Below are 103,182 nucleotides of genomic sequence, written 5' to 3'. Positions count from 1 at the left end.
CGGTCTTGGCCGGGTCGAGAATCTTGAACACTTGCTGCTTATAGGTTTCGGCGTTGTCCAGAACCTGCTCGCGGGTCAGCGGCGGGCGCGTGGCACTCTTGCCGCTAGGGTCACCGATCATGCCGGTGAAGTCACCGATCAGGAAGATCACCTGATGCCCCAATTCCTGGAACTGCCGCAGCTTGTTGATCAGCACGGTGTGACCCAGATGCAGGTCAGGAGCCGTCGGGTCGAAGCCAGCCTTGATACGCAGCGGCTGGCCGCGCTTGAGCTTCTCCACCAGTTCCGACTCGACCAACACCTCTTCCGCACCGCGCTTGATAAGCGCCAGCTGCTCTTCAACCGACTTCATAGACAGACCCGCAAGGCTCAGATTCAAAGGGGACCAACCATACAAGATCGGCCGTCAAATACAAGTTTCGCAACGGAATGTGACCCGGAAGGCGCCTTGCGGCGTCTACGCGCCCTTGCGCGAAAATGGATTTGGTTATATTTTATACAGTTATTTCATCTTCATCATGTCATTCATCTTTTCCACCGTGTTTTTCAGCGTATTCAGTCACCTTTTTCATTCACTTTTTCAAAGTCACCTCATCTATGACCAACGACACGCCTAAAGCGCCCCCGCTTTATCCGAAAAGCCATCTGTTGGCCGCCAGCGGCATCGCCGCCCTGCTCAGCCTGGCCTTGCTGGTATTTCCTTCCAGCGACGTAGAAGCGAAGAAGACCACCCTCAACCTCGAGCTCGAAACCCCGGCCGAGCAACTCAAAGACGAATCCAAGGCCGCACCGCTGGTGCAGTCCACCGAATCCGCCGGCTCGCCCTTCGCCCAGATCGAAGGGGATGAACCCGCTACAGAACAGGCCGCCGGACAGCCGCAACCCGTCGCGCAGGAGAAGGCGCAAGACAAGGCCCCCGGTCATCGCGAAGTCGTGGTCGCCCGTGGCGACACCCTCTCCACACTGTTCGCCAAAGTGGGCCTGCCCGCCAACGTCGTGCATGACGTTCTGGCCAGCGACAAGCAAGCCAAGCAGTTCAGCCAGCTGAAACACGGCCAGGTGCTACAGTTCGAACTGGACAAGGACGGCCAACTGGCCAGCTTGCACAGCCAGGTCAGCAACCTCGAAAGCATCCGCCTGAACAAGACCGACAAGGGCTACGCGTTCGAACGCGAAATCACCAAGCCCCTGGTGCGAACCGCCTACGCCCATGGCGTCATCAAGAGCTCGCTCTCGGCCTCGGCCCAACGTGCCGGTCTTTCCCACAGCCTGACCATGGATATGGCCCGCGTGCTGGGCTACGACATCGACTTCGCCCAGGACATCCGCCCTGGCGACGAATTCGACGTGGTATACGAACAGAAGGTCATGGATGGCAAGGTGATCGGCACTGGCAACATCCTCTCGGCGCGTTTCACCAATCGCGGCAAGACCTACACCGCCGTGCGCTACACCAACAAGCAGGGCAATACCAGCTACTACACCGCTGACGGCAACAGCCTGCGAAAGGCGTTCATCCGCACACCGGTGGACTTCGCCCGCATCAGCTCGCGCTTCTCCGCCGGGCGCAAGCACCCGATCCTGAACAAGATTCGCGCCCACAAAGGTGTCGACTATGCAGCGCCTCGCGGCACGCCGATCAAGGCAGCCGGTGATGGCCGCATCGAACTGGCCGGCCGCCGCGGCGGCTACGGCAACACAGTGATCATCGCCCACGGCAACACCTACAAGACCCTGTATGGCCACATGCAAGGCTTCGCCAAAGGCATCAAGACCGGCAGCAACGTCAAGCAGGGCCAGATCATCGGCTATATTGGCACCACCGGTCTCTCCACTGGCCCGCACCTGCACTACGAGTTCCAGGTCAACGGCGTCCATGTCGACCCGCTGAGCCAGAAGGTGCCGATGGCCGATCCGATCGCCAAGGCCGAGCGCCAGCGCTTCATGCAGCAAAGCCAACCCCTGATCGCTCGCATGGATCAGGAAAAGGCCACGCTGCTCGCCGCCAACAAGCGCTGATCCATGGCGTTCTACCTGGGGGTGATGTCCGGCACCAGCCTTGACGGCCTGGACATTGCCCTGATCGAACAGTGTGAGCAGCCACGGTTGCTCGCCACCTGCTACCTGCCCATGCCCTCCGACCTTCGCCAGGACCTGCTGAGCCTCTGTGCCAGTGGCCCCGACGAGATCGCACGGGCAGCGCTGGCCGAAAATCTCTGGGCCAGCCTTGCTGCAGAGGGCATCCGGCAATTGCTGGCCGAGCAGAAACTCGAGCCCAGCGCCATCCGCGCCATCGGCAGCCACGGCCAGACCATCCGCCACGAACCAGCCCGCGGCTTTACCGTGCAGATCGGCAACCCGGCATTGCTCGCCGAGCTGACCGGCATCTGCGTGGTGGGTGATTTCCGTCGCCGCGACGTGGCCGCAGGCGGCCAGGGCGCACCACTGGTCCCGGCCTTCCACGAAGCCTTGTTCGCCCACCTGGGGCAGCGCCTGGCAGTACTCAACGTCGGTGGCTTCAGCAACCTGAGCCTCATTGCCCAAGACACGCCAGTGCATGGCTTCGACTGCGGCCCGGGCAATGTGCTGCTGGATGCGTGGATCGAGCGCAAGCGCGGCCAGACCTTCGACGCCGATGGCGCATGGGCGGCAAGCGGCAAGGTGCAGGACGAATTGCTGGCAACGCTGCTGAGCGATCCGTTCTTCGCCGGCAATGGCCCCAAGAGCACCGGGCGCGAGGTATTCAACCTGCCCTGGCTCGACGCTCACCTGGCAAGGCTGCCGCGTTATCGCGACGAAGACGTTCAGGCCACCCTGCTGGAACTGACCGCCCGCAGCATCACCGATGCCTTGCGCAATGCCCAGCAAGGCACCGAAGCCCTGATGGTCTGTGGCGGCGGCGCACGCAATGGCACCCTGATGAATAGGCTGGCCGCCCTGCTGCCGGCCGCGAAAGTGACCAGCACCGATGCCCAAGGTATTGACCCGGACTGGGTCGAGGCGATGGCATTCGCATGGCTGGCTCATTGCTGCCTCGAAGGCATCCCGGCGAACCGCCCAAGCGTCACGGCGGCCAGAGGGCTGCGAGTGCTGGGCGCGATCTACCCGTCCTGATCGACAGAAACGAAAACGCCGCGCAATTGCGCGGCGTTTTCGTTGAAGCCGGACTCAGATCGAGAACGACGAACCGCACCCGCAGGTGGTGGCGGCATTCGGGTTCTTGATCACGAAGCGCGAGCCTTCCAGACCTTCCTGGTAGTCCACTTCAGCACCGGCCAGGTACTGGAAGCTCATTGGATCGACGACCAGCGAAACGCCTTCGCGCTCGACAATGGTGTCGTCATCGGCCACGTCTTCATCGAAAGTGAAGCCGTACTGGAAACCCGAGCAACCGCCGCCTGTGACGAACACACGCAGCTTGAGGCGATCATTGCCTTCCTCGGATACCAGGGTCTTCACCTTGTGCGCAGCCCCTTGGGTAAACTCCAAAGCGGTGGGGGTGAAGGTTTCGACGCTCATGTTGGTTCTCCCGGCGTAAGCCGCCATAAAACTCGATGACGCGCATTATCCGCTTCTCCGAGAAAATTGGTCAAGAATTGTGCGGCTTTGGTCGAGACAAACCAAAAGGCCCGCACGGGGCGTGCCTTTTCACCTGCTTGACGGTTAAGGCAGCAGCCCCGCGTGGGAAAGGCCCATGCGCTCATCCAGCCCGAACAGGATGTTAAGGTTCTGTACTGCCTGGCCGGACGCGCCCTTGACCAGATTGTCGATCACCGACAGCACCACCACCAGATCACCACCCTGCGGGCGATGAACGGCAATACGGCAGACGTTGGCGCCGCGCACGCTGCGCGTCTCTGGGTGGCTGCCGGCCGGCATCACGTCGACGAACGGCTCGTTCGCGTAGCGCTTTTCGAACAGCGCCTGCAGGTCAACCGAGGTGTCGACCACATTCGCGTAGAGGGTGGCGTGAATACCGCGGATCATCGGGGTCAGGTGAGGTACGAAGGTCAGGCCGATATCCTTGCCCGCCGCCAGGCGCAGGCCCTGGCTGATTTCCGGCAGGTGACGGTGGCCTTTGACCGCATAGGCCTTCATGCTTTCGCCAGCCTCGCAGAACAGCGAGCCCACTGCAGCACCGCGGCCTGCGCCACTGACACCCGACTTGCAGTCGGCAATCAGGCGCGACGGATCGGCCAGACCCGCTTCGAGCAGTGGCAGGAAACCAAGCTGGGTCGCAGTCGGGTAGCAGCCTGGCACGGCGATCAGACGCGCCTGGCGGATCTTCTCGCGGTTCACTTCAGGCAGGCCGTAGACGGCATCCTTGAGCAGTTCCGGCGCGCCATGCGGCTGGCCGTACCACTTGCCCCACTCGACGGCGTCCTGCAGACGGAAGTCGGCAGACAGGTCGATGACTTTGGTCCCGGCGGCCAGCAGCTCGCCGGCCAGGGCATGGGCAACGCCATGCGGTGTGGCGAAGAACACCACATCACAGGCACCGAGAGTCTTGCTGTCCGGGACGCTGAACTGCAGGCCGTCATAGTGGCCGCGCAGGTTCGGGTACATGTCGGCCACCGCGACACCCGCCTCGGAGCGCGACGTGATGACCGCTACCTCGGCCTGTGGGTGCTGTGCCAGCAGGCGCAACAGTTCGACACCGGTGTAACCCGTGCCGCCGACGATACCGACCTTGATCATAACGCTTGCCCCTCATCAACGAGACCACTGGAAAGCGCACGATAATAGGGTTACGTGACGCCTGTAACAACTCTTGGGTACCCCTTCGCAGTGCCGGACCACTACTATCTGACCACCGTGAAAACCTGAAGGAACTCCCCCATGCTCTATCTCTGGATCAAGGCGCTGCATATCGTCAGCGTGGTCTGCTGGTTCGCCGGCCTGTTCTACCTGCCGCGCCTGTTCGTCTACCACGCCCAGAGCCAGGACAGCATCAGCCAGGAACGCTTCGTCACCATGGAGCGCAAGCTGTACCGCGGCATCATGAACCCGGCGATGATCGCAACCTACGTGTTCGGTATCTGGATGCTCTACCTGACGCCCGGCTGGCTGAGCCAGGGCTGGCTGCACGCCAAGCTGACCCTGGTGATCCTGCTGACCGGCTACCATCACGTATGCGGCGCACAGCGCAAACGCTTCGCCGCCGGACAGAACACCCGCAGCCATGTGTACTACCGCTGGTTCAACGAAGTACCGGTGCTGATCCTGCTGGCCATCGTAATTCTGGTGGTGGTCAAACCGTTCTGAGCATAACCCCTGAGCGAAGGAGCCTTGCCATGTCCCTGCCTGCAACACTCGAACACCGCCTGCGACTGCCCGTGGTCGCCGCGCCGATGTTCCTGATCTCCAATCCGCAGCTGGTACTGGCTTGCTGCGCCAACGGTGTGGTGGGTAGCTTTCCGGCGCTGAACCAGCGCGACAGCGCCGGCTTCAAGGCCTGGCTGGAGGAGATCGAGGCGGGCCTTGCGCAATTGCAGGCAACTGCGCCTTATGCCGTGAACCTGATCGTGCACCCGAGCAACCCGCGCCTGCAGGCCGACCTCGCCCTGTGCGTGGAGCACCGGGTGCCGATCGTGATCACCAGCCTGGGCGCTGCGAAGGAGGTGGTAGACGCGGTGCACGGCTATGGCGGCCTGGTGTTCCACGATGTCACCACCCGTCGTCACGCCGAGAAAGCCGCCGAGGCCGGCGTTGATGGCCTGATCGCCGTGGCTGCGGGTGCCGGCGGTCATGCCGGGACCTGGAGCCCCTTCGCCCTGGTCGCGGAGATTCGCCAGTTCTTCGACAAGACCCTGCTGTTGGCCGGTTGCATCAACCACGGTCACGAAATCCTCGCGGCACGTCTGCTCGGCGCGGACCTCGCCTACATGGGCACACGCTTCATCGCCACTCGCGAGAGCCAAGCCCAAGGTGCCTACAAACAAATGCTGCTCGATGCTCACGCCGCCGACATCGTCCACACCCCGGCGGTCTCGGGTGTGCCGGCCAGTTTCCTGCGCCAGAGCCTCGAGCAGGCCGGTTACGACATGGCCGCGCTCAAGCACAACCTGGGCGAGGTGAAGCTCAAACCGCTGGATGAAGAGGCCAAGGCCTGGAAAACCGTGTGGTCGGCGGGCCAGGGCGCGGGCGGTATCCATGACCTGCCCGATACGGCAGCGCTGATCGAGCGCCTGCGTGACGAATACCGAGCCGCCCAGCTTCGCACCGCTGAACTGGCGCGCTGAAGCCCTGCAAAAGACCACAACAGCCCCAGCCAAGCTGTACACTAGGCGCCCTCTTCCGCCCCCAGGAGCCTTGCATGACCCGTTACGCCATGATCACCGGAGCTTCCAGCGGCCTGGGCCTGGCCCTGGCGGAGGCCCTGGCGCGGCGCGGGCGCAACCTGATCCTGGTGGCACGCCACCGCGAAACCCTTGAGCCAATCGCGGTCGAGCTGACCCAGCGCTTCGGCGTCGAGGTCTTGCTGCGCGCCTGCGACCTCAGCCAGCCTTTGCGCCTCTCGGGGTTCGTACTCGAGCTGGAAGAGGGCGAGCGGCGCATCGACCTGCTGGTCAACTGTGCCGGGCAGCGCACCTACGGGCCCTTCCTGGCCCATGAGTGGGCCGACGAACAAGACCTGCTGGAGGTCAATATCCTCGCCCTCACCCGCCTGTGCCACGCCATCGGCAACCTGATGGCGGTGCACGGTGGCGGCCAGATCCTCAACGTGGCCTCACTGGCCAGCGCCGCGCCGGGTCCGTGGATGGCGTGCTACAGCGCCAGCAAGGCCTATGTACTGAATTTCTCGGAAGCCCTGCGCGAAGAACTGCGTCGTACCGGGGTCAAGGTGTCGGTTTTGTGCCCGGGCCCGATCCACTCGGCAAAACGACACATCCCGCGCCTGGAGGGCAGTTCGCGCTGCCTGAGCGCCGAAGAAGTGGCGCTCTACACCGTGCGCGCGCTGGACAAGAACCGCGCCCTGATCATGCCGGGCCGACGCAATCGCTGGCTGGCCTTCGCCCCACGCCTTCTGCCGCGCTGGTTGAGCCGCAAGCTGGCGGGCGTGATCCATCGTCGCTACTGCCCGATCGGCGCCGAATGACCTCTGTCCGAGCAGCGCCTCGCTGAGTACACTGCGCTTCGACCCTCACCAAGGAGCAAGTGACGTGGACGATCTATTCCTCAAGATCATCAACCGGGAAATCCCGGCGGATATCATCTACGAAGACGACCAGATCCTGGCCTTCAAGGATATCGCCCCTGCAGCGCCGGTACATTTTCTGGTCATCCCGAAAAAGCACATCCGGACCCTCAACGACCTGACCGAAGAGGACAAGGCCCTGGCTGGCCACATCCTGTTCACCGCCCAGCGCCTGGCCGTCGAGCAAGGCTGCGAGGAAGGTTTCCGTGTGGTCATGAACTGCAACCCCAAGGGTGGGCAGACGGTCTACCACATTCACATGCACGTGCTCGGCCAGCGTCAGATGAACTGGCCGCCGGGCTGACCCAAGGCAAGCCCATCCGGCATGATTGAGTTAAACTGTCGGGCATCACTTTAGTGGAGGTGCCCGATGGCTACCGAACGTCACTATTCGCCGCTCGACCGCTTGTTGCTGCAGGCTGATACCGCCATGCGCACCCTGCTGCCCTTCAGCGGCCAACCTTCCCGTCCCTCGCCTGCGATCATCCAGCCGGATGCCGAGCTGGACGAGTCCCAGACCCGCCATATTGCCGGCCTGATGCGCATCAACCATACCGGTGAGGTCTGCGCCCAGGCGCTCTACCAAGGTCAGGCCCTGACCGCCAAGCTGCCGCAGGTACGCAAGGCCATGGAGCATGCCGCCGAGGAAGAAATCGACCACCTGGCCTGGTGCGAGCAGCGCATCCGCCAACTGGGCAGCCACCCAAGTGTGCTCAACCCGCTGTTCTACGGCATGTCGTTCGGCATCGGTGCCCTCGCCGGCCTGGTCAGCGACAAGGTCAGCCTGGGCTTCGTCGCCGCCACCGAGCACCAGGTCTGCAAGCACCTGGACGAGCACCTCGAACAGATCCCCGAAGAAGACGAAAAATCCCGCGCCATCCTCGAACAGATGCGCGTCGATGAAGAGCAACACGCCGAATCCGCTCTGGAAGCCGGCGGCTATCGTTTCCCGGCCCCGGTGCGTTTCGGCATGAGCCTGCTGGCCAAGGTGATGACCAAGAGCACCTACCGCATCTAGGACCCACCGATGACCGAGCGCTTCGATGCCAAGGATCTGGCCAGCGCGGTAAGCGCCGGCGTCCTCCAGCCAGGCCAGGATCGGGCACTGCTCGAATTCCTGCGCCAGCAACCGCAGCAACAGGGCCGGTTCCAGTTGGCCCATGTCGCCTTCTACTTCGGCGCACTGCTGATCATGGCGGCCATGGGCTGGCTGCTCACCGAGGCGTGGATGCGCATTGGTGACTCGGCCCTGCTCGCCATCGCCCTGCTCTATATCGCCAGCCTTACCCTGTTCGCCCTGTCACTCCAGCGCCGCGGGCAGGCCATTGCCGCCGGGGTTCTGGCCGCCGTCGCCGTGAGCATCGTACCGCTGGCAGTGTTCGCCCTCGAACGCCTGCTCGGCTGGTGGCCGCTGGATGACGTGCAGTTCGACTACCACCAGTACTACACCTACGTGCAAGGCGGCTGGCTGCTGATGGAAGCGGCAACCGTCGTCGCCGGGCTGGCGATGCTGCGCCTGGTGCCTTTCCCCTTCATCGTGATGCCAATCGCGGTGGCCCTGTGGTTCATGTCCATGGACCTCAGCGAATGGTTCTACGGCGAAGTGTTCAGTTGGGAGCAGCGCCAGAACGTCTCGGTGTGGTTCGGCCTGCTGTTGCTGGCCGCGTTCCTGGCGGTGGACGGTCGCACGCGCCGCGACTACGCCTACTGGGGTTACCTGGCAGGGCTTCTGGCCTTCTGGGGCGGGCTGACTTCGATGAACAGCGACAGTGAAGTGGGCAAGGCGCTCTATTGCCTGATCAACCTTGGCTTGATGGGATGTGCAGTGTTGCTGCGCCGCCCGATGTTCATGGTATTCGGTGCCATGGGCGTGGCTGCGTACCTGGGCTACCTGTCGTATGACGTGTTCGCCGAGTCGCTGCTGTTCCCGGTGGTGATCACATTGATCGGGCTTGGCGTGATCGGCCTGGGCCTGGCCTACCAGAAGCGTCGTGAACGACTGAGTCAATCGTTGCGGGCAAAACTGCCGCAATGGCTACTGGACGCGCTGCCAGCCCTGCGTGACTGAAAACCGGGGCCGCCAGGCGGCCCCACAGTCTCAACCCAGCTCCACGATCTCGTAGCCATGGGTGATTTCCACGCCCGCCCGATCAAGCATGATCGAGGCCGAGCAATATTTCTCGGCCGACAGCTCCACTGCCCGCTTGACCTGCGCTTCCTTCAGCCCGCGGCCTTTGACCACGAAATTCAGGTGGATCTTGGTGAACACCTTCGGATCTTCGCTGGCTCGCTCGGCCTCAAGGAAGGCTTCGCAGCTTTCCACCGCCTGTCGGGACTTCTTCAGGATGCTGACCACATCGAAACTGCTGCAGCCACCCAGGCCGAGCAGCAGCATCTCCATCGGGCGTACGCCCAGGTTACGACCGCCAGCCTCGGGAGGACCGTCCATGACCACGACATGCCCACTCCCCGACTCACCGAGGAACATGGCCTCACCGGCCCACTGGATGCGCGCCTTCATCTATCCGGACTCCTGATTTCGTAAAAGGCCGTCAGCTTAGACCTTGTAGCGCCGTCGGAAAAGCTCAAGACGTTAGGGTTTCATGCCGATAAACCCAAAGTGTCTGATAAGCTGACGCCAAATCACTGGCGCCCTCTGTCAGTAACCTCCTACAAAATGCCTCTGCGTCGCTCGAACAGGATTTCGTGATGGTAGCCTCAGCACTCCCTGCCAAGATCAAGAATATCGACAAGCTGCTGGTGCACTGCCAACGCCGCCGCTATGCCGCCAAGAGCAACATCATCTGCGCCGGCGACCGAGCCGAGACGCTGTCGTTCATCGTCAAGGGTTCGGTGACCATCCTGATCGAGGACGACGAAGGTCACGAGATGATCATCGCCTACCTCAACAATGGTGATTTCTTCGGTGAGCTGGGGTTGTTCGAACCGGCGGGCCCCGAACAGCAGCGCAGTGCCTGGGTACGGGCCAAGACCGAATGCGAAGTGGCCGAGATCAGCTACGACAAGTTCCGCGAGCTGGCCCGCCACGATCCGGACATTCTCTACGCCCTTGGCAGCCAGATGGCCCAGCGCCTGCGCAACACCACGCGCAAGGTCGGCGACCTGGCCTTCTTCGACGTCACCGGCCGCGTCGCTCGTTGCCTGCTCGACCTGTGCAAGCAGCCAGATGCCATGACCCACCCCGACGGTATGCAGATCAAGATCACCCGTCAGGAAATCGGTCGGATCGTCGGCTGCTCGCGCGAGATGGTCGGCCGCGTGCTCAAGGATCTCGAGGAACGCAGCCTGGTGCAGGTCAAGGGCAAGACCATGGTGGTCTACGGCACCCGTTAATCCTTGGGCAGCGCCGCGATCACCTCGGCGTAGGCCTGGGACAGCCGTTCGAACCAAGGGACTGCGGGCGCCACTTCATGCAAGGCAATATGGCTGTCGGCACGGCAGCGTTGCTCCAGCCCACAACATTCGTTGAAACGATTGACCGCCGCCACCATCGACTCACGCTCGTTGTCCAGCAGCAGCGCCCCATGCACCAGCACCACCGGGCGCTTGCCGCCCAGCCCCTGGCGCCAGCGCTGGGCAGTGCCGACCAGCTTGCGGCCGTTGAGATTGACGTTGTAGCGACCATCGCAGAACGCACCGTCGATCTCCCCGACCGACGCCACACCACCCCATTCGCGCAAGACATCGCAAAGCGGCAGGCACAAGCGCTCGTATGCGTTCTCGATGCGTCCGTGATCGCCTTCGCTGCGCGGTGCGACGTAGACCAGCGCCACGTTCACCGTCGAATGGGATTGCGGCACGGGTTCACCACCGGTTTCACGCAGCAGCACGGGCCAGCCGGCAATCGCCAGCTCCGCACAGGCAGCTTCGAAATTATCGAGCCGGCTCATACGCCGTGGCATGACCAGCGCATGGTCGGTGGGGCGCCAGAAGAGCACACCAGATTCACGCTCGCCACGGCAGACGGCGGCGAGCAGCTCCTGTTCGGCGTGCAGGCCCTGCTCGACGGTGAGGGCCAGGGGTTGATCGGTCATTGATCCACCTTGGAAGTTAGGTCCACTTGCCCACGAAAGGGCCAGAACAGGCATACAAAAAAGCCGGCATCAAGCCGGCTTCCTTATCTTGATCAGTCCAGAGGCTGAACAGTCTTCTTCACCTGATCCGGGAAGAACAGCCGCTGCAGTTCCAAGCCCGGCTGCTCGGCCCGCATGAAGGCCTCGCCCACCAGGAACGAATACACTTCGTTGATTTCCATCAGCTCCACGTCGGCGCGGTTGAGGATACCGCTCTCGGTGATCGCCAGGCGGTCACGCGGAATGCGCGGCAGCAGGTCGAGTGTGGTATCCAGGCTGACCTCGAAGGTGTGCAGGTTGCGGTTGTTGACCCCCACCAGCGGCGTGTCGAGGGTTTTCAGCGCGCGCTCCAGCTCATCGCCATCGTGCACCTCCACCAGCACATCGAGACCGACATCCTTGGCAGTGGCGGCAAGCTCGGCCATCTTCACATCGTCCAGTGCCGAGACGATCAGCAGCACGCAGTCGGCGCCCAGGGCGCGGGCTTCGACGATCTGGTAGGGATCGACCATGAAGTCCTTGCGGATCACCGGCAGCGACACGGCGGCGCGCGCCTGTTGCAGGTATTCGTCAGCGCCCTGGAAGTAATCCACGTCAGTGAGTACCGACAGGCAGGTCGCGCCGCCCTTCTCGTAGCTGACCGCGATTTCCGCAGGCACGAAGTGCTCGCGGATCACGCCCTTGCTCGGCGAGGCCTTCTTGATTTCAGCGATGACCGCCGGCTGCTTGCGCTTGGCCTGTTCGATCAAGGCGTTGGCAAAGCCGCGCGGAGCATCGGCGACCTTGGCCAGACGCTCCAGCTCGGCGAGGCTCACGCGCGCGCTGCGCTCGGCCACTTCCTGAAACTTGCGGGCGATGATTCTTTCCAGCACCGTCGGTACGCTCATGCTCCGTTCTCCTGCTTGAATACCGCGGTAAAGGCGCCCAGCTCCTGGAGTTTTTCCCAGGCAAGGCCGGTGTGCAGTACATCGTGGGCGAGTTCGACGCCCGATTTCAGGCTCATCGCGTGGTCGGCGGCATACAGCGCGGCGCCGGCGTTGAGCACGATCATTTCGGCAGCTTTCTGGCCATTTTCGGTCTTGCGGCGGCCCAGGGCGTCACGGATCAGCGCCAGCGAAGCCTGCGGATCCTCGACCGCCAGGCCGTGCAGGCTCTGGCTCTTCATGCCAAGGTCTTCCGGTTCTACCCAGTACTCGGTGATCTCACCGTTCTTCAGTTCCGCGACGAAGGTCGGTGCGGCCAGGCTGAATTCGTCCAGGCCATCCTTGGAGTGCACCACCAGCACATGCTTGCTGCCCAGGCGCTGCAACACTTCGGCCAGCGGGCGGCACAGGGCCTGGGTGAACACGCCAACCACCTGGTGCTTCACACCGGCCGGATTCGTAAGCGGGCCGAGCATGTTGAAGAGCGTGCGCAGGCCCAGGTCGCGACGCGGGCCAGCGGCATGCTTCATTGCGCTGTGGTGAGTCTGGGCGAACATGAAACCGATCCCCAGGCTGTCGATGCAGCGGGCCACCTGTACCGGCGTAAGGTTCAGGTAGATGCCGGCCGCCTCCAGCAGGTCGGCGCTGCCGCTCTTGCCGGACACCGCGCGGTTGCCGTGCTTGGCCACCGGGCAACCGGCCGCGGCGAGCACAAAGGCCGAAGCTGTGGAGACGTTGAAGATGTTGGCCCCGTCGCCGCCGGTGCCGACAATGTCGACCACGCCGTCGAGGCTCTTGAGCTCGACCTTGTCGGCCAGCTCACGCATGACCGAAACAGCACCAACGATCTCGTCGATGCTTTCGCTCTTCATGCGCATGCCCATCAGGAAGGCGCCGATCTGCGCCTCGGTGCATTGCCCGGTCATGATCTGACGCATGACATCGCGCATTTCTTCTGTGGACAGGTCCAGGTGGCCGACGATGCGGCTCAGCGCGCTCTTGATATCCATGATCGGTCCTTAGCGGCGGCCGCCGGTCTGCTTGAGGAAATTGGCGAACAGCTCGTGACCCTGCTCGGTGAGGATGGACTCGGGGTGGAACTGCACCCCTTCGATGTTCAGGGTCTTGTGACGCAAGCCCATGATCTCGTCGACCGAACCGTCTTCATGGGCAGTCCAGGCGGTAACTTCGAGGCAGTCCGGCAGGGTTTCGCGCTTGACCACCAGCGAATGGTAGCGGGTCACGGTCAACGGGTTGTTCAGGCCGGCGAACACGCCCAGGTCGCGGTGGAACACTGGGCTGGTCTTGCCGTGCATTACCTGGCGGGCCCGCACCACGTCACCGCCGTACGCCTGGCCGATGGACTGGTGACCCAGGCACACGCCGAGGATCGGCAGCTTGCCGGCAAAGTGCAGGATGGCCTCGATGGAAACGCCTGCCTCACTGGGCGTGCAAGGGCCAGGCGAGACGACGATGCGCTCCGGGTTGAGGGCTTCGATCTGAGCGATGGTCAGTTCGTCGTTGCGAATGACCTTGACCTCAGCACCCAACTCGCCGAGGTACTGGACGACGTTGTAGGTGAAGGAGTCGTAATTGTCGATCATCAGTAACATCTGGGGGCAACCTCTTGAATCTACTGACTGTGCTTTCGAACCTTCCTGCGTCGGCCATGGGCGCGGTTCTGCCGCGACGGCGAAACTGGAACGACAGGAGGGCAAACGGGGACGGGCCGGACAGGACCGGCAGGAGAAAGAGTCAGGCGCGCCAACGCCAACGGGCGTGAGCCTTGATAACGCGCATCAGGAGTTTGCTGACGATCAACACGGGGTAGTTCTCGCTCATACGTCCCGGCACAGTAGCCTACCGCGACGAGAGGCGCAATACGCCGTAAATACCGGGAAACGAACGGACCGCGCGCTTTTTTGCTAAGGTCTTCGGGCTTGTCTCCATAAAAACAATGAAAAGGAACTTCACACATGCGACAGCCACCTTTCCTGCGCACGGCCCTGTGCCTGCTCACCCTCGCCTGCAGCCAGGCCATGGCAGCACCCTCGCCATACTCTTCGCTGATCGTGTTCGGCGACAGCCTCAGCGATGCCGGGCAGTTCCCTGACCTCACCGGTGGCACCGAGGGCCGACGCTTCACCAATCGTGATGCCAATGGCAACTTCGCCCCGGTATCGCCAATGATCCTCGGCGGGCGCCTCGGCATCGACCCGGACCAGCTCAACCCGTCGACCTCCCTGGGAATTCGTCCGGACGGCAACAACTGGGCAGTCGGCGGCTACCGGACCGACCAGATCCTCGACTCCATCACCGACTCTTCCGAGCTGATCGTACCGCCGGGCAACCAGGGAGCCGGGACCGTCCTGCGCGAACGCCCGGGCTACCTGGCCAATGGCCTGCAGGCCGATCCGAATGCCCTTTATTACATCACCGGCGGCGGCAACGACTTCCTTCAAGGCCGCGTCAACAGCGCCGCCGATGCCGCCGCCGCAGGTGCGCGCCTCGCCGCCAGCGCCCAGGCCCTGCAACAGGGCGGGGCGCGCTACATCATGGTGTGGCTGCTGCCCGACCTGGGGCAGACCCCGAACTTCAGCGGGACACCACAGCAGGGGCCGCTGTCGCAGCTCTCGGGCGTGTTCAACCAGTCGCTGCTCAACCAATTGCGCCAGATCGACGCTGAAATCATCCCGCTGAACATCCCCACCCTGCTCGGCGAAGCACTGCGCAGCCCGGCAGAATTCGGCCTGGCCGCCGACCAGAACCTGGTCGGAACCTGCTACAGCGGCGACGGCTGCGTGCAAAACCCGGTCTATGGCGCCAACGGCACCAACCCCGACCCGACCCGCTTGCTGTTCAACGACTCGGTACACCCGACCATTGCCGGCCAGCAACTGATCGCCGACTACGCTTACTCCATCCTCGCCGCCCCGTGGGAACTGACGCTGCTTCCGGAAATGGCCCACGCCAGCTTGCGTGCTCATCAGGATGAGCTGCGCAACCAGTGGCAGACACCCTGGCAGGCGGTCGGCCAGTGGCAAGCCTTCGTCGCCACCGGCGCCCAGGACCTGGACTTCGGCAGCCAGCGCAGTTCGGCAAGTGGCGATGGCCGCGGCTACAACCTGACCCTCGGCGGCAGCTACCGGCTCGATGATGCCTGGCGCGTCGGTCTGGCAGCGGGCGTCTACAGACAGAAACTGGAGGCAGGCCAACAAGACTCGGACTACAAGCTCGACAGCTACCTGGCCAGCGCCTTCGCCCAGTTCCGCCAGAACCGCTGGTGGGCCGATGCGACGCTGACTGCCGGCCACCTGGACTACAGCGACCTCAAGCGCAGCTTTGCCCTCGGCGCCAGCGAACGCACCGAGAAAGGCGACACCGATGGCGAGGCCTGGGCCATCAGTGGACGGCTGGGCTACAACCTGGCCGCCGACGAGAGCCGTTGGCAACTGGCTCCGTTCATCAGCGCCGACTATGCACGGGTCAAGGTCGATGGTTATGACGAGAAGAGCGGTCGCTCGACGGCTCTGAGCTTCGATGATCAGGAGCGCAAGTCCCGCCGACTGGGCGCGGGCCTGCTGGGCACTGTGCAGGTGCTGCCAAGCACGCGGTTGTTCGCCGAGGTCGCGCGCGAGCACGAGTTCGAGGATGACCGCCAGGACCTGACCATGCACCTGACCACCCTGCCGGGCAACGACTTCACCCTGGCCGGCTACACGCCGCACAGCAACCTGACCCGGGCAAGCCTGGGCCTCAGCCATGAACTGGTGCCGGGGGTGAACCTGCGGGGGAACTACAACTGGCGCAAGAGTGATGAGCTGCGTCAGCAGGGCGTCAGCCTGGCGGTGAGCCTGGACTTTTGAGGGTTAACCCATCGCGTGGCCAGCCCGCTCCTACAGAAATAGCAGTGAACCTGTAGGAGCGGGCTGGCCCCGCGATGGGCTGCACAGCAGCCCCCTCACACCACCAAAAAAAACGGCGCTCACCAGAGCGCCGTTTCTTCATCCATCAGCCGCGCGGCGTCTGCTCGGCAAGCGCCACGGCCCGGAACATTGCCCGCCGCTTGTTGATGGTCTCTTCCCACTCCAGTGCCGGCACCGAGTCGGCAACGATGCCGCCACCGGCTTGTACGTGCAGCTCGCCGTCCTTGATCACCGCAGTACGGATGGCAATGGCGGTGTCCATGTTGCCGTTCCAGGCAAAGTAACCCACTGCACCACCATAGACACCGCGCTTGACCGGCTCCAGCTCGTCGATGATCTCCATCGCCCGGATCTTCGGCGCGCCCGACAAAGTGCCAGCCGGCAGGATCGCACGCAGGGCGTCCATCGCCGTCAGCCCCTCGGCCAGCTCACCGGTGACGTTCGAGACGATATGCATGACGTTCGAATAACGCTCGATCACCATTTTCTCGGTCAGGCGTACGCTGCCCGTGGACGACACGCGCCCTACATCGTTGCGCCCCAGGTCGATCAGCATCAGGTGCTCGGCGATTTCCTTGTCGTCCGACAGCAAGTCGTCTTCCAGGGCGCGGTCGGCCTCTTCGTTGGCGCCGCGCGGGCGGGTGCCGGCGATCGGACGTACGGTGACCAGATTGTCCTCGACCCGCACCAGCACTTCCGGCGAGCTGCCGACCACATGGAAGTCGCCGAAGTTGAAGAAGTACATGTAGGGCGTCGGGTTGAAGCAGCGCAGCGCCCGGTACAGGTCGATGGGCGCAGCCTTGAAGTCGATGGACATGCGCTGCGACGGCACGACCTGCATGCAGTCGCCAGCGAGGATGTACTCCTTGATCCGCCCGACCGCATTCTCGTAGTCGTCCCGGGTGTAGCTGGAGCGGAATTCAGGCTCAGCGGCCATCGGCCCGCTGAGGTCCAGTCCCCGACGCGGAGTGATCGGCTGGCGCAGCGTGTCGAGCAAGCCCTCCAGACGCGCCTTGCCCTGCTCGAAGGCCTGCTCCTCAGACGGGTCGACCAGCACGATCGCATGCATCTTGCCGGCCAGGTTGTCGAACACCACCACGGCGTCGGAGACCATCAGCAGGATGTCCGGCACCCCCAGCGGATCCGGGTTCGGACAGCCGCCCAGGCGCTTCTCGACATAGCGCACGCAGTCATAGCCGAAATAGCCGACCAGGCCACCATTGAAGCGCGGCAGGCCTGGAATGTCGGCGACCTTGTAGCGGTCCTTGAACGACTCGACGAAGGCCAGTGGATCTTCGACCTCGTGGCTCTCTACCTCGACGCCATCGTGCAGGATGCTCACACGGTAGCCGTGCACGCGCATCACCGTGCGCGAAGGCAAACCGATCATCGAGTAGCGCCCCCACTTCTCCCCGCCCTGCACGGACTCGAGCAGATAAGAGTTGGCCTGGTCGGCAAGCTTCAGGTAGATCGACAGCGGCGTATCGAAGTCGGCCAGGGTTTCACAGGCCAGGGGAATGCGGTTGTAGCCGGCAGCGGCCAGGCGCAGGAATTCTTCGCGGGTCATGGGTAGCCTCGTGGCAAGCAGCAATGGGTTCGGGCAAGCGGACGGGCCGGCAGGCGCCGGCGAGCGGGAGTCAGGCGCGCCAGCGCCAACGGGCCAGGGCCTTGATGACTTTCATCCAGAATTTGCCGGTAACACCCACAGTGGAGTCTCTGTCTTGGGAGGCTTGAAGGTCCGCCCACGTTATCCCAGTGTCGGTGACTAAGCAACCGGGCAGCAGCAGGCGCAGATCGTCGAGTACCAGGCTCGGTGATTCCTCGTCGATCGGCCGGCCGTGGTTGTAGCCGTAGGTCAGGCCGACGCTCTTGACCCCCGCGGCCCTGGCCGCCTGCACGTCACTGCGCGAGTCGCCGACGAACAGTGACTGCTCGGGCGCGATGCCGGCCATCTTCATGACGAACAACAGCGCCGCCGGGTCGGGCTTTTTCTGTGGCAGGGTGTCGCCGCCGATGATCCAGCGGAAGTAGCGACCGATCTTCATCTGATCCAGCAACGGGCCGACAAAGCGTTCGGGCTTGTTGGTGATCAGCGCCATCTCCACGCCTTGCTTGCGCAACCAGCGCAAGGTGTCGCGCACGCCCGGGTAGACCACGGTCAGCTCATGGCTTTCACCATAGGCTTCCATGAACAGTGCCAGCGCACGCTCGGCCAGCTGCGCATCGACGGCGTCGTGCTCGATGCCGCCGGCCAGGGCGCGGCGCACCAGCACCTCGGCACCGTTGCCCACCCACTGGCGCACGGCGTCCAGCCCTGCGGGCGGGCGCCCGAGTTCGAGCAGCATGCGGTCCACGGCGGCGGCCAGGTCCGGTACCGAATCGATCAACGTACCGTCCAGATCGAACATCACCAGCCTGGGCAGCGTCCCCGGGAACAGCTGCTCGAAGCCACTCATGGGCGGGCCTGGGCCAGTTCGGCACGCATCTTGGCGATCACTTCCTGGTAGTCCGGGGCGTTGAAGATCGCCGAACCGGCCACGAAGGTGTCGGCGCCAGCAGCGGCGATTTCGCGGATGTTGCCGACGTTGACGCCGCCATCGATCTCCAGGCGGATATCACGTCCGCTGGCATCGATCAGCGCGCGGGCCTCGCGCAGCTTGTCGAGGGTGCCGGGGATGAACTTCTGCCCGCCGAAGCCTGGGTTGACGCTCATCAGCAGGACCATGTCGACCTTGTCCATCACGTATTTCAGGGCGTCCAGGCTGGTGGCCGGGTTGAATACCAGGCCGGCCTTGCAGCCGCCGTCCTTGATCAGTTGCAGCGAACGGTCGATGTGTTGCGACGCTTCCGGGTGGAAGGTGATGTAGGTCGCGCCGGCCTCGATGAAGTCGCCGATGATGCGGTCGACCGGGCTGACCATCAGGTGCACATCGATCGGCGCGGTCACGCCGTACTTGCGCAGTGCCGTGCAGACCATCGGGCCGATGGTCAGGTTAGGCACGTAGTGGTTGTCCATGACATCGAAGTGAACGATGTCGGCCCCGGCGGCCAGAACCTTGTCGACGTCCTCACCCAGGCGGGCGAAATCGGCGGAAAGAATGGAGGGGGCAATAGCGTAGGGCTGCATGGCGCACCTATGTGGTGGAAATCACGGTGGCGCGCATTGTAACTCAGGGAAGTGGACGGGGGCTGATTGGTATCAATTGGTGTCGAGCAGTGCCCGAAATCGGCTACGGTTGCACTGGCCTCTTCGCGGGCAAGCCCGCTCCTACCAGTACAACGCTGCCCTCATGAGCAGCGGGGCAACCGTGGGAGCGGGCTTGTCCCGCGATGAGGCCGGTGCAGCCGCCGCAGGATCAGGCCGGCTGCTGGGTCCGCAACTTCTCGCTGCGTCCGCGCAACCACTCCAGGGTCAGCAGCAGGATCACCGAAAACGCAATCAGCAACGTGGCCGCCGCCGCAATGGTCGGGCTGAGGTTCTCGCGGATACCGCTGAACATCTGCCGCGGCAGGGTCGCCTGCTCGGGCCCGGCGAGGAACAACGTCACCACCACCTCATCGAACGAGGTGGCGAAGGCGAACAGCGCCCCGGAGATCACTCCCGGCGCAATCAGCGGCAAGGTCACCCGACGGAAGGTCAGCAAGGGCGAGGCGCCGAGGCTGGCTGCGGCGCGCACCAGGTTGTAGTTGAAGCCCTGAAGCGTCGCCGACACGGTGATGATCACGAACGGCACACCCAGCACCGCGTGCACCAGGATCAACGAAATGAAGCTGTTACCCATCCCCAGCGGCGCGAAGAACAAGTAGCTGGCCACACCGATGATCACCACCGGCACTACCATCGGCGAAATCACCAGCGCCATCACCAGCGACTTGCCGGGGAAGTCGCCGCGGGTCAGGCCGATCGCGGCCAGGGTGCCGAACACCATGGCCAGTACCGTGGCCGCCGGAGCGACGATGATGCTGTTCTTCAGCGCGCGCATCCATTCGGCAGAGGCGAAGAAGTCCTGGTACCACTGCAGCGAAAAGCCTTGCAGCGGGTACACCAGGAAGCTGCCGCTGTTGAACGACAGCGGAATGATCACCAGCACCGGCAAGACCAGGAACAACAGGATCAGGCCGCAGAGAATGCGCAGGCTGTAGAACCAGACCCGCTCCACGGGCGACATGTAAGGGCTCAGCATGACAAGGCTCCTCAGCTCAGGCGCAGGCGGCTGGCGCCGACCAGCCAGCTATAGATCAGGTACAGCAGCACGGTTGCCAGCAAAAGCAACCCGCCCAGGGCCGTGGCCATGCCCCAGTTGATGCTGGTGTTGGTATAGAAGGCAACGAAATAGCTGACCATCTGGTCGTTCGGGCTGCCCAGCAGGGCCGGGGTGATGTAGTAGCCGATGGCAAGGATGAACACCAATAGGCAGCCGGCGCCGACACCAGCGTAGGTCTGCGGGAAATACACTCGCCAGAAGCTGGCGAACGGATGACAGCCCAGCGAAATCGCCGCCCGCATGTAGCTCGGCGAAATGCCCTTCATCACGCTGTACAACGGCAGGATCATGAACGGCAACAGAATGTGCACCATGGAGATGTAGACCCCGGTGCGGTTGAACACCAGCTCCAGCGGCTGATCGATGATGCCAATGGCCATCAGCGCGCTATTGATCAGGCCGCCAGACTGCAACAGCACGATCCACGCCGCCACCCGCACCAGGATCGAAGTCCAGAACGGCAGCAGCACCAGGATCATCAACAGGTTGCTCTGCCGGGTCGGCAGGTTGGCCAGCAGGTAGGCGAGCGGATAGGCCAGCACCAGGCAGATCACGGTGATCACCACCCCCATCCACAGGGTGCGGGCAAAAATGTCCAGATAAATGGCCTGGTCAGGGGTGGTCTTGGCCAGTTCGCCCAGATCATCGATGCGGTGATCCAGCGAGGCCAGCAGGTAGAAAGGTGTCACCTCGCTGGTGTTACGGCGAATTGCCTGCCAGTAGGCCGGGTCGCCCCAGCGCTCATCAAGGGTTTGCAGGGCTTCTTTATAGGAAGCCGGTTCGGTCTTGAACGGCAGTGCACGTGCTGTCTTGGACAGCAGGCTGCGGTAGCCGGCCAGTTCCATGTTCAGGCGCTTGGAAAGCTCGCCCAGGGTCTGGTTCTTGCGCGATTCGGCCAGGTCCTCGCTGAGGGCCTTGTATACCGCCTCGTCGGGCAGGCTCTTGCCGTCCCACTGCAACACGGCTTCAACGGTGCGCGGCAGGCCTGCGACCACCTCGGGGTTTTCGACGCTCTTGTACAAAAGTGCGGCGATCGGTACGAGGAACACCAGCAGCAGGAACAGCGCCAGCGGCGCGATCAACGCCTGGGCCTTCCAGCGGTTGACCCGTTCGGCGCGCTTGAGGCGCTGTTTGAGACTTGGACCTGCGCCTTCATTCAGGGGCACTGCAATGGCCATGGCGAACTCCGAAAAACACAGAAAACGAGGGAGCGCCGATCAAACCCCGGCGCTCCTTTGAGGCGCGTTACTTCTTCGCAGCCCAGGCGTTGAAGCGTTGCTCCAACTGCTCGCTGTTGTCGGCCCAGAAGGCCACGTCGATCTGCACCTGGTTGGCGATGTTCTCGGGCGTGGTCGGCATGTCCTTCTTCACATCGTCCGACAGCAGTTCGATGGCCTTGGAGTTGGCAGGCCCGTAGGCGATGTTCTCGGAGTAGATCTTCTGCTGTGCCGGTTGCACGGTATAGGCGATGAACTTCTTCGCCTCTTCCACGTTCTTCGCACCCTTCGGAATGGCCCAGGCGTCGAAGTCGTAGATCCCGCCGTTCCACACCACCTTCAGGTTGCTGTCCTTCTGTACCGCAGCGATCCGGCCGTTGTAGGCCGAGCTCATGACCACGTCACCCGAGGCGAGGTACTGCGGCGGCTGGGCGCCGGCTTCCCACCACTGGATGTTCGGCTTGAGCTCGTCGAGCTTCTTGAAGGCGCGGTCTACACCGGCTTTGGTCTGCAGCACCGAGTACACATCCTTGGGCGCTACGCCGTCGGCCATCAGGGCGAATTCCAAGGTGTACTTGGCGCCCTTGCGCAGGCCGCGCTTGCCGGGGAATTTCTTGGTGTCCCAGAAATCGGCCCAACTGGTGGGCGCGGTCTGGAGTTTGTCGGCGTTGTAGGCCAGCACCGTGGACCACACGAAGAAGCCTACGCCGCAGCCCTGGATCGCACCGGGTACGTAGTCGGCCGCGTTGCCGAACGGCGCGGGGTCGAGCTCCTCGAACAGGCCTTCCTGGCAACCGCGCTCCAGCTCTGGCGACTCCACCTCCACCAGGTCCCACGACACGCTCTTGGTATCGACCATGGCTTTGACCTTGGCCATCTCGCCGTTGTACTCACCAGCGACGATCTTGCCCTTGCCGGCCTTCTCCCACGGCTCGTAGAACGCCTTGACCTGGGCTGCCTTGTTGGCGCCGCCGAAAGACACCACGGTGAGGTCCGCGGCCAGGGCCTGGCCCGCGGTGAACAGCCCCAGGGCCAGGGCGGTCAGTTTCAACTGCTTGCGCATTATTATTCTCTCCACAGTACAGGGTTGGTGAAGCAATCGATCAGTGGGCTTCGGCAATCGGATCGAGCGCGCGGGCGTGCTCCACCTCCCAGCCAAGCGGTACCACATCGCCCACGGCCAGGGCCGGGTCGAGCTCGGCGATTGGCTGCTTCACGAAGAAGTCGGCCTTGCCGCAGACTTCCAGGCGCACCCGCACGTGGTCGCCCAGGTAGATGAACTCGGCCACGCGGCCGGAGAAGCGGTTGACGCAATGCTCGCTGTGGCCGTTGAGGCGCACGCGCTCGGGGCGGATCGAGAGGGTCACCGGCTCGCCGGCCTGGCCGACGTTCACCGCCAGCGCCTCGACCTTCTCGCCACGTGCCAGTTGCACCTGGCAGCGCTCACCGTTGCGCGCCAGCAAGGTGCCGTTGATGCGGTTGTTCTCGCCGATGAAGTTGGCGACGAAGGTGTTGGCGGGCTCTTCGTAGAGGGTGCGCGGGTCGGCGATCTGCTGGATCTCGCCCTGGTGGAACACCGCCACGCGGTCGGACATGGTCAGCGCCTCGCCCTGGTCGTGGGTGACATAGACCACGGTCACGCCCAGGCGCTGGTGGATATGCTTGATCTCCATCTGCATGTGTTCGCGCAACTGCTTGTCGAGCGCACCGAGCGGCTCGTCCATCAGCACCAGCTGCGGCTCGAACACCAGTGCCCGCGCCAGCGCCACACGCTGCTGCTGGCCGCCGGAAAGCTGGCCGGGGTAGCGCTTGGCGAAGCTGTCGAGCTGGACCATGTTGAGCACACGCTTGACCCGCTCGCTGATGTCGGTCTTGCTCAGGTTGCGTACGCTCAGGGGGAATGCCAGGTTCTCGGCGACGGTCATGTGCGGGAACAGCGCATAGTTCTGGAACACCATGCCGATGTCACGCTTGTGCGGTGGCACGTTGTTGATCGAGCGACCGGCCAGCTGGATCTCACCGGCGGTTGGGGTCTCGAAGCCGGCCAGCATCATCAGGCTGGTGGTCTTGCCCGAACCGGAAGGGCCGAGCAGGGTGAGGAACTCGCCCTTGCGGATGTCGAGGTTGAGGTCCTTGACGATCAGCGATTCGCCGTCGTAGCTCTTCTGCACACCACGGAAGCTGACCAGCGTCTCGTTCGAATTCGCCTCGCTCATGCCCTGCACCTTCTTGTTGGAATGACTGCGTAGGCAAAAGACTAGAAGAACGGCAAAGCCCCGGAAATCGGGGGTACTGAGAGAATGCCATCATCCGGATGGAAGAGTTGTTGTAGGGATTGCCCTACACGAATGACGCGATTGGAACACTCCTCATCCCGACACCTTCAACCGGTGTAGGAGCGGGCTTGCCCGCGAAAAAGACACCGCGCTGCCTGGCACGGGCTACGCCCGTGTTCGCGGGCAAGCACGCTCCCATAGATGCATGTCGCAATCAGACCAGCTTGTGCTCCATGGCGTACTTCACCAGTTCGGCCAGCGAGTTGACCTTGAGCTTCTGCATCAACCGCGCCTTGTGGGTACTGATGGTCTTGCTCGACAGCGCCAGCTGCTGGGCGATGTCGTTGACGTTGGCACCCTGGGCCAGACGTTCGAACACCGAGAACTCACGCTCCGACAGCAGCGTGTGCAGCGGCCGGGTCTCGGTCAGCCCCACCTCGAAGACCATGCGGTCGGCCAGCACCGGGTCGATGTAACGCCCACCTCCGGCGACGCGGCGGATCGCAGTCAGCAGCAACGCCGGGTCGCTATCCTTGGTCGCATAGCCTGCCGCCCCCGCCTTGAGCGCGCGTGCCGCCATCTGCGCTTCGTCGTGCATCGACAGCACCAGGATGGCCGGCGGACTGTTCAGCGCGCGGATTCGCGGAATCGCCTCCAGACCATTGACGCCCGGCATCGAGATATCCAGCAGCACCACCTCGCAGGGTGTATGGCGCAGGGTTTCGAGCAACTGCTCGCCATTGCCGGCCTCGCCCGCTACCAGCATGTCCTTGGCCAGGCCGATCAATTGCTTGATGCCTTCACGAACAATGGTGTGGTCTTCGGCCACCAGCACTCGAATCACGGTGTTTCTCCTAACTAAAGAGGGATGGCCACGCTCAGGCTGGTGCCCTCGCCCGGCTCGCTTTCCAGGGTCACGCTGCCACCGAGCATCAGCACCCGCTCACGCATGCCGACCAGGCCGAACGAGGTGGGGCGTGGCTGATCGGGACTGAAACCGGCGCCATCGTCGATCACTGTCATGCGTAGCCAGTCATTTTCATGCTTGAGCTCGATCTGCACCGTATGCGCCTTGGCATGGCGCATGACATTGGTCAGCGCCTCCTGCAGGATGCGGAACAGTCCGGTGGCCTTGGCATCGCTCAATGCTGGCAGATTATCCGGCACCTGCACCAGGCAAGGAATCTGCGTGCGCGCCTCGAAGCGCCGGGCCTGCCATTCGATGGCCGAGGCGATCCCGGCATCGAGGATCGGCGGGCGCAACGCCGTGGCCACATCGCGCACCAGCTGGAACAACTGGGCGATCAGGCGCTTCATGCTGGTGAGTCGCTCGTTGAGCCCCGGGTCGAGCTCGGCGAACGCCAGCTCGCACATCGAAACTTCCAACTTGAGCACAGTGAGCATCTGCCCGAGCTCATCGTGCACTTCCCGGGCGATCCGCGCCTTCTCTTCCTCACGCACGCTCTCCAGATGCGCCGACAGCTCACGCAGTTGCTCCTGGGAGCGCGCCAGCTCCAACTCGACCCGTTTGCTCTGGGTGATATCCCAGACAATGCCGTCCCACACCACCCGGCCATCGGCCTGGCGCCGGGCGCTGGCCTTGATGTCGGCCCAGCGCTGCAGGCCTTCGCGGGTGAGAATACGGCCTTGCCAGGACCAGTCGCGATCACTGGCCAGCGCCAGGTCCTGGACCCGGTGATAGTCGGCGCGGTCATCGGGGTGGACCAGATTGCGCAGCCCCATGTCCGCCTGCTGGATCTGCGTGGGGGCATAGCCGACCAGCGCCTCGCTACCCTCACTGACATAGGGAAACTCAGGCTCGCCCTCGGCGGGATCACGTTCCAGGCGAAAGACAAGCCCCGGCACGTTGCCCGCGATGCCCTTGAGCCGCGCCTCGCTCTCGCGCAGGGCCGCCAGGGCGCGGCGGCGCTCGGTGATATCGGTGATGAACACCACCAGGTATTCGGCATCGCGAAAACGCAGGAAGCTCAGTGACAGCTCCACCGGCAGCGCGCTGCCATCGGCACGACGACACAGGGTTTCGAACGCTTGCGCCCCACTGTCACCCGTGCGGGCGCGCTTCCACAATTCAAGCCAGCGGTCCATGTGCAGGCTCGGCTCGATATCGATCAGCGGTCGCTCGAGCAATTCGCCCTCGCCATGGCCAAGCATGCGTTCGGCAGCATGATTGGCGTAGCGCACGTGGCTGTCCCAATGCACCCAGAGGATGCCGACGGTGCTCTGGTCGATGGAGAATTGGCTCAGCCGCAGTGCCTCTTCACGGGTCTGGCGTTCGAGCAGGCTCTCGCGCGCACTCAGCAGGCTTCGCTCGAGCTGGCGCTGCCGACGACGCTGCATCGCCAAAGTGGCCATCGCGCAGAGCAGCAACAAGCCAAACAACAGCGCAAGGTTCTGCCAGAACCCCGCCGACTCGCTCAGGCGCGGGTACTTCGGTTGCAACCAACGCTGGTGCAACTGCTCCAGTTCCTTGGCCGGCATCGCCTGCAGACCGCGCCCCAGCACGTCGGCCAACAGCGGCCAGTCGCGGCGCGAGCCGATACGCAGCAATTGCGGCAGGCCAATATCGCCCACGACCACCAGATCACCGAACTCGCTCTCGCGCGACAGGCGGCTGAACTGCGCCTCGTCGAGCACGGCGTAGCTGGCCTGTGCACCCAGCACCAGTTGCAGCGCCTCGCGCTCATTGGGCACACCCTGCAGGTTGAGATTGGCGAAGTTGCCACGCAGGTAATCGGCCAGGCTGCCAGGCATGCGCACGGCCACCCGGTCACTGGCGCCGAGCTGCTCCAGATCGACCGCCAGCGCACCACTGCGCAGGCCGACCAGCAACTGCGGCACACGCATGTAGGGGTCGCTGAACAACCACAGGCGCAGGCTCGCCGGGGTTTGCACGAGGCCCGGGGCAAAGTCGATCTCGCCAGCCTGCAACGCATGCTCCAGGGCGGCCTGGTCAGGGAAGTTGCGCCAGGTCAGGTCAAGGTTCAGGGCACGCCCCAGCCAGCTCACCAGCTCGACGTTAGCCCCGTACAACTGCTGCAGGCGCCGGTCGAACTGGGCATAGGGTGCTTGCAGCACCAGGCCCACGCGCAGGCTGCGATGGCTGTCGAGCCATTGCTGCTGCGCAGGCTCGAGCGCCACCGACGGGGGCACCGGGGCTTTGGCCAGGGCGATCAAGGGCAGGCACAACCAGCCGATAACCAACAGGCAACGCATTCGCTTCATCGATACGCTCGTCTTGGCAATGACGGCCACCTGCGTGGCCGTCGCGGGCAAATACTATTAGGCTGCCGGTATCATTCTGGCCTTGGGTTGATCCATGTTCATACTTTATCGCACGACGCTGGCCATGTTCTGCCTGGCCTCGGCCCTACCGCTCGCGGCCCACGCCGCCGACTCCGAGAAACCCACCGCCGCGGCCGAAACGACTGCCGTGCGCGCGCCCCTGGCCGAACGCAGCCAGGAAGACGCCCTGGCCCTGGAACGCCTGGTGCCCAAGGCCGAACAGAAGACCTTGCAGGCCGACGGCGAAAACTTCCTGGCGCTGTGGAAACCGGCCAACGACAGCGACCCGAAAGGCGCCGTGATCATCGTTCCCGGTGCCGGCGAAACCGCCGACTGGCCCAATGCCGTCGGCCCGCTGCGCAACAAGTTTCCCGATGTCGGCTGGCACAGCCTGAGCCTCAGCCTGCCCGACCTGCTGGCCGACAGCCCGCAGGCGCGCAGCGCAGACACACCTGCGGCGAAGCCGGTCAAGGATGAGGGCAAGGGTGCCAGTGCACCGGCCAAGGATACGCCGGACGACGCCAACGCCAACGTTGCCCAAGCCACGGCCGCCGACGCTGATACCGCGCAGGGCACAGACGCCGTGCAGGCCGACGAGCAGAGCGACTCGGCCGACGCCACCCGCATCTTCGCCCGCCTCGATGCTGCGGTGGCCTTCGCCCAGCAGCAGAATGCCCATAGCATCGTACTGATCGGCCATGGCAGCGGGGCCTACTGGGCCGCGCGCTATGTGAGCGAGAAGCAGCCGCCACAGGTGCAGAAGCTGGCACTGATCTCGGCGCAGACACCGGCACGGGTCGAGCACGACCTCGAAGCCCTGGTGCCGACGCTTAAGGTGCCGACCGCCGATATCTACTTCGTGACCCGCACCCGCGACCAGAACGCCGCCAAGCTGCGCCTGCAGGCCAGCAAGCGCGAAAAGGACAGTCAGTATCGGCAGTTGTCGCTGATTGCCATGCCGGGTGACAAGGCGGCAGAGCAGGAGCAGTTGTTCCGGCGGGTACGGGGATGGTTGATGCCGCAGGCGTCGGAGTAAGGGGCTGAGTGCCGCGAAGAATCCACCACCGCACGCTGCCCCTCAGATCCCCCGCCGCTTGCGAATCAGGGCATAGGCCTGGTGCAACTCCCGCGTCCGCTCGGTCGCCTCGCGCACCCGGGCCTCGCTCGCACCGCTTCCGACCAGCTTGTCCGGGTGATGCCGGCTCACCAGTCGGCGATAGGCTTGCTTGATCCGATCGCCGTCGCTATCGGCCTCGACACCCAGCAGCCGCAGCGCCGCGGCATAGGTCATCACCCCGCCCCCGACCGCAGAACGGCTCGGCTCATACTCTTGTGACAAGGCCTGCACCTGGTTACGGCTCATGCCCAATTGCTGGCCCCAGTCCAGCAACAGCTCACGCTCGTGCCGCCCCGCCTTGCCATCGGCCCAGACCATGCGCCAGCACGCCCGCAGCGTACCCTCCGCGCCGTGGGGCTGCTGGCCGATACGGCGCAGATACTGCCCCAGGCGGTCCTTGCCCGACTTGCCGCGGTTGAATGCCGCAATCGCCCGCAAGCGGGCGGGCTCTGCAAGGTCCAGCCGGGTCATTTCCTGACGAGCCTGGTAGATATGCCCTTCCGCGACTCGCCCATCACTCTTGGCCAGGCGCCCCAGCAACACGAACAGCAACTCTTCGTCGCGCAAGGCCGGACGCCCGCCCAGGCGCTCGCGCACATCATCCCATCCCTGCAGGCGCAGACGCCGGTCCATGGCCTGCCCCAACAAGGCGCCCAGCAAGGCGCCGGGAATGCTGGCCACGGCAAAACCGGCTCCGGCACCAATCACTGTGCTCGGCCACCACATGTCAGGCACGCTCGCCGATCAGGCGCTCGACCTCGGCCAGGCGCTCGAGGGTGCCGACGTCGATCCACTGTCCAGGATAATGCTCACCAGTCACCTGCCCGGCGGCCATTGCCTGGCGCAGCAGCGGTGCGAGCTTGAAGGCACCGGGCTGGCAGCTTTCGAACAGCTTCGGGTCGAGCACCGACAGGCCGCTGAAAGTCAGGGTGCCGGGGGTATCGTCGCCATCGACGACGCGTGTGCCATCGAGGCGGAAGTCACCACGCCCGTGATGCCCCGGATTGTCCACCAGCACCAGGTGCGCAAGGCCCTCAAGCGGTTGGCACAGGCGCTTGAAGTCGTAGTCGGTCCAGACGTCACCGTTGACCAGCAGGAACGGCGCATCCCCCAGCAGCGGCAGCGCCTTGAAGATGCCGCCGCCGGTCTCCAGCGGCTCGCCCTCGGGCGAATAGCGGATCTTCAGGCCAAAGCGGCTGCCGTCACCCAGGTGATCCTCGATCTGCTGCCCGAGCCAGGCATGGTTGATCACCACGTCGCGCACCCCCGCCCTGGCCAGGGCCTCGAAGTGGTACTCGATCAGCGGCTTGCCCGCCGCAGGCACCAGGGGCTTGGGAGTGTGCAAGGTCAGCGGGCGCATGCGCTCGCCCTTGCCTGCCGCCAGGATCATCGCTTTCATGGGTGTGCCCCGGCCTTGAGTTCGCCAATCAGTTGACCAAGCTCGGCCAGTTCCGGGCGACGGGCGATCACTTCATCTATATAGGCGAAGAAACGCGGCACGTCGGTGAGGTAGCGCGGTTTGCCATCGCGGTGGCAGATGCGGGCGAAGATGCCGATCACCTTGAGATGGCGCTGCACGCCCATCAGGTCGCTGGCACGCTGGAACTCTTTGAACTCAGACTGCACCGCAATCCCTGCGGCCCGCGCCTTGTCCCAATAATCCCGCAACCAGCCATCGACACGCGCCTGCGGCCAGCTGAGGAAGGCATCCTTGAACAGGCAGGTGATATCGTAGGTTACCGGGCCGTAGACGGCGTCCTGGAAGTCCAGCACGCCTGGATTGGGGGTGCTTTGCATGAGGTTGCGCGGCATGTAGTCGCGGTGCACCAGCACCTTGGGCTGGGCCAGGGCGCTGTCGATCAGTTGCTGGCTGATACGCTGCCAGCTGGCCTGCTGCGCTTCGGTGAAGGCCAGCTTCAGTTCACGCCCCACATACCACTCGGGAAACAGCTCCAGTTCGCGGCGCAGCAGCGCGGTGTCGTAGCTCGGCAGCGGCGCTTGCATCGGCAGTTGCTGCTGGGCCAGCAACGCATCGATGGCATCGGCGAACAGGCTATCGGCGTTGTCGTCACCGATGATTTCCAGATAAGTCTTACGCCCCAGGTCGCTCAACAGCAGGAAGCCGCGCTCCAGATCCTGGGCATGGATCGCCGGCACATTGATACCGGCGCTGGCCAGCAAATGGTCGATAGCGACGAAAGGTGCGCAATTTTCCTGCGGCGGTGGCGCATCCATGATCACGAAGCTGTGTCCGCCGCCTTCCCAACGGAAGTAGCGGCGAAAGCTCGCGTCGCTGCTGGCTGCGGTCAGACTGCCCGCGGGCACGTCGCCCCAGGCGTTTTCGCGAAAAAGATTCTGTAACTGTTCTTCGAGCCACACAGTCAGCTGTTGCAGGCGTACATCATGATCTGGCATTACAAGGGTCTCCGACGGCCCCTAGCCGTCAAGCGGGTCATGCTTTATTATCCAGCATCTTTTTCAGACCATCGAGAGGCGTGCGGCCCCACACGCGGGCAGATGGCACGCAGGAAGCCCGGACTAATAAGATGGCATTGAAATCCCCCGCGTTTCGTAGAAAGTTTCCGTTGCTGGTCACTGGCGGTCTGCTGGCCCTGCAACCTCTGGCCACGTCGTACGTGGTGGCTGCCGAGCAGTTCGACTGCCAAGTGTCCGCCTCCGGTGGTTGGGACTGCAAGCCCAAGACTGCAGCCAGCAACTTGCCGCCACGCCCTGTGCACGATGGCGCCGCGCTCAGTGGCGGCACCGAGGCCCAGACCGCCGAGGCGGCTGGCAGTGCCGAGCCCAAGCCGGTACTGGTCACCGAGAGCAAGGGCCGCGGCCTGAAATCGCGCAGCGAAGACTACAGCCATCTGGACTGGGTCCCCCGCGAGAAGCTCACTGCTGCCCAGCTGGCCGAGACCGGCCCGTATTGCGGCGGCGCGTACGTCGAGCCGATCCGTCCGGGCATGAACGACTCCACGCCCAAGGACGAGTCGCCGACCTACCTCAACGCCAAGGTCTCCAAGTACCAGCAGGAGCAGCAGATCGCTACTCTGGCCGGTGACGTGGTCATGCGCCAGGGCAGCATGCAGGCCGAAGCCGACGAAGCCAACCTCTACCAGGCCGAGAACCGTGGCGAGCTCAAGGGCAACGTCAAGATTCGCGACAACGGTACGCTGGTGGTGGGCGACCAGGCCGAGGTCCAGCTCGATACTGGCGAAGCCAAGGTCGACAACGCCGAATACGTGATGCACAAGTCGCACATCCGCGGCTCGGCCCTGTACGCCAAGCGTGCAGAAAACGCCATCATCCGCCTCAAGGACGGTACCTATACCACCTGTGAGCCGGGCAGCAACGCATGGCAGCTCAAGGGCAACAACATCACCCTGAACCCGGCCACCGGCTTCGGTACCGGCACCAACGTCACCCTTCGGGTCAAGGATATTCCGGTGTTCTACACACCGTACATCTACTTCCCGATCGACGACCGTCGCCAGTCCGGCTTCCTGCCGCCGTCGTTCAGCACCAGCAGCGACACCGGCTTCATGCTGGTCACGCCGTACTACTTCAACCTGGCGCCGAACTACGACGCCACCTTGTATCCGCGCTACATGGCCAAGCGCGGCTTGTTGATGGAAGGCGAATTCCGCTACCTGACCAAGTCGAGCGAAGGTCAGTTCGGCGGCGCGTACCTCAACGACGAGGACGACGACCGCAAGCTGCAGACGGACTACAAGAAAGAACGCTGGATGGTCAACTGGCAGCACAAGGGCGGCCTGGATGAGCGCCTGATGACCGAGGTGGACTACACCGACATCAGCGACCCGTTCTACTTCCAGGATCTCGAGACCGACCAGATCGGCGTGCAGAAGCGCGACTTCGTCAACCAGCAAGGGGCATTGACGTACCGGGGCGACACTTACAATGCGCGGTTGAACGTGCATGCGTACGAAATGGCCACCATTTCGCAGATCACGCCTTATGATCGCCTGCCGCAGATTACGGTTAACGGGATGCTGCCATACCATCCTGCGGGCTTTGATTTCTCTTACGATACCGAGGCTGTGCGCTTTGATCGTAATCTGAAGAATGATTTCGTACGAAACAAAGACGGGCTTCCGGACGACAGCACCGGATTCCCTGGACGTCGTCTGGACGAAAGCGTGTCTGGCATCGCTCGAGCGAACGGCACCCGCCTGAATATCGCCCCAGCGATGAGCCTGCCGATGGAAGCCAGCTATGGCTACATCACGCCGAAGCTCAAGTACGCTTACACCAGCTACGATCTCGATCTAGACAGCCAGGGCAAAGCCCAGGCGATCGCTCAGTCGGCAAACCCAGCGTACGGCAGCTACCACAGCTCGCTGAACCGCGACATCCCGATCTTCAGCGTCGACAGCGGCCTGTACTTCGACCGCAACACCTCGTTGTTCGGCACCAACTATCGCCAGACCCTCGAACCACGTCTGTTCTACCTCTATGTCCCTAACAAGGACCAGAAGGACATCCCGCTGTTCGACTCCGGCGAAACCCTGTTCAGCTACGACTCGCTGTTCCGCGATAACCGCTTCAGCGGTATCGACCGTATCGGCGACGAGAACAAGCTGTCGCTGGGCGTGACGACTCGCTGGATCGAGGAAAACGGCTTCGAGCGCCAACGCTTCAGCATCGGCCAGGCGTACTACTTCGAAGACCGCAAAGTTCAGTTGCCAGGTATCAACTACCGCGAGCGCGATGACGCTAAGTCGAACGTTTCGCCATACGCTCTGGTGTACCAGTACGCCTTCAACCGCGACTGGCGCTTCAATTCGGACTTCAACTGGGATCCAGACAGCCGCAGCACCCGTTCGGGCAGCGCGATGTTCCACTACCAGCCTGAAGACAACCCGAACAAAGTGATCAACGCCGGCTATCGCTACCGTAACGACACCATTACTTACGACTCCCTGACCGGTCTGTGGAAAGTCGGCGGCGGTGACTACGGCACACCTGGCCAGCCGGGCTACATCAAGGACTACTACAAGATCCAGCAGCACGACTTCTCGGTCATCTGGCCGATCGTGCCGCAATGGAGCGTCATTGCCCGCTGGCAGCACGACTACAACCGCAACCGCACCCTCGAAGCGATGGGCGGTTTCGAGTACGACAGCTGCTGCTGGAAGCTGCGCCTGATCAACCGCTACTGGCTCGACACCGACGACTTCAGTCAGGCCCTGCCGCAGAACGAAAAGGGCGACCACGGCGTATTCCTGCAGATCGTCCTCAAAGGCCTCGGCGGCGTCGTGGGCAACAAGGTCGAATCGTTCCTGGACCAAGGCATTCAAGGTTACCGTACCCGTGAAGAGCAAGCTTATTGATCGTCTGCGCCCGCTGATGCTGGGCGCCGTAATGCTGAGCGGTGCGGTGCATGCCGCGCCGCAACCCCTGGACCGCGTGGTGGCCATCGTCGACAACGACGTGGTCATGCAAAGCCAGCTGGACCAGCGCGTCCACGAAGTGCAGCAGACCATCGCCAAGCGCGGCGGTGGTGTGCCGCCTGCCGGCGCCCTGGAACAGCAGGTACTGGAACGCCTGATCGTCGAGAACCTGCAACTGCAGATCGGCGAGCGCTCGGGCATTCGCATCACCGACGAAGAACTCAACCAGGCCATCAGCACCATCGCCCAGCGCAACGGCATGTCGCTGGATCAGTTCCGTGCAGCCCTCGCTCACGATGGTCTGTCGTTCGACGACGCCCGTGATCAGGTCAAGCGCGAGATGATCATCAGCCGCGTCCGCCAGCGTCGCGTGGCCGAGCGCATCCAGGTGTCCGAGCAGGAAGTGAAGAACTTCCTTAACTCTGACCTGGGCAAGATGCAGATGTCCGAAGAATACCGCCTGGCCAACATCCTGATCCCGACCCCGGAAAGCGCCAATTCGGACGCAATCCAGGCCGCGGCACGCAAGGCTGGCGAGGTCTACCAGCAACTGCGCCAGGGCGCCGACTTCGGCCAGTTGGCCATCGCCCGCTCGGCCAGCGAAAACGCCCTGGAAGGCGGCGAGATGGGCTGGCGCAAGGCCGGCCAACTGCCACCTGACTTCGCCAAGATGCTTAGCAGCATGGCCATCGGTGACATCACCCAGCCGATTCGCATCCCCAACGGCTTCATCATCCTCAAGCTCGAGGAGAAGCGCGGTGGCAGCGAAAGCGTACTGCGCGACGAAGTCCATGTCCGTCACATCCTGATCAAGCCCAGCGAGATCCGCAGCGATGCGGCGACCGAGCAACTGGCCGAACGCCTGTACGATCGCATCAAGAACGGCGAGGACTTCGCCCAACTGGCGAAAAGCTTCTCGGAAGATCCAGGTTCCGCACTCAACGGCGGCGACTTGAACTGGGTCGACCCGAACAGCCTGGTACCGGAATTCCGCGAGCAGATGGCCAACGCCCAGCAAGGCGTAGTGACCAAACCGTTCCGCACCCAGTACGGCTGGCATGTTCTGGAAGTACTCGGCCGTCGCGCCACCGACAGTACCGAACAGGCCCGCGAGCAGCAGGCGCTGAACGTACTGCGCAACCGTAAATACGACGAAGAGCTGCAGACCTGGCTGCGCCAGATCCGCGACGAAGCCTACGTTGAGAAAAAGCTGCCTGGCGCCGACCAGGCGACCCAGTGAAGCCCCTGCGCTTCGCCGTCACCCCCGGTGAGCCAGCCGGCATAGGTCCAGACCTGTGCCTGCTGCTCGCCGCAGAGCCTCAGCCGCACCCCCTGATCGCCATCACCAGCCGTGACCTGCTCGCCGAGCGGGCCGCGCAGCTGGGGCTGGCGGTTGTGCTGCTGCCGGTCTCGCCGGATGCCTGGCCAGACCGACCAGCACCCGCAGGCAGTCTTTACGTGTGGGACACACCGCTCGCAACGCCTGTAACTGCCGGCCAACTGGACTCACGCAACGCAGCCTTCGTCCTGCAGACCCTGACCCGCGCGGGCCAAGGTTGCCTGGACGGCGACTTCGCCGGGATGATCACCGCCCCGGTACACAAGGGCGTGATCAACGAGAGCGGTATCGCCTTCTCCGGGCATACCGAATTCCTCGCCGACCTCACCCAGACAGCCCAGGTGGTGATGATGCTCGCCACCCACGGTCTGCGTGTTGCGCTGGTAACGACGCACCTGCCGCTGCGCGACATCGCCGACGCTATCACCGCCGAACGCCTGGAGCGCGTCACGCGCATCCTGCATGCCGACCTGCACGACAAGTTCGGCATCACCCAACCACGCATCCTGGTCTGCGGCCTCAACCCGCATGCCGGCGAAGGCGGCCACCTTGGCCGCGAAGAAATCGACATCATCGAGCCCGCGCTCGAGCGCCTGCGCGCCGAGGGCATGGACCTGCGCGGTCCGTTGCCGGCCGATACCCTGTTTACCCCCAAATATCTGGAGCACTGCGACGCAGTGCTGGCGATGTACCACGACCAAGGCCTGCCCGTACTCAAGTACAAGGGCTTCGGCGCCGCAGTCAACGTGACGCTGGGCCTGCCGATCATCCGCACCTCGGTCGATCACGGCACCGCCCTGGACCTGGCCGGCAGCGGCAAGGTCGACACAGGCAGCCTGCGCGTCGCCCTGGAAACCGCCTACCAGATGGCCGAGAACCGACCATGAACGAGCACTACCAACACCGGGCGCGCAAGCGCTTCGGCCAGAACTTCCTGCACGACGCCGGCATCATCGACCGCATCCTGCGGGCGATCAACGCCAAGGCTGGCGAGCACCTGCTGGAGATCGGCCCGGGCCAGGGCGCCCTGACCGAGGGCCTGCTGGGCAGCGGCGCGCAACTCGACGTGGTCGAGCTGGACAAGGACCTGGTCCCCATCCTCCAGCACAAGTTCGCCGATCGCGACAATTTCCGCCTGCATCAAGGCGATGCCCTGAAGTTCGACTTCAATACCCTGGGCGTTCCGCCGCGCAGCCTGAAAGTGGTCGGCAACCTGCCCTACAACATCTCCACGCCACTGATCTTCCACCTGCTGGCTCACGCCGGACTGATCCGCGACATGCATTTCATGCTGCAGAAAGAAGTGGTCGAGCGCATGGCCGCAGGCCCGGGCGGCGGGGACTGGGGGCGCCTGTCGATCATGGTGCAGTACCACTGCCGCGTGGAACACCTGTTCAATGTGGGCCCTGGCGCGTTCAATCCGCCACCGAAAGTGGACTCGGCCATTGTCCGCCTGGTGCCGCACGAAGTGCTGCCGCACCCGGCCAAGGATCCGAAACTGCTCGAGCAAGTGGTGCGCGAAGCCTTCAACCAGCGCCGCAAGACCCTGCGCAACACACTCAAGGGGTTGCTCGACAGCCAAGCCATCGAAGCGGCTGGCGTCGATGGCAGCCTGCGCCCAGAACAGCTGGACCTGGCGGCCTTCGTGCGTCTGGCTGATCAACTGGCACTGCAGCAAGGCTGACCCAGCCTTTTCTGCCCCTTCGCGGGCAACCCGTCCCCCTCGTGGGAGCGGGTTTACCCGCGAAGCACCCAACACCGATGACAGTGCCCACCGCTGGCTCTCTCCCCTCTCAATGGCCTAGACTGCGACAATCGCGTTAATGCTCCCGTTCGCCCAAGGCCCTTGCATGTCCGACCCCCGCTACCAGATCGACGTCAGCGTCGTGACCCGCTTCCTCAAAGAGCAATCCGACCCCGATAACAACCGTTTCGCTTTCGCCTACACCATCACGGTGTCGAACAACGGCACACTCAAGGCCAAGCTGATGGCCCGCCACTGGCTGATCACCAATGGTGACGGCACTGTCGAGGAAGTCCGCGGCGATGGCGTCATCGGCCAACAACCGACCATCGCCCCCGGGCAAAGCCATACCTACAGCAGCGGCGCAGTCATCAGCACCCGTGTCGGCACCATGCAGGGCAGCTATCAGATGTTCGCCGAAGACGGTAAGCGCTTCGACGCCGAGATCGCACCGTTCCGCCTGGCCGTGCCTGGAGCCCTGCACTGATGGCCACCTACGCCGTCGGTGACCTGCAAGGCTGCCTGCAACCGCTCAAATGCCTGCTCGAACGCGTCAACTTCGATCCCAAGGTCGATCGCCTGTGGCTGGTGGGCGACCTGGTCAACCGCGGCCCGGAATCGCTCGAAACCCTGCGCTACCTCCATGCGATCCGCGGGTCGCTGGTTTGCGTACTCGGCAACCATGACCTGCACTTGCTCGCAGCCTGGCAGAACATCGAGCGCCTGAAGAAAAGCGACACCCTGCGCGAGATCATCGAAGCGCCAGACGCCGACCAGTTGCTTGACTGGCTGCGTCGGCAGAAGCTGCTGCATTACGACGAGGCCCGGGGCATCGCCATGGCCCACGCCGGCATCCCACCCCAGTGGACACTGGGCAAGGCCCTGGAACTGGCAGCAGAGGTGGAAGAGGTGCTGCGCGACGACAACCGGCTCAAGCTCTACCTCGACGGCATGTATGGCAACGAACCGAACAAGTGGAGCAAGAACCTCAGCGGCGTCGAGCGCCTGCGGGTCATCACCAACTACTTCACCCGCATGCGTTTCTGCACCGCCGACGGCAAGCTCGACCTCAAGAGCAAGGAAGGCCTGGACAGCGCCCCCAAAGGCTACAAGCCCTGGTACGCCCACAAGGATCGTCGCTCGCGCCACGTGAAGATCATCTTCGGCCATTGGGCCGCCCTCGAAGGCAAGGTCGACGAGCCGGGCGTCATCGCCCTGGACACCGGTTGCGTGTGGGGCGGCGCCATGACCCTGTACAACCTGGACAACGGCGAATACCACCGCTGCGACTGCACCGACGAAGGCACCGTACGTACGGCGCCTGAACCCACTAGAATCAACGATCAAACCTGAAGGAAAGCGTACCCATGAGCGAATTCAAGCGCATCCCCCCGGAACAGGCCCTGGCCTTGCGTGCACAAGGTGCGGTGGTGGTCGACATTCGCGATCCCCAGGCCTTCGCTGCCGGCCACATCACCGGTGCCCGGCACCTGGACAACCACTCGGTGGCCGACTTCATCCGCAACGCCGACCTCGACGCCCCGACGCTGGTGGTCTGCTATCACGGTAATTCCAGCCAGAGTGCCGCCGCCTACCTGGTAGGCCAGGGCTTCTCGGACGTCTACAGCGTCGACGGCGGCTTCGAGCTGTGGCGCGCCACCTATCCCGCCGAAACCGCCCAAGGCAGCGCCGAATAATTTTTTTCATTTCCCCTCAAGCCCGCGCAACCAGCGGGCTTGCGCCTTACCTGACGAACGGTCGAAAGCAACTTCTCGGCCCCTCGCCCTTGACCTTGCGTATTACCAACTATCCTTAAGCGCAGGCCATCCAAAAAAGGGGAGAGCCGGTACACCGGCGTGCGGGTCATCGGTAGCGTTCCAAGGTGTTCTGGGGGGTAAACAGCAATCGGTGAAAGCCGCTTGCATGCCAGCATCAGCTGACTGATCCGGCGTCGTCTCCACGTATCGAGCGAGGTGACGTCATGAGCATTTTTAGCCACTTCCAACAACGTTTCGAGTCAACGCGCCAGGAAGAACTCTCGCTGCAGGAGTACCTCGAGCTGTGCAAAGAGGATCGCAGTGCCTACGCATCGGCCGCTGAACGGCTGTTGCTGGCAATCGGTGAGCCGGAACTGATCGACACCTCAAGCAACTCCAGACTGTCGCGCATCTTCTCCAACAAGGTGATCCGCCGGTATCCGGCCTTTGCCGACTTCCATGGCATGGAAGAGTGCATCGACCAGATCGTGTCCTACTTCCGCCACGCCGCCCAAGGCCTGGAAGAGAAGAAACAGATCCTCTATCTGCTGGGCCCGGTAGGTGGCGGTAAATCGTCGCTGGCCGAAAAACTCAAGCAGCTGATGGAGAAAGTGCCGTTCTACGCCATCAAGGACTCGCCCGTGTTCGAGTCGCCATTGGGCCTGTTCAATGCCACCGAAGACGGCGCCATTCTCGAAGAGGAGTACGGCATCTCGCGGCGCTACCTGAACACCATCATGTCGCCCTGGGCAACCAAGCGCCTGCAGGAGTTCGGCGGCGACATCAGCAAGTTCAAGGTAGTCAAGCTCTACCCTTCGATCCTCAACCAGATCGCCATCGCCAAGACCGAACCCGGCGACGAGAACAACCAGGACATCTCGGCGCTGGTCGGCAAGGTGGATATCCGCAAGCTCGAAGAATTCCCGCAGAACGACGCCGACGCCTACAGCTACTCGGGTGCGCTGTGCCGGGCCAACCAGGGCCTGATGGAGTTCGTCGAGATGTTCAAGGCACCGATCAAGGTCCTGCACCCCTTGCTCACCGCCACCCAGGAAGGCAACTACAACAGCACCGAGGGCCTTGGGGCGATCCCCTATTCCGGCATCCTGCTGGCCCACTCCAACGAGTCGGAATGGCATACCTTCCGCAACAACAAGAACAACGAGGCGTTCATCGACCGGATCTACATCGTCAAGGTGCCCTACTGCCTGCGGGTCAGCGACGAGATCAAGATCTACGACAAACTGCTGGTCAACAGCTCGCTGTCCAAGGCCCATTGCGCGCCAGACACCCTCAAGATGCTCGCCCAGTTCACCGTACTCTCGCGCCTGAAAGAGCCGGAAAACTCGAATATCTACTCGAAAATGCGCGTGTATGACGGCGAAAACCTCAAGGACACCGATCCCAAGGCCAAGTCGATCCAGGAGTACCGCGATGCCGCTGGCGTCGACGAAGGCATGAATGGCCTGTCGACCCGCTTCGCGTTCAAGATCCTTTCCAAGGTGTTCAACTTCGACCCGCACGAAGTGGCGGCCAACCCGGTGCACCTGCTCTATGTGCTCGAGCAGCAGATCGAACAGGAGCAATTCCCGGCCGAAGTACGCGAACGCTACCTGCGTTATCTCAAGGAGTACCTGGCGCCGCGCTACATCGAGTTCATCGGCAAGGAAATCCAGACTGCCTACCTGGAGTCCTACAGCGAATACGGCCAGAACATCTTCGACCGCTACGTGCTGTACGCCGACTTCTGGATCCAGGACCAGGAATACCGCGACCCGGAAACCGGCGAAATCCTCAACCGCATCGCCCTCAACGAAGAACTGGAGAAGATCGAGAAACCGGCCGGCATCAGCAATCCGAAGGACTTCCGCAACGAGATCGTCAACTTCGTGCTGCGCGCCCGCGCCAACAACAATGGCAAGAACCCAAGCTGGCTGAGCTACGAGAAACTGCGGGTGGTGATCGAGAAGAAAATGTTCTCCAACACCGAAGACCTGCTGCCAGTCATCAGCTTCAACGCCAAGGCAAGCAAGGAAGACCAGAAGAAGCACAACGACTTCGTCACCCGGATGGTGGAACGTGGCTACACCGACAAACAGGTTCGCCTGCTGTCGGAATGGTACCTGCGGGTCAGGAAATCGCAATAAAGCGACAAGCTGTCAGCCACAGGCTGCAAGCTGCATGGCGCGACCGTCAGGTCTGCGCCTCGGCTTGCGGTGCTGGTGGCTGTTTTGTCTCGCAGCTTGACGCTTGCAGCTGCTCTTAGCGGAGGCACCATGAGCTACGTAATCGACCGACGCCTGAACGGCAAGAACAAGAGCACGGTCAACCGCCAGCGTTTTTTGCGCCGGTACCGTGAGCACATCAAGAAGGCCGTCGAAGAGGCGGTGAGCCGCCGCTCCATCATGGACATGGAGCATGGTGAGCAGATCAGCATCCCCGGACGCGATATCGACGAACCGGTGCTGCACCACGGCCGTGGCGGCAAGCAGACCATCGTTCATCCGGGCAACAAGGAATTCACAGCAGGCGAACATATCGCTCGTCCGCAAGGCGGTGGTGGCGGTGGCGGGCGCGGCAAGGCCGGTAATTCCGGCGAGGGCATGGACGAATTCGTCTTCCAGATCACCCAGGAAGAGTTCCTCGAATTCATGTTCGAAGACCTGGAGCTGCCCAACCTGGTCAAGCGTCACCTGACCGGTGCCGACACCTTCAAGACCGTACGCGCGGGTATCGCCAACGAGGGCAACCCGTCACGCATCAACATCGTGCGCACACTGCGCTCGGCCCATGCCCGACGCATCGCCCTGACCGGCAGCAGCCGCGGCCTGTTGCGCGCAGCGCAAAAGGAACTGGAGCGGCTGAAAGTTGAGGAACCCGACAATTTCACCGACATTCAGGAGGTCGAGGCCGAGATCGTACGCCTCAAGGCGCGCATCAACCGCCTGCCCTTCCTCGACACCTTCGACCTGAAATACAACCTGCTGGTCAAGCAGCCCAACCCCAGTTCCAAGGCAGTGATGTTCTGCCTGATGGACGTCTCCGGCTCCATGACCCAGGCCACCAAGGATATCGCCAAGCGGTTCTTCATCCTCCTGTACCTGTTCCTCAAGCGCAACTACGAACGCATCGAGGTGGTGTTCATACGCCATCACACCAGCGCCCGCGAAGTGGATGAAGAAGAGTTCTTCTATTCGCGCGAGACCGGCGGCACCATCGTCTCCAGCGCCCTGAAGATGATGCAGGAGATCATGGCCGAGCGTTATCCGGCCAGCGACTGGAACATCTATGCCGCCCAGGCGTCGGATGGCGACAACTGGAACGACGACTCCCCCATCTGCCGCGATATCCTGACCAAGCAGATCATGCCGCACGTGCAGTACTACACTTATGTCGAGATCACCCCCCGTGAGCATCAGGCACTGTGGTACGAGTACGAACGTATCGGCGAAGCGTTTCCCGACACCTTCGCCCAGCAACAGTTGGTCTCGGCCGGTGACATCTACCCGGTCTTCCGTGAACTCTTCCAGCGCAGGTTAGCCACATGACCGCCAGAGCACAGAGACGCCAACCCATTTCCACCGGCTCGGAATGGACCTTCGAGCTGATCCAGACCTACGACCGGGAAATCAGCCGCCTGGCCGCGCGCTATGCGCTGGATACCTATCCCAACCAGATCGAGGTGATCACTGCCGAACAGATGATGGACGCCTACGCCTCGGTGGGCATGCCGCTGGGGTATCACCACTGGTCCTACGGCAAACAATTCCTCAGCACCGAAAAGTCCTACAGCCGTGGACAGATGGGCCTGGCCTACGAAATCGTCATCAACTCCGACCCCTGCATCGCCTACCTGATGGAAGAAAACACCATCTGCATGCAGGCGCTGGTGATCGCCCACGCCTGCTACGGGCACAACAGCTTCTTCAAGGGCAACTACCTGTTCCGCACCTGGACCGACGCCAGCTCGATCATCGACTACCTGGTGTTTGCCAAGCAGTACATCGCCCAGTGCGAGGAACGCCACGGTATCGATGCCGTGGAAGACCTCATCGACTCCTGCCATGCCCTGATGAACTACGGCGTCGACCGCTACAAGCGGCCCTACCCCATCTCCGCCGAGGAAGAACGCCGGCGCCAGAAGGAGCGCGAGGAACACCTGCAGCGGCAGATCAACGACCTGTGGCGCACCATCCCCAAGGGCACGGAAAAGGGCAGCGACAAGGACGACGCGCGTTTCCCCGCCGAACCCCAGGAAAACATCCTGTACTTCATCGAGAAACACGCGCCATTGCTCGAGCCCTGGCAGCGTGAGGTCGTGAGGATCGTGCGCAAGATCGCACAGTACTTCTACCCGCAGCGCCAGACCCAGGTGATGAACGAAGGCTGGGCGACCTTCTGGCACTACACACTGATGAACGACCTGTACGACGAAGGCCTGGTCACTGACGGTTTCATGATGGAGTTCCTGCAGTCGCACACCAGCGTGGTGTTCCAGCCCGGCTTCGACAGCCCCTACTACAGCGGCATCAACCCCTATGCCCTGGGCTTTGCCATGTACACGGACATTCGCCGCATGTGCGAGCACCCGACGGAAGAAGATCGTCGCTGGTTCCCGGAAATCGCCGGCAGCGATTGGTTGTCGACCATCAAGTTCGCCATGAGCAGCTTCAAGGACGAGAGCTTCATCCTTCAGTACCTCTCCCCCAAGGTGATCCGCGACCTCAAGCTGTTCAGCATCCTCGACGACGACCAACGCGACGACCTGCTGGTGCCAGCGATTCACGACGAGGCAGGCTATCGCACCATCCGCGAACAACTGGCGGCGCAGTACAACCTGGGCAACCGCGAGCCCAACGTTCAGATCTGGAGCATCGATCGCCGTGGCGACCGCTCGCTCACCCTGCGCCACCAGCAGCACAACCGCAAACCGCTGGGCGACTCCACCGAGGAAGTGCTCAAGCACCTGCACCGCCTGTGGGGCTTCGACATCCACCTGGAAACCGTACAGGGCGATCAGGTGATGAAGACCCACCACATGCCGCCCCGCGGCGAGCATGGAGAGCCAGGCGACTACGGCCGCATGGACCTCGCCGTCATCCACCACCTCTGAGACCTCGTGACTGCCGACAAGGTATGCTGTCGGCAGTCACGGAGGTTGTACATGCACATCTATAAAGTTGGCGGCGCGGTTCGCGACCGTCTGCTCGGGCGCCCGGTCAGCGATATCGACTGGCTGGTGGTCGGCGCTACGGTCGAAGAGATGCAGGCTCAGGGCTTTCGCCCGGTAGGCGCGGATTTCCCCGTCTTCATCCACCCGAAAACCGGCGAGGAATACGCCCTGGCGCGCACCGAGCGCAAGAGCGGTCGCGGCTATGGCGGATTCACCTTTCACGCCAGCCCCGAAGTCACACTCGAGGAAGATCTGATACGCCGCGACCTGACCATCAATGCGATGGCCGAGGATGACCAGGGCAATCTGCACGACCCTTACCATGGCAAAGTTGATCTGGATAAGCGCATTCTTCGCCATGTTTCCCCGGCATTCGCCGAAGATCCTTTGCGTGTGCTGCGCGTTGCCCGCTTTGCCGCCCGCTATGCGCCGCTCGGTTTTCAGGTTGCCGACGACACCCTCGAGCTCATGCGCCAGATCACCGAGTCAGGTGAGCTGCAGGCATTGACGGCCGAACGCAGCTGGAAGGAGATCGAACGGGCGTTACTGGAAAGCGAGCCGCAGGTGTTTATCCAGGTGCTGCGTGAATGTGGCGCCCTGAAGGAGCTCATGCCCGAACTGGAGCATAACGCGGGCACGTTGGCGGCGCTGCGCCAGGCAGCCCGGCATCAGCAGCCTTTGGCCGTGCGCTGGGCATGCCTGTTGCGCGGCCTGGAGCCAGCGCAGATCAAGGCGCTGAACCAACGCTTCAAGGCGCCGCGGGAATGCCAGGAACTGGCCGTGCTGGTAGGGGAATTTGCCAGGCAGGCTGACGACGCCTTGCAGCTAACGCCTGTGGAGCTACTGGAGATGTTGCAGAAGTTCGACGTTTATCGAAGGCCACAGCGGTTCGAGGACTTCATCGCTGCCTGTGCGATGTCGCAGGGTGATACGGATTATCCACAGGCCGATTATCTGCGCGGGGCTGCGGCAGCAGCGCGGTCGGTGGATGTGAAGCCGCTGGTGGAGGCGGGGCTCACCGGCCAGGGCCTGGGGGAGGCACTCAAAGGCCAACGCCTGAAAGCGCTCGTGGCTTACCGAGCCAGCTGACTCGACCGGCCTTCTCGCGGGTTTGCCCGCGAAGAGGTCGGCAAGGCTTACGCAGGCGTCAGTTGCAACCCACGCCACTCGAAGTCGATCGGCGCCAACACCTGATCGATCTGCGCTTCCTGCCACAACTGCGCCATGCTTTTCCCCGCCCCCGGATGCACCAGCTCCGGCGCCAGCAACGACAGCGGCCACAGCACGAACGCATTCTTCAGGATCTCGGCCCGAGGCAACACCAGCCCATCGAACGTGCCTTGCAGATCGTCATACATCAATACGTCTATATCCAGCGGCAAGCCCTTGCGCCCCGGGGCATAGCGCCCGTTGTCCGCCTCGATGAACTTGAGTCGGCGATCCAGCTCCATCAGGGGCAGGTCGGTCTTGCCCGTGACCACGAAGTTGATGAACGGCCCGCTCTTGATCCCCACCGCCTGGCTCTCGAACGCCGGCGAACAGCGCATGTCACCGAGAAAGAGCGCCAGCGCATCGAGCCCGGCGCACAGATGCCGGTAGCGGTCGATATTGCTGCCCAGCCCCAGGTAAACCGTGCTCAGAGACATCCGCGCTCGATCTCCACGCCCACGCCACCCCGGGCCGCAGGTACGGCACCGGGCTTGGTCAGTTTCAACCGCATCCACGGAATGTCGAACTCTTCCATCAAGGTCGCCGCCAGGCGCTCGGCAAAGGTTTCCACCAGCTCGAAGCGCGACTGCTCGGCAAAGGCCTGGATACGTGCCGAGACACTGGCGTAGTCCAACGCCAGGCTGAGGTCGTCACCGGCCGCCGCCGGGCGGTTGTCCCAGGCAAAACTCAGGTCCAGGCGCAGGCACTGGCGAATATCCCGCTCCCAGTCATAGGCACCGATGACGGTATCGACTTCCAGTCCCTCGATGAACACTCTGTCCAAGCACTTCTCTCCACAGCACGACAAGGGCGACTGGCGCCGTTAGAATCAGGGCGTCCCCGCCCGGAATAGTTAGCATGTTTTGGTTATTGGCGCTGCTCGCCTACCTGCTCGGCTCGCTGTCCTTCGCCATTGTCCTGAGCCGCCTCAGTGGCAACCCCGACCCGCGCTCCAGCGGCTCGGGCAACGCCGGCGCGACCAACATGCTGCGCCTGGCAGGCCGCAAGCTGGCCATCCTCACCTTGCTCGGCGACCTGTGCAAGGGTTTGCTGCCCGTGCTGCTGGCGAGCCTTACCGGCCTGAGCCTGCAGGCCCAGGCCTGGATAGGCCTGTGCGCCGTGATCGGCCACCTGTTTCCGCTGTACTTCCGCTTCCAGGGCGGCAAGGGCGTCGCCACTGCGGCGGGCATGCTCATGGGCCTTTACTTCCCCGCCGCGCTGCTGGCGATCGGCGCCTGGCTGCTGACCTTCTACCTCACCCGCACCAGCTCGCTGGCGGCCTTGATCGCCACGCCGCTGACCCTGCCGCTGCTGGCCTGGCGCGAACCGGCCGCGCTGCTGCCAATGACGGTGCTGACAGTACTTATAGTCTGGCGACACCGTAGCAACCTGCGCGACCTGTTTGCCGGCCGCGAACGACATTTCTGAATCACTCGCGGGAAAAACTCTGCCTCACAGCGGCGGCAACTGCTCCATGGGCCAACGCGCCTGCACACTGATCGCCAGATCCTGCTGCTGCCCGGCCAACAGGCGCTGGCAGCCGGCGTAGGCAATCATCGCGCCGTTGTCGGTGCAGAACTTCGGACGCGCGTAATACACATTGCCCTTGATGCTCGCGAGCATGTCCTCGAGCGATGCCCGCAGCGCCTTGTTGGCGCTCACGCCACCGGCGATGACCAGGCGCTTGAGGCCAGTCTGCTTGAGGGCACGCTTGCACTTGATGGTCAGAGTCTCCACCACCGCCTGCTGGAATGCCAGCGACAGGTCGCAACGGGTTTGCTCGCTGTCGTCACCGGCATTGCGGCACTGCTGCCAGGTGTTCAGGGCGAAGGTCTTGAGGCCACTGAAGCTGAACTCAAGCCCCGGGCGATCGGTCATCGGCCGCGGGAATACGAAGCGTCCGGGCGTACCTTGCTCGGCCAGGCGAGCGATCTCGGGGCCGCCGGGATAATTCAGACCGATCAGCTTGGCCGTCTTGTCGAAGGCCTCGCCTGCCGCGTCATCCAGGCTTTCACCCAGAAGCGCGTACTGGCCGATGCCATCGACCTGCACCAACTGCGTGTGACCACCGGATACCAGCAAGGCGACGAACGGGAACTGCGGCGGCTGCTCTTCGAGCATCGGCGCCAGCAGGTGGCCTTCCATATGGTGAACGCCAATTGCCGGAATGTCCCAGGCGAACGCCAGCGCCTGTGCACAGGAGGCGCCAACCAGCAGCGCACCGACCAGCCCGGGGCCTGCGGTGTAGGCAATGGCATCGATGTCGGCGGCGATGCAGCCGGCTTCATCCAGCACTTCGCGAATCAACGGCAGCATGCGCTTGACGTGATCGCGCGAGGCGAGCTCGGGCACCACGCCGCCGTAGACGCGGTGCAGGTCGATCTGGCTGAACAGCGCATCGGCCAGCAGGCCGCGCTCACTGTCGTATAATGCGACGCCAGTTTCGTCGCAGGATGTTTCCAATCCCAGTACTAGCATGGGTCCGTGCCTTGTGGAGGCTGAATTCGAAGCCGCGCATTCTAGTCCCCGTGCAGAGTGCCGACCAGCGGTTTTCGATCAGAGGCTTTGCATTCCGCCACGCTAAGGGTTAACATCCGCAACCCTTGAAAACCGACGTTCTCCAGCACACCTTTGTTTTGCCAGGAGCACGTCTACCCCGGTAATGAATTAAGGTAGCCCTGGATGCCAGCCGTCAAAGTTAAAGAGAACGAACCCTTCGACGTAGCTCTGCGTCGTTTCAAGCGCTCCTGCGAAAAAGCCGGTGTACTGGCTGAAGTTCGTAGCCGCGAGTTTTACGAGAAGCCGACCGCCGAGCGTAAGCGCAAAGCTGCTGCCGCTGTTAAGCGTCACGCCAAGAAAGTTCAGCGCGAACAGCGCCGCGCCGTTCGTCTGTACTAATACAGACGTTCTACGCAAAGCTTCTGCCCAGCCCGGCCTCGTGCCGGGCTAATGGCAGTTGTCGCTTCACCCCCTCGGTCATGTGCCTTGGGCGCCCCGGCAAACGCCCATGGGCAGAATTCATACGCCTCACCAGAATGCCCGATGCGGCAGGTGAAACGCAGACACGCATCTCCCTTGTTGCTCTCTCCAGCGATTAGACTTGCCAGTAGCCAGATAACGAGACTGCCATGGCCGGGCTGATTCCCCAGAGTTTCATCGACGACCTCCTCAACCGCACCGACATTGTCGACGTGGTGAGTTCGCGCATCCAACTGAAGAAGACCGGCAAGAACCACTCGGCCTGCTGCCCGTTCCACAAGGAAAAGACGCCGTCCTTCACCGTCAGCCCCGACAAGCAGTTCTACTACTGCTTCGGCTGTGGCGCCGGGGGCAACGCCCTGGGCTTCATCATGGACCACGACAACCTGGACTTCCCCCAGGCGGTCGAGGAACTGGCCCGCGCCGCAGGCATGGAAGTGCCGCGCGAAGAGGGACGACGCGGACAAAAGCCGCGCCAGCCCACTGATTCGCCGCTGTACCCGCTGCTCGAAGCGGCTGCAGAGTTCTATCGCCAGGCGCTGCGCAACCATCCGACACGCAAGGCAGCGGTCGAGTACCTGAAGGGCCGCGGCCTGTCTGGCGAAATTGCCCGTGATTTCGGCCTGGGTTTCGCCCCGCCGGGCTGGGACAACCTGTTCAAGCACCTTGGCGCCGACACCCTGCAACAGAAGGTGATGATCGACGCCGGCCTGCTGATCGAGAACGCCGAGACCGGCAAGCGCTACGATCGCTTCCGCGATCGGGTCATGTTCCCGATCCGCGACAGTCGAGGCCGGGTGATCGCCTTCGGCGGGCGCGTGCTGGGCGATGACAAGCCCAAGTACCTGAACTCCCCGGAAACCCCGGTGTTCCACAAGGGCCAGGAACTGTACGGGCTGTTCGAGGCACGCAAGCACAACCGCAACCTCGACGAAATCATCGTGGTCGAGGGCTATATGGATGTGATCGCCCTCGCCCAGCAAGGCCTGCGCAATGCCGTAGCCACCCTTGGCACCGCGACCAGCGAAGAGCACCTCAAGCGTCTGTTCCGCGTGGTGCCCAACGTGCTGTTCTGCTTCGACGGCGACCAGGCCGGGCGCAAGGCGGCCTGGCGGGCACTGGAGGCCACCCTGGCGAACCTGCAGGATGGCAGGCGTGCGCGCTTCCTGTTCCTGCCCGAAGGGGAAGATCCGGATACGCTGGTCCGCGCCGAAGGCACCGACGCCTTCCAGGCCCGCATCCATCAGCACGCCCAGCCGCTCGCCGACTATTTCTTCGAGCAACTGGCCAGCGAAGCCGACCCACGCTCGCTGGAAGGCAAGGCGCACATGGCGACCCTGGCTGCACCGTTGATCGAAAAGATTCCGGGCGCCAATCTGCGCCAGTTAATGCGCAATCGCTTGAAGGAAATTACTGGTCTTGATGTCCAACAAATGGAGCAGTTGGCGCAGAATACGCCCGCACCCAGCGTACCGGACTATGATCCAGGCTATGACTACGATGCCATGGCCAGCTACACGCCGGACTTCAGCGAACAGCATTACGACTACGCCCCCACCCAGCAGGAGCAGCGCCCCTGGACACCCAACAAGGGGGCTGGCAAGAAGCCCTGGGATGGCAATGGCAAGCCTTGGGACAAGAACCGCAAGGGCGGCAAGGGCTGGCAGCGCGACGAAGCGCCTCCACGCACACCGGCACCGGTCGAACCCCCGGCGCTCGCGGCCTTGCGCACATTGCTGCACCATCCGCTGCTGGCCGGAAAGGTCGAGGACGCGAGCCATTTCGCCGACGAAGAACATCTTTACAGCCAGTTGCTGGTGGCCCTGATCGAAGCCGTGCAGAAGAATCCTGGGCTAAGCTCCATGCAGCTGATCGCACGCTGGCACGGCACCGAACAGGGACGTCTGTTGCGGGCGCTGGCAGAGAAGGAATGGCTGATCGATGCCGATAACCTTGAACAACAGTTTTTCGACACCATAACTAGCTTGTCAGCCCGCCAGCGCGAGCGAAGCTTGGAACATCTGCTCAGGAAAGCACGTCAAAGTGAGTTGAGCACCGAGGAAAAATCCCAGTTGCTCGCCCTGCTCAGCAGGAATGTTCCCGCACAAACCCCGACCTCATCTGGCGCGTGAGGTCCATGCTCGGGTATAATCCTCGGCTTGTTTTTTGCCCGCCAAGACCTTCAGTGGATAGGGTGTTATGTCCGGAAAAGCGCAACAGCAATCTCGTATCAAAGAGTTGATCACCCGCGGTCGTGAGCAGGGCTACCTGACTTACGCGGAGGTCAACGACCACCTGCCTGAGGATATTTCAGATCCGGAACAGGTGGAAGACATCATCCGCATGATCAACGACATGGGGATCAACGTATTCGAGAGTGCTCCGGATGCGGATGCCCTGTTGTTGGCGGAAGCCGACACCGACGAAGCCGCAGCCGAAGAAGCCGCCGCAGCGTTGGCGGCCGTTGAAACCGATATCGGCCGCACGACCGACCCGGTACGCATGTACATGCGTGAAATGGGTACCGTCGAGCTCCTGACCCGCGAAGGCGAGATCGAAATCGCCAAGCGCATCGAGGAAGGTATCCGCGAAGTCATGGGCGCCATCGCCCACTTCCCGGGCACCGTCGATCACATTCTCGGCGAGTACGACCGTGTAACGACCGAAGGCGGCCGTCTGTCGGACGTTCTCAGCGGCTACATCGACCCTGACGACAATATCGCCGCGCCTACCGAAGAAGTACCGATCCCAGGCGCCAAGACTGCAGCGGCGAAGGAAGAGTCGGAGGACGAAGAAGAAGGCGACGAAAACAGCGACGACAGCGAGGAAGAGGGCGAAAGCGGCCCCGATCCAGAAGTTGCCCGTCAGCGTTTCGGCGCCGTCTCCGATCAGCTCCAGGCCACCAACAAAGTCTTGAAGAAGCATGGTCGCAGTGGCAAGGAAAGCGTTGCGGCGCTCCAGGCCCTGGCCGATCTGTTCATGCCGATCAAGCTGGTGCCCAAGCAGTTCGACGTGCTCGTCGAGCGTGTCCGCGGTGCCCTTGACCGCCTGCGTCAGCAGGAGCGCGCGATCATGCAACTGTGCGTGCGTGATGCCCGCATGCCGCGTGCCGACTTCCTGCGCCTGTTCCCGAGCAACGAGACCGACCAGACCTGGAGCGGTGACCTCGCCAAGCGCAGCACCAAGTGGGCCGCCGCCCTGGGTGAGAAGGACGCCGCGATCGTCGCCTGCCAGCAGAAGCTGATCGACCTTGAGACCGAGACCGGCCTGACCGTCGCGGAAATCAAAGAGATCAACCGTCGCATGTCGATCGGCGAGGCGAAAGCCCGTCGCGCCAAGAAAGAAATGGTCGAGGCGAACCTGCGTCTGGTGATCTCCATCGCCAAGAAGTACACCAACCGCGGCCTGCAGTTCCTCGACCTGATCCAGGAAGGCAACATCGGCCTGATGAAGGCGGTGGACAAGTTCGAATACCGTCGTGGCTACAAGTTCTCGACCTACGCCACCTGGTGGATCCGCCAGGCGATCACCCGTTCGATCGCCGACCAGGCGCGCACCATCCGGATTCCGGTGCACATGATCGAGACGATCAACAAGCTCAACCGTATTTCCCGGCAGATGCTGCAGGAAATGGGTCGCGAACCGACCCCGGAAGAGCTGGGTGAGCGCATGGAAATGCCTGAGGACAAGATCCGCAAGGTATTGAAGATCGCCAAAGAGCCGATCTCCATGGAAACCCCGATCGGCGACGACGAAGATTCGCATCTGGGCGACTTCATCGAGGACTCCACCATGCAGTCCCCGATCGACGTGGCCACGGTCGAAAGCCTCAAGGAAGCCACTCGCGACGTGCTCTCGGGCCTGACCGCACGCGAAGCCAAGGTGCTGCGCATGCGTTTCGGTATCGACATGAACACCGACCACACACTTGAAGAAGTCGGCAAACAGTTCGACGTGACCCGCGAGCGGATCCGTCAGATTGAAGCCAAGGCGTTGCGCAAGCTGCGCCACCCGACGCGAAGCGAGCATCTGCGCTCCTTCCTCGACGAGTGATGACGAACCCCGGCCCAGGCCGGGGTTTTTCATGGGCGACAAAAAGCAGCAGGCAATCTGCCGCATTCACCGGCACTCTTCACCCGCGTCCGTCTACACTCGAATCAGCCCCCTGATAGAGAGAGGTCGCCATGCCCTTGATGCCGGCACTTCTGCTGCTGCTCTTGATGATCTGGAACACAGCGGCCGGCGCCCTGACCCTGACGGACGAAGAACAAGCCTGGCTCAACGCCCATCCGCAGCTGCGCCTGGGCGTGGATGCGTCTTGGCCGCCATTCGAATTTCGCGACCAGGAAGGTCGCTATCAGGGATTGGCCGCCGACTACATTGCCCTGATCCAGCAACGCCTGGGCGTCACGCTGCAGCCGGTCGAGCCCAGCAATTGGTCGCAAGTACTTGAGCAAGCACGACAGAACCGTATCGACCTGCTTCCAGGCATCATGTCGACGCCCGAACGCCAATCCTACCTGGCCTTCACCCGCCCCTACCTCGATTTCCCCATCGTCATCCTCGCCCACGAGGGCGGCCCTCAGCCACGCACCCTCAAAGACCTGTACGGCCTGAAAATCGCGGTCGTGGAAAACTACGCCCCCCATGAGTTGCTGCGTACCCACCACCCGGATCTCAATCTGGTGGCCTTGCCCAATGTGAGTTCAGCCCTGCAGGCGTTGGCTACCGACGAAGTGGATGCGGTGGTTGGCGACCTTGCATCGAGCATCTGGAGCCTACGCCAGCTCAAGCTCGATGGCCTGTACGTCAGTGGCGAGACGCCCTACCGCTATCAGTTGGCCATGGCCGCCCCACGAGAACAGAAAATCCTCATCGGCATTCTCGACAAAGTCATGGCCGACCTGAGCAGTACCGAAATCAGTGACATTCAGGAGCGCTGGGTTGGCAACGTCGTCGATCAACGGAGCTTATGGCGCGACCTAGTGATTTATGGCCTGCCGACATTGGCCGTTGTGCTGCTGATCCTCGCCGCCATGCTGCGCATCAATCGCCGCCTCAGCTCGGAGATTTCGCGGCGGATCGCCTTGGAGCAAGAGCTACGCAGCAGCGAATACCACTACCGCAGCCTGATCGAGAGCCTTTCGGCCATCGCCTGGGAGGCCGACGCCAACGACTTCACCTACAGCTACGTCTCCCCGCACGCCGAGGGCCTGCTCGGCTATCCGCTGCGGGAATGGCTCAAACCCGGCTTCTGGCGCGGCATCCTGCACCCCGAAGACGCCCTCTGGGCCCAGGCCTACTGCGATGCCGAAACCGCCGCCGGGCGCGACCACAGCCTCGACTATCGCGTAATACGTGCCGACGGGCACATCCTCTGGGTACGCAATATCGTCAGCATGATCGAGCAAGGCCACAAGCCGCTGATGCGCGGCCTGATGATCGACATCAGCGAAACCAAACGTACCGAGGATGCCCTGCGCCTATCCGAACAGAAGTTCGCCTCGGTGTTTGAGCAATGCCCCGACATCCTGCTCATCGCCCGCCACAGCGACGGCTGCCTGCTGGAGGTCAACAAAGCATTCGAAGAGCAGATCGGCCTGAGCCCAGCCCAGGTCATAGGCCGCACCGCCACAGAACTGGACCTGTGGGGCGTTGCGGGCTCCGGCCCGACGATCCTTGAGCGCATGCAACTGGGCGGCATCCGCAATCTGGAAATGAGCTTCCGGCGCAGCAACGGCGAGTTATTCACAGGCCTCACCTCCGCTGAAAGCTTCGACCTGGACGGCACACCGGCGCTGGTGGTTGCCGTGCGCGACATCAGCCAGCTCAAGGAAACCCAGCAACAGTTGCAGACTTCCGAAGAGAAGTTCGCCAAGGCCTTCCACGCATCGCCCGACGGCTTGCTGCTGTCGCGCCAGAGCGATGGCCTGCTGCTGGAAGCCAACGAAGGTTTCTGCCGGCTGACCGGCTACGACATCAACCCAAGCCTTGGCCACAACAGCCTTGATCTGGGCATCTGGGCCGACCTCAACGAACGTGATCGGCTGATCGAACTGCTCAAGCGCGATGGTTTTGCGCGCGATTTCAGTTGCCATATCCGCCGTAGCGACGGCCAGATCCGCCTGTGTGAAATGTCCGCTCGGCCACTACCAATCGGCGGCATCGACTGCATGCTGACCATCACCCGCGACATCACCGAGCGCCACATGATGCAGGAAAAACTGCAACTGGCCGCCACGGTCTTCGAGAACACCGCCGAGGGTGTGCTGATCACCGATACCGAACAGCGCATCAGCGCGGTCAACCGCGCCTTCAGCGAGATCACCGGCTACAGCGAGCTCGAAGCCCTTGGCCAGACCCCGCGTCTGCTCGCCTCCGGTCAACATGACAGCGCCTTCTACGTCGCCATGTGGCATCAGCTCACCGCCGAAGGCCATTGGCAGGGCGAGATCTGCAACCGACGCAAGAACGGCGAGTTCTACCCTAGTTGGCTGACCATCAGCGCCGTACGCAACAGTGAGCACGAGACCACCCATTTCGTCGCCGTGTTCGCCGACATCTCCAGCCTCAAGCACGCCCAGGCCAAGCTCGACTACCAGGCCCACCACGACCCGCTCACCGGCCTGCCCAACCGCACCCTGTTCGAGAGCCGCCTGCAGGCTGCCCTCACCTGCGCCCAGGCCTCCAGCCACCAGGGCGCAGTGCTGTTCCTCGACCTCGACCGCTTCAAGCACATCAACGACAGCCTCGGCCACCCGGTCGGCGACCTCTTGCTAAAGGGCATCGCCCAACGCCTGAAAGAACAGGTTCGCGATGTCGACACCGTCGCCCGCCTGGGCGGCGACGAATTCATCATCCTGCTGCCCGGCCTGCATCGCCCAAGCGACGCCAGCGCCATCGCCAACAAGCTGCTGGCGTGTTTCCACGCCCCGGTTCAGGCCGGCGAGCACGAGTTCTTCACCAGTGCCAGCATCGGTATCAGCCTGTACCCGCAGGACGGCACCGACGTCGCCACACTGATCCGCAACGCCGACGCCGCCATGTACCGCTCCAAGGCCAAGGGCCGCAACCGCGTCGAAAGCTACACCCTCGACCTCACTGCCCAGGCCAGCGAGCGTATTTTCCTCGAGCATGAGCTGCGCCGCGCCATCGAACGCAACGAACTGAGTCTGTACTACCAACCCAAGTTCAGCCTCAAGACCCAGGGGTTGGTCGGTGCCGAGGCGCTGATCCGCTGGAACCACCCGACCTTCGGCGAGGTGCCGCCGGAGCAGTTCATTCACCTGGCCGAAGAGAACGGCAGCATCCTCCAGCTCGGCGACTGGGTGCTGGAGCAGGCCTGCCAGCAGATGCACACCTGGAAACGCACCTACCAGGCGTTCGGCCCGCTGTCGATCAACCTCGCAGGTGCTCAATTGCGCCAGCCCAGCCTGACCCGGCGGATCGAGCACCTGCTCAAGACCTTCCACCTCAAGGCCGGCGACCTGCAGCTGGAAATCACCGAGAACTTCATCATGAGCCAGGCCGAAGAAGCCCTGGCCATCCTGCATCAGCTCAAGCACCTCGGTGTGCAACTGGCGATCGACGACTTCGGCACCGGCTACTCCTCGCTGAGCTACCTGAAGCGCCTGCCGCTGGACATCCTCAAGATCGACCAGTCGTTCATCCGCGGCCTGCCCGACGACCCCCACGACGCCGCCATCGCCCGCGCCATCATTGCCCTAGGCCGCAGCATGCAGTTGACCATCATCGCCGAAGGCGTGGAGAACCAGGCCCAGCAACGCTTCCTCGCCGCAGAAGGGTGCGAACAGATCCAGGGCTACATCGTCAGCCTGCCCCTGCCCGCCGACGAATTCGCCGCCACCTTTCTTCGCATAGCACTGTCGGATCTTTCAGATGGCACCCTTAGCAAACCCTCGTTATAATCCGGCCGACCTCTGGGGCCTATAGCTCAGTTGGTTAGAGCAGAGGACTCATAATCCTTTGGTCCACGGTTCGAGTCCGTGTGGGCCCACCATACTCAAAGCCGCGCACTGCGCGGCTTTGCGCGTTCTTGAGCGCGCTCTCGCCTTCCATAGCTGCTTGATGAACGTACACTTTTCATTGCGATCAGCTTAGAACAGCCATCGGTAACCGAACCTACAACCGGAAACCGACGCAGATGCAGAGCTATGCCTGGAAGCTTGTAGCCCTTGAGCTACAAGACAGCTTGGACTGTGCCATTTTGTAGCCCAAGAGCCACAAATGACCTCTTTCAACGATGTTTCTGAAACGCTGAACAAGCGTGCGCGCAACAACCCTGATCAGACGCGCTCATCAACCTAGCAAGCCCGGCTTGAGAATTAGACAGTGAGCCGAATAAGCGGCATTATCGGCTCACTGCATGAGCCGAATAGGCTCGTTAATCGGCTCACAGATGAACAACCCTTATGAATGACCCGCTCTGGATCTGGCAGCAGCCCGACTGGCCGCACTTCAGTTGGCAAGCCGAAGCGCTCGCCCCGCTGTTGCGAGCCTGCAGCCAGGCTCAGGGTCGTTTGTTGGGAATGCTAGGTGCGGTGGGCAGTGACACCGAAGTGCAGAGCAGCCTGGATGCCATGCTGCAGAACATCGTCACCTCCTCAGCCATCGAGGGTGAGCAACTTAATGTCGGTTCGGTGCGTTCATCACTGGCGCGGCGCTTGGGGCTGAGCGAAGAGGGTCGCACCACCTCACGTTCCGAAGGCCTGGCGGAACTGCTGCTCGATACAACCAGCCTGCATCAACAACCGCTAGAGGAACAGCGACTCTTCACCTGGCACCGTTGGCTATTCCCCGCCGATGACCAACTACTGGCTCGACCGCTACACATCGGCACACTGCGCGGCGAAGAGCCGATGCAGGTCGTTTCCGGTCGCATAGACCGCCCTACGGTACATTTCGAGGCCCCTCCCCGCGCAGGGCTGGAAGCGCAATTGGCGGACTTTCTCGGCTGGTTCGAGAGCAGCCGAAGCGATGCCAGCCTTGACCCCTTTCTGCGTGCTGGCATCGCCCATTTCTGGTTCGTGACCCTACACCCTTTCGACGACGGCAATGGTCGCCTCACCCGCGCCATCACCGATCTGGCGCTGGCCCAAGGCGAACAGCAAGCCATTCGATTTTACGCGATGTCCGCGAGCATCCTCGACGACCGCGCCGGCTACTACCGCATCCTCGAAGTCAGTCAGAAAAGTGGGCTAGATATCACCAGTTGGCTGCAGTGGTTTCTCGCAACCTTACTCAACAGCCTGGAACAGGCCCTCGCTCGCATCGACCGTGTACTGGTCAAGGCGCGCTTTTGGCAGGCACACCGCAGCCAAACGCTATCGGCAGAGCAGATCAAAGTTCTGAACCGCCTGCTCGATGGTGGCGAAAAGGGTTTCGAGAACGGTATCAGCGCGGGGCAATACCAAGCCGTGGCCAAAGTCTCCAAAGCCACCGCGACCCGTCATCTGAGCGACCTGCGAGAGAAAGGTTGCATCGAACGGCTACCCGGTGGTGGACGTAGCACCCGTTACCAGATAGCACGCTGAGCACCTGAGCCGATCTCATCAGCCCCTGGTGCGTCATCGCGCCATAGGACTATAGTCGCGATCCCCTCGAGCCATTGAAAGCAATTAGCCATTATCCAGATCTGTGCCAGACATCAGGTTTTCGGCACATCTGCTCGCCCTGCCACGGGCGCTCGTCAAGCAGCTCGGCTCAAGGAAGAAAATGGATCACAGCCCTCTCGCCTTACGGCATTTTCGTGCTGGAAACGAAGAACATGACCGGCTGGATCTTCGGCAGCGAGAAACAGGCGCAGTGTGGGCCCACCAGATACGACAAAGCCGCGCATCAGCGCGGCTTTTTTGCGTTTGGTGGGACGGCCACGTCAGGCAAACAACCCTCAGCCGCCAATCCCCTCCAGCGTCACCTCCACCAGAGCCTCCACATACGCCGCTTCCAGCGGCTCACCGGAAAACAGAATCCGGTACACCAGCGGTGCCATCAGTCTATCGACCACGCGATCGTTGCTCGGAACCGGCTCTCCACGTGCCGCTGCGCGCTCGAGAATCGCGCCAATCTGCGCCGTGGCAATTTCCAGGCAGCGCCCGGAGCAGCCGCCACCAGCCGCCAGCAGGTCGAGCACCGCGGCGCGGCCGGGCACCGATGATGTCTCTTCCATGTACTGGATGCCCCAGGCGAGCAGGTCTCCGGGCAGGCTGCCGGTGTCGGCCGGGCCGCTGTCCGGACGGATGCGCTGCAGCGCAACGTCTCCCAGCAGTTCGTTGAGGTCGCCCCAGCGCCGGTAGATGGTCGAAGGCGTCACACCCGCGCGGGCAGCGATCAGCGGCACGGTCAGTTCGCCACGCTCGCGCTCCTCCAGCAACTGGTTGACCGCATTGTGGACCGAGGCCTGGACCCTCGCACTACGCCCGCCTGGACGCACGCCCTGATTGATCGCCATATGCACCTTAACGCAAAGAGTTTGCTTTTATCTCGAAACAGGTTCATCGTCTGCAAAAGCTAACTCTTAGCCTTTGCGAGAGCAACCATGAGCGATACCTTACCCAAAAGCACGCGCGAACGCCGCAACGGTCTGTCTCGCGCCGCGTCCCTGTGGTTGCTGGGGGCGATTCTGATCGCCTTCTCGGCTGCGGCCAGCGCGCCGACACCACTCTATGCCCTCTACCGCGAAACCTGGGGCTTCTCGCCGGCCTTGCTGAGCGTGGTGTTCAGCATCTACGCGGGCGGTTTGCTGCTGACGCTGCTGGTCTGCGGCTCGCTGTCCGATCACATCGGCCGGCGCCCGGTGATCGCGGCGGCCTTGGCGCTGGAGGTATTGGCCATGGCGGTATTCCTGCGGGCAGAATCGGTCGAGGCGCTGATCGTCGCGCGCCTGCTGCAGGGCTGCGCCACAGGGCTTGCCACCAGTGTGCTCGGCGCGGCGTTGCTGGACTTCGACCGTGAGCGCGGGCCGCTGCTCAATAGCGTGACGCCGATGCTGGGCCTGGCCCTTGGCGCCTTGGGCAGTAGTGCGTTGATGCAGTTTTCCGGCGAGCCGCTGCACCGGGTCTTCCTGGTCCTGTTGGGCGTCTTTGCGCTGTTCGCGGTATTGCTGCCGCGCCTGCCGGAAAGCATCAGCCGTCAGCCCGGCGCCTGGGCCTCGCTGCGACCACGGGTACGAATTCCACCGCAGGCCCGGCGTGCCTTCTGGCGGATCGCTCCGCTGAATGCGAGCCTCTGGGCACTGGGCGGCTTCTACCTGTCGCTGGGGCCGACCCTGGCGCGCCAGGTCACAGGGCTGCAGGCACCGCTGGTCGGCGGCACCCTGGTTTTCCTGCTGACCAGCTGCGGCGCGCTGGGCATCTTCGCCCTGCGCAACAGCGAGGCCCAGGTGATCCTGCGCCGCGGCAGCCTGGCACTGGTCAGCGGCTTGCTGCTGACCCTGATCGGCGTGGACGGCGGCCTGGCCTGGCTGTTCTTCCTCGGCACCGCGGTCGCCGGCCTGGGCTTTGGTGGCGGGTTTCTCGGCGCCCTGCGCTCGGTCGTACCGCTGGCCCATGCTCACGAACGCGGCGGGCTGATGGCCGGGTTCTATGTGCTGAGTTACCTGGCCTTCAGCCTGCCCGCAGTGGCCGCTGGCATCGCCACCCAGCATGTCGGGCTGGTCGTGACCACCAATGCCTATGCCTGTGTGCTGCTGCTGGCGGCGGCCATGGTGCTTTTGTCGGGCAGTCGCAGCGATCGGTCGCCTGCAGCGTCGGTCGGCTGAGCGTCACGGCAACGCTCAGCGCTGCAGCAGCGTCGCCTGCCGTGGGTTGTAGAACGTCGTGTCGGCGGGAATGTCGCGGGTGACCAGTGACATCGCACCAATCACCACGTTGTCGCCGATGCGCAGGCGGTCGGCGATGATGCAGCTGTTGGCGCCCAGGCTGACGTTATCGCCGATCTCCAGCGCGTAGTGCTCCAGCCCCAAGGTCTTGATGCCGATGGTGCAGTTCTGGCGAATGAAGAAACTGCGCCCGATCCGTACATGCCGGGTAATGACAACGCCTGGCAGATGGGCGATGCGCAACCCCGGCGCAATCTGCGCGCCGATGTCGATGTCCACGGCATACTTCAGGTTGAGTCGCTGCTGCATGCCCCGGGCATAGCGGCGCGCCAGCCCTCCCTTGCCATCCAGGTACTGCGCCAGACGGTAGCAAAACAGGAAGCGCAGCTTGTTATCCCTGCGCGACCGACGCAGGACATTACTCAGCAAACTGATCCACCGTCCCGGCTTCTTCTTATTGGAAACTTCCAGTCGCCAGCACTCGAGCAGATGTTCGAAGGTCAATGCCGGTTTCCCCCTGCGCTATCAAAAGCTCCAGCGTAACAAGGTTTTCCAGAAATACTTCAGCGGCGAACGCAGGTGACGCGCCCAGTTCTGCTGCCACTGCGCATCCTCATGCCGGGCGACACGCGCATCCTGCGAGGCGGCGGTGCTGATGCGGCGGAACAGCATCGGGTAGGCGCAGTGCTGCTTGATCCGTCGTTTGAACAGGCTGTCCAGTGTCCTGCCGTCGTAGGGTGCGGCCACCAGCACTCGACAGCCTTCCTGGGAAAGAATGTAGGCATGCGGCGCACTGACCCGGCCACGGGCGATGAACGGAAACCAGGTCAGCCAGGTGCGGCCCATGGTGTAGCCCAGGTGCAGGCTCTCGAACGGGCGGGTGGCGATGAAGCGGTTGATCCAGTTGATCGACGCGGCGCCCCAGTCGTAGGCCTTGGCATCGTCCTCGAAAATCAGGATGCGTTGCCAGCCCTGCTCCAGGGCCATCAGCGCCAACGCGCGATGGGACTCGTAGTGGGCCCGGATCGGGTTGACGTCCTTGTCCCTCAGGTGGAAGACCAGCGGATTGCCGATCCTGCTGCCCACTTCCCGCATGAAACGCTCGCGGCTGTCTTGCCGATCGCGCAAGGAAACACAGAACGCCGCATCGACGTCGAACTTGAACAGGCTGGACACGTGGCACCTACCGCTAGGCAGAGAGGATTTCTGGCGCCAATTCCATAGCGCGAATGATTATCAAATACCAAGTGGCGCATCATAATACGCGCCCGCTCTGAGACAGAAGTGAAATCGATTAAATCATTCTGCCATCATCGTGCGAACGGCTCACCTTGCCGCCCGAGCCCAGGTCTGGCTAGGCTAGCGCACCCATTGCAGAGATTTGTCATGCCGGACTCCCGCGCCATCGCCCTCGACGAAATCGATCGCCAGCTCATCGCCCTGCTGCAGATCAACGCCCGCGAAAGCGTCGCCACTCTCGCACGCCATCTGGGCATCGCCCGCACCACCGTCACCTCGCGGCTGACGCGCCTGGAGAAGCACAAGGTGATCACCGGTTACGGCGTGCGCCTGGGCCAGCGCCTGGCCGGGGGTGGTCTGCAGGCCTATGTCGGCATCACGGTGCAGCCACGCTCGGGACGCGAGGTGGTGCGCCGCCTGTCGGCAATGGGGCAGGTACAGCAACTGTGTGCGGTGAGTGGCGAGTTCGACTACGTCGCCTGGCTGCTCAGCGACTCACCGGAACAGCTGGACCAGCTGCTCGACCAGATCGGCAGCCTGGAAGGCGTGGAAAAGACCACCACCTCGATCATCCTGAGCAGCAAGGTGGATCGCGGGCAGCCTGGATAGAGGTATCGCCACAATGCAAACTCTTATCGTCATATCGACATAATCCCCTACAGATCGACGCCAATATTGCTCTTAATTACGAGCGCCCCGCTTCATAAAATGACCACCAGGCATTTCCTATACTCAGGCTCCGCCCTCAGCGCAGCCGCTCTGGCAAGGTCATCAGATGAACAAGAAAAACCGCCACCCCGTCGACGGCAAACCGCCGGTCACCATCTTCGGCCCTGATTTTCCCTTCGCCTTCGACGACTGGCTGGAGCATCCCGCAGGCCTTGGCAGCATCCCCCCTGAACGGCATGGCGAAGAAGTGGCGATCGTCGGTGCCGGTATCGCCGGGCTGGTGGCGGCCTACGAACTGATGAAGCTGGGCCTCAAGCCCGTCGTCTACGAGGCCTCGAAGCTCGGCGGGCGCCTGCGCTCGCAGGCCTTCAACGGCACCGACGGTATCGTCGCCGAACTGGGCGGCATGCGTTTCCCGGTGTCGTCCACCGCGTTCTACCACTATGTCGACAAGCTCGGCCTGGAAACGAAACCCTTTCCCAACCCGCTGACCCCGGCCTCGGGCAGCACGGTGATCGACCTCGAAGGCCAGACCTACTACGCCGAGAAGGCCGCCGACCTGCCGGCGCTGTTCCATGAGGTGGCCGAAGCCTGGGCCGACGCGCTGGAGGACGGCGCACGCTTCGGCGAGATTCAGCAGGCCATCCGTGAGCGAGACGTGCCGCGCCTGAAGGCCCTGTGGGACACCCTGGTGCCGCTGTGGGACGACCGCACCTTCTACGATTTCGTCGCCACCTCCAAAGCCTTCGCCAAGCTGAGCTTCCAACACCGGGAAGTGTTCGGCCAGGTCGGTTTCGGCACCGGCGGCTGGGATTCGGACTTCCCCAACTCGATGCTGGAAATCTTCCGTGTGGTCATGACCAACTGCGACGATCACCAGCACCTGGTGGTCGGAGGCGTGGAGCAAGTGCCGCAGGGCATCTGGAGGCATGTGCCGGACAGCACAGCGCACTGGCCGGCCGGCACCAGCCTCAGCTCGCTGCATGGCGGCGCGCCGCGGGCGGGGGTCAAGCGCATTGCCCGCGCCAGCGATGGACGTCTGGCGGTTACCGACAACTATGGCGACACCCGCCACTACGCCGCCGTGCTCACCACCTGCCAGAGCTGGCTGCTGACCACCCAGATCGACTGCGAAGAGTCGCTGTTCTCGCAGAAGATGTGGATGGCCCTGGACCGCACCCGCTACATGCAGTCGTCGAAGACCTTCGTCATGGTCGATCGCCCGTTCTGGAAGGACAAGGACCCGCAGACCGGCCGCGACCTGCTGAGCATGACCCTCACCGATCGCCTGACCCGCGGCACCTACCTGTTCGACAACGGTGACGACAAGCCGGGAGTGATCTGCCTGTCGTACGCATGGATGAGCGATGCGCTGAAGATGCTGCCGCACCCGACCGAAAAACGCGTGCAGCTGGCCCTGGATGCGCTGAAGAAGATCTACCCGAAAACCGACATCGCCGGGCACATCATCGGCGACCCGATCACCATCTCCTGGGAAGCCGACCCCTACTTCCTCGGCGCCTTCAAAGGCGCGCTGCCAGGTCACTACCGCTACAACCAGCGCATGTACGCGCACTTCATGCAACAGGACCTGCCCCCCGAGCAGCGCGGCATCTTCATTGCTGGCGACGACGTGTCCTGGACCCCGGCCTGGGTCGAAGGCGCGGTGCAGACGTCGCTGAATGCGGTGTGGGGTATCATGAACCACTTCGGCGGCAAGACCCACGCGGACAATCCCGGGCCGGGCGACGTGTTCCACGAGATCGGCCCGATCGCCCTGCCTGACTGACACGAGGAGGCGCCCATGCGCATCGCCCTGTTCCAGGGCACGCCCAGGCCACTGGACGTGCCCGGCAATCTCGAACGCCTGCAGCAGCAGGCGCAACTGGCCGCAGCGCGTGGCGCGCAACTGCTGGTGTGCCCGGAGATGTACCTCAGCGGCTATAACATCGGCGCCGACGCGGTGCAGCGCCTGGCCGAACCCGAAGACGGACCGTCGGCCATGGCGGTGGTGGAGATTGCCCAGGCGCAGCGCATCGCCATCGTCTATGGCTACCCGGAGCGGGCCGAGGACGGCTCGATTCACAACAGCGTGCAACTGATCGACGCCCACGGCCGCAGCCTGTGCAACTACCGCAAGACCCACCTGTACGGCGAGCTGGACCGCTCGATGTTCAGCCCCGGTGCCAACCATTTTCCGGTGGTCGAGCTCGATGGCTGGAAGCTGGGGCTGCTGATCTGCTACGACATCGAGTTCCCCGAGAACGCCCGGCGCCTGGCACTCGAAGGCGCCGAGCTGATCCTGGTGCCGACCGCGAACATGACGCCCTACGACTTCGTCTGCCAGGTGACCGTGCGCTCGCGGGCGCAGGAGAACCAGTGCTATCTGGTATACGCCAACTACTGCGGGTCTGAAGGTGAAATCCAGTATTGCGGGCAGAGCAGCATCATCGGCCCGGACGGCAGCCTGCTGGCCATGGCCGGACGCGAGGAATGCCAGTTGCTGGCCGACCTTGAGCGTGAGCGGGTAGTGAAGGGGCGCGAGGCGTTTCCGTATCTTGCCGACCTGCGGCGGGATCTTCACCGCGCACAGGATTGACACCGACGGGCAAGGAGCGGGTTCACCGGCGAAATGGGCACCGTGGCAGATGGCACCGGCCGGGCCAGCGCAAATGCGCTAGCATCCCTCCATGACCGACGCTATCAACACACTCACCCTGCCCAACGGCCTGCGCCTGACCCTGCGCCACGCCACGCGCCTCAAGCGCGCCGCCGCAGCCTTGAGGGTACATGCCGGCAGCCATGACGCCCCGCCAAGGTGGCCGGGCATTGCGCATTTCCTCGAGCACCTGTTGTTCCTCGGCACCGCGCGCTTCCCGCTGGAAGACGGCCTGATGCGCCATGTCCAGGCGTTCGGCGGCCAAGTCAATGCCAGTACCCGCGAACGCACCACCGACTTCTTCTTCGAAGTGCCTCCGGCGGCCCTGGGGTCTGCGCTGGAGCGCCTGTGCCAGATGCTCGCCGAGCCGGACCTGAGCCTTGCACGCCAGCACCGCGAGCGTGAAGTGATCCATGCCGAGTTCATCGCCTGGTCACGCAATCCCGAGGCGCAGCGCCAGTTCAGGCTGCTGCAATGCGTATCGCCACACCATCCCCTGAGCGGGTTCCACGCAGGCAACCGGTACAGCCTGGCGCTGCAGGACCCTGCTTTCCAGCGCGCGCTGGGCGACTTCCATGCCCGCTTCTATCGCGGTGGGCAGATCCATCTGAGCCTTTGCGGCCCGCAATCGCTGATGCAGCTCGAAGCCCTGGGCCGACAATTCGGTGGCCTGTTCAGCATGGGCGCAATGCAGGCGCAAACGCCTCCCGTCCCTCTACTCGATACCCCCTTGATCGAGCCTGAAGCCTCCACCGGCTGTCTTGACCTGCTGTTCGCCCATGAGCACCTTCCTCCAAGCGCCGAGCAGGCCCTCGACCTGCTGCAGGCCTGCCTGAGCGACAGCCGCCCGGGTGGCTGGCTCGATGCCCTGCGTCAACGCGGCTGGCTACAGGAGGTTCACAGCGACTCGCTGTACGCCTTTGCCGGTCAATTGCTCTGGCACATTCGCCTGCAACTGCAACCTGACGCCCCGCCAGCCGAGGTCCGCGCACTGCTGCACGGCTGGCTCGGCGCGTTGCGCCGCTCGGATACGGCAGCGCTCAACAGCGAATTCGAGCGCCTGCAACACAGCCGCAAGCAAGCAGCCAGCGCACTCGAGCTCGCCCGCCGGGACAGTGCCGGGCGCCCGTTCGAAGCACTGGATGCCCGGGCGCTGGAAGCCTTCCAGGCATTACTCGATGATCTGCCGAACGGCGATCAGGGCCAATGGCAGCAACCGCGCGAGGAGCCTCTGCTGATGGCCGACCTCCCTGTTGGCGGCGCGGCGCTGCCGGATGACCTGACCGTCAGCGAGATCCTGCCGATCGAGCGAGGCTTCGCAACGCTCTATCTACGCTGGCAGATCGCCTCGCCGCTGCGCGAGCGCTTTCATGCGGTGCTGTCACAGGCGTTGCAACCACTGCTCGAACGCGCCCGCCGCGCCTCGCTGCAGCTGGACTTCACCCTCGTTGGCGAGCACTGGCAACTGCGCTGTGCGGGCATGCCTGGCGCGGTGATCCGCACCCTCGAGCTGGCCCTGGAACACCTGCGCCATCCTCCACCACACTTGTTGCGCACACCTGCGCCCGTCGAACCGCCGCACATCCCGATCAGGGCACTGCTCAAGGTGCTGCCCGATCACCTGCGCCCGGCAGCCGTACAGCCACAACCAGCCTGCTTGCTGGATCTGGCGGTGCTTGAGCAGATCTGGGCCAGCGCCCCTCGACACGGGCTCGCCATCGGCTTCGATGGCGCGGCGCAAGCAGCACTCGGCGCGGTGCTGGCAGGTGCACCGGGGGTGCAGGGAACGCCCCCGCCGGCCTCTCTGTTGCTACCGAACCGGCGCTGGGTGCAGCACTCCACGGGCGGCAGTGAGCATGCATTGCTGCTGTTCTGCCCGCTTCCTGCCCACGATGAAGGCGCAGGTCGGGTACTGGCGCAAGCGCTGCAAGGCCCGGTGTACCAACGCCTGCGGATCGAACTGCAACTGGGCTATGCCGTGTTCAGCGCCTTTCGTCTGATAGAAGGCCAGGGCGGCCTGCTGTTCGGCGTGCAATCGCCACAGGCCACGCCCGGCCAGATTCTCGAGCACCTGCTGAGCTTGCTGGCCGACGGCGTCACGTTCGATCCCACGGCCCGACAGGCCCTGGCCGCGCAGTTCGAGGAGCCGGCGATGGCCAATGGCGAAGTCGCCGAATGGGCCTGGCAGACATATCTGGCTACAGAGCCGACAGACCTTGCCCGTCTGCGCAGGTCTATTCTCAGGACAGACCAGCCAATACTGGACCATTTGCTGAAACGCCTTCTGGACGCCGACCACGGCTGGCTGTGCCTGGCCACCAGCGCTGCGCCGGATGCGCGCTTCGAGTAAATACCCCCTGTCCGAGGCGAGGATTGTTACCTGTACTGCAAGGGCGCTTTTCGAAGAATTAACCTTTCGGTACAAATTTTTCTTGTAAGATAGCGCAATCTCAGCCAATGGAACCTCCTGACTCAGGCGGCACCAAAGTAGATAGCTGACATCCACCCACACCATCCGGAAGGAGTTCGACCATGACCACCTGGACCAAACCCGCTTACACCGACCTGCGCATCGGCTTCGAAGTCACCATGTACTTCGCCAGCCGCTAAGCAGCGCTGCAGTGCAACGCCTCGGCCCGCCGGGGCGTTTTCGTTTCATGGACCCGCGGCAAGAGAGTAGCCATGTTCATCCAGATTCTCGGTTCCGCCGCCGGTGGCGGTTTCCCGCAGTGGAACTGCAACTGCGTCAACTGCAAGGGCTTTCGCGATGGCAGCCTGCGCGCGACGGCACGCACCCAGTCGTCCATTGCCCTGTCCGACGACGGTGAGCACTGGATCCTGTGCAATGCCTCGCCCGATATCCGCGCCCAGCTACAGGCCTTTGCGCCGATGCAGCCGGCACGCGCCCTGCGCGACACCGGCATCGACGCGATCGTCCTGCTCGACAGCCAGATAGACCACACCACCGGCCTGCTCAGCCTGCGCGAAGGCTGCCCGCACCAGGTCTGGTGCACCGACATGGTCCACCAGGACCTGAGCACCGGCTTCCCGCTGTTCACCATGCTCAGTCACTGGAACGGTGGCCTGCAGTGGAACCGCATCGAGCTGCAAGGCAGCTTCGTCATCCCCGCCTGCCCGAACCTGCGATTCACCCCCTTCCCCCTGCGCAGCGCAGCGCCGCCCTACTCGCCGCACCGTTTCGACCCGCACCCGGGCGACAACCTTGGCCTGCTGGTCGAGGACCTGCGTACTGGCGGCAAGCTGTTCTACGCACCGGGGCTGGGTCAGGTCGACGACAAGCTGCTGCAGATGATGCATGGCGCCGACTGCCTGCTGGTCGACGGCACCCTGTGGGAAGACGATGAAATGCAGCGCCGCGGCGTCGGCACCCGCACCGGCCGCGAGATGGGTCACCTGGCCCAGAACGGCCCAGGTGGCATGCTGGAGGTGCTCGACGCCTTCCCACGCCAGCGCAAGGTGCTTATCCACATCAACAACACCAACCCGATCCTCGACGAAGACTCCCCGGAGCGCGCCGAAGTCCAGCGCCGTGGCGTGGAAGTCGCCTACGATGGCATGAGCATCGAGTTGTAAGGAGGCCTGATGAGCGACGCACTGCCGATGTCCCCTGCCGAGTTCGAGCAGGCCCTGCGCGCCAAGGGCGCCTACTACCACATCCATCACCCCTACCATGTGGCGATGTACCAGGGCCGCGCCACCCGCGAGCAGATCCAGGGCTGGGTGGCCAACCGCTTCTACTACCAAGTGAACATCCCCATGAAGGATGCCGCGATCCTGGCCAATTGCCCGGACCGCGAAGTACGCCGCGAGTGGATCCAGCGCCTGCTCGACCACGACGGCGCCCCGGGCGAGGACGGCGGCATCGAGGCCTGGCTGCGCCTCGGCCAGGCGGTGGGCCTTGACCCGGACCAACTGCGCTCGCAGGAACTGGTGCTGCCCGGCGTGCGCTTCGCCGTCGACGCCTATGTCAACTTCGCCCGCCGCGCCTCCTGGCAAGAAGCGGCCAGCAGCTCGCTGACCGAGCTGTTCGCCCCGCAGATCCACCAGTCGCGCCTGGACAGCTGGCCGCAGCACTACCCCTGGATCGACCCGGCCGGCTACGAGTACTTCCGAACCCGCCTGGGCCAGGCCCGACGCGATGTAGAGCACGGCCTGGCGATCACCCTGCAGCACTACACCACGCGCGAAGGGCAGGAGCGTATGCTGGAAATCCTGCAGTTCAAGCTGGATATCCTCTGGAGCATGCTCGATGCCATGAGCATGGCCTATGAACTGAACCGCCCGCCCTATCACAGCGTCACAAGCGAACGGGTCTGGCACAAGGGGATCGCACTATGAGTCTCGACCGCACACTGGTGCCGAACTGGCGCACCGGCTACCGCTTCCAGTACGAACCCGCGCAGAAGGGTCACGTGCTGCTGTACCCCGAAGGCATGATCAAGCTCAACGACAGTGCCGGCCTGATCGGTGGACTGGTCGACGGCCAACGCGATGTCGCGGCGATCATCGCCGAGCTCGAACAGCAATTCCCCGGTATCCCGGAAGTGGCCGAGGATATCGAGCAGTTCATGGAGGTGGCCCGTGCCGAACACTGGATCACCCTCGCCTGAGGTGCCGGTCGGTCTGCCGTTGTGGCTGCTGGCCGAGCTGACCTACCGCTGCCCGCTGCAGTGCCCGTACTGCTCCAACCCGCTGGACTTCGCCGCCCAGGGCAAGGAGCTGAGTACCGAGCAGTGGTTCCAGGTGATGGCCCAGGCCCGTGAAATGGGCGCGGCGCAGATCGGTTTTTCCGGCGGCGAGCCACTGGTGCGCCAGGACCTCACCGACCTGATCGGCGAGGCCCGGCGCCTGGGTTACTACACCAACCTGATCACCTCCGGGATCGGCCTCACCGAGCAGAAGATCGCGGCCTTCAAGCAGGCCGGCCTGGACCATATCCAGATCAGCTTCCAGGCCAGCGACGAACAGGTGAACAACCTGCTGGCCGGTTCGAAGAAAGCCTTCGCACAGAAGCTGGAAATGGCGCGCGCGGTGAAGGCCCACGGTTATCCGATGGTGCTGAACTTCGTCACCCACCGGCACAACATCGACCGCATCGACCGCATCATCGAGCTGTGCATCGCTCTCGAAGCCGACTTCGTCGAACTTGCCACCTGCCAGTTCTATGGCTGGGCGCACCTCAATCGCCTGGGCTTGCTGCCGACCCGCGAGCAGCTCGAGCGTGCCGAGCGCATCACCAACCAGTACCGCGATCGTCTGAAAGCCGACGGCAACCCGTGCAAGCTGATCTTCGTCACGCCCGACTACTACGAAGAACGCCCCAAGGCCTGCATGAACGGCTGGGGCAGCCTGTTCCTGACCATCACCCCCGACGGCACCGCCCTGCCCTGTCATGGCGCGCGCCAGTTGCCGGTGCAGTTTCCCAACGTGCGCGACCATGACCTGCGACATATCTGGTACGACTCGTTCGGCTTCAATCGCTTTCGCGGTTATGACTGGATGCCCGAACCCTGCCGTTCGTGCGACGAGAAGGAAAAGGATTTCGGCGGCTGCCGCTGCCAGGCCTTCATGCTCACCGGCGATGCCAGCAAAGCCGACCCGGTGTGCGCCAAGTCGCCGGATCACGGCATCATTCTCAAGGCCCGCGAGGAGGCGCAGACCGCCCAGATGAACATCGAACAGATGACCTTCCGCAACGAGCGCAACTCCCGTGTCATCGCCCGTGGCTGAGTTCAGCGCCACCCAGGCAGTGGCCGCCGGCACCGACTTCGCCGAACTCAAGGTCGGCGACCAGGGGCTGTTCTGGAACGAATTCCGCCCCGCCGATGGCGCCTGCCGTATCTGGCACTGGCGCCAGCAGCAGGCCCATTGCCTGACACCGGATGGTTTCAGCGCGCGCAGCCGAGTCTATGAATACGGCGGCGGCAGCTTTTGCCTGAGCCCGGATGCCGTGCTCTTCGTCAACGAGAAAGACCAGCAGGTCTATCGCCAGGCGCTGGACGGCTCGCAGCCACAGGGGCTGACCGCAGCACCTGACTGTCGCTATGGCGACCTGCAGTGGCATGACGGCCAGGTACTGGCGGTCGAAGAGCATCATGCCGAGCGCGTCGAGCATCGGCTGGTGGCGCTGGCCGCCGGAACGCGCCAGGTGCTGGCCGAGGGCGCCGACTTCTACGCCTCGCCCACCTTGAGCGCCGATGGCCAACGCCTGGCATGGATCGAGTGGGATCGCCCGGCACAGCCCTGGACGGTCACCCGCCTGATGCTCCGCGAACGACAAGGCGATGGGCTCTGGGGGGCGGCACAATGTGTGGCCGGCCAGGACGAGTCCCTGCAGCAGCCACGCTTCGACGCTGACGGCAGGCTGTACTGCCTGTCCGATCGCAACGGTTTCTGGCAACCCTGGAGCGAGGTCGGCGGTCGTTGGCAGGCGCTGCCCGCCGAGGCCGCCGACCACGCTGCCGCGCCCTGGCAGCTGGGCGCCTGCACCTGGCTACCCTTGGGGCCGCAGCGCTACCTCGCCACCCGCTTCGAAAACGGCTTCGGGACCTTGGCGATACACGACGAAGGCAAGCCTATGCAGGCCTTCGCCAAGGACTACACGCGGTTTCGCAGCCTGGCGATGGACGCGCAATACCTCTACGCCATCGCAGCTTCCCCCACACGCCCGCCTGCAATCCTCGCCATCGAACGCGACGGCCAGCGCAGCCGGGTCCTGGCGGGAGGCAGCCAGGTGCTGCCGGACACGCGCATCAGTTGCCCGCTACCCATCAGCTACCCCAGTGGCGAGGCCCTGGCCCATGGTTTCTTCTACCCAGCCATGGACAGTCAGCACACCCCCCCACTGGTGGTGTTCATCCACGGAGGCCCGACCTCGGCCTGCTACCCGGTGCTCGACGCACGCATCCAGTACTGGACCCAGCGCGGTTTCGCCGTCGCCGACCTCAACTACCGGGGCAGCAGCGGCTATGGCCGTGCCTATCGTCAGGCATTGCACCTGCGCTGGGGCGAGATCGACGTGCAGGACGCCTGCGCCGCCGTTGCATTTCTCGCCGGGCAAGGTTTGATCGACCCGGACAAGGCGTTCATTCGCGGCGGCAGTGCCGGCGGCTACACCACGCTATGCGCCTTGGCCTTCCACGACGTATTCCGCGCGGGCGCCAGCCTTTATGGCGTCAGCGACCCCATCGCGTTGGGCAAGGCGACTCACAAGTTCGAAGGCGATTACCTGGAGTGGCTGATCGGCGACCCGCAGCAAGATGCCGAGCGCTACCGGCAGCGCACGCCGCTACTGCATGCTGAGCGGATCAAGGCGCCGGTGATCTTCTTCCAGGGCGAACTGGATGCCGTGGTAGTGCCGGAACAGACCCGCAGCATGCTGGAAGCACTGAAAGCCAATGGCATCAAGGCCGTGGGGCATTTCTATGCCGAAGAGCGTCATGGTTTTCGCAAGGCACAGAACCTTGCCCATGCGCTGGAGGAGGAATGGCGATTCTATTGCCAGGTGCTGGAGCGCTGAGGGGGCCGCGCACGGCCCCACCATGGCCTAGCGTTTGGCGATGATGTACACCGCATGCACGATCCCTGGAATGTAGCCCAGCAGAGTCAGCAGGATGTTCAACCAGAACGCGCCGCCGAAGCCAACCTGCAGGAACACGCCCAAAGGCGGCAGAAGAATAGCGATGATGATACGAATGAAGTCCATGTGATGCTCTCCTGGAGGGTTCTCAACACAGACTAGTGCGCTTCGTCAGAGGTTCCACACTGATATCACGCTCAAAAAAAAACGCCCCGGGCCAAATACAGCTGGCCAAGGGCGATGCGCAGGAACGCGAGACGGTTCGTTGAAATTCGGTGGTCAGGCCGTCGCTTCGCGGCGAACCTGTTGGCGGGAATGCACACGGGCGAAGGCGCGGGACAGCCGCAGCAGCATCTCGTCGATATTGCCCCGGCTCACGGTCAGCGCTGGCGAGAAGCGCACCACATCCGCTTGCGCGGCATTGAGCAGCAGGCCTTCTTGCAGTGCTGCCTCGACCAGTTCCTGAGCCAGCGCTTCACGCAGCTGCAACGCCCATAACAGCCCCTGGCCCCGCACCTCGCCCTGCCCGTAGCGCCCCGCCAGACGGCTGAGACCCTCGCGCAGGTGTCGGCCGCTGTCCTGCACCTGCTCGAGAAAACCCGGCGCCAGCACGGTATCCAGCACAGCCAGGCCCGCCGCGCTCATCAGGGCGTTGCCGTGGTGGCTGCCCTCGAGCTCGCCCGGCGCGGCGCAGCAGGCCGTACCGCGGGCCAGCAGGGCCGCCAGCGGCACCCCGCCGCCCAGGCCCTTGCCCAAGGTGAGGATATCGGCCCGCACGCCGTAGGTCTGTTCGGCCAGCAGCGCGCCACAACGGCCGATACCGGTCTGCACTTCGTCGAGAATCAACAGGATGCCCAGCTCGCGGCAAAGCTTTTCGACACCCTGCAGGTATTCACGTGTTGCCGGAATCACACCGGCCTCGCCCTGGATCGGCTCGAGCATGATCGCCACGGTGCGCGAGTCGACCTCGGCATGCAGGGCGGCCAGGTCGTTGAACGGCACCTTGCTGAAGCCGGGCAATCCCGGTTCGCAGCGGTTGCACGGCAGCGGGTCGGACGCCGACAGCGCGCCAAGGCTGCGGCCATGGCAGGCCTGGCTGGCCGTGATGATGTGATAGGCACCGCCGCGATGCCGCTGGCCCCATTTGCGCGCAAGCTTGATTGCGCCCTCGCAAGCCTCGGCGCCACTGTTGAGCAGGTACGCCTGGTCGCTGCCGGTGCTTTGGCACAAGCGCCCGGCCAGCGCCAGCAGCGCCGAGCTGTGAAAGCCCGCGCCCGGATTGATCAGGGCCTGGGCCTGGCTGCCGAGGGCCCTGGCCAGCACTTCAGGGCTGTGCCCGAGGCTGTTGACCGCGCAGCCCTGGGTGAAGTCCAGGTACGCATGCCCTTGGTCGTCCCACAACCACGAACCCTGGCCACGCACGAACACCTGAGGTGCGCGCTTGCGGCCAGGCATCAGCCACTCGCGGGACAGTTGCGATGGCGCCGCCTCCTGCGTCGTGCTCTGCACGGGCTCGACAACGACCGCAGCCGAACGACGCAGCTTGAACAGGTTCATGATGACTCCAGGGCAATCACGGGAACGGGCAAGGCGCCCCGGTCTTCGCCTGGGGTCGGATATTTTGCCTTGCCTATCAAAAGTGTTTCTCATCCGGGGTAACAATGAACCGGGCTGATCGCTTCAGCCCTCCGGAATACGGCGATAGACTAGGCGTACCGGCGCTTCGCGGCCATTTCGTTTTTCCAGCTTTTTCGATAAGTATTTCTTATGGATTTTCGCCAACTGCGTTATTTCGTCGCGGTCTATGAAGAAGGCCATGTGGGCCGGGCTGCCGAGCGCCTGTCACTGTCGCAACCGGCACTGTCGCAACAGATCCGCCAGCTTGAGCACAGCCTTGACCTGAACCTGTTCGAACGCAGCAACAAGCGCTTGCTGCCAACCCTCGCCGCGCACACCCTCTACAACCATGCGCTGCCCCTGCTCGACGGGCTGCAGCGCGCCCAGGAAGCCATGCAGGAGTTCAAGGGCCAGTCCTTGCGCACCCTGGCCATCGGCGTGCTGCAGACCGTACGCCCGAGCCTGGTGCCGCGGCTGCTGGAGAAACTGCGCAAGGCCCAGCCACACCTGGTCGTGCAGATCTACGAGTTGTCGGGGCTGGAAATCGAGCGGCGGCTGCTCAACGGCAGCCTGGATATCGGTATCAGCTACCTGCCGCCACGTCAGCCAGGGCTGCATGGGCTGTTGTTGTACGAAGATGAACTCCAGCTTGTCATCCCCAATACGCATCCACTGAAAGACTTCAAGAAGGTCTCGATCAGACAAGCCGCCGAATTACCGCTGCTGATGCTGGGGGAGGAATTCCAGATCCGGCAGATCTGGAAGGCGCAACTGGCCAATCTCGGGCGCAGGCCACAGGTGCAGGCAGAGATGAACAACATGGGGGGGATTCTCGACAGCCTGGCCAATACCGCCCTGGCGACCATCCTTCCGGGGCGTGCCAAGGAAGCGGCCGAAGACGATCAGGCACTGCTCTGGAAACCCCTGAGCGAGCCACGGGTTCCGCTCAAGGTGGGCCTGGTATTTCGCGATGCCCAACGCCAGCAGGCGTCGGTGGAATTGCTGCGCACCCTGCTGGAGGAGGAAAGCGATGCTCGCCAGGTGGGCGTCCCGGCGCTGGACGGCCGCAACGGGTAAAAACGCCAGACAAAGAAAACCCCGCCGAGGCGGGGTTCTCCAGACTGTTTCCCTGACATCCTTATCGTCCCACCATCCTGGCGGGAAATCCTACGTGTCCCTGTTCTGTCCTTTGCGCTTCCTGCGCTCCGTCCATGTAAGAAAGATTAACCGTGGATCCAATCTTAGGAAAGAGGAGAAAAGTCACCACGTGATGTAGGAAAAAGCTTACAAAGCCGAGGTGTTCAGAACGTCCTGTTCGCACGCGTAAACCCCGGCCCTCGATCAGAATTGCGCGGCATCCAGCAAGTACAACGACTCGCTGCCCGCCTTCACCGAAGCCACCAACGAATCCAGCCTTGGCAGCAGGCGGGCGAAGTAGAAGCGCGCCGTCCCAAGCTTCGCGCCATAGAAGGCCTCGTCGCCCTCACCTACCTGCGCAGCACGGGCCATCAGTGCCCACATGTAGCCATAGGCCACGTAGCCGAACGCATGCAGGTACTCGACCGAGGCGGCACCAATTTCGTTGGGGTTGCCTTTGGCCCGCTCCAGCACCCATTCGGTCAAGCCGTCGAGCTGATCCAGCGCAGTACCCAGCGGCTGGCTGAACTCGACGTCGGTGGTGCGGATGAACTCGCGGATCTCGTCCGCGAACAGACGGTAGTAAGCGCCGCCGCTGGCCACCACCTTGCGCCCCATCAGGTCCAGAGCCTGGATGCCGTTGGTGCCTTCGTAGATCTGCGTGATGCGCACATCGCGCACCAACTGCTCCTGGCCCCATTCGCGGATGTAGCCGTGTCCACCGAACACCTGCTGGCCATGTACGGTGCACTCCAGGCCGAGGTCGGTGAGGAAGGCCTTGGCCACCGGCGTCAGCAAGGCCACCAGTTCCTCGCTGCGTTTGCGGGTGGCGGCGTCTTCGCTGAACTTGGCGCTGTCCAGTTGCATCGCGACATAGGTGGAAAACGCCCGACCGCCTTCGGTCAGCGCTTTCATGGTAAGCAGCATGCGACGCACGTCGGGGTGGACGATGATCGGGTCGGCGACCTTGTCCTTGGCTTGCGGGCCCGTCGGCGCACGGCTCTGCAAGCGGTCGCGGGCGTATTCGACGGCGTTCTGGTAGGAGCGCTCGGCCGACGCCAGGCCTTGGATACCGACACCCAGGCGCTCGTAGTTCATCATGGTGAACATCGCCGCCAGGCCTTTGTTCGGCTCACCGACGATATAGCCGACCGCCTCGTCGAAGTTCATCACACAGGTGGCCGAAGCCTGGATGCCCATCTTGTGTTCGATCGAGCCACAGGTGGCCGGGTTGCGCGCACCCAGGCTGCCGTCGTCGTTGACCAGGAACTTGGGCACCAGGAACAGCGAGATGCCTTTCGGACCGGCCGGCGCATCCGGCAGCTTGGCCAGCACCAGGTGGATGATGTTTTCAGTCAGGTCGTGCTCACCACCGGTGATGAAGATCTTGGTGCCGCTGACCTTGTAGCTGCCGTCAGCCTGCGGCTCGGCCTTGGTGCGGATGATGCCCAGGTCGGTGCCGGCATGGGGCTCGGTCAGGCACATGGAGCCGGCCCAGACGCCGGCGTACATGTTCGGCAGATACTTTTCCTTCAACGCTTCGCTGGCGTGGGCGTTGATCGACAGGCAGGCACCTGCGGTGAGCATCGGATACAGCCCGAACGACAGGCTCGAGGCGTTGACCATTTCCTCGACCTGGGCCGAGATGGCCTTGGGCATGCCCATGCCACCAAACAGCGGATCCCCGCCGACACCGACCCAGCCGCCTTCGGCGTAGGTCTGGTAAGCCTCGATGAATCCGGCCGGGGTGCGGACCGCGCCGTTGTCCCAGTGACAGCCTTCTTCATCAGCGGCGCGGCTCAGCGGCGCGATGCTCTTGCTGGTGACCTTGCCGGCCTCTTCCAGCACGGCCAGGGCGGTCTCGGCATCGACGACGTCCGCCAGGCCCGGCAGTTGAGCCCAGAGTTCGGAAACCTTGAAGACTTCATTGAGTACGAAGCGCATATCGCGCAGGGGCGCTTTATAGTCGGCCATGACAACCTCTCGTTAGCAGAGTCGGGGCGGCCACCAGGGGCCGCGCACTGGGTTGAGGCCAGTGTAACCGAACAACTTTTACGAGACATAGGGTCATCACTCGACCATATAGTCCGATATGGTCACGCCGTGCGAACCGCCCCGCGCCGCGCGGTCTGCCCCGACAGCATCACACAGTTGCGCCCTGCAGCCTTGGCGCTGTAGAGCGCCTGGTCGGCGGACTTGAGCACCTCTTCCGGGTTGCGGTGCTCCGGCAGGCGCTCGGCGACGCCGATACTGATGGTCACCGACACCGTGTTGCCTGCCGACCCTGCCCGTCGCTGGCGCCCGGTGGAATCATCCTGCGGGCGGTTGTTCTGGTCGCGCAACTGGATGGCATAGTTGGCGATCATCTCGCGCACCGCCTCCAGGTGCGGCAGGCATTCTTCGGCAGTCTGGCCGGCGAACACCAGGGCGAACTCCTCACCGCCATAGCGATAGGCACGCCCACCCCCGGTCACCTTGGACAGTCGACTGGCGACCAGGCGCAGCACCTGGTCGCCAACGTCGTGGCCATGGGTGTCGTTGAATTTCTTGAAGTGATCCACGTCGGTCATGGCGATCACATAGTTGCGGCCCAGGCGCTGCATGCGTTCGTTCAGCGCGCGGCGGCCAGGAAGCCCGGTCAGCTCATCGCGAAACGCCATCTGGTAGGCCTCGTGGGAGACCGCTGCGGCGATCATCAGCATCACCTGGCTGCACATGATGTTCAGGGTGAAGGGCAGGATGAACGTCTGCGGCAGCATCCAGAAGATCCCCACCAGGCCGGTGATCTGCGCGGCGTGCAATGGCCGGGGCTCGCGCAGGTACTGCACCACCAGCAGGATGAACACGCCCAGGAACAGCGGGTAGGCCAACTGGATCAGGCTCATCCACTGCCCATGCAGCGACGGCCAGCGGATCTCTGCCAGCCACGTCAGCAGCGCCTGTGGGTAACTCTGCTCCAGCGCCAGGGTCACGCTGCCAACCGCGAACAGCACGGCGAAGCGAGCAAGCATGTCCTGGGCCAGGTGGGTGCGCTCCTGCCAGGCGCCGAACAGGCCGAACAGCGCAGGCAGCAACAGGCACACCAGGTGAAACACGACTGCAGCGTCTTCGCGGACCTGGCCGTGATCGCGGTAGTAATCGGTCTGGGTATCGAGCAGGAAGTAGGCGATGTACACCGTAACCATCAGGAACAGTTCGCGCTGGCGGCGATACACCGCACAGTAGGCACCGCCGAGCAGCAGCACCAGGGTAGGCAGCACGTTGAACAGGGACGTGAAGAACACGCTCAGGTCCCTGACGTAGGCCGCCGCAAGCCCCGACAGCAACAGCAGGATCGAAGGCAGGAAGTGGCTGGCGCGAACAGCGGATAGACGAAACAAGGGTAATCTCCGACCCGGCAGATCAATAATGGCATTGTGCCCTTACTTCATCGGCAGCGCACATGAATAGATGAATACAACAGAAGGGTTTAACGGCAGGCGGGTGGAGAGTCTTGAGGTTTTCTCGTTACCGGATGCAACGAGGGCGGGCAAAAAAAAACGCCTGCCGCTAATGGCAGGCGTTTTTCCGTACAGCGTCAGGCGTCAGATCGACAGACCGAAGTCTTCTTCTTTCATCGCCATCAGGTTGTTGGCACCCGACAGGATGGCCGCCACATGCGTGCGGGTGCGCGGCAGGATGCGCTGGAAGTAGAAGCGTGCGGTCTGCAGCTTGGCAGTATAGAACGCCTCTTCAGCAGTACCGGCCGCCAGCTTCTCGGCCGCCAGGCGGGCGATGTCGGCCCAGAAGTACGCCAGGCACGCGTAACCGGAGTACATCAGGTAGTCCACGGACGCGGCACCGACTTCCTCGCGGTCTTTCATGGCGGCCATGCCGATCTTCATGGTCAGCTCGCCCCACTCCTTGTTCAGCGCAGCCAGCGGCTCGACGAACTCCTTGGTGGCTTCGTTACCTTCCTGGCCCTGGCAGAACTTGTGGACGATCTTGGTGAAGCCCTTGAGCGCCTCGCCCTGGGTCATCAGCACCTTGCGGCCGAGCAGGTCGAGGGCCTGGATGCCGGTGGTGCCTTCGTACAGCATCGAGATACGGCTGTCGCGCACGTTCTGCTCCATGCCCCATTCGGCGATGAAACCGTGGCCACCGTAGATCTGCACGCCATGGTTGGCGGCCTCGAAACCGACTTCGGTCATGAACGCCTTGGCGATCGGGGTCAGGAAGGCCAGCAGTGCATCGGCCTTCTTGCGCTCTTCCTCGTCCTGGCTGTACTTGACGATGTCCACCTGTTTGGCGGTGAAGTAGACCATTGCGCGGTTGCCTTCGGCGAAGGCTTTCATGGTCAGCAGCATGCGGCGCACGTCCGGGTGGACGATGATCGGGTCAGCGGCCTTTTCCGGTGCTTTCGGGCCGGTCAGGGAACGCATCTGCAGACGGTCGCGGGCATACTTCAGGCCACCCTGGAAGGCCACTTCGGCGTGAGCCAGGCCTTGCAGTGCAGTGCCCAAGCGCGCGGTGTTCATGAAGGTGAACATGCAGTTCAGGCCTTTGTTGGCCGGGCCGATCAGGTAACCGGTGGCCGCGTCGAAGTTCATCACGCAGGTGGCGTTACCGTGGATGCCCATCTTGTGCTCGAGCGAGCCGCAGCTCACGCCGTTGCGCTCGCCTACACCGCCTTCGGCGTTCGGCAGGAACTTGGGCACGATGAACAGCGAAATGCCCTTGGTGCCGGCCGGAGCATCGGGCAGGCGCGCCAGCACGATGTGGACGATGTTGTCGGCCATGTCGTGCTCGCCGGCCGAGATGAAGATCTTGGTGCCGGATACCTTGTAGCTGCCATCGGCCTGCGGCTCGGCCTTGGTGCGCAGCATGCCCAGGTCGGTGCCGCAGTGCGGCTCGGTCAGGCACATGGTGCCGGTCCATTCGCCGGACACCAGCTTGGTCAGGTAGGTTTCCTGTTGCTCGGGGGTGCCGTGCTCGGAGATGGTGTTCATCGCGCCGTGCGACAGGCCTGGGTACATGCCCCAGGACCAGTTCGACTCGCCGACCATCTCGCTCAGGGTCAGGCCCAGCGACTCTGGCAGGCCCTGGCCGCCGTGCTCGACGTCATGGGCCAGGCTCGGCCAGCCACCTTCGACGAACTGCTTGTAGGCTTCCTTGAAGCCGGTCGGAGTCTTCACGCCCGACTCGCTCCAGGTGCAGCCTTCCAGGTCGCCGACACGGTTCAGCGGGGCCAGCACCTGCTCACAGAACTTGGCACCTTCCTCGAGGATCGCATCGACCATGTCCGGCGTAGCATCCTGGCAACCCGGCAGGCTCTGATAGTGCGCTTCATAGCCGAGCAGCTCGTCACGGACGAAGCGAATATCACGCAAGGGGGCTTTGTATTCAGGCATGGCGATGAACCTCTGGGCTGAGTTCGTTGGGGAGACCGCGGGTACCGACCAGCTCTTGGCGGCTTTCGGTCAAACAGTTGTTTGAAACTTACGTTTAGCTCAGGGCAATGTCAAGAAGGGACGATGGTGCCAATTCGGTCGCGAACGATGGCATTTATGCCAGCGCTTGATTCATCGGCCCAAAGCGCCTGCGGGAGCGGGTTTACCCGCGAATCAACCAGGCCACGCAATGGTGTCTGGATGGTTCGCGGGTAAACCCGCTCCCACAGGTGCTTGGCCGACGGTTATACAGTCAGGCGTAGGTGTCGATGAACCGACCGAGCATTTCGTCGGACGCTTTGGCGACTTTCACGCCCAGTTCGACTTCATGCTTGCCCAGGGCGAGCTGCACAGTGCTGGTGGCCAGGTCTTGCTGCTGGCTGCGGTCTACACCACGCAGGCGCTCGGCCTGATAGCTGGTGGACTGGCTGGTGCCTGCGCGCTCGACGCCATTGCTGGCGATCTGGCTGGCGGCCTGGTCGACACGGTTCTGCCCGTTCTGGATGGCGCCGAGGCCTGCGTAGAAAGCAGAGCTGCCGGTGATTTCCATATCAGGACTCCACAAGACTGGGTGAAGGAAGAGGCCTCAATTAAAACAGCCCGGAAAGGAAATTACCCGTTTAAATCCTTAATAGCCCAGTGCCATCCAATAGAATCAGGGCATTTTTCGTAACCGGATGTTCACCGAGCGGTCAGTCAAGCAGGTCCAGATCCAGATGCTCGGCCACCGCCTCGGCTGCGGCAGGTTTCAGCCACGGCACCCGCCCCAGGCATGGCGCCGGCAGACGCTCGGCGAGGCTCGCCAGGTTCTCTTCGAGCCGCGAAGTCCGGGGATCGACGATATTGGCCACCCACCCCGCCAGTTGCAGCCCATCGCGGGCGATGGCCTCGGCACTGAGCAGCGCATGGTTGATGCAACCCAGGCGCACCCCCACCACCAGGATCACCGGCAGCTTCAAGGCAATCGCCAGGTCGGACAGGTTGGCATGATCGGACAAGGGCACCCGCCAGCCACCCGCCCCCTCGATCAGGGTGAAGTCGGCGCCGTGCGCCAGTACTTGCTGCATGGCGTCACGCAGCGTCGGCACGCTCAGTGCCACACCGGCTTCGCGTGCAGCCACATGCGGGGCGATGGCCGGTTCGAAGGCGAAGGGATTGACCTGCTCATAAGGCAGCTTGATCGAGCTTTCGTCGATCAGCGCCAGCGCATCACTGTTGCGCAGCCCCTTGGGGCTGACCGTGCATCCGGACGCCACAGGCTTGGCAGCCAGTGTGCTGCGCCCAAGGTTACGTGCTGCACGCAGCAGCCCGGCGGCGATGGTGGTCTTGCCGACATCGGTGTCGGTACCGGCGATGAAATAGGCCTGGTTCATGTCACCCCTCTTCGCCTTTGCGCAACACCCCATAGACCACCTGGTAGGTGGCAGGCAGGCCTTGGTCATCACGGAACTGCTCATAGGCCTGCAGCAGGCCCTGCATGCGTGCACGCCCGGTCAGGCCCGACGGGCGCCCGGGATTCAGGTTGTGCGCACCCAGCGCCTTGAGTTCGTGGGTCAGGCTGCGCACATCCGGGTAGTGCAGTACATGGGGCAGGCGCTCCAGCCCGAGCAGGGTCAGGCCGCTGTCGGCGCACAGGCGCTGGTAATCCTCGAAGCGCCGGAACCGATTGACATGCACCAACCCATCCACCGCCTGCCAACTGGCACGCAACTCCTCCAGCGTGCCGACACACAGGCTGCTGAACGCCAGCACCCCACCCGGTCGCAACACGCGCCGGGCTTCGGCAAGCACGCTGGCGAACTGGTCGCACCACTGCACCGCCAGGCTGGAGAACACCAAGTCGAAAGCATCATCGCGCAGCGGCAGACGCTCGGCATCGCCCGCCACGTGATGATGCGCCCCGCCCTGCTCGCGAGCATGGCCCAACATGCCTTCGGCGATATCCACCGCCACACCGTGGGCAGCCTCGAAGCGTGCGGCCAGGGCCCGGCTGAAATGGCCAGTACCGCTGCCCAGGTCGAGCCAGCGGGTCGGCGTCATCGACGTCGGCAAGCGCGCGAGCAAAGCCTCACCCACCGCGCGCTGCAGGGCGGCAACGCTGTCATAGCTGGCCGCCGCGCGGGAGAACGAGGCCGCCACCTGGCGCTTGTCCGGCAGGGCACCGGGCAGGATCGGACGGGAAAGATCAGTCATCACCACTCTCATGCAAGAAACTCTTGATACCCGCCGCCAGCTCCTGTGGGTACTCCTGCAGGAACGCGTGGGAACTGTCTTCGACCAGGCCGACTTCGACATCCGGCAGCAGCTCGCTGAGCGCCTTGGCCGCATCCGCCGGCACCAGGGCATCGCTGCCGGCGAACAGGTGCAGTTGTGGGCCGCCGTACTGTTCGAGCGCCTGGCGGGTGTCCAGCCTGGCCAGCACTTGCAGGCCGGTGGCCAGGTACAAGGGGTCGGTGTCCGGCACGCCCACGCCAAGCTGGCGCAGCAAGGTGCGGGGTTGCTGCGCGCCCTCGCTGCACAGCGTACGGAATCGCTTGAGGGTGACCTGGGGGTGGCTGCGACAACCATCGAGGAAGGTGCCGAAGGTGTCCTCGGCCATGCCGTGGGGCCAGTCGGGCCGGGCCACGAAACTGGGGTTGCTGGCCAACGTCAGCAAGCCGCAGCAGTGGTCGCCGCGCTTGTGCGCCAGGGCGCTGGCCAGCATGCCGCCCAGCGACCAGCCGCCCAGCCAGACATCCGTCGGCAGCTTGCGATCGAGGTGATCGACCCAGGCCTGGACGTCATCGTCGGCCAGTTCCGGTAACGGCGCCAGTTCGATCTGCAGGCGTGGATCCTGCGCCCGCAGGCTGGCAGCCAGGGGTTCCAGTGAAGCAGTGCCCAGCCCCCAGCCGGGCAGGAGGATCAGTCGGTTACGCATCGGCGGACTCCAGCTGTGCATGACACTCGGCCAATGCATTCAACAATAGCTGGACCTGCGCTTCGCTGTGCGCGGCGCTCAAGGTTACCCGCAGGCGTGCACCGCCGGCCGGTACGGTTGGCGGGCGGATCGCGGTGACCAGCAAGCCCCGCGCGCGCAGCATCTTCGACAGCGTCAGTGCCCGCGCCGCATCGCCAACCAGGATCGGCTGGATCGCGGTCGGGCTGTCCATCAATGCCAGGCCGATCTGCTGCGCCCCCTGGCGGAACTGGCGGATCAACGCGCCAAGGTGCTCGCGCCGCCAGCGTTCGTCACGCAGCAGTTGCAGGCTTTTCAGCGTTGCGCAGGCCAGTGCCGGCGGCTGACTGGTGGTGTAGATGTAGGGACGGGCGAACTGCACCAGCGCCTCGATCAGGTCATCGCTGCCCGCGACGAACGCGCCGGCAGTACCGCAAGCCTTGCCGAGCGTGCCGATCAGCACCGGCACCTGGTCGATGCCCAACCCGAAGTGCTCGACGATACCGCCACCATTGGCGCCCAACGTGCCGAAACCATGGGCGTCGTCAACCATCAGCCAGGCGCCGTGCGGACGCGCCACTGCAGCCAGGGCGGGCAGGTCGGCAAGATCGCCGTCCATGCTGAACACGCCGTCGGTGACCACCAACGTGTCACCGGTCGCTTTATCCAGGCGGCTCGCCAGGCTGGCCGGATCGTTGTGCAGGTAGCGACTGAAACGGGCGCCGCTGAGCAGTCCGCCGTCGAGCAGGGAGGCATGGTTGAGGCGGTCCTGCAGCACCGTATCGCCCTGCCCCACCAACGCCGTGATAGCACCCAGATTGGCCATGTAGCCGGTGGTGAACAACAACGCACGCGGACGCCCGGTCAACTCGGCGATGGCCTCTTCGACCTCGTGGTGCGGCGTACTGTGGCCGACCACCAGGTGCGAGGCACCGCCACCGACGCCCCAGCGCTCGGCACCGTTACGCCAGGCAGCGATCACCTCGGGGTGGCTGGCCAGCCCGAGGTAGTCGTTGCTGCAGAACGCCAACAGGCGTTGCCCATCGACCACCACTTCCGGGCCTTGCGGGCTCTGCAGCAGGGGGCGCTGCCGATACAGGTCCGCGGCGCGCCGTTCGGCCAGGCGTGCCGCCAGATCGAAGGCCATGCTCAGACCGATGCGGCGTTGTAGAACATCTCGCTGCTGCGCTGCTCGACCAGCGCCTGCTCGATGGCCGCCTGGTGCACTTCGTCGGCATGCTCTTCGCGCTCTTCAGGCTTGATCCCGAGGCGGGCGAACAGTTGCATGTCCTTGTCGGCCTGCGGGTTGGCGGTGGTCAGCAGTTTCTCGCCGTAGAAGATCGAGTTGGCACCGGCCATGAAGGCCAGGGCCTGCATCTGCTCGTTCATCTGCTCACGGCCCGCGGACAGGCGTACATGCGACTTGGGCATAAGGATGCGGGCTACCGCCAGCATGCGGATGAAGTCGAACGGGTCGACATCTTCGGCGTTGGCCAGCGGCGTACCGGCCACCTTCACCAGCATGTTGATCGGCACCGACTCCGGGTGCTCGGGCAGGTTGGCGAGCTGGATCAGCAGGCCTGCGCGGTCGTCCAGCGACTCGCCCATGCCGAGAATGCCGCCGGAGCAGATCTTCATCCCGGCGTCGCGCACATAGGCGAGGGTCTGCAGGCGCTCGCTGTAGGTGCGGGTGGTGATGATGCTGGTGTAGAAGTCCGGCGAGGTGTCGAGGTTGTGGTTGTAGTAGTCCAGACCCGCCTGGGCGAGTGCCAGGGTCTGGTCCTGATCGAGCTTGCCGAGGGTCATGCAGGTTTCCAGGCCCAGGGCCTTGACCCCTTTGACCATCTCCAGCACGTAGGGCATATCCTTGGCGGAGGGGTGCTTCCAGGCGGCGCCCATGCAGAAGCGGGTCGAGCCGATGGCCTTGGCCCGGGCAGCTTCTTCCAGCACTTTCTGCACTTCCATCAGCTTCTGTTTTTCCAGCCCGGTGTTGTAGTGGCCGGACTGCGGACAATATTTGCAATCTTCCGGGCAGGCGCCGGTCTTGATCGACAGCAGGGTCGAGACTTGCACGCGGTTTGGGTCGAAGTGCGCGCGGTGCACGGTCTGCGCCTGGAACAACAGGTCGTTGAACGGCTGCTGGAACAGCGCCCTGACCTCGGCCAGGGACCAGTCGTGACGTGTTGTTGCATTTGTGCTGGCGCTCATCGGCGTTTCCTTATCTAGGCTCTGACAGGCGCCGGGACAGGAAAGCCCGCCAGCGCTTCACGGATAGCTCGCATAGTCAGGGAAGGCCCATGCACTGTCAACCAAACATAAAATCACTGGTTTACAAGTGGATAAATATTAAACAATTCTGTTTGCTCTGCGACGAACCTGCGCAACAGGCATATCCCCTGTGCCCGGCCTGCGAGCATGAGCTGCCCTGGCTCGACGAGCATTGCACGCGCTGCGCGCTGCCACTGGCGATGCGGGCGATGACCTGTGGTCAGTGCAGCCGCAGGCCACCGCCTTTCGAGCAGGTGATCGCGCCGTGGCACTACGGGTATCCGTTGGATACTGCAATCAGCCGCTTCAAGCACCGCAGCCAGTGGCCGCTGGGGCGGTTGCTGGCGGATCTGCTGGCGCAGGCCCTGCAGCATCGCTATGACGAGGGCCTGACAAAACCCGACCAGCTGTTGCCCGTGCCACTGGCTGCACGTCGACTGCGCCAACGCGGCTTCAACCAGGCCGCCATGCTCGCCCGCTGGCTGTCGAGCCAGTTGCACATCCCCTGCGACGAGCGCGTGCTACTGCGCCCACGCGACACTGCGGCGCAGCAGACCCTCGACGCCAAGGCGCGCTGGCGTAACCTGCGCCAGGCCTTTGCCATCGCACCGCACGCCGCGCTCGACGGATGCCATGTGGCCCTGGTCGACGACGTGCTGACCACCGGTGCCACTGCCCGAGCGCTGGCGAGCCTGCTGCGCAAGGCCGGGGCGCGCCGGGTCGATGTGTATTGCCTGGCACGCACGCCCAGGCCCGGCAGGGTTGACTAGACTCGGTCTCGAAGGCACTTTCGCCGCATCACACCGCCGGTAACCTGCCCCATGTCCCTGCCCGCCCTGCTTGCCCAGCACATCTTCCGTCGCCCGCAACGCATCGCCTTGTTGCAGCACATCGCTGAACAAGGCTCGATCACCCGCGCCGCCAAGGCGGCCGGGATCAGTTACAAGAGCGCCTGGGATGCCATCGACGAGCTCAACAACCTCGCCGCCCAGCCGTTGGTCGAGCGCAGTGCCGGCGGGCGTGGCGGTGGCGGCGCCAAGCTGTCGACGGAGGGCGAGCGGGTCTTGCGCCTGTATCAGCGTCTCCAGGCGTTGCAAAGCGAAATCCTCGAATCCACCGAAGAACACAGCGACCTCGACCTGCTCGGCCGCCTGATGCTGCGCACCAGCGCTCGCAATCAATTGCGCGGGCAGATCAGCGGGCTGCGCCGCGAGGGGCGTTACGACCGGGTCAGCCTGGCACTGGGCGGCGGCCTGGAAATCGATGCGCTGATCACCCGGGACAGTACCGAACGGCTGGAGCTGACACTGGGAAGCACGGTGGTGGCCCTGCTCAAGGCCGGCTGGGTGAACGTGCTGGCTGACGCTGATCAGCCAGACGCCGAGAGCAATTGCCTGCACGCCCAGGTCGACGAAGTGCTGGCCGATGAAGGCGGCGGCAGTGAAATGCGGCTGGCGCTGGAGAACGGGCAGACGCTGTGCGCCTTTGCCGAACCGCAATGGCTGCAGCAGCAGGCAATCGTGGTCGGCAGCAGGGTGCGGGCGCAGTTTCATCCGTCGTTCGTGCTGCTGGGGGTGCCGGTGTAACGCGCAATGCGTTGGAGCGGGCTCGCACCGCGATCACCCGAAGCGGCTACCTGGCATGCGACGTGATGGGCCTGAAGCATTGTAGTGGCTGGTTTACGGTCGCTTCGCGCCCGATCGCGGGACGAGCCCGCTCCCACAGGATGGACTGCCCCCAAGAAGTTGGACACACATCCAACCCTTGGGGGCCGTCCAGGAATGCTGGGAGCCTTGGCACCTGAAGCAACCATGGAATGCGTTACCATGCCACGCATGCATTCCCCTGCCGGAGCTCCCATGTCCCACCCCTTCGATACCCTCACCCCCGACCTGGTCCTGGACGCCGTCGAAAGCCTGGGCTTTCTCAGCGATGCCCGGGTGCTGGCGCTCAACAGCTATGAGAACCGCGTCTATCAGGTGGGCATCGAAGGTGAACAACCGCTGATCGCCAAGTTCTACCGCCCCGAGCGCTGGAGCGATGCGGCCATCCTCGAGGAACACCGCTTCAGCTTCGAACTGGCCGAGCACGAGGTGCCGGTTGTCGCCCCGCTTCAGCATGACGGTCGCAGCCTGTTCGAGCACCAGGGCTTTCGCTTCACCCTGTTCCCCCGCCGCGGCGGCCATGCGCCCGAACCCGGCAACCTCGACCAGTTGTATCGCCTCGGGCAATTGCTCGGACGTCTGCATGCCGTCGGCGCCACGCGCCCATTCGAGCATCGCGAGACGCTGGCTGTAGACAACTTCGGCCATGCCTCGCTCAAGACCCTGCTCGACGGCGATTTCGTCCCGCGCGAGCTGCTGCCGGCGTTCGAGTCGGTGGCCCGCGACCTGCTCAAACGGGTCGAGGATATCTACCAACGCACGCCCTTCGAGGCGATCCGCCTGCATGGCGACTGTCACGCCGGCAACCTGATGCACCGCGACGACATCTATCACGTCGTAGACCTCGACGACTGCCGCATGGGGCCAGCGGTGCAAGACCTGTGGATGATGCTGGCCGGCAGCCGCGAAGAGCGGTTGGCCCAGTTGGCCGAACTGGTCGACGGGTACGACGAGTTCCACGATTTCGACCCGCGCCAACTGGCGCTGATCGAGCCGCTGCGCGCCTTGCGCCAGTTGCATCACAGCGCGTGGCTGGCACGGCGCTGGGACGACCCGGCGTTCCCGCGCAGCTTCCCCTGGTTCGGCCAGCCGCGCTACTGGGGCGACCAGATCCTGGCCCTGCGCGAGCAGATGGCCGCACTGGATGAAGCGCCACTGAAATTGTTCTAGTTGCAAGGCGTCACCTGTCTACAATAGGCGCCGCGATATCAGCTGCCAAAGCAAGGAATCTGCATGCACGCCGCAAACCCGCAGCGCGGGTACATCCTGGGCCTCAGCGCCTACATCATCTGGGGCCTGTTCCCCCTCTACTTCAAAGCTATCCAGAGCGTTCCGGCGGTAGAGATCATCGTCCACCGGGTACTGTGGTCGGCGCTGTTCGGTTCGCTCCTGCTGCTGGTGTGGAAACACCCGGGCTGGTGGCGGGAGCTGCGCGACAACCCACGGCGCCTGGCGATCCTGGCCCTGAGCGGCGCGCTGATCGCAGGCAACTGGCTGACCTACGTGTGGGCCGTGAACAACGGTCGCATGCTCGAGGCCAGCCTGGGTTACTACATCAACCCGCTGGTCAACGTGCTGCTGGGCATGCTCCTGTTGGGCGAACGCCTGCGCCGCCTGCAATGGCTGGCGGTCGGGCTGGCGGCGGCGGGGGTGGCGCAACAGGTGTGGCAGGTCGGTGGCCTGCCCTGGGTGTCGCTGGGGCTGGCGCTGTCGTTCGGTTTCTACGGCCTGATTCGCAAGCAGGCGCCGGTGGCGGCGCTGCCGGGGCTGGTGGTGGAGACCTGGATGCTGGTGCCATTGGCACTGGGCTGGCTGCTGCTGCACCCGCAGGCCAACAGCGCCAACCTCGCGTTCTTCAGCAGCAGCGAAGCGCTGTGGTTGATGGCTGCGGGCCCGGTCACGCTGGTGCCGCTGGTGTGCTTCAACGCCGCCGCGCGCCACCTGCCCTACACCACCCTGGGCTTCCTGCAATACCTGGCGCCGACCCTGGTGCTGCTGCAGGCGGTGCTGCTGTTCGGCGAGCACCTGTCCTCGAGCACGCTGATCGCGTTCATGTTCATCTGGGCGGGCCTGGCGATCTACAGCGTCGATGCCTGGCTGAGCCTGCGCAAACGCGCCTGATCAAAAAACGATCAAGCCTCTGCAGGCCACGGAAAGCGTGGCCTGCAGCAAGGTCTCCAGAGGTTATCCACACCCTGATCCCCGTGCTTTGTGCACAACCCCCTGAAATATGGACATTTTTTGCTCAATCCGGTGCAGCCCGCGATTGGTCGGGGCTGGCGGGGAGTACCCTCAGGTTATCCACAGGGGCTTCCCCGTTAAACCGGGGATAACCTGCTATTCCTCCGGCCTGAGCTTCAACTCCACCATCAGATCATCGGCGAGGCTTTCCAGCTTCTGCTGCAGGTCATCCAGCGACAAGGTCAGCGGCAAGGCCAGCAAGGCATCGGCGTGGAACAGCGGCTCGCTGCTCATCGGTGCCGGACGCACCTCGGTGGTAAAGCGCTCCAGGTTGACCCCCTGATCCGCCAGCAGCCGGGTAATATCGCGAACGATCCCCGGGCGATCATTGCCCACCAGCTCCATCGCGATCGGCTTCCAGGTGCAGGACGGCTCGATGCCGCTCTCGGCAATCAGCACGCGAATGCCATGATCGCCCAGCTTCTGCAGCGACTCGACCAACTCGTCGTAGTTTTCCGCCGGCACCGCAACCCGCAGGATCCCGGCGAACTGCCCGGCCATGCGCGACATGCGGCTTTCCAGCCAGTTGCCGTTGTGATCGGCGATGCACTGGGCGATGCGTTCGACCTGTCCGGCCTTGTCAGGGGCGATCACGGTGAGTACAAGATGATCCACGGGCCACTCCTCTACCTGCGCGTACAAGGGCATCGAATCAGTATAGGCAAGGCGCGGCAACCTGCCGCAGGGCAGACCACGCAACAAATCGTGTACCGTTTATAGATTTATCTGGAACAATCCACAGGTTTTTTGCGAACATACTGCCTTCCAGCGTGACCCGATGCGACCAATAGGTCGCACAACGATGCTTTTAGTCTGATGTTCACCCGCCTACTGCATCATGTAGTATGCGCCAGCGCGGACTACAAAACGTCGTTTGGATGTCTGCCAAGGCGCCTGTGAAAATACGCGAATCGCCCGCCAGCCTGTCTGGCAGGCCGCACCCAGCCGCGCTCGGGCTGCATGACGAGGGCATGTACTGGCCGCGTGTTTAGAGAAGCGCTACAGGCTTAATACAGAAGAGCGAAATAGCTGAGCAGAGTGAGGCAAGCAATGACTGGATACGTTCAAGTCGGTGGCCTTCAGGTCGCCAAGGTCCTGTACGACTTCGTCAACGACGAAGCCATTGCAGGGACCGGCATCGTCGCCGAGCAGTTCTGGGCCGGTGCAGAGAAGATCATCAACGACCTCGCTCCAAAGAACAAAGCCCTGCTCGCCAAGCGTGACGAGCTGCAAGCCAAGATCGATGCCTGGCACCAGGCACGCCAGGGTCAGGCCCACGACGCCGCGACCTACAAAGCATTCCTCCAGGAAATCGGCTATCTGCTGCCACAAGCCGACGATTTCCAGGCCACCACGCAAAACGTCGATGAAGAAATCGCCCACATGGCCGGCCCGCAGCTGGTGGTGCCGGTGATGAACGCACGTTTCGCCCTGAACGCCGCCAACGCCCGCTGGGGCTCGCTGTATGACGCACTGTATGGCACCGACGCCATCAGCGAAGAAGGCGGCGCCGAAAAAGGCCAGGGCTACAACAAGGTACGCGGCGACAAGGTCATCGCCTTCGCCCGCGCCTTCCTCGATGAAGCCGCGCCCCTGGCTGCCGGCTCCCACGTCGACTCCACCGGCTATCGCATCGACGCCGGCAAGCTGGTCGTCGCCCTCAAGGGCGGCAGCAACAGCGGCCTGCGCGACGACGCCCAACTGATCGGCTTCCAGGGCGACGCCGCAGCACCGACGGCCGTGCTGCTCAAGCACAACGGCCTGCACTTCGAGATCCAGGTCGACGCCAGCACCCCGGTCGGCAGCACTGACGCCGCCGGCGTGAAAGACATCCTGATGGAGTCGGCACTGACCACCATCATGGACTGCGAAGACTCTGTCGCCGCCGTCGATGCCGACGACAAGGTCGTCGTCTACCGCAACTGGCTGGGCCTGATGAAAGGCGACCTGGCCGAAAGCGTGAGCAAGGGCGGCAAGACCTTCACCCGGACCATGAACCCCGACCGCGAGTACGCAGCGCCCAACGGCGGCAGCGTCACCCTGCACGGCCGTTCGCTGCTGTTCGTGCGTAACGTCGGTCACCTGATGACCAACCCGGCGATCCTCGATGCCCAGGGCAACGAGGTTCCCGAAGGTATCCAGGACGGCCTGTTCACCAACCTGATCGCCCTGCACAACCTCAACGGCAACACCAGCCGCAAGAACACCCGTACCGGCAGCGTGTACATCGTCAAGCCGAAGATGCACGGCCCTGAAGAAGTGGCGTTCGCCGCCGAGATCTTCAGCCGCGTCGAAGACCTGCTGGGCATGCCGCGCAACACCGTCAAGGTCGGCATCATGGACGAGGAACGCCGTACCACGGTCAACCTCAAGGCCTGCATCAAGTCGGCAGCCGAGCGCGTGGTGTTCATCAACACCGGCTTCCTCGACCGCACTGGCGATGAGATCCACACCTCGATGGAAGCCGGCGCCATGGTGCGCAAAGGCGCCATGAAGAGCGAGAAGTGGATCGGCGCGTACGAGAACAACAACGTCGACATCGGCCTGGCCACCGGCCTGCAAGGCCGTGCCCAGATCGGCAAGGGCATGTGGGCCATGCCTGACCTGATGGCGGCGATGCTCGAGCAGAAGATCGCCCACCCGCTGTCCGGCGCCAACACTGCCTGGGTCCCTTCGCCAACCGCCGCGACCCTGCACGCGCTGCACTACCACAAGGTCGACGTCCAGGCACGTCAGCGCGAGCTGGCCTCGCGTACCCCGGCCTCGGTGGACGACATCCTGACCATTCCGCTGGCGGCCAACACCAACTGGTCGGCCGACGAAATCCGCAACGAGCTGGACAACAACGCCCAGGGCATCCTCGGCTATGTCGTACGCTGGATCGACCACGGCGTGGGCTGCTCGAAGGTGCCGGACATCAACAACGTCGGGCTGATGGAAGACCGCGCCACCCTGCGCATTTCCGCCCAGTTGCTGGCCAACTGGCTGCGCCATGGCATCGTCACCCAGGCGCAGGTGCTGGAAAGCCTCAAGCGCATGGCGGCGGTGGTCGACAAGCAGAACGCGGGCGACGCCCAGTACCGCCCGATGGCGCCGAACTTCGATGACAACATCGCGTTCCAGGCCGCGGTCGAGCTGGTCGTCGAAGGTGCGAAGCAGCCGAACGGTTACACCGAGCCGGTCCTGCATCGCCGCCGTCGCGAGTTCAAGGCGCGTAACGGGCTGTAAGTTACATCTACGACGGGGTCGCTTTGCGGCCCAATCGCGGCACAAGGGCGCTCCCACAGGCACAGAGCAAGGTTCGAAGCTTGCGCCGGACCTGTGGGAGCGGCCTTGTGCCGCGATTGGGCTGCGAAGCAGCCCTAGTCCTGCATTACTCGATCTTCAATTCTTTTTTCACCAACTCCAGCAATTTTCCCAGATCCACCGGTTTAAGCAGAAAATCCACCACCCCCAGGTGCATCACGTCCACCGCCTCTTTTACATCGGTGTCGCCCGAGACCACGATGATCGACAACGCCGCCCGCTCCGACTCGCGAATCTGCCGGATCAGCTCCAGGCCATCCTTGGGCTCCATGCGCAGGTCGGTGATCATCAGCGCGATGCGCGGTTCGTAGTGCAGCTTGAACATCGCCTCCTGCGCACCATCGGCCACCATGCAGTCGATGCCACGGCTTTTCAGGTACAGGCTCAGGGCCTCGCTGTTCACCGGGTTGTCGTCCACCACCAGCACCACCGGCCTGGGCGCCACTGGCGCGCTCACCACGGCCAACGCCTCGCGCTCGGCGTCACTCAATATTTCGTCATGCTCAGCCATGGCCATCTCGTCAAAAAAATCTCGTGCTAGGTTTAGGACCGCGAAAACCGGCGTAGCCTACCCACCTTTCGTCGGATCCTTGACAGCGACTCTCACCGATAGACTTACGTCCAATGGGCATCCACGGGCAGCCAGCCGACCATGGAGGCCGAAAACAACAAAGCCGATACCTATAGATAGATATATATAGTTCGGCGTAGCGATACGGTCAGCTTCATGAGCAAAAAGGACGCCTACACCCAGGCCGGCAGGACAGCGGTGCTGCAGAATATCCAGGGGACGCTGCAGTTTCTGCAGCGCTTCCCGCCGTTCAACCAGATGGAACAGGGCCACCTCGCCTACCTGGTGGAACAGTGCCAACTGCGTTTCTATGCCAGCGGCGAAAGCATCATCAAGCCTGCCGACGGACCCGTGGAACACTTCTACATTGTCAAGCAGGGCCGGGTGATGGGCGAGCGCCAGCATGTCACCGGCCCCGGCGTGGAAACCACTTTCGAGATCGCCAGCGGCGAATGCTTCCCCCTGGCCGCACTGCTCGGCGAACGGGCCACGCGCACCGAACACCTGGCCGGCGAAGACACCTTTTGCCTGCAATTGAACAAGGCGGCGTTCATCCGCGTGTTCTCGTTGTCCGGTGTGTTTCGCGACTTCGCCCTGCGTGGCGTCAGCAGCCTGCTCGACCAGGTCAACCAGCAGGTGCGCCAGCGCGCCGTGGAAACCCTGGGCACGCAGTATTCGCTCAATACGCCGCTGGGCGAGCTGGCCATGCGTCACCCGGTGGTATGCACGCCCGACACGCCGCTGCGCGACGCGGTAAGGTCGATGCACGAACAACAGGTGGGGAGCATTGCCATCGTCGATGAGCAGCGCTTCCCCATCGGCATCTTCACCCTGCGCGACCTGCGCCAGGTGGTCGCCGACGCCAGCGCCGAACTCAGCGCACCGATCGACCGGCACATGACCGCCGCACCGTTCTACCTCAGCCCCCAGGCCAGCGCATTCGATGCCGCCATGGCGATGACCGAGCGGCATATCGCGCATGTCTGCCTGGTCGACAACGGTCGCCTGTGTGGGGTGGTGTCCGAGCGCGACCTGTTCTCCCTGCAGCGGGTCGACCTGGTGCACCTGGCGCGCACCATCCGCCACGCGCCGCGCCTGGAGGTACTGGTGGCATTGCGCGGCGAGATCGGCCAACTGGTCGAGCGCATGCTCGCCCATGGCGCTTCCTCGACGCAGATCACCCAGATCATCACCCTGCTCAACGACCACACCGTGTGCCGGGTCATCGAACTGGCGCTGGCCGAACGCGGCGACCCCGGCGTGGCGTTCAGTTGGCTGTGCTTCGGCAGCGAAGGACGCCGCGAGCAGACCCTGCACACCGACCAGGACAATGGCATTCTCTTCGAGGCCCGCGACAGCGCCGAAGCCGATGCCATCCGCGCGCGCCTGCTGCCACTGGCGCAATACATCAACCACAACCTCGCCCAGTGCGGCTTCACCCTGTGCAAAGGCAATGTCATGGCCGGCAACCCCGAGCTGTGCCTGTCGCGTGCCGAATGGGCACGGCGCTTTGCCGGTTTCATCCGCGAAGCCAGCCCGGAAAACCTGCTGGGCTCAAGCATCTATTTCGACCTGCGCGTGGTCTGGGGCGACGAGCAAGGCTGCGAAGCGCTTCGCCAGGGCATCCTCGCCCAGGTTGCCGACAACCGCATCTTCCAGCGCATGATGGCTGACAACGCCCTGCGCCAGCGCCCGCCGGTCGGGCGCCTGCGCGAGTTCGTGCTGACCCGCCAGGGCAACGACAAGGCTGCCACCCTCGACCTCAAGGTCCAGGGCCTGACCCCCTTCGTCGATGGCGCCCGCCTGCTCGCCCTGGCCAACGGCATCGCTGCCAACAACACGCTGGAACGCTTGCGCCAACTGGTGGCCAAGGGCGTCATCGATGCCCTCGACGGCGCCGCCTTCGAAGAGGCCTATCACTTCATCCAACAGACCCGCATGCAGCAGCACCAGCGCCAGAGTCGCGACAACCTGGCCTACTCCAACCGCGTCGACCCGGACAGTCTCAACCATCTGGACCGGCGCATCCTGCGTGAATCGCTGCGCCAGGCCCAGCGCCTGCAGAGCAGCCTGGCGCAGCGGTACCAGCTATGAAGCTGTTCGCCTGGCTGCGCCCCAACCCGCCCACTCTCGACGCCGACCTGCGCCAGCGCCTGGCGCTGCTGCCGCGCCCGATGCCGTCCAGCATGCAGACGCTGCGCGAGCAGCGCTGGGTGGTACTGGACCTGGAGACCAGCGGCCTCAACCTGAATCGCGACCAGGTGTTGTCGATCGGGGCCGTGGCCATCGAGGACGGCGGCATCGACCTGGGCCGCCAGTTCGAACGCACCCTGCGGCGTCCCGAGCAGAAAACCAACGCCAGTGTGCTGATCCATGGCCTGGGGCCCAGCGCCCTGGCGGCGGGTACCGACCCGGCCGAAGCCTTCGTCGAGTTGCTGGAGTTCATTGGCGACAGCCCGGTGCTGGCCTTCCACGCCCCATTCGACCAGGGCATGCTGGCCCGCGCCCTGAAGGACACCCTGGGCCATCGTCTGCAGCAGGTGTTCATCGACGTGGCGGAACTGGCGCCTATGCTCAACCCCGACACGGTGCTGCGTGAAGCAAGCCTGGACGATTGGGTGGCGCGCTTCGGCCTCGAGGTACAGGCGCGCCATCATGCCAGCGCCGACGCCCAGGTCACCGCCGAACTGGCCTTGATCCTGTTCAGCCAGGCACGACGCCAGCAACTGGACAGCCCGTTGCAACTGGAACAGCGGCTGAGGCAGTGGCGGCGGCGGGCTGTGCACAGCCATGGCCTGTAGGCAGATGGTGATCGTTTCACGGGTAAATCCGCTCCTGCTGGCATTCTGACCAGCGTCAATTGCATCCCCCCTCCCTCCTCTGCCACAATCGCGAATCATTATCGTTATATAACGCATTCTTCCCCGGGGAACGCCTTTGTCGTCTGCGCACAGCCCACATGCCGAGCTGGTCGGCAGCCTGTACCGCGACCACCGCAGCTGGCTGCTTGCCTGGCTGCAGCGCAGCACAGCCTGCCGCCAGCGCGCCGAAGACCTCAGCCAGGACACCTTCGTGCGCCTGCTCGGCCGCGAGCAACTGATCACGCCTCGCGAACCCCGGGCGTTTCTCGTCGCCGTGGCCAAGGGCCTGCTGTTCGACCATTTCCGGCGTGCCGCCCTGGAGCAGGCCTACCTTGCCGAGCTGTCGCTGCTGCCTGAAGCCGAGCAGCCTTCGCCAGAGACCCAGCACCTGATCCTCGAAGACCTCAAGGCCATCGACCGCCTGCTGTGCAAACTGTCGAGCAAGGCACGCACGGCGTTCCTGTACAACCGCCTGGACGGCATGGGCCATGCCGAGATCGCCGAGCGCCTGGGGGTGTCGGTGTCGCGGGTGCGCCAGTACATCGCCCAAGGCATGCGTCAGTGCTACGTGGCGTTGTACGGGGAGCCGACGTGAGCAATACGCCGGTCTCGGCCAAGGTCCTGGAAGCCGCCATCGCCTGGAAACTGTGCCTGGAGGGCGGCGACGGCACGGCCGATGAGCGCCACGAATTCACCCGCTGGCACGCCGCCAGCGAGGAACATGCCCGCGCCTGGTTCCAGCTCGGCATGCTCGATCAACGCGTGGGCGCGGCTGCAGGCCCCGCCCGCCACGCCCTGCTGCAATCACGCGCCGGCCTGCGTCAGCGGGTTGGCAAACTCGGCGGCGGGCTGGCCGGGATGTTCCTGCTCGGTGGCCTGCTGGCCTGGGTCGGCGCCCCATCGCTGGCGCCCAGCTACTGGCTGGCCGATCAACGTACCGGAACCGGCGAGCTGCGCACCCTGCGCCTGGAGGACGGCACGCTGCTGAGCCTGGACACCCATACCGCAGTGGACATCGACTACGCGGGCGAACAGCGGGTGATCGTGCTGCACCAGGGGGAAATCTCCGTGGAAACCGGCCACGACGACCCTCGCCCGTTGTGGGTACGCACCGACGATGGCCGACTGCGCCCGCTGGGTACGCGCTTCCTGGTCAAACGCGAAACCGCCGGCACACGCCTTGAGGTGCTGCGGGCCCAGGTTGCTGCGCAACCGCGTAACACGGGTAACGAAGAGGTGCTGAACGAGGGCCAGCAAGTCTTGATGCACAGCAACGGCCTCGGCCTGGTCGGCCCGGTCAGGGCCGGTGCCGACGCCTGGACCCGCGGCATGCTGGTGGTAGACAACGTGCGCCTGGCAGACCTGGTCGCCGAGCTCGGTCGTTATCGTAGCGGTCACCTGGGGGTGTCGGATGAGGTGGCCAACCTGCGCGTGACGGGCAGCTTCCCGCTGACCGATATCGATCTGGCACTGGCCTCGCTGGTGCCGGCACTGCCGGTGAAGATCGAACAGCGGACGCCCTGGTGGGTGACGGTAGGGCCTCGCTGAGTCCAGCGAAGCCGTGCAGGCAAACTTTTTTCAAATAGCCCCTGTCACTTTCCAAATCTCGCTCGGCAAGGAAGCAGTTAGCACTTATCCGTCGAGGAGCCACTGCATGTCCCGTGCTGTCGAGTCTTACCTGCGTCCCAGCCTGATGGCCCTGGCCATCGGCCTTGCCACCCCCCTGGTCAGCCCCATGCTGCTGGCTGCCGAGCAGTCCAGCGTGCGCGCCTACGACCTGCCCAGTGCACCGCTGGCCGGCACCCTGAACCGGATCGCCAGCGAGGCCGGCATCGCCCTGGCCCTGGACCCGAGCCTGGCCAGCGGGCGGACCTCGGCACCGGTCCGTGGCACCTTCAATGGCATCGGCGCCCTGCAGGCCGCCCTGCGTGGCACCGGCCTGCAACTGCAGCAGGGCAGCGCAGGCAGCTACAGCCTGGTCGCCGTCCCGGAAGGCAGCCTGGCGCTACCGGAAACCAGCGTGAACGCGTCCAGCGACAGCGAAAGCGCCTGGGGCCCGGTCGATGGCTACCTGGCCAAGCGCACCGCTGCCGGCACCAAGACCGACACCGCACTGGTCGAGGCCCCGCGCTCGATCTCGGTTGCCACCCGCCAGCAGATGAGCGACCGCGGCGTGCACAGCCTCGATGATGCGGTGAAGTACATGCCGGGCATCGTTTCCGCCAGTTTCGGCAGCGATACCCGCTACGACTGGATGCGCGTGCGGGGCTTCGAGCCGACCCAGTTCCTCGACGGCCTGCCACTGCCACGCGGCGTGTACGCCAACCCGAAGCCGGAAACCTGGAACCTCGACCGCCTGGCCCTGCTGCGCGGCCCGGCGTCATCGGTCTACGGCCAGACCCCGCCCGGCGGCCTGCTGGACATCGTCAGCCGCCGCCCACAAGCCGAAGCCGCGCATGAGATCGAAGTGCAATACGGCAGCGACAACCACCGCCAGATCAACTTCGCCAGCACTGGCAAGATCGACGATGAAGGCCGATTCCTCTATGGCGTCAGCGGTGTGATCCGCGACAGCGGCACGCAGATCGACCACATCGAAGACAAACGCTACAACATCGCCCCAAGCCTGACCTGGAACATCGACGAGGACACCTCGCTGACCTTCCTCAGCCAGTTCACCCGCGACGATACTGGCGTTACCAGTCAGTTCTACCCGATCCAGGGCACCAAGATCGACATGCCGTTCGGCAAGATCTCGCACCACAAGAACCTGGGCGATCCGGACTACGACTTCTACGACCGCACCTACTACGCCGTCGGCTACGCCTTCGAGCACCGCTTCAACGATGTCTGGCAGTTCCGCCAGAACCTGCGCTACACCAAGTCGGACCTGTCGTTCCAGACCGTGACCGTCAACAGCTACAACCCGACCTTCGGGATGGTGGTGGACGATCAGGGCAACACCGGGCGCGGTACCACCAATGTCGACGAGGATATCAGCCAGTTCGCCGTCGATAACAACTTCCAGGGCAACTTCAACACCGGAGCCATCAGCCATACCCTGCTGATCGGTCTGGATCACCAGCGCATGAACAACAACTACCTGGCTATCTTTGGTAGTGCGCCGGCGATCAACGTGAACAATCCGGCGTATGGCCTGCCCATCACCCGTCCGGATCGCTCCACGGCGTTCTACGACTACGACCAGAAGACCCGCCAGACCGGCCTCTACGTCCAGGACCAGATGGCCCTCGACAACTGGCGCCTGACCCTGGGCGGACGTGAAGACTGGGTGCACACCGGCACCAAGTTCTTCAACAAGGGCGATGCCACCAACACCCAGCGCGACAAGAAGTTCAGCGGTAACGCCGCGATCAGCTATGTCTTCGATTCGGGCTTCGTGCCGTACCTGTCCTATGCCGAGTCGTTCCAGCCCAGCAGCAAGGCCGACATCGACCCGACCAACAGCCTCAAGCCGACCGAGGGCAAGCAGTGGGAGCTGGGGGTCAAGTACCAGCCACCGGGCTCCAACACCTTGCTGACAGCCGCGGTGTATGACCTGACACAGAAAAACGTCGCGGTCACCAACAACATCGGCAACGTGACCGTCACCAGCCAGACCGGCGAGGTGAAGGTACGTGGCCTCGAGCTCGAGGCCATCTCCGATGTCACCGAGAACCTGAAGGTGATCGCGGCCTACACCCTGGCGAAATCGGAAGTGCAGGACGGCCAGTTCAAAGGCAACCGCCTGCAGTTGATGCCCAACCAGCAAGTCTCGCTGTGGGCCGACTACACCTGGCACAGCGGCGTGCTCGACGGCTTCGGTATCGGCGGCGGTGCGCGCTACACCGGCAACACCTACGGCGACCAGGGCAACACCTACCTCGGCAAGGCCAAGGCCTACACCGTGTTCGATGCCTCGGTGCATTACGACCTGGGCCGCCTGGACAACAGCCTCAAAGGCGCTTCGGTGGCAGTCAATGCCACCAACCTGCTGGACAAGGACTACATTTCGACCTGCGATTCGTTCTACTGCTACTACGGCGACCAGCGTAGCGTAGTGGTCAGCGCCAACTACAAGTTCTGAGCGACCCGGGGCCGCTGTGCGGCCCATCGCGGGGCAAGCCCGCTCCTGCAGGTACACCGTTGTCCTGTGGGAGCGGGCTTGCCCCGCGATTGCGTCACAAAAGACAATACAGCCCCCACAGGCTAGAACCGCGATGAAAAGCCAAACCATCCGCCGCTGGTCGGCGATCCATACCTGGACCAGCCTGATCTGCACGCTGTTCCTGCTGCTGCTCGCCCTGACCGGCCTGCCGCTGATCTTCCACCACGAACTCGAACACCTGCTCGGCGATGCCCCGGAACTGCGCGAGATGCCCGCCGACACCCCGCACCTGGACCTGCAGCAGCTGGTGCTGAAAGCCGAACAACACCGCCCCGGCGAAGTGATGCAGTACTTCGGCTATGACGAGGATGAACGCAACGGTGTGGTGGCGATCACCGCAGCCACCGCCGGCACCGAGCCCAACGCCTCGCACACCTTCATGCTCGATGCCCGCACTGGCGAAGCGGTGGCCATGCCCGCCGCCAATGGCGGCTTCATGATGTTCATGCTGCGCCTGCACGTGGACATGTTCGCCGGGCTGCCCGGCAAGCTCTTGCTGGCGGCCATGGGCGTGTTGTTCGTCGTTGCCATCGTGTCAGGCACGGTGCTCTATGCCCCGTTCATGCGGCGCCTGCAGTTCGCCACGGTCCGCACCGACAAGTCGCGACGCCTGCGCTGGCTCGACCTGCACAACCTGATCGGCGTTGTCACCCTGACCTGGGCGCTGGTGGTCGGTGTCACCGGGGTGATCAGCGCGCTGTCCGACCTGGTCATCGCGGCCTGGCGCAACGACAGCCTGGCGGCGATGGTCGCGCCTTACCGCGATGCCCCGCCGCTCATCGAGCGCGCGCCTGCCACGCAGTTGCTGCAGATCGCCGAACAGGCCGCACCAGGCATGCGTGCGGACTTCATCGCTTTTCCCGGTACACGCTTCTCCAGCGAGCACCACTACGCGGTGTTCATGAAAGGCGCGACACACCTGACCTCGCACCTGCTGACCCCGGTGCTGATCGATGCCCGTACCCTGGAGGTCACCGCAGTCGGCGATCGCCCCTGGTACATGGACGCCATGGGCCTGTCACAGCCGCTGCACTTCGGCGACTATGGCGGCCGGCCGATGCAGATCCTCTGGGCGGCACTGGATGTGCTGACCATCGTAGTCCTGCTCAGCGGCCTGTACCTGTGGTGGGGCAAGCAGCGCAAGCCACGCGAGGTGCGGACATGAGCCACCGCTCGCAAAGCACTCGGCGGATCTTCGCCTGGCCGACCGCCATCGCCCTCCTGAGTGCTGCAGGGCTGTTCGCGGCCTTGCTCGGTGATGGCGCCTGGGACGTGCTGTCCTGGATGGGGCTGGGCCTACCGGCGCTCCTTGCGGTGCGTGGCCTGTCGCGACGATGAGGTAATCGGCTAACGCGTCCACCGCGGGCAGGCACGCCAAGCTGATCGCTCCATCACTGCGGAGTGCAGCCCATGAGCCTGCAACATTTCCAAGCCTTCGACCAACAACTGAGCAGCCTGCTCACCTCGCCGCCCAGGCCTGATACCTCACAGCCCTGGCTCAAGGCGCGCCAGCGGTATTTCGCTGACCTCGCCGAGTACTGGCTCGACAAGGGCGCCAGCACCGAAAGCCGCAAGGCACGGCTGATCACCTTGTTGCGCGAACAACTGCTTGCACAGATCACCCTGCGCGTCGACGACCACACCCTCGGCTCGAACCACGCCGATTTGCTCAGAACCAGCATAGAGCTGCCGCTGCCCGGACAACGCCAGCATCTGCCCCACGCCGAACGCCCGCAGGTGTACCGCCCACTGCTGGACATCGGTACCCCTCACTGGCGCGAGTTCCTGCCCGGCGTCTTCGTGATTGTCGAAGGCGGCCCCGAGGGCAGCTCGCCCGACCCTGACCACCCCAGTGACTACGCCGTGCTGTGCAGTCTTTCCCACGGCATCGAGGCGTTCGACGATCTGGCAGAGCTGCACACCGAGCTGTGCGAACGCCTGGACGACCTGCAGCAGAGCAGACCATTGCTGCAGTTGATGGCCAGCGATGACCAGCGGGAGCTTGCGCGCAATGCCGAACGCCTGCGTTACGAGTGGTTCAACGACGATCCGCTGCAGTTGCAGGCCCAAGCCCTGATAGATGGCCAACATGCACGCCTGACCCAGGCTTGGGAAAGCGCTGCCCAGGCATCGTCACTCGACTGGCCAACCCTGGCCACCCAACTGGACACAGCCGCCGACCTGCTGCCCCTGGCCGACAGCCGGTCGGCCCTGCAGACGCGCTATGCCCTGCTGCTGGAGAGAAACAGCCCCGCCTGGCTCAAGAACACGTCGGCACAAGGCCTGACCCACATCATGCAGACCATGCAGGAGCTGGTGATCGCCATCGACAAGGCCGCCGCCCCAGGCATTCTCAGTCACGATCAGTTCCTCGACCGTGAAGGCCTGCGCACCTGGACCTGCGAGCAACTGCGCACAGCCCTGCGCCAGCAGTATCAATTCGATGTCGATCCGCTCGAGCTCCATGTCAGCGTAACAATGGCACGCCAGACCGGGCCCGTCCTCCATCCCGGCCTCGCCACCGGCTACATCCCTGCCGCCAGCCGACCTCAGGTTGGCGACACCGTCGAACTGGTTTCGCAGACTTACCGACTCGATCAGTTGGCCATGCTCAATATCGCCTGGTTCGACATCGACTATTGGCTGACAGCACGGGTACACCGCGCGGACGGCAGCCCCGTGACACAGATCACTGCGGCGCAGATCAAGCAGATGGTTCGCGCCCTGGACGTTGGCGAGAGCTACAGCCGCTACCTGCGCACGCACCTGCTGGAATCACCGACGGCCAAATGGCGACAGGACAGCTACGCCGCTATCAGCACAGCACGCATGCGCGCCGAGGCGGCCAAGGCGCGATACGCCGGCCACTACCTCGAAGATGCCTTCGAGCGCGGCTATAGGTGGACGAGCACCGTGCTCGACCATCCCGACAGCAGGCAGCGCGCGGCGCTGAAAACCACGCGCCTGAGCGTACGACAACTGCTGATCGGGGGTCATACGGTGCAAGGGGTCATGCTCGTCACTCCCGAGAACGCCGGCATG

The 103,182-nt window shown here is 63.6% G+C and carries 92 protein-coding genes, 1 tRNA gene and 1 pseudogene (2 of these 94 only partly in view); 55 read left to right on the top strand and 39 right to left on the bottom strand.

Translation table 11 applies throughout. The annotated features are described in order from the left end of the window. Nucleotides 1-352, bottom strand: partial view of a tyrosine--tRNA ligase gene (tyrS, locus tag ACK3BK_RS02315; protein ID WP_411383671.1) — the beginning only. Its footprint begins 848 nt before the window's first position; 352 of the gene's 1,200 nt are visible here — the first part of the coding sequence; the start codon lies at nt 350-352; the stop codon falls past the left edge of the window. A 245-nt stretch (nt 353-597) separates the two neighbouring features. Between tyrS and ACK3BK_RS02310 the strand changes: the two genes are divergently transcribed. Continuing rightward, nucleotides 598-2,019, top strand: coding sequence for a peptidoglycan DD-metalloendopeptidase family protein (locus ACK3BK_RS02310; protein WP_288375688.1), 1,422 nt, complete (start codon nt 598-600; stop codon nt 2,017-2,019). Nucleotides 2,020-2,022: 3 nt separating this feature from the next. After that, nucleotides 2,023-3,114, top strand: a complete 1,092-nt coding sequence (locus ACK3BK_RS02305; protein ID WP_411383670.1) for an anhydro-N-acetylmuramic acid kinase — start codon at nt 2,023-2,025, stop codon at nt 3,112-3,114. A 54-nt stretch (nt 3,115-3,168) separates the two neighbouring features. Here the strand turns inward: ACK3BK_RS02305 and erpA are convergent, their stop codons facing one another. Continuing rightward, the gene (erpA, locus tag ACK3BK_RS02300) at nt 3,169-3,519 is read right to left on the bottom strand and encodes an iron-sulfur cluster insertion protein ErpA (protein ID WP_186667571.1); all 351 of its coding nucleotides are present in this window, start codon (nt 3,517-3,519) and stop codon (nt 3,169-3,171) included. A gap of 144 nt (nt 3,520-3,663) precedes the next feature. Next, nucleotides 3,664-4,698, bottom strand: coding sequence for an N-acetyl-gamma-glutamyl-phosphate reductase (argC, locus tag ACK3BK_RS02295; protein WP_063542462.1), 1,035 nt, complete (start codon nt 4,696-4,698; stop codon nt 3,664-3,666). A gap of 141 nt (nt 4,699-4,839) precedes the next feature. Here argC and hemJ point away from each other — a divergent pair, with 141 nt between their 5' ends. The 6 genes from hemJ to ACK3BK_RS02265 all read left to right on the top strand — a co-directional run bounded on the left by hemJ (nt 4,840) and on the right by ACK3BK_RS02265 (nt 9,266). Then, the gene (gene hemJ, locus ACK3BK_RS02290) at nt 4,840-5,265 is read left to right on the top strand and encodes a protoporphyrinogen oxidase HemJ (protein WP_186709560.1); all 426 of its coding nucleotides are present in this window, start codon (nt 4,840-4,842) and stop codon (nt 5,263-5,265) included. Nucleotides 5,266-5,294: 29 nt separating this feature from the next. Further along, nucleotides 5,295-6,242, top strand: coding sequence for an NAD(P)H-dependent flavin oxidoreductase (locus tag ACK3BK_RS02285; protein ID WP_411383669.1), 948 nt, complete (start codon nt 5,295-5,297; stop codon nt 6,240-6,242). 74 nt (nt 6,243-6,316) lie between these two features. After that, nucleotides 6,317-7,099 carry an SDR family NAD(P)-dependent oxidoreductase gene (locus tag ACK3BK_RS02280; protein WP_186667568.1) on the top strand — a complete coding sequence of 261 codons (783 nt, stop codon included), beginning with the start codon at nt 6,317-6,319 and terminating at the stop codon, nt 7,097-7,099. A gap of 64 nt (nt 7,100-7,163) precedes the next feature. After that, entirely contained in the window at nt 7,164-7,502 is a 339-nt protein-coding gene (locus tag ACK3BK_RS02275; RefSeq protein ID WP_003255518.1) for a histidine triad nucleotide-binding protein, read from the top strand. Between the two features lie 66 nt (nt 7,503-7,568). Further along, nucleotides 7,569-8,216, top strand: a complete 648-nt coding sequence (gene coq7, locus ACK3BK_RS02270; RefSeq protein ID WP_112897195.1) for a 2-polyprenyl-3-methyl-6-methoxy-1,4-benzoquinone monooxygenase — start codon at nt 7,569-7,571, stop codon at nt 8,214-8,216. Between the two features lie 9 nt (nt 8,217-8,225). Next, entirely contained in the window at nt 8,226-9,266 is a 1,041-nt protein-coding gene (locus ACK3BK_RS02265) for a DUF2157 domain-containing protein (RefSeq protein ID WP_186709558.1), read from the top strand. Between the two features lie 30 nt (nt 9,267-9,296). On the opposite strand, the gene ACK3BK_RS02260 is transcribed toward ACK3BK_RS02265, so the two are convergent. Next, nucleotides 9,297-9,719 (bottom strand): OsmC family protein, encoded by a 423-nt coding sequence (locus tag ACK3BK_RS02260; RefSeq protein WP_028689009.1) that lies wholly within the window; start codon nt 9,717-9,719, stop codon nt 9,297-9,299. A 188-nt stretch (nt 9,720-9,907) separates the two neighbouring features. Here ACK3BK_RS02260 and crp point away from each other — a divergent pair, with 188 nt between their 5' ends. Continuing rightward, a complete protein-coding gene (gene crp, locus ACK3BK_RS02255; protein WP_054925379.1) occupies nt 9,908-10,552 on the top strand; it encodes a cAMP-activated global transcriptional regulator CRP in 645 nt (214 codons plus the stop codon). On the opposite strand, the gene ACK3BK_RS02250 is transcribed toward crp, so the two are convergent. From ACK3BK_RS02250 to ACK3BK_RS02235, 4 genes are all read right to left on the bottom strand, one after another. Next, entirely contained in the window at nt 10,549-11,253 is a 705-nt protein-coding gene (locus ACK3BK_RS02250; protein ID WP_186720097.1) for a biotin/lipoate A/B protein ligase family protein, read from the bottom strand. The genes crp and ACK3BK_RS02250 overlap by 4 nt on opposite strands. Before the next feature lie 92 nt (nt 11,254-11,345). Continuing rightward, nucleotides 11,346-12,179 carry an indole-3-glycerol phosphate synthase TrpC gene (trpC, locus tag ACK3BK_RS02245; RefSeq protein ID WP_186667565.1) on the bottom strand — a complete coding sequence of 278 codons (834 nt, stop codon included), beginning with the start codon at nt 12,177-12,179 and terminating at the stop codon, nt 11,346-11,348. After that, complete coding sequence (trpD, locus tag ACK3BK_RS02240; protein ID WP_186667564.1) at nt 12,176-13,225, bottom strand: anthranilate phosphoribosyltransferase; 1,050 nt, start codon at nt 13,223-13,225, stop codon at nt 12,176-12,178. The genes trpC and trpD overlap by 4 nt, the downstream gene beginning before the upstream one ends. 9 nt (nt 13,226-13,234) lie before the next feature. Next, entirely contained in the window at nt 13,235-13,828 is a 594-nt protein-coding gene (locus tag ACK3BK_RS02235; protein ID WP_186667563.1) for an aminodeoxychorismate/anthranilate synthase component II, read from the bottom strand. A 363-nt stretch (nt 13,829-14,191) separates the two neighbouring features. On the opposite strand from ACK3BK_RS02235, the gene estP reads away from it, so the two are divergent. Beyond that, nucleotides 14,192-16,081: an esterase EstP gene (gene estP / locus ACK3BK_RS02230; protein WP_411383668.1), complete on the top strand. Its 1,890-nt coding sequence runs from the start codon at nt 14,192-14,194 to the stop codon at nt 16,079-16,081. Between the two features lie 145 nt (nt 16,082-16,226). Here estP and trpE read toward each other — a convergent pair whose 3' ends face one another. The 9 genes from trpE to ACK3BK_RS02185 form a co-directional block, all read right to left on the bottom strand. Beyond that, entirely contained in the window at nt 16,227-17,708 is a 1,482-nt protein-coding gene (gene trpE, locus ACK3BK_RS02225) for an anthranilate synthase component I (RefSeq protein ID WP_411383667.1), read from the bottom strand. A 70-nt stretch (nt 17,709-17,778) separates the two neighbouring features. Then, on the bottom strand, nt 17,779-18,597 hold the full coding sequence (locus ACK3BK_RS02220) for a phosphoglycolate phosphatase (RefSeq protein WP_186667561.1): 819 nt from the start codon (nt 18,595-18,597) through the stop codon (nt 17,779-17,781). Beyond that, nucleotides 18,594-19,268 (bottom strand): ribulose-phosphate 3-epimerase, encoded by a 675-nt coding sequence (gene rpe / locus ACK3BK_RS02215; RefSeq protein ID WP_054892234.1) that lies wholly within the window; start codon nt 19,266-19,268, stop codon nt 18,594-18,596. The genes ACK3BK_RS02220 and rpe overlap by 4 nt, the downstream gene beginning before the upstream one ends. A gap of 229 nt (nt 19,269-19,497) precedes the next feature. Next, nucleotides 19,498-20,325 carry an ABC transporter permease gene (locus ACK3BK_RS02210; RefSeq protein WP_054892233.1) on the bottom strand — a complete coding sequence of 276 codons (828 nt, stop codon included), beginning with the start codon at nt 20,323-20,325 and terminating at the stop codon, nt 19,498-19,500. Nucleotides 20,326-20,336: 11 nt separating this feature from the next. Next, the gene (locus ACK3BK_RS02205) at nt 20,337-21,584 is read right to left on the bottom strand and encodes an ABC transporter permease (RefSeq protein WP_125930916.1); all 1,248 of its coding nucleotides are present in this window, start codon (nt 21,582-21,584) and stop codon (nt 20,337-20,339) included. Between the two features lie 67 nt (nt 21,585-21,651). Further along, nucleotides 21,652-22,686 (bottom strand): ABC transporter substrate-binding protein, encoded by a 1,035-nt coding sequence (locus ACK3BK_RS02200; protein WP_054892231.1) that lies wholly within the window; start codon nt 22,684-22,686, stop codon nt 21,652-21,654. Between the two features lie 40 nt (nt 22,687-22,726). Continuing rightward, the gene (locus tag ACK3BK_RS02195; RefSeq protein WP_186667559.1) at nt 22,727-23,839 is read right to left on the bottom strand and encodes an ABC transporter ATP-binding protein; all 1,113 of its coding nucleotides are present in this window, start codon (nt 23,837-23,839) and stop codon (nt 22,727-22,729) included. Between the two features lie 274 nt (nt 23,840-24,113). After that, nucleotides 24,114-24,743, bottom strand: coding sequence for a response regulator transcription factor (locus ACK3BK_RS02190; protein ID WP_054892229.1), 630 nt, complete (start codon nt 24,741-24,743; stop codon nt 24,114-24,116). Nucleotides 24,744-24,757: 14 nt separating this feature from the next. Further along, a complete protein-coding gene (locus tag ACK3BK_RS02185; protein ID WP_411383666.1) occupies nt 24,758-27,142 on the bottom strand; it encodes a PAS domain S-box protein in 2,385 nt (794 codons plus the stop codon). 94 nt (nt 27,143-27,236) lie between these two features. On the opposite strand from ACK3BK_RS02185, the gene ACK3BK_RS02180 reads away from it, so the two are divergent. Further along, on the top strand, nt 27,237-28,238 hold the full coding sequence (locus ACK3BK_RS02180) for an alpha/beta hydrolase family protein (RefSeq protein ID WP_186667557.1): 1,002 nt from the start codon (nt 27,237-27,239) through the stop codon (nt 28,236-28,238). A 42-nt stretch (nt 28,239-28,280) separates the two neighbouring features. Here the strand turns inward: ACK3BK_RS02180 and ACK3BK_RS02175 are convergent, their stop codons facing one another. The 3 genes from ACK3BK_RS02175 to ACK3BK_RS02165 are packed head-to-tail and all read right to left on the bottom strand — an operon-like array spanning nt 28,281 to nt 30,734. Further along, a complete protein-coding gene (locus tag ACK3BK_RS02175) occupies nt 28,281-29,045 on the bottom strand; it encodes a TerB family tellurite resistance protein (RefSeq protein WP_186667580.1) in 765 nt (254 codons plus the stop codon). A gap of 1 nt (nt 29,046) precedes the next feature. Beyond that, nucleotides 29,047-29,718 (bottom strand): N-acetylmuramate alpha-1-phosphate uridylyltransferase MurU, encoded by a 672-nt coding sequence (murU, locus tag ACK3BK_RS02170; RefSeq protein WP_411383665.1) that lies wholly within the window; start codon nt 29,716-29,718, stop codon nt 29,047-29,049. Continuing rightward, entirely contained in the window at nt 29,715-30,734 is a 1,020-nt protein-coding gene (locus tag ACK3BK_RS02165; protein WP_411383664.1) for an aminoglycoside phosphotransferase family protein, read from the bottom strand. The genes murU and ACK3BK_RS02165 overlap by 4 nt, the downstream gene beginning before the upstream one ends. 131 nt (nt 30,735-30,865) lie before the next feature. On the opposite strand from ACK3BK_RS02165, the gene ACK3BK_RS02160 reads away from it, so the two are divergent. The 11 genes from ACK3BK_RS02160 (at nt 30,866) to ACK3BK_RS02110 (ending at nt 44,838) form a co-directional block, all read left to right on the top strand. Further along, complete coding sequence (locus tag ACK3BK_RS02160; RefSeq protein WP_411383663.1) at nt 30,866-33,676, top strand: LPS-assembly protein LptD; 2,811 nt, start codon at nt 30,866-30,868, stop codon at nt 33,674-33,676. Continuing rightward, nucleotides 33,657-34,976, top strand: a complete 1,320-nt coding sequence (gene surA / locus ACK3BK_RS02155; protein ID WP_411383662.1) for a peptidylprolyl isomerase SurA — start codon at nt 33,657-33,659, stop codon at nt 34,974-34,976. The genes ACK3BK_RS02160 and surA overlap by 20 nt, the downstream gene beginning before the upstream one ends. Next, nucleotides 34,973-35,962, top strand: coding sequence for a 4-hydroxythreonine-4-phosphate dehydrogenase PdxA (gene pdxA / locus ACK3BK_RS02150; protein ID WP_186709543.1), 990 nt, complete (start codon nt 34,973-34,975; stop codon nt 35,960-35,962). The genes surA and pdxA overlap by 4 nt, the downstream gene beginning before the upstream one ends. Further along, on the top strand, nt 35,959-36,759 hold the full coding sequence (gene rsmA / locus ACK3BK_RS02145; RefSeq protein ID WP_186667551.1) for a 16S rRNA (adenine(1518)-N(6)/adenine(1519)-N(6))-dimethyltransferase RsmA: 801 nt from the start codon (nt 35,959-35,961) through the stop codon (nt 36,757-36,759). Before pdxA ends, rsmA begins: the two co-directional genes overlap by 4 nt. Nucleotides 36,760-36,925: 166 nt before the next feature. Further along, nucleotides 36,926-37,306 carry a Co2+/Mg2+ efflux protein ApaG gene (apaG, locus tag ACK3BK_RS02140; RefSeq protein WP_186667550.1) on the top strand — a complete coding sequence of 127 codons (381 nt, stop codon included), beginning with the start codon at nt 36,926-36,928 and terminating at the stop codon, nt 37,304-37,306. After that, nucleotides 37,306-38,172: a symmetrical bis(5'-nucleosyl)-tetraphosphatase gene (locus ACK3BK_RS02135; RefSeq protein WP_186667549.1), complete on the top strand. Its 867-nt coding sequence runs from the start codon at nt 37,306-37,308 to the stop codon at nt 38,170-38,172. The genes apaG and ACK3BK_RS02135 overlap by 1 nt, the downstream gene beginning before the upstream one ends. 14 nt (nt 38,173-38,186) lie before the next feature. Then, nucleotides 38,187-38,516, top strand: a complete 330-nt coding sequence (gene glpE, locus ACK3BK_RS02130; protein WP_186667548.1) for a thiosulfate sulfurtransferase GlpE — start codon at nt 38,187-38,189, stop codon at nt 38,514-38,516. Nucleotides 38,517-38,800: 284 nt separating this feature from the next. Next, nucleotides 38,801-40,723, top strand: coding sequence for a PrkA family serine protein kinase (locus ACK3BK_RS02125; RefSeq protein WP_186667547.1), 1,923 nt, complete (start codon nt 38,801-38,803; stop codon nt 40,721-40,723). A gap of 129 nt (nt 40,724-40,852) precedes the next feature. Then, the gene (locus ACK3BK_RS02120) at nt 40,853-42,124 is read left to right on the top strand and encodes a YeaH/YhbH family protein (protein WP_054892216.1); all 1,272 of its coding nucleotides are present in this window, start codon (nt 40,853-40,855) and stop codon (nt 42,122-42,124) included. Further along, complete coding sequence (locus ACK3BK_RS02115) at nt 42,121-43,689, top strand: SpoVR family protein (RefSeq protein WP_411383661.1); 1,569 nt, start codon at nt 42,121-42,123, stop codon at nt 43,687-43,689. The genes ACK3BK_RS02120 and ACK3BK_RS02115 overlap by 4 nt, the downstream gene beginning before the upstream one ends. 51 nt (nt 43,690-43,740) lie before the next feature. Further along, nucleotides 43,741-44,838 carry a multifunctional CCA tRNA nucleotidyl transferase/2'3'-cyclic phosphodiesterase/2'nucleotidase/phosphatase gene (locus tag ACK3BK_RS02110; RefSeq protein WP_411383660.1) on the top strand — a complete coding sequence of 366 codons (1,098 nt, stop codon included), beginning with the start codon at nt 43,741-43,743 and terminating at the stop codon, nt 44,836-44,838. A 47-nt stretch (nt 44,839-44,885) separates the two neighbouring features. Here the strand turns inward: ACK3BK_RS02110 and folK are convergent, their stop codons facing one another. Both folK and folB read right to left on the bottom strand, forming a co-directional pair. Then, a complete protein-coding gene (folK, locus tag ACK3BK_RS02105) occupies nt 44,886-45,395 on the bottom strand; it encodes a 2-amino-4-hydroxy-6-hydroxymethyldihydropteridine diphosphokinase (RefSeq protein WP_288375720.1) in 510 nt (169 codons plus the stop codon). Continuing rightward, nucleotides 45,386-45,742 carry a dihydroneopterin aldolase gene (gene folB, locus ACK3BK_RS02100; protein WP_186667543.1) on the bottom strand — a complete coding sequence of 119 codons (357 nt, stop codon included), beginning with the start codon at nt 45,740-45,742 and terminating at the stop codon, nt 45,386-45,388. The genes folK and folB overlap by 10 nt, the downstream gene beginning before the upstream one ends. 74 nt (nt 45,743-45,816) lie before the next feature. On the opposite strand from folB, the gene plsY reads away from it, so the two are divergent. Continuing rightward, nucleotides 45,817-46,386 (top strand): glycerol-3-phosphate 1-O-acyltransferase PlsY, encoded by a 570-nt coding sequence (plsY, locus tag ACK3BK_RS02095; RefSeq protein ID WP_411383659.1) that lies wholly within the window; start codon nt 45,817-45,819, stop codon nt 46,384-46,386. 24 nt (nt 46,387-46,410) lie between these two features. Here plsY and tsaD read toward each other — a convergent pair whose 3' ends face one another. Beyond that, a complete protein-coding gene (tsaD, locus tag ACK3BK_RS02090; RefSeq protein ID WP_186709539.1) occupies nt 46,411-47,436 on the bottom strand; it encodes a tRNA (adenosine(37)-N6)-threonylcarbamoyltransferase complex transferase subunit TsaD in 1,026 nt (341 codons plus the stop codon). 204 nt (nt 47,437-47,640) lie between these two features. Here tsaD and rpsU point away from each other — a divergent pair, with 204 nt between their 5' ends. From rpsU to ACK3BK_RS02055, 7 genes and pseudogenes are all read left to right on the top strand, one after another. After that, a complete protein-coding gene (rpsU, locus tag ACK3BK_RS02085; RefSeq protein WP_003255575.1) occupies nt 47,641-47,856 on the top strand; it encodes a 30S ribosomal protein S21 in 216 nt (71 codons plus the stop codon). A 230-nt stretch (nt 47,857-48,086) separates the two neighbouring features. Beyond that, nucleotides 48,087-50,069, top strand: a complete 1,983-nt coding sequence (gene dnaG, locus ACK3BK_RS02080; protein WP_411383658.1) for a DNA primase — start codon at nt 48,087-48,089, stop codon at nt 50,067-50,069. 67 nt (nt 50,070-50,136) lie between these two features. Continuing rightward, complete coding sequence (rpoD, locus tag ACK3BK_RS02075; protein WP_054892208.1) at nt 50,137-51,990, top strand: RNA polymerase sigma factor RpoD; 1,854 nt, start codon at nt 50,137-50,139, stop codon at nt 51,988-51,990. A gap of 131 nt (nt 51,991-52,121) precedes the next feature. Continuing rightward, the gene (locus ACK3BK_RS02070; protein ID WP_411383657.1) at nt 52,122-55,865 is read left to right on the top strand and encodes an EAL domain-containing protein; all 3,744 of its coding nucleotides are present in this window, start codon (nt 52,122-52,124) and stop codon (nt 55,863-55,865) included. A gap of 15 nt (nt 55,866-55,880) precedes the next feature. Next, a tRNA-Ile gene (locus tag ACK3BK_RS02065) sits at nt 55,881-55,957 on the top strand. Nucleotides 55,958-56,369: 412 nt separating this feature from the next. Next, on the top strand, nt 56,370-57,491 hold the full coding sequence (locus tag ACK3BK_RS02060) for a Fic family protein (RefSeq protein WP_411383656.1): 1,122 nt from the start codon (nt 56,370-56,372) through the stop codon (nt 57,489-57,491). A gap of 194 nt (nt 57,492-57,685) precedes the next feature. Then, nucleotides 57,686-57,763, top strand: a pseudogene (locus ACK3BK_RS02055) (nuclease-related domain-containing protein); the annotation flags it as partial. Between the two features lie 84 nt (nt 57,764-57,847). Here ACK3BK_RS02055 and ACK3BK_RS02050 read toward each other — a convergent pair. After that, nucleotides 57,848-58,408 carry a TetR/AcrR family transcriptional regulator gene (locus tag ACK3BK_RS02050; RefSeq protein ID WP_411383655.1) on the bottom strand — a complete coding sequence of 187 codons (561 nt, stop codon included), beginning with the start codon at nt 58,406-58,408 and terminating at the stop codon, nt 57,848-57,850. A gap of 87 nt (nt 58,409-58,495) precedes the next feature. Here ACK3BK_RS02050 and ACK3BK_RS02045 point away from each other — a divergent pair, with 87 nt between their 5' ends. Further along, nucleotides 58,496-59,716 (top strand): MFS transporter, encoded by a 1,221-nt coding sequence (locus ACK3BK_RS02045; protein WP_186720125.1) that lies wholly within the window; start codon nt 58,496-58,498, stop codon nt 59,714-59,716. A gap of 15 nt (nt 59,717-59,731) precedes the next feature. Here the strand turns inward: ACK3BK_RS02045 and ACK3BK_RS02040 are convergent, their stop codons facing one another. Then, the gene (locus ACK3BK_RS02040) at nt 59,732-60,280 is read right to left on the bottom strand and encodes a serine acetyltransferase (RefSeq protein ID WP_411383654.1); all 549 of its coding nucleotides are present in this window, start codon (nt 60,278-60,280) and stop codon (nt 59,732-59,734) included. 21 nt (nt 60,281-60,301) lie between these two features. Further along, on the bottom strand, nt 60,302-60,952 hold the full coding sequence (locus tag ACK3BK_RS02035) for a hypothetical protein (RefSeq protein ID WP_346655290.1): 651 nt from the start codon (nt 60,950-60,952) through the stop codon (nt 60,302-60,304). Between the two features lie 210 nt (nt 60,953-61,162). Here ACK3BK_RS02035 and ACK3BK_RS02030 point away from each other — a divergent pair, with 210 nt between their 5' ends. From ACK3BK_RS02030 to ACK3BK_RS01985, 10 genes are all read left to right on the top strand, one after another. After that, complete coding sequence (locus ACK3BK_RS02030) at nt 61,163-61,624, top strand: Lrp/AsnC family transcriptional regulator (RefSeq protein ID WP_186667529.1); 462 nt, start codon at nt 61,163-61,165, stop codon at nt 61,622-61,624. Between the two features lie 166 nt (nt 61,625-61,790). Next, complete coding sequence (locus tag ACK3BK_RS02025; protein WP_411383653.1) at nt 61,791-63,473, top strand: flavin monoamine oxidase family protein; 1,683 nt, start codon at nt 61,791-61,793, stop codon at nt 63,471-63,473. 15 nt (nt 63,474-63,488) lie between these two features. Further along, the gene (locus tag ACK3BK_RS02020; RefSeq protein ID WP_186667527.1) at nt 63,489-64,283 is read left to right on the top strand and encodes a carbon-nitrogen hydrolase family protein; all 795 of its coding nucleotides are present in this window, start codon (nt 63,489-63,491) and stop codon (nt 64,281-64,283) included. A gap of 91 nt (nt 64,284-64,374) precedes the next feature. After that, complete coding sequence (gene pqqF, locus ACK3BK_RS02015; protein WP_411383652.1) at nt 64,375-66,693, top strand: pyrroloquinoline quinone biosynthesis protein PqqF; 2,319 nt, start codon at nt 64,375-64,377, stop codon at nt 66,691-66,693. A gap of 182 nt (nt 66,694-66,875) precedes the next feature. Further along, nucleotides 66,876-66,953, top strand: coding sequence for a pyrroloquinoline quinone precursor peptide PqqA (gene pqqA / locus ACK3BK_RS02010; protein ID WP_081255326.1), 78 nt, complete (start codon nt 66,876-66,878; stop codon nt 66,951-66,953). 72 nt (nt 66,954-67,025) lie between these two features. Beyond that, entirely contained in the window at nt 67,026-67,937 is a 912-nt protein-coding gene (gene pqqB / locus ACK3BK_RS02005) for a pyrroloquinoline quinone biosynthesis protein PqqB (RefSeq protein WP_186667525.1), read from the top strand. A gap of 9 nt (nt 67,938-67,946) precedes the next feature. Beyond that, nucleotides 67,947-68,702, top strand: a complete 756-nt coding sequence (gene pqqC / locus ACK3BK_RS02000) for a pyrroloquinoline-quinone synthase PqqC (RefSeq protein WP_186667524.1) — start codon at nt 67,947-67,949, stop codon at nt 68,700-68,702. Then, nucleotides 68,699-68,974: a pyrroloquinoline quinone biosynthesis peptide chaperone PqqD gene (pqqD, locus tag ACK3BK_RS01995; protein ID WP_054892198.1), complete on the top strand. Its 276-nt coding sequence runs from the start codon at nt 68,699-68,701 to the stop codon at nt 68,972-68,974. Before pqqC ends, pqqD begins: the two co-directional genes overlap by 4 nt. Beyond that, nucleotides 68,946-70,094 (top strand): pyrroloquinoline quinone biosynthesis protein PqqE, encoded by a 1,149-nt coding sequence (gene pqqE, locus ACK3BK_RS01990; RefSeq protein WP_186709379.1) that lies wholly within the window; start codon nt 68,946-68,948, stop codon nt 70,092-70,094. Before pqqD ends, pqqE begins: the two co-directional genes overlap by 29 nt. Beyond that, nucleotides 70,075-71,883: a S9 family peptidase gene (locus tag ACK3BK_RS01985; RefSeq protein WP_411383651.1), complete on the top strand. Its 1,809-nt coding sequence runs from the start codon at nt 70,075-70,077 to the stop codon at nt 71,881-71,883. Before pqqE ends, ACK3BK_RS01985 begins: the two co-directional genes overlap by 20 nt. Nucleotides 71,884-71,910: 27 nt before the next feature. Here ACK3BK_RS01985 and ACK3BK_RS01980 read toward each other — a convergent pair whose 3' ends face one another. After that, on the bottom strand, nt 71,911-72,069 hold the full coding sequence (locus tag ACK3BK_RS01980) for a YqaE/Pmp3 family membrane protein (protein ID WP_003177654.1): 159 nt from the start codon (nt 72,067-72,069) through the stop codon (nt 71,911-71,913). Between the two features lie 153 nt (nt 72,070-72,222). After that, complete coding sequence (locus ACK3BK_RS01975) at nt 72,223-73,500, bottom strand: aspartate aminotransferase family protein (protein WP_411383650.1); 1,278 nt, start codon at nt 73,498-73,500, stop codon at nt 72,223-72,225. Between the two features lie 210 nt (nt 73,501-73,710). On the opposite strand from ACK3BK_RS01975, the gene ACK3BK_RS01970 reads away from it, so the two are divergent. Then, entirely contained in the window at nt 73,711-74,637 is a 927-nt protein-coding gene (locus ACK3BK_RS01970) for a LysR family transcriptional regulator (protein WP_411383649.1), read from the top strand. A 264-nt stretch (nt 74,638-74,901) separates the two neighbouring features. Here ACK3BK_RS01970 and ACK3BK_RS01965 read toward each other — a convergent pair whose 3' ends face one another. The 9 genes from ACK3BK_RS01965 to bioB all read right to left on the bottom strand — a co-directional run bounded on the left by ACK3BK_RS01965 (nt 74,902) and on the right by bioB (nt 85,269). Next, complete coding sequence (locus ACK3BK_RS01965) at nt 74,902-76,671, bottom strand: acyl-CoA dehydrogenase C-terminal domain-containing protein (RefSeq protein ID WP_186667519.1); 1,770 nt, start codon at nt 76,669-76,671, stop codon at nt 74,902-74,904. Between the two features lie 122 nt (nt 76,672-76,793). Next, entirely contained in the window at nt 76,794-78,077 is a 1,284-nt protein-coding gene (locus ACK3BK_RS01960; RefSeq protein ID WP_186667518.1) for a sensor domain-containing diguanylate cyclase, read from the bottom strand. Between the two features lie 204 nt (nt 78,078-78,281). Then, nucleotides 78,282-80,087, bottom strand: a complete 1,806-nt coding sequence (locus tag ACK3BK_RS01955) for a phenylacyl-CoA dehydrogenase (RefSeq protein ID WP_186667517.1) — start codon at nt 80,085-80,087, stop codon at nt 78,282-78,284. Nucleotides 80,088-80,379: 292 nt separating this feature from the next. Next, entirely contained in the window at nt 80,380-80,676 is a 297-nt protein-coding gene (locus tag ACK3BK_RS01950) for a pyrroloquinoline quinone biosynthesis protein PqqE (RefSeq protein ID WP_288375771.1), read from the bottom strand. Nucleotides 80,677-80,818: 142 nt separating this feature from the next. After that, nucleotides 80,819-81,499, bottom strand: coding sequence for a dethiobiotin synthase (gene bioD, locus ACK3BK_RS01945; RefSeq protein ID WP_186667515.1), 681 nt, complete (start codon nt 81,497-81,499; stop codon nt 80,819-80,821). Between the two features lies 1 nt (nt 81,500). Continuing rightward, a complete protein-coding gene (bioC, locus tag ACK3BK_RS01940; protein ID WP_411383648.1) occupies nt 81,501-82,319 on the bottom strand; it encodes a malonyl-ACP O-methyltransferase BioC in 819 nt (272 codons plus the stop codon). Then, on the bottom strand, nt 82,312-83,043 hold the full coding sequence (locus tag ACK3BK_RS01935) for an alpha/beta fold hydrolase (protein ID WP_186667513.1): 732 nt from the start codon (nt 83,041-83,043) through the stop codon (nt 82,312-82,314). The genes bioC and ACK3BK_RS01935 overlap by 8 nt, the downstream gene beginning before the upstream one ends. Beyond that, nucleotides 83,036-84,208 carry an 8-amino-7-oxononanoate synthase gene (gene bioF / locus ACK3BK_RS01930; RefSeq protein ID WP_411383647.1) on the bottom strand — a complete coding sequence of 391 codons (1,173 nt, stop codon included), beginning with the start codon at nt 84,206-84,208 and terminating at the stop codon, nt 83,036-83,038. Before bioF ends, ACK3BK_RS01935 begins: the two co-directional genes overlap by 8 nt. A 2-nt stretch (nt 84,209-84,210) precedes the next feature. Next, nucleotides 84,211-85,269 (bottom strand): biotin synthase BioB, encoded by a 1,059-nt coding sequence (bioB, locus tag ACK3BK_RS01925; protein ID WP_186667511.1) that lies wholly within the window; start codon nt 85,267-85,269, stop codon nt 84,211-84,213. Nucleotides 85,270-85,358: 89 nt separating this feature from the next. On the opposite strand from bioB, the gene ACK3BK_RS01920 reads away from it, so the two are divergent. The 4 genes from ACK3BK_RS01920 (at nt 85,359) to rarD (ending at nt 89,114) form a co-directional block, all read left to right on the top strand. After that, entirely contained in the window at nt 85,359-86,099 is a 741-nt protein-coding gene (locus ACK3BK_RS01920) for a ComF family protein (RefSeq protein ID WP_186667510.1), read from the top strand. A gap of 51 nt (nt 86,100-86,150) precedes the next feature. Further along, nucleotides 86,151-86,915: a TOBE domain-containing protein gene (locus ACK3BK_RS01915; RefSeq protein ID WP_186709392.1), complete on the top strand. Its 765-nt coding sequence runs from the start codon at nt 86,151-86,153 to the stop codon at nt 86,913-86,915. Nucleotides 86,916-87,188: 273 nt separating this feature from the next. Continuing rightward, on the top strand, nt 87,189-88,163 hold the full coding sequence (locus ACK3BK_RS01910) for a serine/threonine protein kinase (RefSeq protein WP_411383646.1): 975 nt from the start codon (nt 87,189-87,191) through the stop codon (nt 88,161-88,163). 63 nt (nt 88,164-88,226) lie between these two features. Further along, nucleotides 88,227-89,114, top strand: a complete 888-nt coding sequence (rarD, locus tag ACK3BK_RS01905) for an EamA family transporter RarD (protein ID WP_186667507.1) — start codon at nt 88,227-88,229, stop codon at nt 89,112-89,114. Between the two features lie 216 nt (nt 89,115-89,330). On the opposite strand, the gene ACK3BK_RS01900 is transcribed toward rarD, so the two are convergent. Next, nucleotides 89,331-89,849: a glycine cleavage system protein R gene (locus ACK3BK_RS01900; RefSeq protein WP_186667506.1), complete on the bottom strand. Its 519-nt coding sequence runs from the start codon at nt 89,847-89,849 to the stop codon at nt 89,331-89,333. A gap of 435 nt (nt 89,850-90,284) precedes the next feature. On the opposite strand from ACK3BK_RS01900, the gene ACK3BK_RS01895 reads away from it, so the two are divergent. Then, nucleotides 90,285-92,462, top strand: a complete 2,178-nt coding sequence (locus tag ACK3BK_RS01895) for a malate synthase G (protein WP_411383645.1) — start codon at nt 90,285-90,287, stop codon at nt 92,460-92,462. A 145-nt stretch (nt 92,463-92,607) separates the two neighbouring features. On the opposite strand, the gene ACK3BK_RS01890 is transcribed toward ACK3BK_RS01895, so the two are convergent. Next, a complete protein-coding gene (locus ACK3BK_RS01890) occupies nt 92,608-93,051 on the bottom strand; it encodes a response regulator (RefSeq protein ID WP_411383644.1) in 444 nt (147 codons plus the stop codon). 216 nt (nt 93,052-93,267) lie between these two features. Here ACK3BK_RS01890 and ACK3BK_RS01885 point away from each other — a divergent pair, with 216 nt between their 5' ends. The 8 genes from ACK3BK_RS01885 to ACK3BK_RS01850 form a co-directional block, all read left to right on the top strand. Next, the gene (locus ACK3BK_RS01885) at nt 93,268-95,205 is read left to right on the top strand and encodes a putative nucleotidyltransferase substrate binding domain-containing protein (RefSeq protein WP_186709400.1); all 1,938 of its coding nucleotides are present in this window, start codon (nt 93,268-93,270) and stop codon (nt 95,203-95,205) included. Beyond that, entirely contained in the window at nt 95,202-95,912 is a 711-nt protein-coding gene (locus ACK3BK_RS01880; RefSeq protein WP_186667502.1) for a PolC-type DNA polymerase III, read from the top strand. Before ACK3BK_RS01885 ends, ACK3BK_RS01880 begins: the two co-directional genes overlap by 4 nt. A gap of 136 nt (nt 95,913-96,048) precedes the next feature. Beyond that, entirely contained in the window at nt 96,049-96,567 is a 519-nt protein-coding gene (locus tag ACK3BK_RS01875; RefSeq protein ID WP_186667501.1) for an RNA polymerase sigma factor, read from the top strand. Next, nucleotides 96,564-97,520, top strand: coding sequence for a FecR domain-containing protein (locus ACK3BK_RS01870; RefSeq protein WP_411383643.1), 957 nt, complete (start codon nt 96,564-96,566; stop codon nt 97,518-97,520). The genes ACK3BK_RS01875 and ACK3BK_RS01870 overlap by 4 nt, the downstream gene beginning before the upstream one ends. Nucleotides 97,521-97,626: 106 nt before the next feature. After that, nucleotides 97,627-100,059, top strand: coding sequence for a TonB-dependent siderophore receptor (locus ACK3BK_RS01865; RefSeq protein ID WP_411383642.1), 2,433 nt, complete (start codon nt 97,627-97,629; stop codon nt 100,057-100,059). 133 nt (nt 100,060-100,192) lie between these two features. After that, entirely contained in the window at nt 100,193-101,305 is a 1,113-nt protein-coding gene (locus ACK3BK_RS01860) for a PepSY-associated TM helix domain-containing protein (RefSeq protein ID WP_186667498.1), read from the top strand. Continuing rightward, nucleotides 101,302-101,478 carry a hypothetical protein gene (locus tag ACK3BK_RS01855; protein WP_186667497.1) on the top strand — a complete coding sequence of 59 codons (177 nt, stop codon included), beginning with the start codon at nt 101,302-101,304 and terminating at the stop codon, nt 101,476-101,478. The genes ACK3BK_RS01860 and ACK3BK_RS01855 overlap by 4 nt, the downstream gene beginning before the upstream one ends. A gap of 72 nt (nt 101,479-101,550) precedes the next feature. Then, nucleotides 101,551-103,182, top strand: partial view of a dermonecrotic toxin domain-containing protein gene (locus ACK3BK_RS01850; protein ID WP_411383641.1) — the 5' portion only. 1,167 nt of this gene lie beyond the right edge of the window; 1,632 of the gene's 2,799 nt are visible here — the first part of the coding sequence; it begins with the start codon at nt 101,551-101,553; its stop codon lies off the right edge, out of view.

The organism is Pseudomonas sp. L7 (assembly GCF_046605565.1).
Classification (GTDB): Bacteria; Pseudomonadota; Gammaproteobacteria; order Pseudomonadales; family Pseudomonadaceae; genus Aquipseudomonas; species Aquipseudomonas wayambapalatensis.
The sequence above is the reverse complement of the archived record's forward strand: the minus strand, read 5'-3'. Positions and strand labels throughout refer to the sequence as shown.

Excerpts from the sequence above, each read along its gene's own strand:
- ACK3BK_RS02310 (WP_288375688.1), top strand. The coding sequence starts at position 598 with ATGACCAACGACACGCCTAAAGCGCCCCCGCTTTATCCGAAAAGCCAT.
- ACK3BK_RS02305 (WP_411383670.1), top strand. The coding sequence starts at position 2,023 with ATGGCGTTCTACCTGGGGGTGATGTCCGGCACCAGCCTTGACGGCCTG.
- erpA (WP_186667571.1), bottom strand. The coding sequence starts at position 3,519 with ATGAGCGTCGAAACCTTCACCCCCACCGCTTTGGAGTTTACCCAAGGG.
- argC (WP_063542462.1), bottom strand. The coding sequence starts at position 4,698 with ATGATCAAGGTCGGTATCGTCGGCGGCACGGGTTACACCGGTGTCGAA.
- hemJ (WP_186709560.1), top strand. The coding sequence starts at position 4,840 with ATGCTCTATCTCTGGATCAAGGCGCTGCATATCGTCAGCGTGGTCTGC.
- ACK3BK_RS02285 (WP_411383669.1), top strand. The coding sequence starts at position 5,295 with ATGTCCCTGCCTGCAACACTCGAACACCGCCTGCGACTGCCCGTGGTC.
- ACK3BK_RS02280 (WP_186667568.1), top strand. The coding sequence starts at position 6,317 with ATGACCCGTTACGCCATGATCACCGGAGCTTCCAGCGGCCTGGGCCTG.
- coq7 (WP_112897195.1), top strand. The coding sequence starts at position 7,569 with ATGGCTACCGAACGTCACTATTCGCCGCTCGACCGCTTGTTGCTGCAG.
- ACK3BK_RS02265 (WP_186709558.1), top strand. The coding sequence starts at position 8,226 with ATGACCGAGCGCTTCGATGCCAAGGATCTGGCCAGCGCGGTAAGCGCC.
- ACK3BK_RS02260 (WP_028689009.1), bottom strand. The coding sequence starts at position 9,719 with ATGAAGGCGCGCATCCAGTGGGCCGGTGAGGCCATGTTCCTCGGTGAG.
- crp (WP_054925379.1), top strand. The coding sequence starts at position 9,908 with ATGGTAGCCTCAGCACTCCCTGCCAAGATCAAGAATATCGACAAGCTG.
- ACK3BK_RS02250 (WP_186720097.1), bottom strand. The coding sequence starts at position 11,253 with ATGACCGATCAACCCCTGGCCCTCACCGTCGAGCAGGGCCTGCACGCC.
- trpC (WP_186667565.1), bottom strand. The coding sequence starts at position 12,179 with ATGAGCGTACCGACGGTGCTGGAAAGAATCATCGCCCGCAAGTTTCAG.
- trpD (WP_186667564.1), bottom strand. The coding sequence starts at position 13,225 with ATGGATATCAAGAGCGCGCTGAGCCGCATCGTCGGCCACCTGGACCTG.
- ACK3BK_RS02235 (WP_186667563.1), bottom strand. The coding sequence starts at position 13,828 with ATGTTACTGATGATCGACAATTACGACTCCTTCACCTACAACGTCGTC.
- estP (WP_411383668.1), top strand. The coding sequence starts at position 14,192 with ATGCGACAGCCACCTTTCCTGCGCACGGCCCTGTGCCTGCTCACCCTC.
- trpE (WP_411383667.1), bottom strand. The coding sequence starts at position 17,708 with ATGACCCGCGAAGAATTCCTGCGCCTGGCCGCTGCCGGCTACAACCGC.
- ACK3BK_RS02220 (WP_186667561.1), bottom strand. The coding sequence starts at position 18,597 with ATGAGTGGCTTCGAGCAGCTGTTCCCGGGGACGCTGCCCAGGCTGGTG.
- rpe (WP_054892234.1), bottom strand. The coding sequence starts at position 19,268 with ATGCAGCCCTACGCTATTGCCCCCTCCATTCTTTCCGCCGATTTCGCC.
- ACK3BK_RS02210 (WP_054892233.1), bottom strand. The coding sequence starts at position 20,325 with ATGCTGAGCCCTTACATGTCGCCCGTGGAGCGGGTCTGGTTCTACAGC.
- ACK3BK_RS02205 (WP_125930916.1), bottom strand. The coding sequence starts at position 21,584 with ATGGCCATTGCAGTGCCCCTGAATGAAGGCGCAGGTCCAAGTCTCAAA.
- ACK3BK_RS02200 (WP_054892231.1), bottom strand. The coding sequence starts at position 22,686 with ATGCGCAAGCAGTTGAAACTGACCGCCCTGGCCCTGGGGCTGTTCACC.
- ACK3BK_RS02195 (WP_186667559.1), bottom strand. The coding sequence starts at position 23,839 with ATGAGCGAGGCGAATTCGAACGAGACGCTGGTCAGCTTCCGTGGTGTG.
- ACK3BK_RS02185 (WP_411383666.1), bottom strand. The coding sequence starts at position 27,142 with ATGAAGCGAATGCGTTGCCTGTTGGTTATCGGCTGGTTGTGCCTGCCC.
- ACK3BK_RS02180 (WP_186667557.1), top strand. The coding sequence starts at position 27,237 with ATGTTCATACTTTATCGCACGACGCTGGCCATGTTCTGCCTGGCCTCG.
- ACK3BK_RS02175 (WP_186667580.1), bottom strand. The coding sequence starts at position 29,045 with ATGTGGTGGCCGAGCACAGTGATTGGTGCCGGAGCCGGTTTTGCCGTG.
- murU (WP_411383665.1), bottom strand. The coding sequence starts at position 29,718 with ATGAAAGCGATGATCCTGGCGGCAGGCAAGGGCGAGCGCATGCGCCCG.
- ACK3BK_RS02165 (WP_411383664.1), bottom strand. The coding sequence starts at position 30,734 with ATGCCAGATCATGATGTACGCCTGCAACAGCTGACTGTGTGGCTCGAA.
- ACK3BK_RS02160 (WP_411383663.1), top strand. The coding sequence starts at position 30,866 with ATGGCATTGAAATCCCCCGCGTTTCGTAGAAAGTTTCCGTTGCTGGTC.
- rsmA (WP_186667551.1), top strand. The coding sequence starts at position 35,959 with ATGAACGAGCACTACCAACACCGGGCGCGCAAGCGCTTCGGCCAGAAC.
- apaG (WP_186667550.1), top strand. The coding sequence starts at position 36,926 with ATGTCCGACCCCCGCTACCAGATCGACGTCAGCGTCGTGACCCGCTTC.
- ACK3BK_RS02135 (WP_186667549.1), top strand. The coding sequence starts at position 37,306 with ATGGCCACCTACGCCGTCGGTGACCTGCAAGGCTGCCTGCAACCGCTC.
- glpE (WP_186667548.1), top strand. The coding sequence starts at position 38,187 with ATGAGCGAATTCAAGCGCATCCCCCCGGAACAGGCCCTGGCCTTGCGT.
- ACK3BK_RS02125 (WP_186667547.1), top strand. The coding sequence starts at position 38,801 with ATGAGCATTTTTAGCCACTTCCAACAACGTTTCGAGTCAACGCGCCAG.
- ACK3BK_RS02120 (WP_054892216.1), top strand. The coding sequence starts at position 40,853 with ATGAGCTACGTAATCGACCGACGCCTGAACGGCAAGAACAAGAGCACG.
- ACK3BK_RS02115 (WP_411383661.1), top strand. The coding sequence starts at position 42,121 with ATGACCGCCAGAGCACAGAGACGCCAACCCATTTCCACCGGCTCGGAA.
- ACK3BK_RS02110 (WP_411383660.1), top strand. The coding sequence starts at position 43,741 with ATGCACATCTATAAAGTTGGCGGCGCGGTTCGCGACCGTCTGCTCGGG.
- folK (WP_288375720.1), bottom strand. The coding sequence starts at position 45,395 with ATGTCTCTGAGCACGGTTTACCTGGGGCTGGGCAGCAATATCGACCGC.
- plsY (WP_411383659.1), top strand. The coding sequence starts at position 45,817 with ATGTTTTGGTTATTGGCGCTGCTCGCCTACCTGCTCGGCTCGCTGTCC.
- tsaD (WP_186709539.1), bottom strand. The coding sequence starts at position 47,436 with ATGCTAGTACTGGGATTGGAAACATCCTGCGACGAAACTGGCGTCGCA.
- rpsU (WP_003255575.1), top strand. The coding sequence starts at position 47,641 with ATGCCAGCCGTCAAAGTTAAAGAGAACGAACCCTTCGACGTAGCTCTG.
- dnaG (WP_411383658.1), top strand. The coding sequence starts at position 48,087 with ATGGCCGGGCTGATTCCCCAGAGTTTCATCGACGACCTCCTCAACCGC.
- rpoD (WP_054892208.1), top strand. The coding sequence starts at position 50,137 with ATGTCCGGAAAAGCGCAACAGCAATCTCGTATCAAAGAGTTGATCACC.
- ACK3BK_RS02070 (WP_411383657.1), top strand. The coding sequence starts at position 52,122 with ATGCCCTTGATGCCGGCACTTCTGCTGCTGCTCTTGATGATCTGGAAC.
- ACK3BK_RS02060 (WP_411383656.1), top strand. The coding sequence starts at position 56,370 with ATGAATGACCCGCTCTGGATCTGGCAGCAGCCCGACTGGCCGCACTTC.
- ACK3BK_RS02050 (WP_411383655.1), bottom strand. The coding sequence starts at position 58,408 with ATGGCGATCAATCAGGGCGTGCGTCCAGGCGGGCGTAGTGCGAGGGTC.
- ACK3BK_RS02045 (WP_186720125.1), top strand. The coding sequence starts at position 58,496 with ATGAGCGATACCTTACCCAAAAGCACGCGCGAACGCCGCAACGGTCTG.
- ACK3BK_RS02030 (WP_186667529.1), top strand. The coding sequence starts at position 61,163 with ATGCCGGACTCCCGCGCCATCGCCCTCGACGAAATCGATCGCCAGCTC.
- ACK3BK_RS02025 (WP_411383653.1), top strand. The coding sequence starts at position 61,791 with ATGAACAAGAAAAACCGCCACCCCGTCGACGGCAAACCGCCGGTCACC.
- ACK3BK_RS02020 (WP_186667527.1), top strand. The coding sequence starts at position 63,489 with ATGCGCATCGCCCTGTTCCAGGGCACGCCCAGGCCACTGGACGTGCCC.
- pqqF (WP_411383652.1), top strand. The coding sequence starts at position 64,375 with ATGACCGACGCTATCAACACACTCACCCTGCCCAACGGCCTGCGCCTG.
- pqqA (WP_081255326.1), top strand. The coding sequence starts at position 66,876 with ATGACCACCTGGACCAAACCCGCTTACACCGACCTGCGCATCGGCTTC.
- pqqB (WP_186667525.1), top strand. The coding sequence starts at position 67,026 with ATGTTCATCCAGATTCTCGGTTCCGCCGCCGGTGGCGGTTTCCCGCAG.
- pqqC (WP_186667524.1), top strand. The coding sequence starts at position 67,947 with ATGAGCGACGCACTGCCGATGTCCCCTGCCGAGTTCGAGCAGGCCCTG.
- pqqD (WP_054892198.1), top strand. The coding sequence starts at position 68,699 with ATGAGTCTCGACCGCACACTGGTGCCGAACTGGCGCACCGGCTACCGC.
- ACK3BK_RS01980 (WP_003177654.1), bottom strand. The coding sequence starts at position 72,069 with ATGGACTTCATTCGTATCATCATCGCTATTCTTCTGCCGCCTTTGGGC.
- ACK3BK_RS01975 (WP_411383650.1), bottom strand. The coding sequence starts at position 73,500 with ATGAACCTGTTCAAGCTGCGTCGTTCGGCTGCGGTCGTTGTCGAGCCC.
- ACK3BK_RS01970 (WP_411383649.1), top strand. The coding sequence starts at position 73,711 with ATGGATTTTCGCCAACTGCGTTATTTCGTCGCGGTCTATGAAGAAGGC.
- ACK3BK_RS01965 (WP_186667519.1), bottom strand. The coding sequence starts at position 76,671 with ATGGCCGACTATAAAGCGCCCCTGCGCGATATGCGCTTCGTACTCAAT.
- ACK3BK_RS01955 (WP_186667517.1), bottom strand. The coding sequence starts at position 80,087 with ATGCCTGAATACAAAGCCCCCTTGCGTGATATTCGCTTCGTCCGTGAC.
- ACK3BK_RS01950 (WP_288375771.1), bottom strand. The coding sequence starts at position 80,676 with ATGGAAATCACCGGCAGCTCTGCTTTCTACGCAGGCCTCGGCGCCATC.
- bioD (WP_186667515.1), bottom strand. The coding sequence starts at position 81,499 with ATGAACCAGGCCTATTTCATCGCCGGTACCGACACCGATGTCGGCAAG.
- bioC (WP_411383648.1), bottom strand. The coding sequence starts at position 82,319 with ATGACTGATCTTTCCCGTCCGATCCTGCCCGGTGCCCTGCCGGACAAG.
- ACK3BK_RS01935 (WP_186667513.1), bottom strand. The coding sequence starts at position 83,043 with ATGCGTAACCGACTGATCCTCCTGCCCGGCTGGGGGCTGGGCACTGCT.
- bioF (WP_411383647.1), bottom strand. The coding sequence starts at position 84,208 with ATGGCCTTCGATCTGGCGGCACGCCTGGCCGAACGGCGCGCCGCGGAC.
- bioB (WP_186667511.1), bottom strand. The coding sequence starts at position 85,269 with ATGAGCGCCAGCACAAATGCAACAACACGTCACGACTGGTCCCTGGCC.
- ACK3BK_RS01920 (WP_186667510.1), top strand. The coding sequence starts at position 85,359 with ATGCACTGTCAACCAAACATAAAATCACTGGTTTACAAGTGGATAAAT.
- ACK3BK_RS01915 (WP_186709392.1), top strand. The coding sequence starts at position 86,151 with ATGTCCCTGCCCGCCCTGCTTGCCCAGCACATCTTCCGTCGCCCGCAA.
- ACK3BK_RS01910 (WP_411383646.1), top strand. The coding sequence starts at position 87,189 with ATGTCCCACCCCTTCGATACCCTCACCCCCGACCTGGTCCTGGACGCC.
- rarD (WP_186667507.1), top strand. The coding sequence starts at position 88,227 with ATGCACGCCGCAAACCCGCAGCGCGGGTACATCCTGGGCCTCAGCGCC.
- ACK3BK_RS01895 (WP_411383645.1), top strand. The coding sequence starts at position 90,285 with ATGACTGGATACGTTCAAGTCGGTGGCCTTCAGGTCGCCAAGGTCCTG.
- ACK3BK_RS01890 (WP_411383644.1), bottom strand. The coding sequence starts at position 93,051 with ATGGCTGAGCATGACGAAATATTGAGTGACGCCGAGCGCGAGGCGTTG.
- ACK3BK_RS01885 (WP_186709400.1), top strand. The coding sequence starts at position 93,268 with ATGAGCAAAAAGGACGCCTACACCCAGGCCGGCAGGACAGCGGTGCTG.
- ACK3BK_RS01880 (WP_186667502.1), top strand. The coding sequence starts at position 95,202 with ATGAAGCTGTTCGCCTGGCTGCGCCCCAACCCGCCCACTCTCGACGCC.
- ACK3BK_RS01865 (WP_411383642.1), top strand. The coding sequence starts at position 97,627 with ATGTCCCGTGCTGTCGAGTCTTACCTGCGTCCCAGCCTGATGGCCCTG.
- ACK3BK_RS01860 (WP_186667498.1), top strand. The coding sequence starts at position 100,193 with ATGAAAAGCCAAACCATCCGCCGCTGGTCGGCGATCCATACCTGGACC.
- ACK3BK_RS01855 (WP_186667497.1), top strand. The coding sequence starts at position 101,302 with ATGAGCCACCGCTCGCAAAGCACTCGGCGGATCTTCGCCTGGCCGACC.